Source organism: Amycolatopsis sacchari (assembly GCF_900114035.1).
Taxonomy (GTDB): domain Bacteria; phylum Actinomycetota; class Actinomycetes; order Mycobacteriales; family Pseudonocardiaceae; genus Amycolatopsis_E; species Amycolatopsis_E sacchari.
Map to the genome: position 1 here is coordinate 110,000 of NZ_FORP01000010.1, position 111,423 is coordinate 221,422.

A 111,423-nucleotide genomic window follows, 5' to 3' on the forward strand; every position below is an offset into this window, starting at 1 on the left:
GACGACTGGGGCTCCGCGCTCGACCCGGACGGTGTCGTGGCGCAGGCCAAGCGCATGGCCGAGGACTACGGCTTCAGCTCGTTCAAGCTCAAGGGTGGCGTCTTCGAGCCGAAGCAGGAGGTCGCCGCCGCGCGTGCGCTCGCGGAGGCCTTCCCCGGGCAGCCGGTGCGGCTCGACCCGAACGGCGCTTGGTCGGTCGCGACCAGTCTGGAAGTGGCGGCCGCGCTGGAGGACGTCCTCGAATACCTCGAAGACCCGACGACCGGCACCGCGAACATGGCCGAGGTCGCCCGGCACACGTCGCTCCCGCTGGCCACGAACATGTGTGTGACCGCGTTCGACGAGATCCCCGAGGCGTTCAAGACCGACGCGGTGCAGGTCGTGCTCTCCGACCACCACTACTGGGGCGGCCTGCGGGCGACGCAGGACCTCGCCGCGGTGTGCCGGACCTTCGGCGTCGGCGTCTCCATGCACTCCAACACGCACCTCGGCATCAGCCTCGCCGCGATGACCCAGGTGGCCGCGACGATCCCGGACCTGCGCTACGCGTGCGACACCCACCGGCCGTGGCAGACCGAAGACGTGATCACGCAGCCGCACACGTTCTCCGGCGGCAAGATCAGCGTGCCGGACACCCCGGGCCTCGGCGTGGAACTCGACCGCGACGCCCTCGCGAAACTGCACCAGCGCTGGCAGGAGAGCGATGTGCGCCGCCGGGACGACGCCGCCGCGATGCGCCGCGTGCACCCCGACTTCACCGCGCCGAAGTTCCCCCGCTGGTAACGGCTTCCCCGAGAGAGACCGGAGACGTCGATGACGCTGTCTTCCGAAAACCCCGCCTACCGCAGCGCGGTCAAGAAGTTCTTCCGCCGCATGCTGCCGCTGGTGGTGTTCATGCTGGTGATCAACCAGATGGACCGCACCAACGTCGGGTTCGTCCAGACCCACTTCAAGACCGATCTGGGCATCGGCGCCGCGGCCTTCGGGCTCGGCGCTGGGCTGTTCTTCGTCGGCTACGCGATCTTCGAGGTGCCGAGCAACATGCTGCTCGAACGCTTCGGTGCCCGCGTGTGGCTGACGCGCATCATGATCACGTGGGGCGTGGTGGTCGCCGCGACCGCGTTCACCAGCAACGCCACCACGTTCTACCTCCTGCGGTTCCTGCTCGGCGTCGCGGAGGCCGGGTTCTTCCCCGGGGTCATCTACTACTTCACGAAGTGGCTCCCCAACGCCGAACGCGGTCGCGCGACGGCGATCTTCCTCGGCGGTTCCGCGTCGGCGTACATCGTGACCGGGCCGATCAGCGGAGCGCTGCTGGAGATGCACGGCCTCGGCGGCATCGCCGGCTGGAAGTGGATGTTCCTGCTGGAAGGCGGGTTCTCCGTCGTGATCGGCATCGTGGCCGGGTTCTTCCTGGTCTCGCGCGTGAAGGACGCGAAGTGGCTGACCGACGAGGAGAAGTCGGCGCTGAGCGCGGCGATCGAACGCGACGAAGCCGTCCGCAGCGACAAGAAGACCGCGAGCGTGCCGCGGTGGAAGCTCGTCACGAACCCGCAGGTGTTGTTGCTGTGCTGGCTGTTCTTCGCGATGTCGCTGACCGGGTACGCGATCACGTTCTGGCTGCCCAGCATCGTGAAGAAGATCCCGGACACGTCGGACTTCATGGTCGGCCTGCTCTCGGCGATCCCGTGGATCTGCGCGATCGTCGCGATGTACACGCTCGCCTGGTACACCGACCGCACGGGCAAACGGCGGCCGTGGGTCGCGGTCGGGCTCGTACTGGGTGCGGCGGGCACGTTCCTGGCGACCGTCGGGCCGCCGTGGTTCGCGCTGGTCGCGTTGTGCCTCGGCGCGACGGGCTTCAAGTGCGCGGCGTCGGCGTTCTGGCCGCTGGCCCAGCACAGCCTCGACCTGAAGATCGCCGCCGCGGGCATCGCGTTGATCAACTCCCTCGGCAACCTGGGCGGGTTCGTCGGCCCGACCGTCGTCGGTGCCGTGGAGGAGAGCACCGGCAGCACCGCGGGCGGGCTGTACGCGCTGTCGATCGTCTCCGTGCTGGCCGCGGGCACGGTCTTCCTGGTGCGGGCCCGGCACGTGCCCGCGCGCTCGCGGGTCACCGCGCCCGTGGTCCAGTGAGAAGATGCGTGCATGCCTGAGCAGCAGAAGGGCGTGCGCGATGTGAAGTCGGCCGCGCGCACCGTCGAGGTTCTCGAGGTACTCGGGAGCCTCGACGGTCAGCCGATGAGCCTGCGGCAGCTCGCCGAGCGCATGGACGTGCCGCGCAGCAGCCTGTACGCCCTGCTGCAGACCCTGGTGAACCGCGGCTGGGTGCGCACCGACCCCACGGGTTCGCTGTACACGATCGGTGTGCGGGCGTTGCTCGTCGGCACCTCCTACATCGACGGCGACCAACGGCTGGCCGCGGCGAAACCGCACCTGGAGGACCTGGGCGAGAAGGTCGGCGAGACGGTGCACTTCGCCCGGCTCGACGGCTCGGACATCGTGTACCTGGCAACCCGCGAGTCGCGGCACTACCTGCGTCCGTTCAGCCGCGTCGGCCGCCGCCTCCCCGCGTACATCACGTCCCTGGGCAAGGCGATCCTGGCGGAGCGGCCCGACGAGGAGGTCGAAAAGCTCCTCCCGCCGGAGATGCCCGCGTTGACCGAACACACCCTCGACCGGCCGGGGCTGCTCGCGGACCTGGTGGGCGTGCGGGAGCGTGGTTACGCGATCGACAACGAGGAGGGCACGGTCGGCCTGCGCTGTTTCGGCATGGCGCTGCGGTACGAGACGCCGGTGCTCGACGCGATCAGCTGCTCCGTACCCATCGCCCGCCTGACCCCCGCGACGGAGCAGTCGATCCTCGACGCGCTCGCCGAGGCCCGCACGGCCATCGAACGCGCGGTCCGCTCAGCGGCCTGGTGACTCCCGCAGCCACTTGAGCACCTCCTCCGTGTGCTCGCCGAGCTCCGGCGGTGGCAGCCGGTACTCGGGCGGCGTCGCGGACAACCCGATCGGATTGCGCACGGTGCCGCCGGGCGCGCGTGGCGCCAGCCCGAGCCGCTCGGCCAGCGCGAACGCCTCGCCGAGGTCGTTGACCGGACCACACGGCACGCCGAGCGGGGTCAGCAGCTCGAACCACTCGTCGGCGGTCCGGGTCCGCAGCCGCGCGCTGAGCAGGTCGGCCAGTTCGTCCACGTGCGCGACCCGGTCGGCGTTCGTGGCGAACCGCTCGTCGGGCTCCAGTTCGAGCGCGGCGGCGAGCGCCTCGAACTGGCGGTCGTTGCCCACGGCGAGCGCGATCGGGCGGTCCGCGGCCGGGTAGACCTCGTACGGCGCGATCGACGGGTGCCGGTTGCCCTTCGGTTCCGGCACCATTCCCGCCATCAGGTGGTTCGCGCTCTGGTTGACCATGCTCGACAGCAGCGTGCTGAGCAGGTCCACCTCGATGAGCTGCCCTTCGCCGGTGGTGTCCCGGTGCCGAAGCGCGGCGAGGATGCCGAGGCCGGCGTGCAGCCCGGTGAGCACGTCCACCAGCGCGACGCCCACCTTCGTCGGCTCGCCGGGGCCGGGACCGGTGACGCTCATCAGCCCGCCGACGGCCTGGACGAGCAGGTCGTAGCCGGGCAGGGCCGCTCCCGCGCCGCTGCCGAAACCCGAGATCGAGCAGTACACCAGCCCGGGGTTGTCCGTCCGCAGGCTTTCGTGGTCGAGCCCGAAGCGGGCCATCAGACCGGGCCGGAAGTTCTCGATCAGCACGTCGGCGCGTCGTGCCAGCTCCCGCGCGGCCGGGTCGGCGAGGTCCAGCACGACGGACCGCTTGTTGCGGTTGACCGAGCGGTAGTAGACGGCCTCACCGTCCGCGTACGGCGGACCCCACGCCCGCGTGTCGTCACCGGTACCCGGCCGCTCCACCTTGATCACGTCGGCGCCGAGGTCGGCGAGCAGCATCGTCAGGTAGGGTGCGGCGAGCACCCGGCTGAAGTCGGCGACCAGCACGCCGGACAGAGGTCCACTCACCGCTCCCTTCTACCTCACGGCTGGCCCGCATCTCGGACCTGTGATACCCCTGCTAGGTATGAAGGCGATCGGCGAGGCACTCGCGCTCGCGGGCTCCATGGCGTGGGAGGTCCTGTGGGCCCTCGTCCTGGGGTTCGCCCTGTCCGCCGTCGTGCAGGCGGTCGTGCGCAAGTCGACGATCGTGCGCCTCCTCGGCGACGACCGCCCCCGGACGCTGGCGGTGTCCGCCGGGCTCGGCGCGGCGTCGTCGTCCTGTTCGTACGCGGCGGTGGCCCTCGCGCGGTCGCTGTTCCGGAAGGGCGCGAACTTCACGGCGGCGATGACCTTCGAGATCGCTTCCACCAACCTCGTCGTCGAGCTGGGCATCCTGCTGGCGTTGCTGCTGGGCTGGCAGTTCACCGTCGCGGAGTTCGTCGGCGGCCCGCTGATGATCGTGTTCGTCGCACTGCTGTTCCGGCTGTTCGTACGGGAACGCTTGCTGCGCAAGGCCCGTGACCAAGCGGAGAAGGGCATCGCCGGTTCGATGGAAGGGCATGCGGCGATGGACATGTCCGTCAGCCGCGAGGGTTCGTTCTGGCGCAGGCTGCTCTCCCCGGAGGGGTTCACCTCGGTGTCGCACGTGTTCGTCATGGAATGGGCGGCGATCCTGCGCGACCTGGTGGTGGGCCTGCTGATCGCGGGCGCGATCGGGGCGTGGGTGCCCGAGTCGTTCTGGCAGGGCTTCTTCCTCACCGACCACCCGCTGGGCTCCGCGTTGTGGGGTCCCGTCATCGGCCCGGTCGTGGCGATCCTGAGCTTCGTGTGCTCGATCGGCAACGTCCCGCTCGCCGCGGTGTTGTGGAACGGGGGCATCAGCTTCGGCGGCGTCGTCGCGTTCCTGTTCGCGGACCTGCTGATCCTGCCGATCCTGAACATCTACCGGAAGTACTACGGCATGCGGATGGCGCTGACGGTGCTTGGCACGTTCTACGTCGCGATGGTCGCCGCCGGCTACCTCGTGGAGCTGCTGTTCGGTGTCACCGGGCTGACTCCGGAAGCCCGCGACGCGCAGGTCGTGGAAGCAGGGGTGACGTGGAACTACACGACGTGGCTGAACATCGCGTTCCTGGTGCTCGCCGCGGCACTGGTCAGCCGCTTCGTCCGCAGCGGCGGCTTGCCCATGCTGAGGATGATGGGTGGCGCCCCCGACCAGGAGCACCACCACTGACTACCGGAACCGCCTCAGGCGCAAGGAATTGCTGACCACGAACACAGAGCTGAACGCCATCGCCGCGCCCGCGATCATCGGGTTCAGCAGCCCCGCCGCCGCGAGCGGCAGCGCCGCCACGTTGTAGGCGAAGGCCCAGAACAGGTTTCCCTTGATCGTCGCCAGCGTGCGCCGGGACAGGCGGATCGCGTCGGCTGCCGCACGCAGGTCGCCGCGCACCAGCGTGAGGTCCCCGGCCTCGATCGCGACGTCCGTGCCCGTGCCCATCGACAGGCCCAGGTCGGCCTGCGCGAGCGCGGCCGCGTCGTTCACACCGTCGCCAACCATCGCCACGCGGTGCCCCTCGTCCTGCAGGCGCTTGACCACGTCGACCTTGTCGGCGGGCAGCACCTCGGCGATCACCTCGTCGACGCCGACCTCGCGCGCGACCTCCCTGGCGACCGCCTCGTTGTCCCCCGTCAGCAGCACCGGCCGCAGCCCCAGCTCACGGAACCGCGTGATGGCCTCGGCGGACGTCGGTTTGACGGTGTCCGCGACCGCGAGCACCGCGCGCGCCTGCCCGCCCCAGCCGACGACCACAGCCGTCCGCCCCCGCTCCTCGGCGGCCGCTTTCGCCTCGGCAAGCTCACCCAGTTCCCCGAACAAGGCGGCCCGCCCCACGACGACCTCGCGGCCGTCGACGACCCCGCGCACGCCGAGCCCTTCGACGTTGCCGAACTCGGTGAGTTCGCCCAGTTCCGGCGCCGCCGCGGCGATCGCCTTGGCGATGGGGTGCTCGGAAGCGCTTTCCAGGGTGCCCGCCAGCCGCAACACCTCGGCCCGGTCCACGCCGGGGGCGAGGTGCACGTCGACCAGCGCCATCCGGCCCGTGGTCACCGTGCCCGTCTTGTCGAGGACGATCGTGTCGATCCGGCGGGTGCTCTCCAGCACCTCCGGGCCCTTGATCAGGATGCCCAGCTGCGCGCCACGGCCCGTGCCGACGAGCAGCGCTGTCGGCGTCGCCAGGCCCAGCGCACACGGGCAGGCGATGATCAGCACCGCGACCGCCGCGGTGAAGGCGGCGGACGGCGCGCCGCCCGCGATCAGCCACCCGACGAGCGTGACCAGCGACAGCCCCAGCACGATCGGCACGAACACCCCGGCGACGCGGTCCGCCAGCCGCTGGACCTGCGCTTTCCCGGTCTGCGCGGCCTCGACGAGCTTCGCCATCTGCGCCAGCTGCGTGTCCCCGCCGACGCGCGTCGCCCGCACCACCAGCCGGCCGCCGGCGTTGACCGTCGCCCCCACGACGGGGTCGCCCGGCCCGACCTCCACCGGCACGGACTCGCCCGTCAGCATGCTCGCGTCGACCGCGGAGGAACCGTCCTCCACCACGCCGTCGGTCGCGATCTTCTCGCCGGGACGGACGACGAACCGGTCACCGGCGGACAGCTGCGCGGCGGGGATCCTGACCTCGGTCCCGTCCCGCAGCACGGCGACGTCCTTCACGCCGAGTTCGAGCAGCGCACGCAACGCCGCGCCCGCCCGCCGCTTGGACCGCGCCTCGAAGTAGCGGCCGGCCAGCAGGAACGCGGTCACCCCGGTGGCGACCTCGAAGTACACGGCGTCCCCGCCGGAGCGACCGATCGTCAGCTCGAACGGGTGCCGCATGCCGATCGTCCCGGCGTCCCCGAAGACGAGCGCGTACAGCGACCACAGGAACGCGGCGAGCGTGCCGACGGAGATCAACGTGTCCATCGTGGCGGCGCCGTGCCGCAGGTTCGTCCACGCGGCGCGGTGGAACGGCCACGCGGCCCACGTGATCACCGGGGCCGCCAGCGCCGGCGACACCCACTGCCAGTAGTCGAACTGCAGCGCCGGAGCCATCGCGAGCACGATCACCGGCACGGCGAGCACCGCGGACACGACCAGCCGGTGCCGCAGCGGGCGCACGGGGTCGGGCTCCTCGGTCTCCGGCCGCGGCAACGTGGCGGTGTAGCCCGCGGCCTCGACGGTCTCGACCAGGCGCTGCGGGTCCACGTCCGCCGGGAAGGTCACGTCGGCCTTCTCGGTGGCGTAGTTGACCGTGGCGGTGACCCCGTCGAGCTTGTTCAGCTTCTTCTCCACCCGCATCGCGCAGGACGCACACGTCATCCCGCCGATCACGAGCTCGAGCCGCTCCGCCGTGCCGGGCATGTCAGGCGACCTGGTACCCGGCCTCGTCGACGGCGGCGCGGACCGCGGCGTCATCGAGCGGGCGCTCGCTGACGATGGTGAGCGCCCCGGTGGGCAGGTCGACGGCGACGGACTCGACGCCCTCGATCCTGCCGACCTCCTCGCTGACCGCCTTGACGCAGTGGGCGCAGGTCATCCCCGTGACGGTGTAGCTGGTCTCAGTCATACCGCCGACTTTACCCCCTACCCGTATCGGGGACACCTTCACTCGGTGGGCAGCGCCCAGCGCTCCTCGATCCGCCCGACGCGCCACACCAGCACCGCGACGGCCCACGTCACCAGGAACAACCCGACTATCACGAAGCCCACGTAGTCGAGGTTCAGGTTGGCGATCGCCGCGAGCGGCCCCGTGGTGATGTCCAGCCGTTCGGCGAGCACGCTGATCAGCTCGATCACCCCGATCAGCAGGGCGACCACCACGGACAACGCGGTGACCGTGATGTTGTAGAAGATCTTGCGCACCGGCTGCGCGAACGCCCAGTCGTAGGCGCGGTGCATGAACACCCCGTCCGCCGCGTCGAACAACGTCATCCCGGCCGCGAACAGCACCGGCAGCACGAGGATCGCGTACCACGGCAGGGAGAACGCGGCCGCTCCCCCGGCCAGCACCAGCAGGCCGACCTCGGTGGCGGTGTCGAACCCGAGCCCGAACAGCACGCCGACGGGGTAGATGTGCCACGGCTTGCGCACACCCGCCGTCGTGCGGCTCAGCACGCGGTTGAGCAGCCCGCGCTTGTTCAGCTGCTCCTCCAGCTGCGCCTCCGTGAACCTCCCCTCCCGCATGCCGCGGAACACCTTGAGGATCCCGGCGAGCACGACCAGGTTGACCAGCCCGAGCAGGCACAGGAACACGCCGGACACCGACACCCCGATCACCCCGGTGATCTGGTGCAGCGTCGACGAATCGTCCTCGACCTGCCCGGCCAGCGCGCGCACGCCGAGCGACAACAGCAGGCACAGCCCGAAGACGATCGTCGAATGCCCGAGCGAGAACCAGAACCCCACGGTCAGCGGGCGCTGCCCGTCGGCGATCAGCTTCCGCGTGGTGTTGTCGATCGCCGCGATGTGGTCGGCGTCGAACGCGTGCCGCATGCCCAGGGTGAACGCGGTGACGCCGAGCCCGATGCCGAACACCTGCGCGTTCCCGATCTGGTAGTGCTCGGGCACGACGAACAGGGTCAGCACCCCCCAGCCCACCGCGTTGAGCACCACCACGAACACCGCCATGGCGGCCACGGCCGCCCAGTCGCGCCTGATCACACCTGACAGAGTAATCAGATGAACAGGTAGATCAGGTTTCAGTTCTGTCTCGGGATACGGGGAGCGGGTATCATCGAGCAGAAGCCGAGAACGAAGGTGGGCAGCGAAATGGCGAGCTACAGCGGGGACAAGGACGCCTACCTCAAGCGGCTCCGCCGGATCGAAGGGCAGATCCGGGGGCTGCAGCGGATGGTCGAAGAGGACAAGTACTGCATCGACATCCTCACGCAGGTCTCGGCCGCGACCAAGGCGCTGCAGTCGTTCTCGCTCGAACTGCTCGACGAGCACCTCTCCAGCTGCGTGGTCGACGCGGCGAAGGCGGGCGGCCGGGAGGCCGAGATCAAGGTGCGCGAGGCATCGGACGCCATCGCGCGCCTCGTCAAGTCCTGAAGAAGCCCCCAGCCCCAACCCGCCCCCCACTGTCACACCCCCTCCCTAGTATCGAACCCATGTTCGAACAACCACCCCGAGGGGGCTCATCCACCAGGCACCGGCGCACCCCGCCGGTAGACGCGCCTGCTCTCGATCGAACCGTCCCGCCGCTGGATCTGCAGCAGGCTGGGCCGGTCCCGCCGCGCCAGCCCGGCGGCGGCTCGCACCGCCTCGCGCTTGCGCCCGTGATGCGAGACGACCTGCCCCATCCGTCGCACGTCCCAGCTGCCCAGCAGGGGCGAAACCCAGTAGACGGTGCACTTCATGACACAATTCCTCCCCCAGGAGAGTTGCAGAGGTGCAACAATGTTCCCGACAAGCAAAAGTGTCTCACACCCGCAACCCCGTTTCAACCGCGCAAGGATAGCCCACAAGAAGGAAGTCCAAGATGCCCGGAAGGCTCGACGCACCCAGGTTGTACGCGGCGCTGGACGCGCAGCGGGAGGCCAGAGGCCTGTCGTGGCGCCAGCTCGCGGCCGAGGCCGGGGTGAGCCCGTCACTGGTCAGCAGGATGGGCAACGGGCACCGGCCGGACCTCGACGGGTTCATCGCGCTGGTGCAGTGGCTCGGGATGCCGGCGGAGACGTTCATGGTGTGGCCGGAGGGCGCGCGGGAGAAGCGGGCCAGGCCGTCACTGGAGGCTCAGCTGGCGCCACTGCTGCGCGCGGAGGAGGAGCTCAGCGAGGCCGACCAGCAGCACGTGCTGGACGTCGTCGGCATCACGTTGAGGCACATGAGGGCTCGCCACAAGGGAGGCTGAAAGTGGCACTGCGGCGCGGTTTCAAGAAGGAGGCCAGGGCCATCACCCTGGAGGTGCGGCAGGAGCTGGGCATCGGGCTGCTCGACCCGCTGGACCCGTACGAGCTGGCGAAGCTGTACGGCGTCGAAACCTTCGACCTGACCAACCCGGTGCTGCCGCCGGAATCGGTGCGGTACCTGACGGAGGTGCGGCCGCACGTGTTCTCCGCGGCGCTCGTGCCGCTGCAGCCGAGCGGCGTGGTGATCATCGAGAACCACGTGCAGCCGTGGCGGCGGCGGCGCTCGACGATGGCGCACGAGATGGCGCACGTGCTGCTGGAGCACCCGTTCGGCCCGATGCTGGCGGACGAGAACGGCTGCCGGTCGGCGGTGCGGTGGCTGGAGGAGGAGGCGGCGGAGCTGTCCGGCGAGCTGCTGGTGCCGACGGACGCCGCGCGGATCGCCGCGTTCCGCGGGTGGTCGGACCATTCGGTGGCGAACCGGTTCCAGGTGAGCACGGCGATGGCCCGGTGGCGGATGAACGTCACGGGCGCGCGCCGGGTCGCCTGCCGCTGGCGGGAGAGCGTCAGGAGGGAGGGACTCGCGGCGGCGCGGTGATCCACAGCGTTGCCCACACCTGGGGACAACTCGCCGTCCGTCCACAGGGGACAGAGTGGATCTCCTTGCGCGCCAGGGAGATCACTCGCCCCCGCTGCCGAACAGCTCCTCGGCGGCCCGCGCCCGCAACCGCTCGAGCCGCGTGATCTGGCTGCGCCCGCCGGCGATCAGCTCGTCGAGCCGGTCGGCGTCGAGCCGCGCGTCGACGGCGGCGCGGACGCGGAGGGTGCGCCACCCGGCGACCTTGCCCTCGACACCGAGCCGCATCGCCTCGAGCTCGACGAGCCTGCTGAGCGGGGAGCGCCGCACCACGCGCCCGTTGAGCTTGAGGCGGCCCACCTTCTCCGCGAGCCGGCCCGTCCACATCTCCACGCGCCGCACGGGCTCACCCAGCGCGGCCATGATCTCCAGCAAGGCGGCCCGGTCCTGCTCGATCTCCTCGGCGAGCCGCTCGAGCTTGCCGTTGCCGGCCCACTCGCCCTCGCTGCGGGCGAGCCGTCTGGCCAGGTCCACCCCCGCCATCGCGCCGGCAAGGTGATCGTTGAGATAGATCCCGAGCAGCGTGCGAGTCATACGCGAGGAAGTACCCATCCGCCAGGACCGCCAATCCCCGAGCCAGCAGTGCCGCGCCCACCCTAACCAGGCGAGATACCGGAGACCAGGGGTTTTCGGTAGTACGTGGTACAAGCGAGGGGTGAACCTTGCTGAGGAACGGCGCCTGAGACAACGCGTCATGGATCTGCTGCAGGAAGCGGTCGAGGCTTCTCCCGACGGGAGCCTGACCCGCGACGAGCTCACGCGCTTCGAGGTGGACGGGCAGCATCTGAGCCTGTTGGACCGCAACCGGGGCATCCGCAACCCGAAGGATCTGCTCGCCACCCTGTCGATCATGTCGTCGGACGTCAGCTCCTACCAAGACGGCCCGCAGGAGAACGGGCTTTACAGCTACGCCTACCGATCGGGCACCGAGTTCGGCGACAACACCAAGCTCCGCCGGGCGTACGAACTCGAGTTGCCGATCATCTTCCTGGCGAAGATCACCACCGGCAGGTACGTCCCCGCCTTCCCCGCCTACGTCGTGGCCGACGAGCGGGCCATGCAGCGGTTCTACATCTCGTTCGATCCGGACCTGCGGCTCGACGACACCAAGCAGGATCTGACGGACGCGGAGAAGCGGTATTCCCGGCGGGTGGCCCGACAGCGCCTGCACCAGCCCGCCTTCCGAGCCACCGTTCTGCGCGCGTACGAGACGCGGTGTGCCGCTTGCGACCTGCCCTACCGCAACCTGCTCGACGCGGCGCACATCATCGCGGACGGGGAGGACGACGGGGCGCCCGTGATCTCCAATGGTTTGAGCCTCTGCAAGCTCCACCACGCGGCGTACGACAACGAGCAACTCGGCATCTCGCCTGACTACACCATCCACATCGCGCGGGTCGTGCTCGAAGACGAAGGCGGGCCGATGCTGCAGTACGGCCTGCAGAAGCTGCACGAGCAGCAGATCCGGCTGCCCCACTCCCGCAACGATCGCCCCGATCCCGACCGGCTCCAACGACGCTTCGAGCGCTTCCTCAAGTCCGGTTGATCTCCACCGATGAGTTCTCGGCCGTTCCCAGGTCCATACCTGCGAGAGTCGAAAGTGGAGGCGTGCATGAGTGTCGAACCGGAGATCGTGGTCGCGGAGCCCGTGGTGACGGCGGTGATCCGTCGTGAGCTGCCACTCGCTGAGCTGTCGGGCTTCTTCGACAGCGCTTTCCAGGCGTTGCCCGCGACGATCGCCGCCCAGGGGATCGAGATCGCAGGGCCTGCGTTCGCGCTGTACCGGTCGTTCACGCCGGAGCGCGTGGATGTCGAGATCGGCTTTGCCACGGATCGGCCGGTCGAACCGAACGGAGAGGTGACACCGGGCAAGCTCCCGGGCGGCCGCATCGCTCGCCTGGTCCACGTCGGCGGCTACGACGGTCTGCCCGAATCGTGGCAGCGCCTCCACTCGTGGCTGGGCGCCCAGAAGCTGCGCCCCGGCTCGCTGTGGTGGGAGGTCTACGCGACGAAGCCCTCGCCGGAGATGGACCCGGCCGAACTCCGCACGGAGCTGTACCTGCCGCTGGAGGACTGACGCCGGGCGGCCGAAGTCACCGACGCCAGCGCTCCACGTCGTGCCCCTCGGCAAGCCAGCGTCACGAGGCAAAGCTGGCGATAAGTTGGCAACCCCGCCGCAACCCCACCCCCACAGCAAGACCCCAGACAGCACGAGACCCCCTGTCACCAGGGGGTCTCGTGGTCTTGCTGTCTCAACCAGACGCGCGCCCGAAGGGATTCGAACCCCTAACCTTCTGATCCGTAGTCAGATGCTCTATCCGTTGAGCTACGGGCGCTTGTTCAGTTATTAACTTAGCATCCGGCGAACCGGCGCTGAGCGGAGGCTCCGGGATTTGAACCCGGGAGGGGGGGTTACCCCCAACCGCATTAGCAGTGCGGCGCCATAGACCAGACTAGGCGAAGCCTCCCGGATCAACGACCACTGCCTGGATAGAGTACACATCCCCCGAAGCCGGGGAAACAGCACCCCCTCGCCCGCCCAACAACCGCCCTGAGCAGCGAAAACAGGTGAGCGAGCGCAAGAACTGCTGTAACTTGCACCACAGCCGCCCCAGCACCCCCGTCACCGCTGCAGCAAGCGTCGCAGCCAGCGGGAACGGCCGCCCAGCCCCTCGGCCTCGAACACCGCCACGCCGACCCTCGGCAGCTCACGCACGCCCGGGTAGACCAGGAACCGCGGCACCCAGTTCGGCTGGAACTTCGCGTTGAACCGGTACAGCGTCTCGATCTGGATCCACTTCGAGGCCCAGCCCAGCACCTTCGCCGAGACGCGCGCCACCGGGCCCGCACCGATCCGGCGCCCCTCCTCCAGCAGCTTCCGGAACGCCGCGAAGTTCAGCGAGACATATCTCACCCCCTGCTCGGGCGCCCTCAGCAGCAGCTCGGAGATCATCAGCTCGTTCACACCGTTGTCGGCGCTGCGGTCGCGGCGCATGACGTCCAGCGACAGCCCCTGCGTCCCCCACGGCACGAACTGCAGCAGCCCCCGCACCCGGCCCCCCTGCTCGGCCGTCACGACCACCGAACCCGGATCCCCCATGCGCCCCAGCGCCATCGAGAACCCGCGCTCGGTGTCGCTGCCCCGCCAGTTCGCCGCGAGCGACTCCAGCTCCCGCAGCTCCTCGGCGCTCAGCTCCTCCGTCCGGCGCACCCGCACCTCGTACCCGGCCCGCTTCGTCCGCGACACCGCCTGCCGCACCCCGCGCATGACGCGGCCCTCCAGCGTGAACGTCGCAGCGTCGACGACCGCCTCGTCACCGATCTCCAGCACGTCCAGGTCGTAGCGCGCCCAGACCGTCGCCCCCAGCTCGGAACAGCCCATCGCCGCGGGCACCCAGCCGTGCCGCCGGCACACCTCCAGGAACTCCTCGATCGCCCCCGGCCAGGCTTCGCTGTCCCCCAGCGGATCGGCCGACGCGACCGCCGCACCGGCGATCACGCGGTACGTCACCGCCGCCTTCCCCGTCTTCGAGAAGACCACGAACTTGTCGTCGCGCAGCGCGAAGTAGCCCAGCGAGTCCCGCTCGCCGTGCTGGTCGAGCAGCTCCTTCAGCCGCGCCTTCTCCGCCTCCGACGTGTGCGGCGCCGGCTCCGCCGAGCGCAGCAGGAAATAGGCCGCGACCAGCACCGCGCCGAGCCCGAACAACAACCCCACCGACGTGGTGAGGTCGTCCATCCACGTGACGCGGAACACCGCCGGGCCGCTCACGCCGATCAACGCCAGCGCCGCGTCGGCGAGCCTGCCCTGCCAGTCCAGCGGCTCCACGAACGCCCGCGGGGCGAACGACAGCAGCGCGAAGTTGATCAGCAACCCGGCCAGCGCCAGCTGCAGGAACACCCGCACCGCCCGCCACCGCCCGGTCACCGGATCGGGCAGCGCGATGAAGTGCCGCCGGTTCGCCAGCAACGCCACCGCCAGCGCGACCGACACCAGCCCCGCACCGAACACGTGGCGCAACCCCAGGTGCGACAACGCCAGCAGCACGCTCGCCGCGAGCGCCAGCTGCCACGCCCGGCGCTTGCGCCGCCGCAGACCCGACGCGAGCAGGATCAACAGCACACCGGTGACCAGCACGACCGCGGCCGCGGCCGTCGTCGCGTCCTGCGGCAACTCCAGCCACTCGGCGACGTGCCCGCGCAACCCCCTGCGCCCGGCGGGCAGCACCACCGACAGCACCGCGACCAGCCCGACGAGCCGCGTCGTCGACGTGATCGCGGCGACCGACGCGGCCCCGGTCAGGCGCCACAGCGCCGGCGACACGTGTCGTTCGCCCGCCAACGGCCTCCCCACCAACCCGCTCCCCTCCTGCTGCCTACCCCCTGGCCAGCTCCACGAACGGCCCCAACGCGTCCGGGTTGGCCAGCGCGTCGCGGCTCACCGCTCTGTCGAGTGGCATCCCGGCCAGGATCCGCTTGACCGGGACCTCACACTTCTTACCGTTGAGCGTCCTCGGCACCGCGGCCACCTCGATGAACCGGTCCGGCACGTGCCTCGGCGACAACTCCGCCCGCAGCGCCTTCCGCAGCGCGGGCTCGACGTCGGCGAGCACCGCGCCCTCCGCCAACACCACGAAACACAGCAGCTCACCGTTGGTATTCCCGACGCTGGTGGTGTCGATCACGAGGGAGTCGGCGATCTCGTCGAAGCCCTCGACGACGCGGTAGAACTCGGCCGTGCCCATCCGCACCCCGCCGCGGTTGAGCGTCGAGTCGCTGCGGCCGTAGATCACGGCGGACCCGCGCTCGGTGATCCGGATCCAGTCCCCGTGCCGCCACGCGCCCGGGTAGTAGTCGAAGTACGCGTCACGCAGCCGCGAGCCGTCCGGGTCGTTCCAGAAGTACACCGGCATCGACGGCATCGGCTGCGTCACCACGAGCTCGCCGACCTCCTCGACGACCTCGTTCCCGTCGTCGTCGTACGCGGCCACGGCGGCACCGAGCGCACGGCACGACAGCTCGCCCAGCCACACCGGCACGTCCGGCGCCGCGCACACGAAGGCCGCGCACAGGTCGGTACCGCCCGACACGGAGCAGATCTGGATGCTCGCGCCGACCTTCTCGGCGATCCACCGGAAGCCCTCGACGCTCAGCGGCGCACCCGTCGACCCGATGGCGCGCAACGACGACAGGTCGTACTCCGCGCCCGGTTCCAGCCGCGCCTTGAGGCAGCTCTGCACGAACGGCGCCGACGTGCCGAAGTACGTGATCCGCTCCCGCTCCGCGAGGCGCCACAGCGCACCGAGGTCCGGGTGGCCGGGGCTGCCGTCGAACAACACGATCGTCGTGCCCACCAGCAGCCCGCCGATGAGGAAATTCCACATCATCCAGCCGGTCGTGGTGAACCAGAAGAACCGGTCGCCGGGGCCGAGATCGCTCTGCACGGCCAGCGCCTTGAGGTGTTCGAGGACGATGCCGCCGTGCCCGTGCACGATGCCCTTGGGCAGGCCGGTGGTGCCGGAGGAGTAGAGGACCCACAGCGGGTGGTCGAACGGGACGGCCTCGAACTCCAGCTCCGCCCCGGCGTGCTCGCGCAGCTGCTCGTCCCAGTCGAGCGCGCCGTCGAGCTCGCCGCTGCCCGCGTAGCCGATGAGGACGGTCGCGGAGAGGGACGGGATTTCCCGGCGCAGCTGCTCCACCGTCGGCCGCACGTCGAACGACCGTCCGTTGTAGACATAGCCGTTGACGGCGATGAGCACCTTGGGCTCGATCTGGGCGAAGCGTTCCGTGACCGCGCGGACGCCGAAGTCGGGCGAGCAGGACGACCAGACCGCGCCGAGGCTCGCCGTGGCGAGGAACGCCACGAGCGTCTGCGGGCAGTTCGGCGCGAGCGCGACCACCCGGTCGCCCCTGCCGACGCCGAGCGCGACGAGCGCGGCCCGCGCCGCGGCGACCTGGCTCCGCAGCTCTCCGTAGGTCAGCCGCGCGCCGGCGCCGTCCTCCCGGGAGAAGATCACGGCGAGCTCGTCGTCCGCCTTCGTCGCGCCGGCCACGCCGGGCGTCAGCGCGTGCTCGGCGTAGTTCAGCGTGCCGCCGGGGAACCACGTGGCGCCCGGCATGTCCGCGCCGTCGAGCACCGACCTCGGCCGGTCGTGCCACCGCAGCGCCAGGAACTCCGCGAGGCCGCCCCAGAAACCGGCCAGGTCGGAGACCGAGTACCGCCACAGCTCGTCGTAGTCCGCCACCCGCACGCCTCGCTGGCTCGCCAGCCACTCGCGGAAGGCCTGGATCCTGCTGCCCGCGACCTGGTCAGGAGCGGGGCGCCACAGCACTTCGGGGATGTCAGCGTCGTTGGTCACACGCCGACTTTACGTCAGCGGAGGTGCGCGTCGAACCAGTTCAGCGTGCGCTGCCACGCCTCGACGGCGGCCTTCGGATCGGCGTCGAACCGGTGGTTCGCGCCGGGGTAGCGCACGACGTCGGTGACCACACCGGACGCGGCCGCGGCGTCCCGCAGCTGCTCCACCTCGGCCGCGGCGGGCTCGTCGCCCGCGTCGCCGAAGATCCCCAGCCACGGGCTGCTCAGCTTGCGCGCGCTCGCGACGAGGTCGCTGCCGCCCTGCCCGCCGACGCTGACGGCCGCGCCCAGCTTCCGGTTGGCGGCGACGACGAGCGCCGCGGTGCCGCCGAGGTCGAACCCGACGACGCCGATGAGGTCGGCCTGCACCCCGTGGTCGACGAGCCAGGCCAGCGCGATGTCGGTGGCGGCGAGGATGTCCTCCTGCTCCGGGTCGCCCTTCAGGTGCGGCGCGACGGCCAGCCAGCCCTCGGTCGCGAGACTGCCGATCAGCAGGCGCACACCCGCGGTGATGCCCTCGGCCTCGTGCAGTACGACCAGCCCGCCCCGCACGGCGTTCTCCGGCTCGGCGTAGGTCAGCTCGATCGCGCGACCGTCGTCACGCTCGTAGTGCTCGGTGTGCGTCTGCGTCATCTCCCTACTCAACCACCTGAGAGTGAACAGAAGTCAACATGAACTTGGTCGGAACTCACGGGTTACGGTGACAGCAGCCGCTTTTCGCCCAGAAGGAGCATCGCAATGCCCGTCCAGCCCCGCGCCGATCTCGTTTCCCTCCCCGACTACGTCGCGGGCCGGACCGTGCCGGGAGCGATCAAGCTGTCCAGCAACGAGGTGCCCGACGGGCCGCTGCCGAGCGTGGCGCGGGCGATCGCCGAGGCCGCCACGGGCCTCAACCGCTACCCGGACCCGAGCATCGGCAAGCTCGCCGCGCGGCTGGCGGCGAAGGTCGGCCTCCCCGTCGAGCGGGTCGCCGTGGGCTGTGGCTCGGTTTCCCTGTGCCACCAGCTGATGCACGCGATGTGCGCGCCGGGCGACGAGGTCGTCTACGCCTGGCGGTCGTTCGAGACGTACCCCATCGCCAGCCAGATCGCGCTCGCCGAGCAGGTGAAGGTGCCGCTGGACGCCAACCACACGCACGACCTCGACGCGATGGCCGCCGCCGTCACGCCGCGGACGAAGGTCGTCATCGTCTGCAACCCCAACAACCCCACGGGCACCGCGAACCGGCGCGCGGAGCTGGACCGCTTCCTCGACCGCGTCCCGTCGGACGTGCTCGTCGTGCTCGACGAGGCGTACCGCGAGTTCGTCACGGACCCCGAGGTGCCGGACGGGCTGGACTACGTGCGGGCGCGGGACAACGTCGCCGTGCTGCGCACCTTCTCGAAGGCGTACGGGCTCGCCGGGCTGCGTGTCGGCTACTTCGTCGGGCCGGAGCAGATCGCCGCCGCGATGCGGAAGGTGTACGTGCCCTTCAGCGTCAACTCGCTCGCGCAGATCGCCGCGATGGCGTCGCTCGACGCGGAGCCGGAGCTGCTGGCCCGGTGCGGGACGATCGTCGCCGAACGCGAGCGCGTGCGGGCCGCACTCCTCGACGCGGGCTACGAAGTGCCTGACACGCAAGCGAACTTCGTGTGGCTGCCGCTCGGCGACGCCGCGCTGGACTTCTCCGAGCACACGCTCGCGAACAAGGTCGTGGTGCGGGCGTTCGCCGGTGACGGCGTGCGCGTGACCATCGGCCGCCCCGAGGAGAACGACCTGTTCCTGCACGCCGCCCGCAGCTACCGCAGGACCAGCTGAACGATCGCGGCGAGTCCGACCACGACGATCACGGCCCGCAGCACGGCGGGCGGCAGGCGCCTGCCGATCTTGGCGCCGAGCTGCCCGCCGAGCGTGGAGCCGACCGCGAGCAGCGCCACCACCGGCCAGCTGATGGGCGCGACGAACGCGTAGATGGCCCCCGCCACCACGTTCACGACGGCGGCGAGCACGTTCTTGATGCCGTTGAGCCGTTGCAGCGGATCGGTGAGCAGCATGCCCATGATGCCCATCAGCATCACGCCCTGCGCGGCGGTGAAGTACCCGCCGTACACGCCGACGAGGAAGATCAGGAACAGCAGCAGCGGTGTGGTCTGCGGCACCTCGCCCGAGCCGCGCTCGCGCCGCTTCGCGACCCACGTCGACACCTTCGGCTGCACGATCACCAGCACCACCGCGAGCCCGACGAGCACGGGCACGACGGTCTCGAAAGCGTTGGGCGGCAAGGACAACAACAGCACCGTGCCGCAGCACGCGCCGAGGAACGACGGCACCGCGTACCGCACGATCCGCCACTTCTGGCCGGCCAGCTCGTGCCGGTACCCCACCGCGGCGCTGATCGTGCCCGGCGCGAGCCCGATCGCGTTCGACGTCGTCGCCGTCACCGGCGGGTAGCCCAGCGCCACCAGCACCGGGAACGTCACGAGCGTCCCGGACCCCACCACCGCGTTGATCGCACCCGCCCACACCCCGGCGAGCAGCACCAGGACCCCGTGCCACCAGGTCATCGGGCGAACACGCAGAACTCGTTGCCCTCCGGGTCGGCGAGCACGTCCCACTCGATGTCCTCGTCCCGCGCCCTGACCAGCGTCGCACCGGCGGCGAGCAGCTCCTCCGCCGAGCCCCACACGTCCAGGTGCATCCGGTTCTTCACGGTTTTGCGCTCGGGCACGGGGTTGATCCAGATGAGCGGGCCGCGGCCCGCGGGGTCCTCGATGGGCACCGGCGACGCGGGGTCGCCGTCCGGGTCGTGCCGCCGGTAACCGAGGGCCGCGCACCACCAGTCCGCGAGCGCCTGGTGATCGTTCGCGTCGAGGCACAGATCCTTGAACTCAGCCGCCATACCCCCATCGAACAGCACGTTTTGCCCTGCTCGCACCGGGGTACCACCGGGCCATGCAGACGACGACGTTACGACAGCTGGTGACCACCACAGGTCCGTTCACGTCCGTCTACTTCGAGGACTCCCACGACACCGAGGACGCGGCGAAGCAGCTCGAACTCCGGTGGCGGGAGCTACGCGACCAGCTGGCCGCCCAGCACGCCCCCGACGAGTCGCTCGACGCGCTCGAAGCCGCCGTGCGCGACAGCTCGCGCCCCGTCGGCCGCAGCGGGCGCGGGCTCGTCGCCGCCGGGAACGCCGTCGTGGTCGACGAGCAGCTCGACGAGCCGCCCGCCGCGCCCGTCACGCGCGTGTCGGACCTGCCGTACGTCCTCCCGCTGACCCGTTACGCCAAGCCGGGGCTGAAATACGTCGTCGCGACCGTCGACCAGGTCAACGCGACCGTGCGCGCGTACGACGAGCACGGCGGCGAAATCGCCGCTGACGACGTCACCGGCCGCGAACACCCCGTGCACCACGTCCGCGGCGGCGGGACCGCGCAGTACCCGATGCGCCAGCACACCGAAGAGACCATCCGGCGCAACGTCGCCGACGTCGCCGAGGACGTCACCAGGCTGGCCGACCGCATCGGCGCCGAGCTGGTCGTGATCGCCGGCGAGATCCAGGGGCGGCGCGCGGTGTGCGAGGCACTGCCGAAGCGGCTGCGGGAGATCACGCAGGAAGTCACGCACTCCGACGTCGCGAGCGAAGTCGTGCTGACCGCGAAGCAGCGCCGCCTCGACGAGGTGCTGGAACGCTTCCACAACGCCCTCAACAGCGAGAGCGGCCTGGCGGTCGACGGGCTCGAAGCCGTGACGGCCGCGCTGGTCGAGGGCAACGTCGAGACGCTGCTGATCAGCGACCCCCAGGACGCCACCGTGTACGTCGGCGACTCGCCCACCCACATCGCCGTCGCGGAGGCCGAACTGCGCACGATGGGCGCGCGGGAGGTGCGGCAGCGGCGGGCCGACGAGGCGGTCCCGGTGGCCGCCATCGCGGTCGGCGCGGACCTCGTCTACGTTGACAGCGCACTGACGGAAGGCTTCGGCGCGATCCTCCGCCACAACTGATGATCATCAGCGGGCGGAAGTCCCCCGTTCGAGGCATCATGGTGCGCAGCGACATCCGAACTACGGCGAGGTGAAAGTGGCAGACTGGGAACCCCCGCGCCTGCACGCGAACAACGACATCGAGCTGTGGCTCGCTGCCGACCTGGTGCACCTGCCGATCGTGCGGTCCGTGGTGGCGACCATCGCCACCCGCGCCGACTTCGACCTCGACGCCATCGCCGACCTGCGGCTGGCCGTGGACGAGGCGTGCTCGACGTTGATCACGCGGGCGGTCCCCGGCAGCACCATGCGCTGCCGGTTCACCGTGTCCGGTGACGAACTGCGGTTCACCGGGACGGTGCACTCCGACAGCGACAGCTCCCCCAGCACGAAGTCGTTCGGCTGGCGCGTGCTGACGACGCTGACGGACTCCGTCGACAGCCGCGTCACGGCGAACGGGCAGCAAGGGCACCAGGTGGACATCGAGCTCGCCAAGCGGCGGGTCGTGGTCGACCCCTCAGGGGCGGGCGCGTGACCGGCTCCCGAGCCGAGCCAGCGAAGCCCACTTCTTCGAACGAATACGAGCACCTCGCTCCGCTGTTCGAGGAACTCGCGGCGCTGGACAAGGACGACCCCCGGCGGGCCGCGCTGCGGGACGAACTGGTGACCGGGCACCTGCCGCTGGCCGAGCACATCGCGCAACGCTTCTCCGGGCGCGGCGTGGCGAAGGAGGACCTGGTCCAGGTCGCCACGGTCGGGCTGATCAACGCCGTCGACCGGTTCGACGCGAGCCGCGGCTCGGACTTCCTGTCCTTCGCGGTGCCGACGGTGATGGGCGAGGTCCGCAGGCACTTCCGCGACACGGGCTGGCTCGTGCGGGTCCCGAGGCGGCTGAAGGAACTGCACCTGTCGATCTCCGCCGCGAACACCGAGCTCGCGCAGTCGCTGGGCCGCGCCCCGACGCCGAGCGAGATCGCCACGCACCTGGGCATCAGCCAGGACGAGGTGTTCGAGGGCCTGGAGGCGGGCAACGCCTACCACTCGATGTCGCTGGACGAGGTGCTCTCGGGCGACACGGAGAACCTCGCGCTCGGCGACACGCTGGGTGAGGAGGACGCCGCGCTCGAGGGCGTCGAAAACCACGAGGCGCTGCTGCCGCTGATCCAGGAACTGCCGGAGCGGGAACGCAAGATCCTCGGGCTCCGGTTCGTGCACAACATGACGCAGACCCAGATCGCGGAACGCATCGGCGTGTCCCAGATGCACGTCTCACGGCTGCTGGCCAGGACGCTGGAACGGCTGCGCGACGGGCTCACCGAGCAGGACGAGGACTCCGTCTCGCGCTGAGGTGACAACGGTTTCCAGCCGGCCCGGCGGGGGTACACCGCCGATCATGGAGACCGAGGTCGGCTGGCGTGAGCCCATGCTCGCGACGCTGACCCAGCGCCGCTTTTCCAGCGAGGACTGGCTGTTCGAGCGCAAGCTCGACGGCGTGCGCGTGCTCTGTTCGCGCGACGGCGGCCGTCCGACGCTGTGGTCGCGCAACGGTCACGTGCTGAACGACTCCTACCCGGAGCTGGTGGAAGCGCTGACCACGCACGGGGGTCCACGCTTCGTCGCCGACGGGGAGATCGTCGCCTTCGACGGCCCGCAGACCAGTTTCGCGAAGCTGCAGCCCCGCATCCACCTCACCGATCCCGCGCGCATCGCGGAAACCGGTGTGCAGGTCTACTGCTACCTGTTCGACCTCCTCGTGCTGGACCACGCCGACGTCACCGGACTGCCGCTGCGCAAGCGGAAACAGTTGCTGCGCAACGCTTTCGGCTGGGTCGACCCGTTGCGTTACAGCAACCACCGCAACGCCGACGGCGAGCGGTACTTCGACTACGCGTGCTCCCACGGCTGGGAGGGCCTCGTCGCCAAGCGTGCCGACTCCCCCTACCGCGGCGGCCGCGGCTCGGACTGGCTCAAGTTTAAATGCGTGAAGGACCAGGAGTTCGTGGTCGGCGGGTTCACCAAACCGGGCGGTTCCCGCAGCGGTTTCGGTGCGCTGCTCGTCGGCTACTACGACTCCGGGAAGCTGCGGTACGCGGGCAAGGTCGGCACCGGCTACACCGAGACGACGCTGCGGGACCTGGCGGGCACGCTCGGCGAGCTGCGCCGGGACACCTCGCCGTTCGACGAGGTCGTGCCCGAGCGCGGGCCGCGCTGGGTGGAGCCGAAGCTGGTGGTGCAGGTGCGGTTCTCCGAGTGGACGGCCGACGGGAAGCTGCGCCATCCTCGGTTCACCGGGCTGCGCGACGACAAGCCGCCGACGTCGGTCATCCGGGAGGGCTGAGCCATGGCACGGGCGATCTGGAGCGGTGCGATCAACTTCGGGCTGGTGACGGTGCCGGTCGAGCTGTACAGCGCGACCGAGGACCACACCGTGCACTTCCGGCAGTTCGAGCGCGGCACGTCCGACCGGATCCGGTACCGCCGCGTCAACGAGCGCACCGGCAAGGAGGTCGACTTCGGCGACATCGTGAAGGGCTACGACCTCGGCGACGGCGAGTACGTGCTGGTCGAGCAGGAGGAGCTGGACGAGATCGCGCCGGGCCGCTCGCGCTCGATCGACATCGAGGCGTTCGTGGACCTCGACGACATCGACCCGATCTTCTTCCAGAAGAGCTACTGGCTGGCGCCGTCGAAGGAGGAGTTCGGCCGCGCGTACGGGCTGCTGCTGCAGGCGATGGACCGGACGAACAAGGCGGGGATAGCGCGGTTCGTCATGCGCGGCAAGGAACAGATCGCCGCGATCCGCGCGGGCGCGGACGGGGTGCTGATCCTGGACACCCTGCTGTTCGCCGAGGACCTGCGGGATCCGGCGAAGGAGCTGCGGAAGCTGCCGTCGAAGACGGAGGCGCGGGGCCGGGAGCTGGACATGGCGGTCAGCCTCATCGACTCGATGACGGAGGACTGGCAGCCCGAGGACTACCACGACACGTACACCGAGCGCGTGCACAAGCTCATCGACGACAAGAAGGCGGGCCGCAAGGTGTCGGTCGAGGCGCCGCCCGCCGAGCCGACGAAGGTCGTCGATTTGTTCGAGGCCCTGTCGCGCAGTGTCGAAAGCCGCAAGGGCGGGGGCGGCAGGAAGAAGTCCTCCTCACGCAAGCCGAAGGCGCCGGACCTGTCGGGGCTGAGCAAGGCCGAGCTGGACAAGATGGCGCGCGAGCTGGACGTCAAGGGCCGGTCGAAGATGTCGCGGTCGGAGCTGGAGAAGGCGGTCGGCGAGGCGCAGGGCTCGCGCAAACGGGCTTCCTGAATACGATCACGAGGTGCGCCGGTCCACGCGATTCACGAGGTTCCGGGTCGCGCTGCGCACGGCGGTCGGTTTCGCGGTGCTGGGCGTCGGTTCGAGTGTGTGCGGCGCGGCGGCGGTGGCGTTGCTGCTCGTCCTGCAGGGGCTGCCTGCGGACATGGGGGCGCACAACCTGATGTTCGTGCTGGTCGCCGCCGCGTACGTGGCGCTGGCCGTGGTCGTGGGTTCACTGTGGACGGCGCTCCTGCACCGGCGCACCGCGGTCTGGTTCGCCGAGGGCCGCCGTCCGACCCCGGAGGAGGCGGACAGGGCGCTGCGGCTGCCGGTGCACATGGCGCAGGTCAGCGGCACGCTCTGGCTCGGTGGGACGGTGTTGCTGGGCTCGTTGGCGGCCTTGCTGGCGACGTGGCTGTACGCGTACGGCGTGACGCTCACGATCGGGCTGGGTGGCCTGCTCACGGTCGGGTTGATGTACCTCGCGGCGGAGTGGGTGGCGCGGCCGATCCTGACGGTCGCGCTGGAGGTGACGCCGCCGGAGCGGGCGGCGTCGGTCACGGTGTTGTCGAGGCTGGTGCTGACGTGGGGCGTGTCGAGCGGTGTGCCGCTGCTCGGGGTGCTGGTCGTGACGTCGCCGCCGGATCTGGGCCACGCCAACGACCGGGCGACGCTGCTCATGCTGGCGATCGTCGGGTTGCTGTCGGGGGCGGTGGGCACGGGGTTGCTGGCGAGGGCGGTGGCGGCGCCGTTGCGGCGGTTGCGGGTGGCGCTGGAGCAGGTGACGCGGGGGCGGCGGGACGTCGAGGTGCAGGTCGACGACGCCAGTGAGATCGGGCAGCTGCAGGTGTCGGTGAACAGCATGGTCGCCGGGTTGCGGGAGCGGGACCGGATGCGGGACCTGTTCGGCAGGCACGTGGGCGACGACGTGGCGAGGCACGCGCTGGAGCACGGGATCTCGTTGTCGGGTGACGTGCGCGAGGTGACGGCGTTGTTCGTGGACGTGGTGGACTCGACGGCGCTGGCGTACGCGAGTTCGCCGGAGGAGATCGTGCGGAAGCTGAACCGCCTGTTCGGCAGTGTGGTCTCGGTGGTGGATGCCAGGGGTGGCCTGGTGAACAAGTTCCAGGGTGACGCGGCGTTGTGCGTGTTCGGCGCGCCGACCCGGCTGGCCGGCGCGGAGACCCTGGCACTGTCCGCGGCCCGCGCGATCCGGGACGAGGTGCTGGCGGCGGGTGAGCTGGACCTGGGGATCGGGGTGGCGAGCGGGCGCGTGTTCGCGGGGCAGCTGGGTGCCCGCAGCCGCCTGGAGTACACCGTGATCGGCGACGCGGTGAACGAGGCCGCGCGGCTGACCGAGCACGCGAAGAAGGTCCCGGGCCGCATCCTGGCGAGCGAAGCGGTGGTCACCGCGGCGGCAACCGCGGAGCGCGACCAGTGGTCGGCGTACCGGAAGATCCGCCTGAGGGGCCGGGAAATCCCCACCGCCACCTGGACGGCGTAAGCGCTTTCGGGGTCTCGGGGGGTTGTTGCGTGGCACGCGGGTCGGCGTGCCCCGGGTGGCGTGCGGGTCGCCGCGCCTCGGGCTACGCGCGGGTCGGCGTTCCCCGGGTGGCACGCGGGTCGCCACGCCCCGGGTGGCAGGCGGATCGGCGTTCCCCGGGTGGCACGCGGGTCGCCACGCCCCGGGTGGCAGGCGGGTCGGCACGCCTCGGGGGGCGTGAGCGCCGTCCCTGTCGCCGGTCCTTGCCCGGCTCGGCGGCTGCCGCAGGTTCGTGCCGTACCCGTGGCCTCACGGGCGGCCCCACCTCGCCAACGCGAACCCCGGCTCGCTAACCAGCCGCGATGATCCCGAGCTCCCCTGCCGCCGGTCCACCCGGCCGCTGCCGCAGGTTCGTCCCTCACCGGCAGCCTCACCCCACCGATGCGAAACTCGGCTTCCCAGCCAGCCGCCACACCGCCAAAGCTTCCATGCCGCCGAGCCCCCGCTCCCACAGGTTGTCCCTCACCGGCAGCCTCACCCCACCGATGCGAAACTCGGCTTCCCAACCACCCGCCACGGCCCCAGGCAGCCCGGCAGACTCACCGCGCCCCGTCGCGGTCGCCCGCACCGCGGTCAGCCCGGCTTCACATCCGGCCAGGTCAGCAGCGTGGATCCCCAGGTGAGCCCCGCCCCGAAGGCCGTCATGAGCACCCGGTGCCCCGGCCGCAGGCTGCCGTCCTCGCACGCGTCCGCAAGAGCGAGCGGGATCGAAGCCGCGCTGGTGTTCCCGGTGCGGGCGATGTTCGCCACCACCCGGTCCTCGGGCAGCCCGAGCTGCTTGGCGGTCGCCTGCAGGATGCGCAGGTTCGCCTGGTGCCCGACGAAGCGGTCCACGTCGGCCACATCCTGCCCCGCCCGCTCCAGCACCGTCCGCGCCGACTCCGCCATGCGGGCACAGGCGTGGCGGAACACCGTCGTGCCCTGCATGGTCAGGAAGTAGTCGTGCGGCTCCGCGGACACCCGCTGCCGCGCCCCGCCCGCGGGCACGATCAGCAGGTCGGCGAGTTCTCCGTCACTGTGCAGGTCGATCGGACCGAGCGCGCCGGGCTCATCCGCGTCACCCGCGCGCAGCACCACCGCGCCGGCCCCGTCCCCGAAGATCGGCAGGGTGCTCCGGTCCTCCGGGTCGCACAGCCGGCTGAAGACGTCGGCGCCGATGACCAGCACCCGGTTGGCGATGCCCCCCGCGATCAGCCCGCCCGCCGTCGCGAGCGCGTACAGGAAGCCGCTGCACACGGCGTTCACGTCGAACGCGGCGATCCCGCTGAGGCCCAGCCCGGACGCCACCTGCGGAGCACTGGCGGGACACAGCTGATCGGCTGTCGAGGTGGCCAGCACGAGTGCGTCCACGACGTCGGAACCCGCGCTGCGGAGGGCGTTCCCTCCCGCCTGTACCGCCAGGTCCACTGTGGACGTGTCGGCGTCGGCGATCCGCCGTTCTCGGATCCCGGTGCGGGTGCGGATCCACTCATCGGAGGTGTCGAGGCTCCGCGAGAGCTCGTCGTTGTCCACCACTCGTGGGGGCAGCCAGGCGCCCAGCCCGGCGACGACCGCGGAATGCCCCTTCTGCATGTTTCACTTGTAGGGCCTACCACTCGGTAGACCGGTGAGTTGTGTTCCAGGTCACTATCGCGCCGCCCGAAAGGACTACAGGCTGGTAAAGGCGGTGGAACTCCCGGTGGAACAAGCGGTCATTCCTCCACAAAGGACAGAGGCACCGTGACGAGCCCGCCTCGCCCACCTGATCGGCCGCGAGCCGAGGCGGACTTCTCCGAACTTGCGCAATCAGTGCTCTGATCTGCAGTTTCTCGCTAGGATGCGAAGGTGCCTGCTGCCGAACTCGACCCCCTGGACCAAGCCATCCTCAGCAGGCTGCAGGTGGATTGCCGCACGATCGCCGAGTCCATCGGCGCTCAGGTCGGCCTGTCCACCGCAGCTGTACAGCGCCGGATCAAGCGGCTGCGGGCGACAGGGGTGATCGCCAAGGAGGTGGCGGTCGTCGAGCCCCGCTCGGTCGGCGTGGACATGACGTTCATCGTCGGCGTCGAGATGGAGCGGGAGCGCATCGAGGTGCTCGAGGCGTTCCGCAAGCAGGTGCTGAGCGACCCGGCGGTGCAGCAGTGTTACTACGTGACGGGCTCGGCGGACTTCGTGCTGGTGGTCATGTGCCGGGACATGGCAGAGTTCGAGGAGTTCACCCGCCGGACCTTCTTCGACAACGGTGAGGTGCGCCACTTCACCACCAGCGTCGTGATGGACCGTGTGAAGGTCGGGCTGACGGTTCCCCTGAACGGCGGCTGACCCCAAGCGGGTCACGCGTTACACGTTCGGACCGATTGCACCGGATCGCGTGAAAGTCTTTCACCGGGCATCATCATCGGCGCTCAACGCCATCTCCTGGCTGTCCGATCGGTTCGCGCGTGGCGCGGACCCAGAGCACGAGGAGAGGCACGTGAACACCGAAGCCGTCAACCAGAGTCAGTTCGTCACGCTGAACGGTTCTCCCGCTCCGGTCCTGTCTCGACTGTCCTATGTGGGCACCGAGCCGTTCGCGGTCAACATCGCTTTCCGCACCGAGCGGGGCCGCTGGGTGGAGTGGACCTTCGCCAGGGAACTGCTCGTGCGCGGCCTGTCGGAGCCGGCGGGCCTCGGGGACGTCCGGGTCCGGCCCGATCTGGCGAACGACGACGACCTGCTGATTCTCGAGATCGAGTCACCGGACGGTTACGCTCTGGTGGAGATGGATCGCGAGGACGTCGAGCGTTTCCTGGACGTCTCCGCGGAGATCGTGCCGATCGGCGCCGAGAGCGAGCACTTCGACGTCGACGCGTTCATCGCCGAGATCACGAACGTCTGACCCGCGCCCGGCACGTCGCGGGCTCCTGAGGAGCCGCGACCGTTACCGTCAGCCGCGTGGACTCGGACGAGGCACCGGCATGGCGCGCCCCGACGCGGGGCGAGCACCGTTCACCCGCGGCCGCGGTCGTCGTCGGCACGGTCGCGCTCCAGCTGCTGTTGCCCAACGAGCTGGTGTTGCGCCCCTGGTGGGTGTTGCCGGCCGTCACCGGTCTGCTCGTGATCGCACTGCTGCTCGTCAACCCGGGGCGGGTCAGCAAGCGCACCCCGGTGGAGCGCGGCATCGCGCTGTCCGTGGTGGCCGTGGTGAGCATCGCCAACGCGGCTTCCGCCGTTCAGCTGGTCGACGGCATCATCTCCGGCTCGATCACCAATCGCCCCGGTCCGGTTCTGGCGAGCGCCGCCATCGTCTACTGGACCAATGTCGTCGCCTTCTCCCTCTGGTACTGGGAGTTCGACCGCGGTGGGCCCGGCCAGCGCGCGACCGGCGAGCAAGAGTTCCCGGACTTCCTGTTCCCCCAGATGACGTCACCCGAGTTCGCGGGCCGGAACTGGCGGCCGACCTATCCCGACTACCTCTACCTCTCCTTCACCAACTCGACGGCCTTCAGCCCCACGGACGTGATGCCCCTCCGCCCCTGGGCGAAGCTCACGATGATGGTGCAGTCAGCCATCTCCCTCGTCATAGCCCTCCTCGTGGTCGCCTGGGCGGTCGGCGCCCTCAACTCCTGACCTCTCCGCGCGAAATGCCTTGCCCTATAGCGCACACAGCCCGTATACAACCTGTATGGAATTAGGTGTCGGCCGCTTCCCGGAACCGCCTTACTACGCGGTCATCTTCACCTCACGCTTCCACGACACCGGTGACGACTACGAGCCGACGTCAGAGCGCATGTTGCAGCTGGCCGCAGAGCAACCGGGCTTCCTGGGCGTCGACTCCGCGCGTGGGAACGACGGGCTCGGCATCACGGCCTCGTACTGGCGCGACGAGGAATCGATCGCCGCCTGGCGCTCGCACGCCGAGCACACGCTCGCCCGCCAGACCGGCCGCGAACGGTGGTACGCCGCGTTCGAGGTCCAGGTCGCCCGGGTCGAGCGCAGCTACGGCTTCCGCCGGAACGGGCGGCTTCAGCGGCCGTAGACGTGGAAGTCGTGGCTGCGGTAGACCTGCGTGCCGCCGCTACCCCACGTCCACGGCCCGAACATCCGCTCGAGCTGCTCGCCCAGGCTGTCCACCGGATCCTGCAGCGGACCCGAGTCGGCGTCAGGAAGGTCGGCTCGCTCTTGCACGCTCGGCTTGGCCGGGGTCGTCGTGGTGGTCTTGCTGGTGCGCTTACCGCTCGGGACAACCTGCTTCTGGGAGACGGCCGGCGCCGTGGTCTGGGGCGCCTGAGGAGCAGGAACCACCTCACGGGTAGCAGGCGGCTCAGCCGACGGCTGAACGCTGCTTTGCACCGGCGCGGGAACCGTGCCCACCGCCAGCGCGGGCGTCGGCTCGGGGTCCTGCTGCCCGAACATCCCTCCGCTGACCCAACCCACCACCAGGAACAACGCCGCGGCGCAGGTGAAGGCGAGGTTGCGGCGAACCCGTCGTCCGGCCGGTCGTTGGGGTTCCGTCGCAGCGACCAGTACCGACGGCGTGATCTCCACCGGCTTGGGCTCTTCCGCGGCCGGCGGGGCACTGTGGGCGACGATGCCCGTCCGATCGGCCATCTGAATCGCCGTAACGATGTCACCCGGCCTGCTGCGCAGACCCGCGCGCGCCATCACAATCCTCCAGTGGCACCGTCTGATCAGCTTCGACGCCCGCAGCGGAACCGGCCATCACCCGACGGCAGTTTTCCTTGCTACGCGGCGCGCCCGAAGCTACCAGGGTGATGCCTCACCCAATGACGAAACAGTCTCAGTTTCGTCGATCAAGCAGAAAGTCAACTCTATCGGGTGACGCGAGCTGGGCTCGATCATGCGGAGAGTAACGGCTGGTCGCCCGGTTGCTCTTTGCCTCGATCACCTTCCTTTCCGGCCGCTTTCCCACACCCAGGCAGCGACTGCGACTCGGTTGCGCAACCTGAGCTTCCGCTGCACGTGCATAAGATGCGATTTCACTGTGCCCACGGAGATGGACAACTCCGCGGCGATCTCCAGATTCGTCTTCGCCTCGGCGACGAGTGACGCCACCGCCAGTTCGCGAGCGGTCAGCGGCTCCGTGGGCACCGCCGCTGGCGTCAGGGTCGTGAGGTGCCGGAGGAGCTGGACGGTCACCTCCGGACTGATCAGCACGTCGCCGGAGACCGCGGCACGCACGCCCTCCACGAGCAGTGTTGGGCCAGACCGCTTGAGGAGGAACCCAGCGGCTCCGTTGCGGATCGCGCCGTACACGTACTCGTCGAGTTCGAAGGTCGTGATGACGACGACCCGCAGAGGCTGCTCGACGTCCGGCCCAGCCAGAGCTCTCGTCACCGCGAGGCCGTCGAGCCCGGGCATCCGGACATCCACCAGCACGACGTCCGGCTGCAACACCCGCGCGCGTTCGATCGCCGCCGCGCCGTCCACCGCCTCCCCGATCACCCGCAGGTCCGGTTCGGCCTCCAGAATCCGCCGGAGATTCCGGCGCACCGCCTCCTGATCGTCGGCGATGAGCACCCTGACCCCGGTCATGCCCGCACCGGAATCACCGCACGCACCGCCCAGCCTCCACGTTCGCGGCGTCCGGCTTGGAGCCGCCCACCCAACGCCTCTACTCGTCCTGTCAGCAGCGGCAACCCGGTTCCACCGGAGACCCGCCGACCGAACCGCGGCCGAGCCCGGCGCCCGTCTCCGTCGTCATCCACCGTCACGACCAACTCAGCCCCGCACCGGTGCACCGCTACCCGCACCAGCGCGGCGGAGGACGCATGCCGCCGCACGTTCGTCAGTGCCTCGCGCAGAACCTGTTCGGCTGTCGCGGCAACCTCGGGCGGCACATCGCCAACTCCTTCTTCCGTCAGCAGTTCGACCCGTGCCGAACTCGTTCTCGCGAACCGTTCGACGATCCCGGCGAAGTCGGCGCGTCCATCCCCCTGCGGAAGCGCATGTCGCGACCCGGAAGGCGCGGCAAGAAGCCGGACAGTGCGGTCGAGTGAATCCAGAGCACGGACGCCCGCCTCCTCGATGCGCCGCAACGACGCCACCATTTCGAGCGAGTCGGAGCCGATCCGCGTCGCCTGCGCCTCAAGCACGATCGCCGTCACTTCATGGGCGAGCCAGTCGTGCACCTCCCCGGCAAGCTGCACACGTTGCTCCCGCCTGGCCGCTGCCACCGTGTGCTCGCGCACCTCGTCCAGATGCCGGAGGTACAGCCCGACAGCTGTGGCAGCCGCAGCGAGGACGAACCAGCTGCAAGCCAGGCCGGTCACCTGCGCCGCGTCAGGGGAGGCACGGGGCAGCAACGTGACCCGCAGGGTTGACGAGACGACGGCGACTATGGCCAGCAATGAGCCGATGGCCGCCCGCACCGGGGGCAACACCCGCACCGCTCGCGCGAGGAGCACCAGCATGAAGGCGGTCTCCACCACGAGCCAGGCCAAGGCGCCGCCGTTCGTTGTGCCGCCGGCTGCCGACGTCGCCGTCACCGACGCCACCACCGCAATGCCGAGGCAGGGCTCCAGCCCGCGGCGAGCCCGTGGTTCGAGGCCCACGACGGCCGCCGCGATGACGATCACGGCGGACGCGACGAGCACGTTCGGCACCCGCGGTGATCCCGCGAGAACGACGACCGCTGCGATCGCAAGGATCGCCGAGCACCAGAGCCAGGGCTGCCGAAGCCGCCTCGCACCCTCGCGCGGTGCTGCTTCCTGCCCGGTACCGGGACCCCACGGGCCGCCGAGGCTGAGGGTCGTACCGTCCACATCATCGCTCCTTCCCCATTGGTCGAACCGGGTTCGAGACTGGCGCAGATTCATGTCGAGCACCATCGGCCAAAAGACAGATCTTTTCTGGAACATCGACAGCGAGACACCCGAAAGTGTGTCGAACAGGCTTTCGATATCTGCTACGGTCGTCTTCGAGGCCGCGCAGAGTCATCCGGCCGAATCCGAATCGTCTTCGAACAGGTAGGTTGATCATGTTCTCGTGGTGCCACAAGGTTTTGCACGACTTGCCCCTGGCTCTGCGCAGCGTGCTTTGCGCGCAGCAACAGGAAGCCGCCCGCGGAGCGCACTGCGCCACGCGCGAGGACGGTTACCGGTTCCAGCATGGACTGCCAGGCGACGACATCCTCCGAAGGACACCTGGGGCCAGCAGAACCGGGCCGGGTGCAGGTCTACTTGCGCCAGAGATCGACCTGCCCGCCAAGGCGTCGCGCGCCCCTCCGACAGTGGATCCACAAAGGACAGAGGTTGTGGAGGAACGGGGAGGAGTGCGAGCGGATCTCTTATGCCACGACGGGCGATGACGCAGGTGACGGGCGAGCCTCATCGCGCGGGGAGGCAAGTGCCCAGCATTTTGGCGCTGTTCCACGGGCTTCCGGGGTGGCAGTGAATGGGGCCGACCGGCTCCGCGAGGCGGCCAGTGTGCGCAAGCGGACAGGAAGAAGGTGAAGGTTCTGTGAGACGGTGATGCCCATGGACAGGACTGCGCTGACAGCGGAGGTGTTCGGCGGCCGGATGCCCGCTCGCGCCGGTGACCTCGTGATCGAGTCGCACGGGATCACGCCCGTGCCACTCGGCAACCGGTTCGGCCGGCCGGTGCGCCTGCTCACGGTGTTCTTCGCGCCGAACCTGACGATGACCGCCGTGTTCTCCGGAACACTCGGTGCCGGGCTCGGGCTCGGTTTCGGTACGGGGCTGGTCGCGCTGCTGCTCGGGACGATCCTCGGTGCGATTCCCGTTGCCTACCTGGCGACGTGGGGACCGCGAACCGGCACGGCCCAGCTGCCGCTCGCGCGGCTGCCCTTCCGGGGGACGGTGGTTCTGCCGGGGCTGGTGCAGTGGTTCAACTCGATCGCGTGGGACGCCCTCGTGGGGCTTTTCGGCGGCGACGCGCTCGCTCAGCTGGTCGGGATGCCGTTCTGGCTGGCAGTGGCGATCGTCTTGCTCCTGCAGTGCGCGGTGGGTGTGCTGGGGTACGAGGTGATCCACCGGGTCCAGGCGGTGATGACGGCGATCATCGCGGTCTTCTTCGTCGTGCTGACCGTCAGGTTGCTGAGCGGGCATGCGGTGGTGGTGGACAACAGCGTGTCGGGCGCGGATCTCGTCGGTGCGTTTCTGCTGTTCAGCACGATCGCGCTGAGCCTGTCGATCTCCTGGGCGAGCTACGCCTCGGACTTCAGCAGGTACCTGCCGCCGACGACGTCGCGGTCGCGGGCGTTCCTCTACACGCTCCTCGGAGTGACGCTGTCGTTCGTGTGGGGAGAAGCGCTGGGATTGGCTGCCGGACAGACGCTGAGCGACCAGACCACGGCGGGAATCAGCACGTTGCTCGGCGGCGGAGTCCTCGGCGGAGTGGCCCTGCTGGTGATCGCGTTGACAGCGGTTTCGTCCAACGCGATGAACGACTACAGCGGCTCGCTCGCACTGCAGACCGTGGGCGTCCGGCTGCGGCGTCCCGTTTCGGCGGTGGTGGTGACCGTGATCGCGTTCGCGCTGATCCTGTGGATGCACAGTGGTGACCTGGCCTCGAAGTTCGAGGACGTGTTGCTGGTGATCGGGTACTGGATCCCGCCGTTCGTCGGGGTGGTGGTGATCGACTGGTGGATCCGCACGAAGCGTGGGCGCCGGTTCGACGTGCTCGCCGACGCCGCGAAACCGCAGGCGGGCTGGCCCGCTCTGGTGGCGTTCACGGTCGGTTGTGCCGCTGCGGTGCCGTTCATGAACACGAGCATCTTCACCGGTCCCGTCGCCGCGGCCGCCCATGGCGCTGACCTCGCCTACTACGTCGGGCTGGTGGTTTCGGGAGCGGTGTACTCCCTCCTCCGCGTGCTGGTGCGGTCACGCGGTGGAGCGGAGCTCGGCGAGGGGACGAGCGAACGCGGACAGTGAGACTGAGGGGCTCGGGCTCTCGACAGTCCAGAAGTCCCCGCGGCGGCCGAGCGGGTGGTGGCGAGGAGGAGCCCTGCCACCACCCGCGAGGACCTCACGAGCTGCTGTCAGGGGTTGGGGCCGGTGGCAACCGGACGGTCCGGGTGGTTCGACCACTGGGACCACGACCCGGGGTAGAGGGCGGCCTCGATGCCGGCAACGGCGAGTGCGGCGACCTCGTGCGCCGCGGTCACACCCGAACCGCAGTAGACGGCGACGCGATCACCGTCCGCGCCGAGTGAGCTGAACCGCGCGGCCAGCTCGTCGACCGGGCGGAAGTGTCCGTCGGCCGTCAGGTTCTCGCCGGTGGGGGCGCTCACGGCACCGGGGATGTGGCCGGCCCGGGGATCCACCGGTTCCTGCTCGCCTCGGTAGCGCTCGGCGGCTCGGGCGTCGAGCAGAACGCCGTCGAACTGCCCGGCCTCGTCCATGTCGATGACGGGCATGTTGCCTGGCTTGAGGACGACGTCTCCCGGTTCCGGGCTGGGACCGAAACCCGTCTCAAGAGGACGGTCGCCCCAGGCGGGAAGGCCGCCGTCGAGCAGTCGGACATCGCTCACCCCTGCCCAGCGCAACAACCACCAGGCACGAGCGGCCGCGAGGTTTCCGCCGTTGTCGTACGCGACGACGCGGCTGCCTTCTCGGATGCCCCAGCGCCGGGCGGCTGCCTGCAGGGCGTCGATGTCCGGCAGCGGGTGTCGTCCTTCGGTCGGCACCGGCGGGGCGGCCAGCTCCGTGTCCAAATCCACGTACACGGCGCCGGGGATATGTCCGTCCAGGTAGTGCTGGTGCCCGTGCGGGTCGCCGAGTGCCCACCGGACGTCCAGCAACACCGGGGGATCCGCGGACTCCAGCTGCCGCGCCAGCTCCTCACCGCTGATCAGTACGGGCGGCACGGCCATCGGCAGCTCGTCGAGGTCCGCCGTGCCGGGCTGCTCCTGCCGTTCCGCCGCCAGGCCGAGACGGTGCTGCACCGCCTCGTTGAGCGGCGTCGGAACCCCGTGCAACCTCCCCAGCAACACGATCTCGCCGTTCAGGAAGTCCCCCTCGACGGACCGGCCACGCGCGAGACTCTGCGACGTCGAACTCCCGACCCGCGGTCGAGTCGAGTTCTCCACCGCCTTCGCGAGCGATATCGGGATCTCGGACTCCGCCACCAGGTCGGCTGCCGAGATCCCGGCCGCGGCGAACACGCGCCGGGCCTCGGCCTGCAGCTGCGCGGTCACGCGTTCGTTCCGTCCGTACAGGGCCTCGACCGCGTTGCCGAGATTGCCCAGCAGCTTGCCCGCCTTCCAGCGCACGAGGTCCGGCACGATCTGCACCGCGAAGTCCGCGGCCCGGAAATCCTCCGCGATCCCTGACAGCCGGGGATCATCACCTGACGGGTAGCGGCCGAGCCAGAAGATGCCCGGCTTCTCGGCGCCGTCCGCGCTGACCTCACCGGCGCGAACGAAGGTGGCGGGCTGCCACAACGCGGCCCCGAAGACCGTCCGGAACCGGCGTAACGCCGCGCGCTCGTTCTCGAGGCCGTTCTGCAGACTTACGACGGGCAGGTCGGCTGCGACGCCGTCACCGGCCGGGCGCCACGACCACTCCTGCAGAACCGCCTCGGTGTCCTGGGTCTTGGTCGAGAGCACGAGCACGTCGTCCGGCTTCAGCTCCACCTCTTCCGCGCCGCCCGCGACCGGGACCCGCACCACCTGCTCCCCGGACGGCCGGAAGTACCGCAAACCCCTCTCGCGGATGGCCTCGCCGTGCTCGCCGCGGGCGATCAGCAGGACCGGAACCTCGGCGAGGTGCAGCTGGGCCGCAACCGTCGAGCCGATCGCCCCGGCGCCGATGATGATGTATCGCATACCTCCATCCCACCACCGGCCGCCAGTCCGTGGCGAGCGAGCCGGGCGGGGCAAACGGGCATGCCAGGAGATTCCGGACAGGCAGGTCGCTGCCACGAGTTCCGTCCGGCGGGGTCTTCCCGCGCGGAGCGGGTGGAGGGGGCCGCGCCCTTCGGCAGGAGGGGCCGGAGAGCGGGGAATCTCGGCGGGGTGCGGGGTTTCGTGTAGGGAGGGTGTACCGGCGGCAGCAGGCGTTTCCACACCAGCGAGACCGCCGTCCGGGGCATGCCGCCTCGATCCGTGGGGCTGCGCGTGGGTGCGGTGGCTGGCGGTGTGCGGCGGGGTGGGGTGAGCAGTCCAGTGGGGGCTGGCGAGGGCTGGTGGCGGTTGCCGGGCGCGCTCCTGGCGGCCCCGCCAGTCGCGGCGGATGCCGTGTCGCCGGGTAGTGACCCCCGGCAGTCCCGGTTGGTGTCGGCCACCGGGCCCTGGCAGCGGCGGCAGGTGCCGGGCAGCGGCCCCACCAGCGGCGGCTGGTGCCGCTTCACCGCCCAGCTGGCGCACACGCCTTGCCCTACCGACCCCGCCTCCCATCGCACCCCAAACCCCTCAAAAGACCCGCTCGCAACAAGATCGTGACCGCTGCGCGTCAACCTTCCGGGTGATGTGGGCGTCTCAACTGGTGTCAGGGAACGGCGAATCGAGGGGGACCGCGTGCGCGTGAACAAGATCTGGATGGCCTTGACCGGCGCGGCCGCGGCCGTTGCGCTGGTGGGGTGTGGCGGGAGCACCGAGGGCGGTGGCTCGCAGCCGCTCGCCGCGGTCAGCACGCCTACCTCGACCAGCTCGGCGACCACCCCGCCCGCGACCACGGCACCGCCGTCCACGACGGCGGCCCCGAGCACCACCAGCACCACCAGCACCACCAGCACCACCAGCACGTCGAAGACCACCCCCAAGCCGTCCTCCACGACGAAGAAGACGACGCCCCAGCCCGCCGCCAACCCGGCCGTGCCGTGCACCGTCACCGACGGCGCCTGCGTCGACATCTCCGCGAAGAAGGCCTGGCTGCTCAGCGGCGGCAAGGTCGTCTACGGCCCCGTCCCGATCACCACCGGACGCAAGGGCTACGCGACGCCGACCGGCATGTTCCACGTGCTCTACAAGGAGAAGATGCACTACAGCAAGGAGTTCGACAACGCGCCGATGCCGAACTCGGTCTTCTTCTACCCCGGCGACGCCTTCCACCAGGGCAGCCTCTCCACCCCGTCGCACGGCTGCGTGCACCTCTCCAGCGCCGCGTCGCTGAAGTTCTTCAGCACCCTCAGCGTCGGCGACCCCGTGCAGGTCGTCCCCTAACCCTCCGCCGGCTCCAGCTCGGCCCGCAGCTCGGCGAGCAACTCGCTGCGGCTGCCGGCGCCGAGCCGCTGCCGCATGCGCGCCATGTGGTGCTCGACGGTCTTCGCCGAGATGAACAGGCGGTCACCGATCTGCTTGTACGTCAGGCCGGCGAGCACCAGCTCCGCCACCTGCCGCTCACGCTCGCTCAGGCGCGCCGGGCCCGGCGTCGGCGCCGGGTCGCGGCCCTGCAGCACCCTCGCGCAGTCCAGCAGGGTCACCATCACCTTGCGGTCCGACGTGCGGATCGCCGCCTGACCTGCCAGCCTCGCGCCGTCCCAGCACAGCCCGACGTCGTGCAGTGCCCTGGCCGCGGCTTCGACGGCGACCGGGTCCACCTCGCCGCCCAGCACCTTCAGCCAGCACTCCGCCGCCTGCGACATCGCCGCGAAGTACGGCCCCGTCGCCGCACCGGCGGCCAGCGCCCGCGCGTGCTCCGCCGCCTCCTCCGGCTGCTCCGCCAATATCGCCGCGTGCAGGCCGCTCCAGTGCAACGCCGTCGCCCACAGCGGCGGCTCCCCGAGCGCTGCCAGCAGTTGCCGCGCCTGCCGCAGGTGCGGCGCGAGCCGGTCCCGCTCCCCCAGCCGGGCCGCCGCGACCTCGAACTCCCCGAACGGCAGGAACGTGAACAGGTCGACCGGGTGCCGGATCACGGCCTCGCGTGCCTGCCCCCAGATCCGCCGCAGCGCCGCCAGGTCGCTCGCCCGGCGCGCGATCCCGACGCGCAGCCCCACGGCGAACAGCCAGTCGCGCGGCGACAGGTCGTCGCCCGCTTCGCGCAGCCTGGCGACGGCCGTCTCCTCGTCACCGCGCACCATCGCGATCCACGCCAGCAGCAACCGGTGCCGCGCGACCAGCGCACCCGCCTCGATCGCCCGCTCCAGCAACGGTTCCGCGATCGCCGCCTCACCGCTGTGCAGGGCGACGAGCGCGCCGAGCGCCGCCGGGCTGTCCGGCAGCAGCAGCCGCCTGGACACCGGTTCCAGCATCTCCGCCGCCCGGACCAAAGTGGACAGAGCGACCGCGGGCTGCTCCGTCACCGACTCGACGATCCCGCGCGCGGCACCGTTCACCGCGCCGGACAACAACGTCGGCGGACCCGTGCCGGCGCACTCGTCCAGCGCCTTCCGCGCCTCCGGGACCCGGCCGGTGCCGACGAGCGCGATCGCCGCGAAACACCGGCTGTCACCGGTGCCCGCCCACTGGAACAACTCCGCGCTGCGCGCGAGCTGACCGCGGTGCGCCAGCGCCGTGCCCGCCACCCGCGCCCCTTCCTCGCGGTCACGGGGGTTCTCGGCGGCGAGCAACTCGTCGGCCAGGCGCAACGCCGCGTCGAAGTCACCGGCTCGCGCGACCGCCTCCGCCCACCGGGCACCGACCCGGCGCCCCGCCTTGGCCGCCGCCTCGTACAGCTTCGCCGCGAGCGCCGGTTCCGCCTCATCCGCGGCGGCCTCGAACGCCGCGCCGATCTCCGGCCCGGTCAGCCCGGCCTCCAGCAACGGGCGCACCAGCGGCAGCACGGGACCACCGCGTTCGAGCTGCCGCTGCACCAGCTGCCTGCGCAACGCCACCTGCCGCGGCTGCGGGACCAGCTCACGCAGGGCCCGCGCGGCGATCGGGAGCAGCCGCCCGTCCGGCGACAACAACCCCGTCGCGTGCGCGGCCTCGATGACGGCGCCCGACTGGTCCGCCGCCGCGCCGGCTTCCGCGGCGAACAGGAAGCGGACGACGTCCTCGCCCGCGTGGTCCAGTTCGTGCCGCAACAGGTTCAGCTCCGACGTCGCCCTGACCAGTCCCGGCACGCCGCCGGTCTGCGCGTGCACGAACTCCGCCAGCTCCGGCGAGCCCGTCGCTTCCAGGAACGCCTTCGTGCGGGCGACGTCGAACGGGCGCAGCACGATCTGCCCGCGCAGGCGCGCGAGCACCTGGTTCAGCGCCGCGCGCCGGGGATGCGGCCGGGTGGCGATCACGATCTGCGCCTGCTCGTCCTCCAGGTAGCGCAACAGCTCGCCCAGCTCCGCGTCGCCGAGCAGGTGGGCGTCGTCGACCAGGCGCACGTCGGCCCCGGCGAGGCGCTCGAGCACCGTCGTCTTGCCGTAGCCGCCGGGTGCGACGATCGCGAGCCGGACCGGCGCGAGGTCCCCGGCCACGATGGCCGCGCACACGCGTTCCGTCGGTTCGTCCAGCAGGATCACTCGTCGTCCTCGTCTCGGGAACCGCTCCGCCGGGTCGGGACGAACCTGCGGCGCGGCGGTTCGAGCGGGGTCACCACCACCGGGGGTCGTGGTGGGCTGGGTTCGGGATCGTAGACCTCCTCGGGCTCCAGCTCGGGCAGGCCCGTCACCCTCGGCACCAGCGCGGTGGACGCGGGCGGCGCCTCGGCGGGCGGGCGGGCGGCGAGCGCGGCACCCCGGCAGGCGGGCGTCGCGGGATCGGGGTCGACGACGACGCGGCAGTCCAGCACTTCCTCCGCCAGCCGTCCGGCGAGCGGGATCCGCGCGGTGCCGCCGACGAGCAGGGCCGCCGACAGCTGCTCGTACCGCCGCAGCGGCGTGAGCGCGAGCCTCAGGTACGGCTCGGCCAGCCGTTCGAACTCCGTGCGGGTGAGCCGGCCCGGCAGGTCCACTTCCGGCGACGACGAGAGCAGCTCCTTGGCTTCGACGCACGCGTCGTGCAGCTGCGCCGCCTCACCGCCGAAGCGCGCCACCGCGTGCTCGGTCAGCACGTCGTCGAGCGGGGGCGCGAGCTGCTCGTCGGAGCTGACCAGTTCGAACGTCGCCGCCGCACGCCGCAGCAACGCCGTGTCGACGTACTCGCCACCCAGCCGGCACACCCCGAGCAGGCTGCCCGGCTCGACCCGCTCCCGCACGAACAGGCTCTCGGCCGCCGCGATCGGGGTGGGCAGCAACAACGCACCGGGCAGGCCGGCCTCGGCGAGCGCGTCATGCAGCAACCGCCGCCGGTGCCCGCCCCAGCCCGGGGGGTGGGTGAGGGCGATCCGGTCCGCCTCAACACCCTCGGCCTCCGCGACCTCGTCGGCCACCCAGCCCGCGACGACCGCGGTCAGCGCCTCCGGCCGGTACAGCTCGTCGCCCAGCAGCAGGGGCACGTCGTCGCCGATGCGGCGCGCGAAACCCCGCGCGCTCCGGCCGGGCTCGGCCAGCGCGCGGCGGCGTGCCTCCGGTCCGGCGACGACTGTCGCGTCCGGCGCGACGTGCAGCACCGACTCGAGCGAGCACACCACCTCGGGCTCGCCCCAGACCTCTCCCGCGCGGCGGCAGACGGCGGCCTTGATCCGGGTGCCGCCGAGGTCGATACCGAGGACGTAACGCATTCGAGTGCTGCCTCCTAGGAGTCGTCCTTTCGTACCAAAGGCCGCCGTTCGGGTCACATCCCCTAATCCCCTAACCCGCTCGTGTCCCGTGGTCCCCACCGGGACCCGGCACGATCCCCGATGGCAGGACCTGCGGGAATACCTAGATTGACTCGAAGTTGTCCGGCCGGTGCCGGACGCCCTCGTGAGACCGACCCCTAGATACCGGAGACCTCGTTGTCCCACCCCGCCCAGAACCTGCACGACTTCGTGCTGAACCTGCTGACCGACGACGCCGCCCGGTCCGTGTTCGCCGCCGACCCGACTGCCGCGCTCGAGCGCGCCGGGCTGAGCGACGTGACGCCGCAGGACATCCAGGAAGTCGCCCCGCTCGTCGCCGACTACGCGCCGGCCAACGCCGCGGCCTCGCTCGAGTCCGTGCTCTCCACCCTGCCCACCGGTGAGGGCCTGCAGGACACGATCGCGCACCTGACCGCCGTCGCCGACGCCGCGGACGCCGCCGGGGTCCTCCCCTCGCTGGACGCCCCCGAGCGCCAGCTGCCGGTTTCGGCCCCCACGCTCAGCGGGCTGCCGGTCGCCACGCCGGAGCTGGGCAGCACCCTGCCGCTCGGGCTGCCCGAGCTGGGCCAGCAGCTGCCGGAGCTGGGCAACACGCTGCCCGTCGGGGACCTGCCGCTGGACAGCTCGCTGCTCGGCAACCTCCCCCTCGACGGCTCCGCGCTCGGCGACCTGCCGCTCGGCGACCTCCCGCTCGACGGTTCCGCGCTGAGCGGCCTGCCCCTCGACGCGGCCAAGTCCGACGGCCTGCCGATCGCCACCAGCGGCATCGAGGGCCTCAACACCCCGCAGGTGAGCGGCCTGCCCGTCTCGACCCCCGAGCTGGACCTGCCGCTCCTCGGCAAGGTGGAGACCTCGACCAGCGGCACCGGCGACGGCTTCGCCGGCACCGCGACCTATGAGGGTGACGCGGCCACGGGTGCCGCGGGCGTCGCCGCGGCCGACGACAGCCTGGCGGTCGCGGGTACCACCCAGTCGAAGCTCGGTTACGTGGCCGGCAGCGGGATCGCCGGTGCGGACACCCTCGCGGGCGGCCTGCAGAGCGAGTCCGGCCTCGGCTCGTACGGCGTCAGCGCCGAGGGCAGCCCGGCCTCCCTGCCGGACTTCGGCACCGTGACCGACCTGGGCGAGAGCCTGGACTCCGACGCGCTGGCGAAGAGCGCCCCGGCCGCCGGCACCCTGGCCGACTACGTCTCCTCCGGCGGCGAGCTGCTGGGTGAGCACGTCGAGGCCGCCTCGACGACCATCGGTGGCTACCTCACCGGTGTCAGCACCCCCACCGGCGACCTGCGGGCGACCAACGCCCTCACCGACGCCGGCGAGCGGGGCAACGACGCGATCCAGGACGCGGCGAACCACGCCTCGGACCAGGTCTCGCAGCACGTGCCCGCGACCCCGGCGCTGCCCGCGCCGGAGCTGCCCACCGACCTGCCCACGCACCTGCCCGCCGACCTGCCGGTCCACGTGCAGGCCGAGCTGCCCGGTGGGCTGCCGCACCTGCCGGTCGCGAACCCGATGCCGCAGGCGGGCGACCTGGAGCACGCTCTGTCCGCGCAGCCGCTGAGCGACTCGGTGGACGTGTCCCACAACCCCGTCAGCGACGCGACCAGCGCCCTCGACCACTCGCCGCTGTCCCAGGTCACCGACCTCGGCGGCCTCACCGACGACCTGCCTTTCGGCCACTGACCGCGCCCAGTGTGGCGGGCGGTGTTCTCGCCAGTGCCCTCCCTACGGGGTGAGAACACCGCCCGCCGGTCGTACTGACGGCGGGGGTTCGTCGCAAGACGGACCCCCGCCGTTTCCATTTCGTGACCGGACAGGGCACACTGCTGCCCGTGATGGCACCGCCCTGGCTCGAAGTGCTGGACGACACCGTCCGCGCCTGCGCCACCCACCGGCGCGCGGATCTCGTCGAGCGGCTGAGCACGCGGAGATCCCGGCTGCTGGATCCGAAGCTCCGCGTCGTCGTCATCGGCGAGGCGGGACAGGGCAAGAGCCAGCTGATCAACGCCCTGCTCAACGCCCCCGTGTGCGCGGTCGGCGACGACCGGACCACCGAGGTCCCCGCCCTGATCGAGCACGCCGAGACCCCGACCGCGGCCGTGGTGACGGCCCGCCCGCGCGCCATCGCAAGCTCCTCGCGCACGTCTGTGGCGGTCGAGGACGTGACGGCCGAGGCGAACCGCGAAGCCCGCTCCGCCTCCGGCGCTCCGGTAGTCCGCACGGAGATCGGCCTGCCGAGGGCCCTGCTGGCCGGCGGGCTCGCGCTCGTCGACTCGCCCGCCCCGGCCGCGCTGGACACCGTGCGGGAGATGGCCGCGGACGCCGTGGTGATGGCCACCGACGCGACGAGTGAGCTGTCCGGCACGGAGGTCCGCCTGCTCGAACAGGTCGCGCGGCTGTGCCCGACGATCGTCGTGGCCCTCACCAAGATCGATCTCGTCCCGGGCTGGCGTGCCGTGGCCGAGCGGACGCGCGCCCGCCTCGTCGAGGGCGGCCTGCTCGCCACGGTGCTGCCCGTGTCCGCGACGCTGCGGCTGGCCGCCGCCCGCACCGGCGACAAGGCCCTCAACGAGGAATCCGGGTTCGCGGACCTGATCCGCTTCCTGCACCAGGGCCTGCTGGGCCAGGCGGACCTGCTCGCCCGCCGCTCGGTCGCCGCGGTGACCGCGCTGACCGTCGACTCGCTGCTCGGCCCGCTGCAGGAGGAGTTCGCCGCGACGCAGCGCGCCGCGAACACCGAAGCCGTCGCACGCTGGCACAACGAGGGCCGCAGGCTGGAACGGCTGCAGCGCGACGCGAGCCGCTGGCAGACGATGCTCTCCGACGAGGTGTCCGACCTGCTGTCGGACGTCGAGTTCGACCTGCGGGACCGCACGCGCCGGATCCTGGTGGAGGTCGACGAGTACTTCGACGCGGCCGACCCCGCGAAGACGTGGGACGAGTTCGAGGTCTGGCTCCGGGAGAACCTGACGGCGGTCGCCGAGACGAACTCCGAATGGCTGCTCGACCGGTTCGAGTGGATCGCGCGGAAACTGGCCCGCCAGCTCGCGCCCCACCGGCCCGACGCGGTGCCCGACTCGCTGCCGCGCGAGGTGCCCGCGGACGCCGTGGGCGACCTGCGGATGCCCCGGGTGGAGCGGTTCGGCGTGGGCCAGAAGCTGTTCGTCGGTATGCGCGGCTCGTACAGCGGGCTGCTGATGTTCGGCCTCGCGACCACGATCGCGGGCCTGCCGCTGATCAACCCGATCTCGCTCGGCGCGGGTGCGGCGTTCGGCGCCAAGAGCGTGCTCGAAGAGCGGGGCAACCGGCTCAAGCGCAGGCAGGCCGCCGCGAAGACCGCAGCCCACCGGTACGTCGACGACTTCTTCCTGACCTACGGCAAGCACAGCAAGGACACCGCGCGGCAGATCCACCGCGCGCTGCGCGACCGGCTCACGGCCGTGGCCGACGAGCTGCGGGCCGAGATCACCGAGTCCGCGAAGTCGATCAAGCAGGTCATCGACACCGACACGGCGCAGCGCACGGCACGTGCGAACGAGATCCGCCGCAGCATCGAGGAGCTGGCCGGGCTCCGGCAGCGGGCGCAGTCGCTCGGCGCGACCAGGGCGGTCCAGGTGCCGCGGGGGCTCACCGCGTGAACCTCGCGGCACAGACCCGGCTGCTGCTGGAACAGGCCTACGACGCGTACCGGGACAGCCCGCGCGCCGCCTCCTGGCTGGGCAGGCACCTCGACCGGTTCTCCGACCCGCTGCGCCTCGCCGTCGTGGGCGGTCCGGCGACGGGCAAGTCGACGATGGTGAGCGCGATCGCCGGGCAGGAGCTGTCCGGGCAGGGCGACGGGATGCGCTGGTTCCGCGCCGCGCCGAGCCGCTCGCAGAACGAGCTGACGCTCATCGACACGCCCGCGATCGACGAGCACGCCACCCCCCAGACCATCGAGGGGATCTGCGCGGAAGCGGACGCGGTGCTGTACCTGGTGCGGCATCCGCACAACGCCGACCTCGGCTTCCTGCACACGTTGCAGGACCACGCGATCGCGCGTGCTTCGGCGGTCAACTCGGTCGTCGTGCTGTCGCGGGCCGACGAGCTGGGCGGCGGCCGGGTGGACGCGTTGATCTCCGCCCGCCAGATCGCCCGCCGCTACCGGCGCGAGCCGGAGCTGCGTGGCCTGTGCCAGGACGTCGTGCCGGTCGCGGGGTTGCTCGCCGCGGGCGGGCGCACCCTGCGGGAGGCCGAGTTCGACGCGCTGGTGGACCTCGCCGCCGTGCCGAAGGCCGAGCTGGAGCCGCAGTTGCTGTCGGCCGACCGCTTCCTCGCCTCGACCGGGCAGCCGGGTGCGGTGCTGCTCGAACGGTTCGGCCTGTTCGGCGTGCGGCTGGCGATCACGCTCATCCGCCGCGGCGCGCAGACCCTGCCGTCACTGGCGGCGCAGCTCGTGCCCCGCAGCGGGCTCGCCGAGCTGCGCGACTCGATCGACCAGTACTTCACCGAGCGCGAGGAGGTGCTCAAGGCGCGTTCCGCGCTGCTGGGGCTGGAAGTGGTGCTGCGCATGGAACCCCGGCCCGCGACGCCCGCGCTGGCCGCGGAGCTGGAGCGGGTCGTGGTGAGCGCGCACGAGTTCCGCGAGCTGCGCCTGCTGGCGGCGTTGCGGACGGGGCGGATCGCGCTGCCGCCGGAGCTCGCCGCGGAGGCGGTGCGGCTCCTGGGCGGGCACGGCACGGGGATCGCGGAGCGGCTGGGCGGCGACGGGTCGCAGCACGCTGTGCTCGACGCGATCCGGCGGTGGCGGGAGCTGGCGGAACGGCCGGGGGCCGGCACGGGTGAACGGCGCGCGGCGGCCGTGGTGGTGCGCAGCTGCGAGGCGCTGGCGGCGGGACCGCTGTGAAGTGGCGCGGCAACAGGCTGTTGCCGCGCGGGTTCACTCCTGCGGTGCGGCCGGTTTGAAGTAGACGGTGCCGCCGCCGGTGGGCATGCGGCGGAAGAAATCCACCCGGGTGACCGGGCGGCCGGCGGGCTGCTGCCCGACCGCGGGGTGCTCGCCGGGCCCGCCCGGTCGCGTGACCGGCTCGCCGGGCCGCGTGCCGGTTCTGCGAGAGGGCTCCCACTGCGCTGCCATCGCGCTCCTTAACCGATTCGGGGAATTCCGTGCGATGTGGACAGTACTCCGCCGGTGCGCCAGTCCGCCCGCGCCCCGCCCCCGGTCAATTCGGCCGCGAAAACCGTTGGCGCAGCGCGAACCCGGGCTGACTTCGGGTGACGGATAACCGTTACCGGCATTGCCGAACCCCCTGCTCCCTCGAACGTGTCACCCCGATCAGGGGAGACGGTGCACCAGCGCCGACCGCACGAGGTGCGCGAGCGCGACGGCCTGTTCCGGGGCCAGCGCGTCCGCGGACAAGGGCTCCTTTTCCAGTCTCCGCACGATTTCCGCGGCGTCCTGTGCCAGCCAGTGCAGTTGCGGCGGGCTGCCGGGGCGCGCGGCGAGGACGCGTCCGGTCGCGGCCATCCGCGCGAGCCGCACGAGCGGATCGAGAACGTAACGCCCCGCGGGCGCGGTTTCCCCGGGAATTTCCGGCGGATTTCCCTCCGCACGCAAAAATGTGCGGAGCAGCCACCGCGCGTCCCCTTCGAGGGCGTCCTCGGCGCCCAGCAGCCACCGCCCGATTTCGGTTTCCCTCGCCCTGGCGGAGAGCAGCAGCGAATTCTCCCCCAGCAGCCCGGTTTCCCCGCGGCGCACGACCTCTTCAGCGAACTGCGCGAGGCACGCGTAGGCGTGGAACGCGGCGACGACCTGTTCCACCGGCCAGCTCGCCCCGGACCACGACGGACGGAAGATCCGGTCCCGCGACAGGTCCTCGGCGAGGAAGTCGTGCGTGATGGCGAGGTCGAAGAACTTCTGGTGCGCGCCTTCGTGCACCAGTGCCTCCGCGACGTCGTACGCGCACGCCGGCTCGTCGATCAGGATCAGCCCGGGGAACAACCGCGAGGAGGCCGACACCAGGCCGCGCGAGGTGTCCCTGTCGAGCACGACGAGCAAACCCGTGTGCGGCACCAGGTCCGCGGCGAGCCGGGGGATGACTTCGGCCGCCTTCGCCAGCCCGGCCTGGACGAGCGTCAGCGCCCGGTGGTGCCGTTCGCCGTCGGCTTCCGTCAGCGGCCGCGGCGGCGGGCCGGGAATGCCGCTCTGCGCGTGCACGACCGACAACGCGCCGGCGAGGCGGTCCCCGGCCTGCGCGCCGGTCGCGACGTCCAGGCGCAGGGGCCCGGCGTGCAGGCGCGTGATCACGTCGTCGAGCGAGTCGTCGGCCGTGGGGTCGAAGGTGCTCCGGCCCGCCAGCGCCTCGCCGACGCGGAACCGGAACAGGGGGTTGTCGAGCTGGTCGTCGGACCGGGTGCAGGGCGCCGAGGCGCACACCTCGACGGCCAGCCGGTACAGCGCCCGGCGCTCGGCGAGGAGCGCGTCCGCGGGCGCGAGCGCCGCGTGGACTTCGGTCGCATCCGGCCAATCGGAACTGAGAGTCATCCTGCGGCTTCCACCTTGAACGAGAGGTGATCCCCGACCGCGACAAGGTACGCCGCCCACCGGGTTCCCACATCTCCGGGGACATGTCAGACAACAGATCACCGACATGTCCCCCGAACGGCCGTCAGCGTGCGATCAGACGGCCCCGCCGAGCAAGGAGACGATCTGCACCAGGCCGAGCACCGCGAGCGTGAGCCCCGCGGTCACGGTCATGACCAGAATCGTGCGCCAGCCGATCATCGCGACCGCAAGGGCCACCAGGAAGATGACTATCAGCAGGTTTTGCGAGTTCACCACGACACCTCCTCGGTTGCTGCCGAGCCGGCACCGGGGGTTGGGGTTGCCAGCCCTTGTCCGCCTCGGTGTAACGAGCATGCTTGTCTAGTCTGTTGTCTGTCAAGTAACAACTTGCTGACTGACAACTTGCGTCCGTTGTCCGCCAGGAGTTACAGTTCCTGGAACGCTCGGGGAACCCCTAGAGACTCGAGAAGGCTGCTCATGGATGACGAGAGCTGGGCGCTCTCACCGGACACCCGCAAACCACTGCCGGAGCTGATCGAGGACAAGCTCCGGCAGCTGATCGAGAGCGGTCGTTTCCAGGCCGGCGACCGGTTGCCGACCGAACCCGAGCTGGCGCAACGGCTCGCGGTCGCCCGCAGCTCGCTGCGCACGGCGCTGCAGCGCCTGCAGCTGCAGGGCATCGTCGAGGTGATGCGCGGACGCGGCTGGTACGTCCGGTCCACGAACTTCGGTGACCGCGACGAGGCGCCGCTGGTGCTCGACGGGCAGATCAGCGGTTCGGACCTGATGGAGGTCCGGATCGCGCTGGAGGCCACCGCGGCCAGCCTCGCCGCGACGCGCGCCGACGACGGCGAGCTCGACGAGATCGCGAAGCGCGCGAAGGACCACCAGACCGCGGCCACCGAGGACGCGGACGAACTGCTCCGCACCGACGAGGAGTTCCACGCCGCCGTCATCAGGGCGAGCCACAACGAGTTCCTCGAACAGCTGTACCGGTCGCTCGTGCCGAAACTGCGGGGCTACCGGCGGAACAGCTACGGCACGGTGGAGCTGCACAACCGGTCCGCGACGGAACACGACCAGGTGGCGTGGTTCCTCAAGCGCCGGGACGAGGGCGGCGCCCGCGTGTCGATGACCGCCCATCTGCTCGGGCTGTACAACGACCTGGCGAACCGGGACGCGCTGCCGGCTGAGGAACGGGCGACGCTGAACACGTACAGCTACGACGAGGCCGACGAACCCCGCTGGCACAAGAGCTGAATTAATCCGATCGGGCCTATCGCCCTTTCCCGCCTTCCGCAGATCATGGATGCTCTCGCTACGAGGCGGAGAGGCAGTGGAGGCTGGGGACGAAATCCGGCCCGCCGGATTCACGCGGCCCAGGCGGGGGGTACGGCGGCTGGCCGGCTCGCTGCTGTTCCTCGGGGTGCTGGCGCTGGTCGGGACGGTGCTGTGGGCGCCGGGAGGTGGCTGGGCGGAGCCGGTCCACCGGCTGCTCGAACTGACCTTCCCCGTGTTGTTGCTGGCGGCTGCCGGGCTCTACGGGTACGAGCTGTTCCTGCGCCGGTGGCTGGCGGCCGAGCTCGTGCGCATCGCCGGGCCGCGGATCGTCGAGGCGCTCCTCCCCCACCAGGTGATGGAGGCGTTCCTCGATTCGATCTACGGGCGCAACGAGGCGAACCGGGACGTGATGACGGGTGTGCTCGGCGGGGCGGGACGCCGTCCCGGCGGGGGCGACCTGACCATCAGCACGCACACCGGTGTGCACATGGAGCTGCGGGCCGTCGACCAGGAGCTGTACTACCTCACCACCGCCGTCACCTACAGCTTCCGGCAGAACGTGCCGGTGGACCGGTTCATCGTGTTCGCGACGTGCAACGCGCTGCTGCGGGACTCGATCAGCTCCGGCTGCCAGCTGCCGTTGTTCGAGCTGTGGTTCGTGCCGGACAGCACCCTGTTCCACAGTTCGGTGGACGACATGCTGCCGTCGGTGCGGCTCGGCATCGAGTACGTCGATTCGGCGGGCAGGCACCACAGCGCGTCGGCGAGCAAGCTGCGGCTGCGCGAGGTGAAGTACCAGCAGTGGGCGGACTACCTGTCGTTCTTCCGGGAGGACATGGGCCCGCTGCCGCGGCAGAACACGTCGGACCACCTCGGTGACCTGCGGATCTTCGAGTGCGACCTGAGCGACATCGCCGCGGACGACCACACGGTGCAGGCCATCGAGCGGCTGTCGGTGCGGGTCAGCGCGCTGCAGCGCGTCGACGACGGCATGTGTTACTGGCAGGCGCCGTACCCGTGCTACGTCGACCAGATCACGTTCGCGGTGAAGGAGCTGGACGTGGAGGGCTCGGGGGCGTTCGAGTTCAACCTCGCGCCGTTCACGTTCCGCTCCAACACCGCGACGACGCGCTGGCTGCGGGCGGAGGACCTGCCGGAACTGGACGTGCGTTCGTGGCTGCTGCCGGGGCACGGGGTCGCACTGCTGTGGCGCCCCAGCCGCGGCGGCGAGTGAGGCGGCGCGGTCAGAGCTCGATCCAGTAACGCAGAACGCGGTCACTGCTTTCGAGAACGCCACCGTTCCGCTCGATCGTCTTGGCTGAGGCGGAGTTGTCCGCTCGGCAGACGAGCAGCACGCGTGGCAGGCCCAGCGCACGTGCTTCGTCGAGCATCGCGCCGAGCGCCCAGGTGGCGATCCCCCGGCCCCGCGCCGAAGGACGGATGCCGTAGCCGATGTGCCCGAGCCGCGCCGCGGCACCGGTGAGCTCGTGCCGCAGCGCGATGCCGCCCAGCACTTCACCGTCCTCGACGATCCACCGGCAGGTGGCGTGGACCCGGCCGTCCGGCAGGGGCCGCGCGGGGTCCCCCTGGTCGTTCAGCCGCGCGACCCAGGCCGCGAACCCCTCCGGGGAGTCGACGTCGTCGTCCGGGCCGATGCCGAAGCCGTCCTCGTGGACGCCTGGGCCCCAGTCGTCCCGCGCGCGGAGCCACGCGTCACGCAATCCGGTGGTGGGGGCGAGCAGTTCGAGCACAGACCCTCCGAGGGGGCTAGTTGCGGCGGTCGGACCAGCCGGCGGGCAGCTGGTCGGGCGCGACGGAGATGACCGACTCGTCATTCTCGCCGACGTGCTCGAACAGGGTGATCTCGGCGAACTCGGGGACGATGTAGATCGGGTAGGTCGGCCCCTCGTCGCGGTAGGCGCGCATCTCGTCGAGGTGCTCGTTCTGGAAGACGACCGTGCGCTCGCCGTGTTCCTCCACCCAGCGCGGGAAGAAGATCACGCCGTGCAGGCGGCGCCGCGCGGGCAGCACGTTCACGACGACGGACGTGCCGGTCGGCTCGTTCCAGGAGATCTTGTAGTCGTCGTCGCCGAGGCGGACCAGGTCGACCTGCTGGTCCTTGACCCAGCGGCCGCCGACCATCCCGGAGTGGATGCGGTAGTCGATGGTCGTCGCGTTCTTGACGTACATCTCGTACTGCCAGCCGTTGGCGTAGGTGTAGATGAACCGGTGGCCGACGAGGCCGGACAGATCTTGAACGGTGGTGCTCATGCCTTTTATTTTGTCACAAAACTAGTTTGTCTCGAAACGAGAGTTGCGGCACACTGTGACGCGTGGACGCCGCCGCCGAACTCGGCCGACTGCTGGGCCCCCTCCGCCGCGCCGTGCTGCGCGCGGCCCGCACCGCCGCGGACCTGCCCGACCTGCCGGAGGCGCAGATCGAGCTGCTGCGGGTGCTGGTCGCCGAAGGGCCGCTGGGCCCGCGGACCGTCGCGGCGCGGCTGCACGTCGCGCCGTCGACCGTGAGCAACCTGGTGAAGGCGATGCTCGCGGCGGACCTGGTCGAACGCGTCCCCGCCCCGGACGATCTGCGCACGGTCCGCCTCAGCGCGTCAGCGAAGGCGCGCGACCTGCTGAACCGCTACGACCGGACCAGTTCCGCGACACTGGCCCGCACGATCGCCGAATTGCCGGCGGAGGAGCGGGCGGTGCTGGAGACGGCGTTGCCGGTACTGGCGCGGCTGGTGGAGAAGCTGGAACGGGGCGCCTCTTCGCCGGACTGATTCACGCGTTGCCGGGCAGCTTGGGCCAGGTCGCGGCGGCGATCGTCTTGGCCACGGTGCAGGCGTCCGTGGCGTTGTCGGACGGGCGCACGAACAGCTGCGCGAACTGGTGGAACCCGCGGACCGGGGAAGGGCCGAGGTCGGTGGCCAGGGCACAGCCCGTGTCGCCCGGCATGGTGACCGTCGGCCGGTTCGCGATGCGGACGTCGGACCTGCCGGGCAGGTTGCCGTAGTCCAAGCTGAACTCGATCTGGCTGTAGTCGGTCAGGTCGAGCCACGTGCAGTGGTGGCGGGTGAGAGCGGGCACCGGCTTCATCCCGTCGGCCAGCGCGGGCGGCGCGATCGCGAGGACGTCGGGCACGACGGTGCAGGCGTCGATCGTGCCGATGCCGCCGGCGGGGAAGGTCAGATGGCCGGCCTTCCTGGCGGTGACGTCGGCGACGAGGCCGTCGAGAACGGCGTCTTCCACCTTGCAGAGGTCCTCACGCTGGTCGACGGTGTTGTCGTCGCCGGTGAGCGCCACGGACGCGGCGAGGTGCGTCCCGTCGGCGAAGGTCAGGTAGCGACGACATTCGTCGGGCGAGCCGTAGCCGGTGGACTCGATCTTCAGGCCGTCGCCGAGCGTCTTCGCGGTGACGTCCGCGGTGCGGTCGGGGTCCGCCGTCTTGCCGCCGAGCCCGCCGACGGTGAGCAGCGCTTCCTTACCGTCCACAGTGGTCAGAGCGGAGCACTGGTCAGGCGCGGGGAGGACGCTCTTGACGTTCTTCGCGCCCGCGGCACCGGCGGCGTCGAGGTCGAGCAGACTGCAGTAGTCGATCGTGGTGAGGTCGCCGAACGCCTGCTCGGCGGTCAACGCCGGCGGCGGGGGTGGCGGAGTGCTGGGCGCGGGCGCAGGCCCGGCGACGGTGGACGCACAGGCGGCGAGCAGCACGGCGGGAAGCACCGCGAACCAAGATCGGGACACGCGAGGGTTATCCGTCACAGGCGGCGTGGTGTTTCGTCCCGTGATCAAACCGTTCCCGGAATCGGAAATCGAGGTGGTTATCGGGCCATCACACCGGCCCGGACATCCGGAACGGGCAGAATACTGCCATGGATGCTGGCCTCCGGGAGTTCTACGACGTCGTCGGTGAGCCGGGCTACGAAATCGACGTGAACCCGGAGTTCCCACCGGACGGCAATTGGGCTGAGCCTGTTTTCACGTTCGGCCCGGACGGTCGGGTCGAGCCCGGATTCGCGCCAGGCACAGGTGGAGTCCTCGTTCTTCGAGTCACCGCGGCCGAGGCACCGGCTTGGGTTGGGGTTTTCCCGGCTGGCGACCTCCGCGGCGTCGACGGGGTATACGCAGGTCCGGCCGCCCGTCAAATGTGCGTGCTTGCCGCTGGAGACGCGTATCTCGTACAGGTGGACGCGCCGCACGCAGGTGCGCTCGTCGCCCAGGTCCAGGTCCAGCAGGTGGCCAAATCGCTCGATCCGGCGCTGCTCCTGCTGGTCCGCGACTTCGACATCGTGGCTATCGGGAGGTCAGGAATCGCGTGGCGTTCCCCGAGACTGGCGGTCGACGATCTTCGCGTGCTGGCGGCGGATTCCCGCGGAATCCACTGCACGGGCTACTTCCTCGGCGACAGGACGGAAACGGTCACCGTGGATCCGATGACCGGCGAAGTGATCGACGGACGACGCCTGAAAGGCACCGGCCCCGGGCCTGGCCCGGCATAACCCCTGGTCACAGACGCGGAAGCGGAGGGATTTGAACCCTCGGTGGGGTTGCCCCATGCTCGCTTTCAAGGTCCACGAGGTGCAGTTCGGACGTGGCCGGACCCGGTTTGACCGTAGGCGGAGGCGGCCACTGCGACGAGAGAGCGGGGATGGATGGGCCTGAACTGCAACCCAGGCTGCGCACGTGGCTACAGGGGCTCGGCAACTGCGCCAAGTATTCGCCCGCGGACCCACCTGCGTTGACCAGCGTGCCGCAACCTAGGGGCAGTTCGTCGAAACCCTACGAGACGAACCGCCCCAGGTTTCGGATATCTAAACCTTGTACTTGCTGCTCCGCTTGCGGAACGCCTCGGGCCCCCCGTCGAGAACCTCGCACGCATGTTCCCGGATTCCACAAGAACTCAGAACATGGTCAACATCACGCTTTTCCTCGCTGTGTTCGAGCGATCCGGACAAATAATCAAACATTCTTCCGTTTAGATTTTTCCGATCATCATCGTGGCGATTCGCGATGATTACTTGCTCTGAGTCAGCGCCGACGACTAGGTTCGCATTATGGCTTACCATCAGTATCTGTCGCTCGGATTTTCGCTTGACAAGGTATGGAACAATATTGTCATAGACAGACCTGCTATCCAGGTCGTCTTCCGGCTGATCGATCAGTAACGGCCACGCCTCCGGCGATTCCTCCAGTATAAGCGTCGGGGCGAACAGCGCTTGCTTACCAGGAGTCATTGAGGAACGCTGAAAGCCCCCAATACGGTCCCCATCCAATACAGCAAAGAAGCGGATCTCAGGTGTCGCGCACAGGACATCTGCAGACAAACCGTCAGGCGTCCAAGCAGCTCGAATTCTCTGAGTACCCACAAACATCGACAGCAAGAATTCTGAGGGTGCGTCTTGAGCCTCCTCGATTCTGGCGGTCTGTGTCGCCTTGTCTAGATACGGCCCGTGATCCCGCATGTTGAACCCCTGCGAGAGAGTCCGCTTCGTTTCCTCTGAAAATTCTATTTCGATACCGATTGTGATACCGTCATCAAGCTTATTATTCGCATGGCCGAAGTTTTCAAACAGCTCACTAATATGCTTACCGCGATCACTAATCTGTGATTTTATCTTATCGACTTCGGCTAGCTGCTGCTCCTGCAACCTCTTAACTACACCCTCCTGTGTGGCAATCGCAGCAAGAGTTGTTTCTTGCTTCCTGCTACTTTGCACCAGTGCATCTAGCTCAGATAAGGCTCGGTACTTTGCAATGAGGGCCTCGTTGTCCAGCCTCAGCGATCGAGTCGCTGCACCGATCTCTGACGACTCAATTTCGAGTTCGCGCCGGTACTCTCCTATTTTCCTTCTCAAATTTTCAGTTAGCGTACTACGCGCTTCTTCGACCAGCTTGACAATCTCACTTTCAAGGTCGGAAGGCAGCGCTGAGGACGAGGGGGTGGTGTCGATACGAACCTGTACGAGCTCACTCCCGACGTAACCCCCTCCTTCGGTCATCGAGACGTAAGGCGCAACTAGATCGCTTTCCTCAGCAAGTCTCTTAGCCCGGCTCTCCTTCTCTCCGATCTCACTGACGATTCGCTGGTAAGTTTCAGTCTCTCCCGCAGTCAGATGCGATGCATCTCGCAAGGTCGCGATCTGTTCTAGAATCGCGTTATAGGTACTTTCTACCCCTTTCTTGTCACCGAGCTCCCGCAATTTGCTTACTGCCGCGGATACTTCACTTGTTAACTCGAACCAGCGATTGACCGAAGATCGGATAGTCTTATTGCAAGCCTGAATATCAGCTTCAACCTGACGGTAAATAGCAGCGAACCGTGTATCTCTCCTAAACAACGCCGGCTGAATCTTGCTCGTTATTTCTTCGGGTCGCTCGCTAATTGCATAGAGGGAGTTTTGAGGGATGTAAATGACGCGGCCCGTTTCCGCAGCGGGATCCCCCCACTCCACCTTGCACACGATGTTCTTTACAGAATCCCATGTCATCCCGGCGGCCGGCCCTGCGTCCTCGCGCCTTACCAAACCGGTGGCCACCTGCTGTTCAATAGCATTTTCTGGGTCGACAGCATGGGCGATGTAGGCCAAGAGGGAGGACTTGCCCGACGAACGTGCGCCAATAATCGAGACGAGGTTCTGATTAAGAACGACCTCCGACGGGAAGTCTTCGGTACCTGTGAAGCTAACCCTAGATATGTACTGGTAAGGCTCGCGTCGATCTGGCCGCACAGCCTGAAGCTTCACTCGGTTTTGCGGCTCGAAGTACGTTTGCTGGAGACCTTCAAAAGTGAGGTCTGCCTTTATCCACGTCGTTTCATAGTTCGTGTTTCCTTCACGCACGTGCTTACCGAGACCGGTATCAAGGTCAGTGAAGTGATGTGCATCGCAGCCACCGAAAACCGGTTTTTGAGCGACCTGTTCGTCCCCTTCAAGGCGATCAATGTTGAGAAAGTAGCTCACATTGCGCTGGTTGCCGAAAAATGCATGTGAAAACTTGTCTATCTCGTCGCTGAGGTTTTCCTTACGTCGAGCACCACGAGTCGGACGCAGACCATCGCCTTTACACGAGGTCACCACGAGCACGTTCTCTAAGATGTCAACTTTTCGGCCAAAGGTTTCTTTTACAGCCTCGGCGATATCCTCTTTTAAGACAGTAGCTCGGCCGAAGTCGCTATGCTTGAGGTCGGCGCACGTCAGCTGTATCTGACCCGGATCGTAACACTGCGTGCGAAGCCTAGACAAGAATTTTTGAGCCACTTCCTCGCTGATATCTGGCCGAAATATAAGATGCAGATTTACTTCTTCACCTGCACCGTTAACAGCTTCGACGAGACGCAGCTCAACGTTCGGAAAGAACACTTTTTCCGAGTACGGATATAGGCGCTGGTACTCGTTTCTGAGACGGAAGTACCCGTCGAAAGAGAAGTAGTCGGTGATCCCGAAGGCATCGACATCAGATTGCTCAAGAGTTCGGCAGAAACGTTCCCAAACTGCAGGGTCGTCGGCGTTGCCGTACTGGTTGTTCAGCTTCGTGCCCGGCGGATGCAAATGCAAGTCCCATTTGCGCCACTCTGAACCCCTCGGGAATCGTCTCAACCCACCCAACTCCTTGACGTCAACAGTTTACGACACCTGCCACTAGTAGGATCACTCTTGGCGAGCGTCGGCTTCGTTCGAACGCTGTTCAAAGCGTTCAGGCGGGCGAGAATTTATCAGCTTGGCGACTTGGAAGTCGGAGGGCTCGCCGCGTTGTCGCCGAGCTTTTTCAAAGTTCTCGATCTTACGATTCGTAGGCATGCCTTCGCGGACCGCAGCCATCTACACCTAGACCGCTCCCACGCGGCAGTCAGACGACTACAGCGACGGCCAGTTGGGCCGTCACTCAAAGGGCTGACTGCGTCTTCACCGATGGTCGACGGTTCCCGATCGCCTACTACGACGTTCATGGACGCTCGGTATGCATCGATGGCGACGCGGCTTGTTGGCTATTCGTAGTCCACGAGGACGACAAAGTGCTGACGCGCATAGAGGAGGGCACCTAGGTACTAACCGCAAGCCCCTGTGTTCGGATGACCCCCGCATGCGCTACACCGTAGGGGCCCTACTGCAACCCGAACTGCAACCGAGGCGGAACCGTTCCGGGCGACGTCCGGCATAACCTCCGGCCACAAAGCGGAAGCGGAGGGATTTGAACCCCCGGTCGGTTGCCCGACGCTCGCTTTCAAGGTCCATGAAGGGCTGTTCGGACGCGGCTGGACCCGGTCTGACCTGGAAGGCAGGGGCAACACTGCCACGACTGGAACAACCCGAACAGGTTCGGACTGCAACCCAGACTGCACACAACCCCACCCCGGGTCGCCTACCTGCAACCCTCCGCTCTCCAAGACCCTGAGGGGTGGTTCAAGGGGGTTCGATGATGATCGTTTCCCCTGGTCAGGACGGCGGGTACGACTGCAGCAAAAGTTCGGCGGGCGGCGAACTGGGCCCCTCATTGAGCCCCTCTCGGACTGCGAGATGGCGCACGCATAGCGCCGCCGGTAACGCGTGGTAACACAAGGTGCGGCGACTGCGATCTTCAAACTGTCAGCGACGCGCTACGACTTTCAACCGGGCGCAACCCAAGGCGGCAAGCCTTAACAAGAGGACAAGGCAAGGGTGGAGAACCAAATCAAAGACGCGACGCTCTGGGAACTGGTCGAGCCGGTTGCACGTGACGCACTTCACAAAATGCATGACGCCTACACGAGAGGTTTAAATAAGGAAACGTACTGGGGTTACACCACCATAATCGAAACCCCAGAAGGAAGACAGCGGACACATAAGTCGCCACTTAAATACTCATCAGCAATCGGGCCCGAAAAAGGCATCTTTGGCCGACAGTACACGTACGCAGAACTTGACGGCTTTTCCGACCTTCTCGCCTACACGGAGAAGACGCCCGAATATCGGAGTTTTCTTTCGCCTAAAGAAGCTGACACGGTTGGCGATAGATTGGTGCTCGTTGGCACGGCCGACCTTCCACTGGAAATCGCCGAACGACACGCACATTGCGTCGGCTGGGAATACGACAGCGAATTCCTGAAAAGTACCTACATTGAACTCGAACGATGGTGGATAGGCGAGGGCCTAACAGTTGATTTGATAATCCCAATTCTTGGATCAACATTTAACCAATCTGATATCCCGATGCTGAAAGGGCGTCTAATAGAAACGGATGTCGGCATCCTTGCCGCAGGCCAATACCGCTAAGTTTAGGCGAGTTTCCGCAGCTCAGAGGCGTTTGGAGGCGTCGCCCACAGAGCGGTCACACCCCGACAGAACAGTTGCCTCAATTGAAGATTCCCCTCAACCGCAACGGCGACTGTCTCAAGTGGAGAACCGCCTAACCGGCGGGAACGACTGAACAGAGCCTCCGGTAACGCCCTGACCAGGTAAAACGTACTAACTTAGCGGTATTGGCCGCAGGCTGGCCAGACGCAAGAATATTGAGCGGTGCCGATGAACGACTGCTATTGAGCAGCACGCACTCATGGACGTATCCGGAATTACCGGTTCGCAGACGCCATGCATGGGGCGACATACTCGAGCCTGCAGACTATACAGCATTCGAGGAACTGAGCCTGTTCCTACAGACGCTAAAAATAACCACTCGAGAACCAGTCGGGGTAAACCATGCAATCTATCTCCGCAACGGCTGGTCCTCTGGCTACAAGGCGGCGCTACCTTGCGCGTCACACGCATGGCATGAACGTCGACATTTACATGGATTAGAAGATGTCCCCGAGAATCCCGTCCAGCTCGATTCGCGGCTTTTGCGCAAGCGGATTGATTCCTTAAATGCAATGTCGCCCAAGGTTAAACTGGCTTCAGAACGCCTACTTGGCGGAGCGCTCCGACAAACTCAGGTGGACCGAATTCTTGACGCATGCATCGGCCTGGAAGCCCTTGCTGGCGACGACAGTCCCGGCGACATAACCTACAAACTTGCCCTACGCACGACGGCATTACTTGCACATAATGGAGCCGATCGAGTCCATGAGATTTTCTCAGCAGCAAAGCAAATCTATCGCTACAGGTCGGCAGTGGCTCATGGGTCACCAACCGCTGATAAGAAGAGCGTGATTGACTTTGTCGGCGACAAATACCATGCCAGCGACATAGCTGAGTTCTTTCTTGAGCAGATACTTTCCACCGTTCTAGACGAACCTGAAATTGGACCCAAGATCTCGAACGACGACCTGATTCTGGAGATGCTTCTCCGTGGCTCGAGAGTCGACAAGACTGGGGAAGCTGACACTACGGAGTAACCTCGCGCGCATGACGCAAGTGTGGCAGGTCCAGATAGCGGCTCCGAGCAAGGAACACGCGACCGAGCTGGCGCGCGGAGCCGTCGAGGCGAAGCTAGCCGCTGGCGGCCAAGTCGTCGGCCCCGTGACCAGCGTCTTCTGGCACCTGGGCGAGTTCGGCACGGGCGAGGAGTGGACGGTCATCCTGAAGACGACGGAGGACCGCTACAAGGAGCTGGAGCAGCACATCGTCGAGCGGCACGAGTGGACGAGCCCCGAGATTACGGCCATCCCGCTCGCGGCCGGGCTAGCTCCGTACCTGGAGTGGGTCGAGCGGACGCTGAGCGAGTAGGTCGGCCACCTCCGGCACGGATTGGTGGGGCTCCAGTCGGCTCATGACCACGCTGAGCCGCTGCTGCGGGCGGGCCGACGCCACGTCTGCGGCCAGGCCCAGTGCGCGGGTAGCCGCGGTTGCCGAGTGCTCCACCTCCCCCGCGTCCAGGTACGCCTCCGACAGCCAGGACAGGTACAGGGCCTTGTCACGCGCGTGGCTGTCGTCGTACTGGGCCATCGCCGCTTCGAGGGCGGGTACGGCGCGGAGCGGGCGGTGCAGCTCGGTCCAGCACCGGCCGGTGATGATCTGCAGCTCGGTCGGGTTGTGCGCCCACACCGCCCAGTCTGGCCCGTAGCCCTCCCCCGCCTCACTGACCAGGGCCGCCTCCGCTTGGCCGAGTGCCCATGCGGCCTTGTCGGCTTGACCGGCCACCGCGTAGGTCCAGGCTCCGCGCTGGTAGAGCAGCGATTTCACGCCGGGATGCACACTCTTGGCCGCGATCGAGCACGACTTGTCCGTGAGGTCCACGGCCACGTCCGTCGAGGGCAGGAGCTGGTACGAGCGGAGCGCGAGAGCGTTGGCGGCCAGGTCGACGTCGTTCGCGGCCTTCGCCGCTTCGAAGCTCTGTTCGTAGAGCATCTTGGCCTCGTTGTGCCAGCCCGCGTCGAACGCCGCCCACCCGGCCTGCTGTGCCTGCTCGGCGAAGAACGACAGCAGCTCCTGCCGGTCCGGCCCGGCGAAGCTGGCGCTCTTGAGCAGTGCGTCCGTCTTCTGCACTTCGGCGAAGTAGAGCCGGTAGGTGTCCGCGCCGCCCAGGTGGTCGTCGAGACGGCGCAGCCGCCCGAAGCTGGCGCGCAGCTCGGCGACAGTGCTCGACCCCACGCGGTTGCCGACCGTGCGGGACGGGAGGCCCGGCAGCTGCGCCGCCAGGCCTGTCGCGGCAAGCCCCGCTCCCAGCTTCATGAAGTCGCGTCGCAGCACTGAAGGGTCTCCATCCTCGCTCGACGGTTGGGTGTGCGAGGCGTCGGCAACAGGGCGCACGTGGCGCGTGCTGGTCTCCCAGGACCGGGGTGCGAGATCCAGCATCTCCCCCGGAATGTGCAGGCCGTCCGCGACGCGTTCGAAGATCTCGACGCGCTGCGCCTGGACGCGGCCGTTGATGTAGTCCTGCACTCGCGAGACGGTCAGCTCGCATCGCCGGGCCAGGTGGGACGCGGTGAACCCGACGCCTCCCCATCGCTTTGCCAGGCGCAGTACTTCGCCGAGATTGCGTTCAGCACACGCCTGCCGGAAGTCCGCTCGCGCGAGCACTTCCGGCGGTAGGTGATCTGCTGGCCGTTGCCTTGCCACGTCCTCGATCCTCCCCCAGGTCGGGCCGAAAACTCCCTTGTTACTGACGAGTTTACCCAGCTTGGGTACTCAAGTTGTCCTTATTCCAACCCTGCGACCAGCGGTTTTCTTGCTTCATGAGCAACGCCAGCAAGCGCGGACCTCAGAACGACACCAGCGAGCGAGGAGACCGAGATGGCCAAGAACACCTTCCCGCCGATCAAGACCGGCACGAGCCTGCTGACCAAGGTCGTCGGGCTCCTGACGCTGATCGCGATCCTCACGCTCGTCGTCAAGCACCCCACGGACGCCGCGACGTGGCTGAGTCAGGCTGGACACTTCGTCGGAACGGTGATCGACGGAATCGCTTCGTTCCTGCAGCACGCCCTTGGTTGAGCGCCACTCCACCGAGCGGTCAGCGGTCGGCAAGCCGCCGCTCAAGCTGCTCGACGCGCTCAACCAGGCCCTCGACCAGGCGCCGCAGCTCGTCCAGCTCGGTCACGGTCGGCTTGTCGTCGACGGGTTCCTGCCGGGTCCGGACGTACGAGCCCTTGCCCTGCCGGGTCACGATCAGCCCGGCGTCGCGAAGCACCGCCAGGGCGCTCTTCACGGTGCCGGTCGACACCTCGTATTCGCTGCTCAGGGCCGGGAGCGCCGGAAGCTGCGCACCTGGGGCGAGCTTGCCTGCCTCGATATCGGCCCGCAGCGCGTCGGCAATCTGCCGGTACGGCGGCCGTGAGTCGTCCGGGTCGAGTTTGCCCATGCCAACGAGCCTACTGCCCGCCAACAGTGTTACCCGAGATATGACAGTGTTGACTGTGTTAGCAGTGTCAGCTACTTTCTCTCTTGTCGCAGTCAGCGCACACAGCACAAAGCCCCGACCGGTGCGGCAACACCAGCCGGGGCGGACATCGAAACCTTGGGAGCATCGATGCAGTTCGAGCCTAACCGCATGTACCGCGTCAAGGCAGTCGCCGAAGCACTGGACGTCTCCGTCGCGACCATCTACCGCGCCATCGAGGCCGGGAAGCTCAACGCGTTCAAGATCGGCACCGGCAAGGGCGCTCTGCGCATCCCCGGCGGGGCCATTCCGGCCTACCTGGAGGAATGCGCCCACGCCGCCGCCCTGGTCCACGGTGGTGAGCGCTGATGTCGGCCTTCGAGGTCCTGCAACGGTTCGGCACCACGGCACTGCTGAAGTTCGCCGCCGCTGTGGTCGTGTTCCTGCTGCTGCACCTGCTGCGTATCCCGCTGGTCGTCCTCGCGCGGGTGCTGGAGGTGTCCATGCGGCGCCTTGACGGCTACGCGACCAAACAGGCGAGCAAGCCACCCACCGGGCCGATCAACCAATTCTTCCGTCCCACCAACGCTTTCCGGGAGGAGTCCAGCAATGTCCACGCCTGAGCACACCCCCGACACGACCGAGCTGGATACGCGTCGACGCGCCTTGGCTGCTGTCTACGCGCACACCACCGAACCGACTCGCGCCACTCGCGCGATCTCGTGGGCCGGTTGGCACCTGGGCGAAATCGCGGGCGTGACTGTCCCTTTGGGACTCGCGCTGACGGTCTGGGACGGCTTCTACGCGTTCTCCGGCGTGGCCGCTGTCTGCTGGGCCGTGCATGAGGTGCGACTGCAGCTCAAGCAGCGCGCGATCCGCGCGGCTGCTGAGGCGAAGGAGGTGCGGCGATGAACTGGCGTGAGGAACGACGCGCGGACCGGATCGCCGAGGCACAGATCAGGCGCGAGGAAGCGGCTGCTCAGGCACAGGTCCGCATCGCCGAGCAGTCCGCGGCTGCCCAGCAGCGCCGGGCCGACGAGCAGGCCCGCGCCGAGGCCCGCCGTGCCGAGCAGGACCGGCGTCGGGGGCGGCGCGCGGCGCGTATGGCCCGCATCCGGACCTGGACGAGCGCGCACGCCGTTGACCTCCTGATTTACCCGCTCGCGCTGGTATCGGCTGTGCTGGCGGTTCCGGCGATGGCCGCCTACGGCCACCAGGTGTACGGCAACGCCACGGGCTACGCCCTGTTCTGCATCACCGAACTCGGGATGTGGGCCTTCGCCCTGGCCGTCCAGATCACCCGGCACCGGAACCCGGAACGGCCTGTGTGGGCGCTGCAGCTCGGCGTGTGGGCCTTCGCCGCCGTCGCGTTCGGTGTGAACGCCCTGCACGGCGCCGAGCGCGGGTTCTCCCCCGCCGTCGTGATGGGTATCGGCTCGATCGCCGGAGTGCTGGCGCACCAGCTCATCACTGCCGGGCACCTCCGGTCCCGGCTGGAACGGACGCAGGCGAGGATCGAGCGCCAGGCGGCGCGCAAGGTCGCGCGGGTGCAGCGCACTGCGGTGCGCCAGGCGGTTGCCGAAATCGCCACCGACGGCACCGCCCGCCTCGTATACGCCCCCGGCCGGTACGTGATCGCCAGGAGTCGCGTTACCCGGCGGCCTCGACTTGAAGCCGCGATCGTGCCCGGCCTGCCGACCGGCGAGTCGGCCGACTGGGACCGGGAGTTGGCCGACCTGCTGGCGACGCACCGGCCCTCGATCGACCCGACCGACGGCACCCTTGGTACCGGTCCAGTGGCGACCCTCGATCCCGATCCTGAGCAGCAAAAATCGACCCCCAACCGATCGAAGGTCGGTGGTCGTCCGAGCCGCACCATCGCACAGCTCCGGGCCGAGCTGAAGCGGGCCATGAAGGCCCGCCCTGGCTCGATCGATCCGACCTCTGCCGAGTCGATCCGCAAGGCGCTGCGCTGCTCTCCTGCGCGCGCTCGGCAGCTCCGCGACGAACACCGCCAGGGAGGCACGAAGTGAGCACCGACAACGACCGTGAGGAGCTGGCGCGCGTGCACTACCTGCCGAGCCACAACGGCGCTGATACGGAGGTGATCGAGGGCGAGCTGATCAGCGATGAGGAGTACGCGTTGCTGACGAGCCAGAAAGCGCAGGCACTGGAGCGCTACCGGGGCTACCGCCGCGACGCGGTGACTGTCTACAAGGGTGTCCGCTACGCGGCGACGCACGACTACACGAAGACGGCGGGTAAGACGCTGATGCGGCACGGCTCCTATGTGCTGGGTGGTGCGGGGGTGCTGGCGAAGCGGGTGTGGGAGGCCAAGACCAACTCCCGCTATGAGCGGCTGCTGCGGGCGGCGGAGGTGCAGGGCGACTGGGAGCGGCTGGGCGAGTGGGAGCAGCGCGCCGAGCAGGCCCGCGAACACCGCCACCGCCGCCGCATGGACTGGCTCGACGCCCCCGCGAAGCTGGTCAAGGCCGTCGTCATCGGCGCCGCCTCGCTGATCGGGTTCCTGTTCGCGCTCGGGATCGTGCTGGCCGTCGCCTCCAAGGACCTGGGCAAGATCCTGGGGCCGATCGAAGCCCTGCTGCAGCTGGTGCAGTGGATCGCCTGGGTCGTGACCGTGGTGTGGGGGCCGCTGGTGCTGGCCGCCCCGTGGGTGGTGGTGCTGGCGCTGTGGAACATCGGCCGGCGGGCCGGGGCCGCCCCCTCCTGGCTGTCCACCGGCGGGCAGCGCTCCGGTGAGGGAGAGCCCATCACGCCGTCGATCGTGGTCACCGCCCTACGCGACCTCGGGATAGCCAAGCTGGCGACGGCCATCAAGGAGATGGGAGACGCGGGAGCGTCGATGCTAGGACCGATCCGGCTCGCAGGATGCGGCGTCGAAGTCGACGTGACCCTTCCCAGCGGCGTCACCACCGAGGAGGTACAGCGCAAGCGCCGCAAGCTCGCCGAAAACCTGACCCGCCACGAGCACGAAGTGTTCATCACCATCCCCCAAGCCGCCCGCACCGTGCGGCTATGGATCGCCGACAGCGGCGCCCTCGACGAACCGATCGGGCCGTCTCCGCTGGTCACCGACCCCGACACCACCGCCGACCTCTACACCGGCCGCGCACCCTGGGGACAGGACCTCCGGGGCGACGCCGCCGCGATCGCGCTCCTGCAGCGGCACCTGCTGATCACCGGCCTGTCCAACCAGGGCAAAACCGCCGCGCTGCGGGCACTGGTGCTGTGGCTGGCGCTGGACACCTCGACCGAATTCCGGATCGCCGACCTCAAGGGCGTGGGTGACTGGCGCATGTTCGAGGGCCTAGCGACCCGCCTGATCCAGGGACCGACCGATGAGCACGTCATCGCCACCACCGAGATGCTGGAAGAAGGCGTAGCGGAGATGGAGCGGCGCATTGCCGCGCTGGAAGCCTCCGGCGCCACGGATGGCGTCACGCGGGAAATGGCCCGCTACCCCGGGTCCGGGTTCCACCCGATCTTCCTGGTCGTCGACGAAGCCCAGGTGGCATTCATGTGCCCCGCCATCGGGGAGGACAAGCGGCCCTATGGCGGGACGAAGAACACCAGCCGCTACTTCATGGCCGCCCGCAAAATCCACAACCAGGGGCGCGCGGTGAACGTGCACCTGTGGCAGGGCACCCAAGACCCCACCGACCAGAACCTCCCGAAGCTGGTGCGCGAAGGTGCCCACATCCGGGCCTCGCTGGTCGTGGGCACGGAGGAACAGGCCCGCATGGCACTCGGGGACAAGGCCGTCAACGGTGGCGCGGCGCCGCACAAGCTCCGGCAGGGCGCGGACAAGGGCACCGTGGTCGTCGCCGGAGACGGCGTGCCCCTCCCGGCCGGGCAGGCGTCGATCACGATCCGCACGCACTTCATCAACGGTGAGGACGCCACCGAGGTCGCCGAGCGCGCCAAGACCCGCCGAGGCACGGTGATCACGGCCGAAGAGGGGCCAGAGGAGCGGGACCTGCTCGACGACGTGGCCGAGGTTCTGGGCACCGAGGCCGCCGTCAAGGCCACCGACGTCGCCGCCCGGCTGCGCGAACTGGCACCCGAGCACACGGACTACCGCAAGCTCACCGCCGAGGGCCTGGCCGCCTGGCTCGCGAGCGAGGGTGTGGTGGTCAAGAAGGTCAACGGCACCCTCACCGTCCGTGCCCGCATGATCCACGCCGCACTCGCCGACCGCGACGACGACTAGGGAACACGCGGCACCCCTTCCAGTGGGTGCGATCCGGGCCGCTGACCAGGCTCTCCTGGCAGCGATTCCCTAGCTCCCTTCGCTCCCTGATCGACATGTTTCCGCTGATCAGCGGTAGTGACCCGGGCAAGGGAACGGGGAAGGGAATTCGCCCTTCCCCGGCCCGGACTCCCCAGCCCATTCCCTACCAATTCCCTGCCCGCGCGGCGCCCCTCGGAACGCCGTGACGGCACCCCCTACCCAAGTCTCGGACACGCACTGTCACCGAAAGGGCAACTGATGACCACCGCAGACACCTCGCTGCTGGAGTGGGCGTTGTACTTCGCCGGGCTCGGCTGGCCGCTGTTCCCGCTCCGTCCGGGCACCAAGCGGCAGCCCGCCCTCAAGGACTGGGAGCACCGGGCAACCACCGATCCAGAGCGCATCCGCCGGTGCTGGTCCGCCGACCGCTGGAACATCGGACTGGCGACCGGTCCCGCCGGGCTGGTCGTGGTCGACCTCGACATGACCAAGGCCGGTGACACCGGTCCGGACGGCGCGACGGCCCTGGCCGCGCTCGCCGCCGAGCGTGGCGGTCCGGTGCCGGACACGTACACCGTCGCCACGCCCTCCGGCGGTCGGCACCTGTACTACCGCGCCCCGGCCGGTGTGCGGCTGCGCAACTCGCAACGCCAGATCGCCACCAACGTGGACACCCGCGCTGGAGGCGGATATGTGGTGGCGCCTGGGTCGGTCACCGCCGAGGGCGCGTACGAGCTGGTTGACGAGCGCGAGCCTGCCGACCTCCCGGCCTGGTTGGTCCAGGTGTGCTCTGAAAAGCCGTCAGCGGCGATCTCAGCGCCCGTTCAGATCCGCTCTGCCGACACGACCGCGTACGGGTCGGCCGCACTCCGGGGCGAGTGCCAGCGCGTGCGAGACGCGGCGCCAGGCACCTACAACGCTGTGCTCTCGTCGGCCGCCTACACCATCGGCCGCAAGGTCGGGGCCGGTCTCGTCGACCACCGCGCCGCCCGCGCTGAGCTGATCACAGCCGGAGAAACCCTCATCGGTTCCGAGCACTGGCCGCCGAATCCGCGGGAAGTCGCCCGCGTGGTCGACGCCGGGCTGAACAAGGGAGCCAGCAATCCCGTGCAGCGAAAGGAGATCGCATGACGACGACCACCGACACCGTGGCCGCGATCGACGAAGTGATCGGTACCTGCAACCAGTGCGGGCGACCGCTCGGCGAGTCCCCTTCGGATGACTTCTGCTCGGAGAACTGCCAGCAGGTCTGGCGCTCGGCGAACCGCGTTGTCATGGCCGGGCACGAGGTGCTGGACCAGGTGCGCGACTTTGTGGCACGGTTCAACGTCTTCCCGTCCGAGCACTGCGCACCCATGCTCGCGCTCTGGTACGCCCACACTCACGCCGCCGACCACTTCTACGTCACGCCACGCCTGATCCTGTCCTCAGTGGAACCCGGCTCCGGGAAGACGCGGGTACTGGAAGTGGCTCAGTTCCTCGTGCGGGCACCGGAAATGACGTTCTCCGCGACCACGGCCGCGCTGTTCCGCATGGTGTCCGAAGGACCGATCACGATCCTGTTCGACGAAGTGGACACCATCTTCGGCGGCAAGAACGGCGGCAACAATGAAGACCTCCGGGGCCTGCTCAACGCGGGCTACAAGCGTGGCGCGACCGTCGCCCGGTGCGTCGGTGATGCCAAGGCGATGAAGGTGCAGAGGTTCCCCGTGTTCGCCCCGGCCGCGCTCGCGGGCATCGCCGGGAACATGCCCGACACGATCACGACCCGCGCGATCACCGTGCACATGAAGCGCCGCCGCGATGACGAAGAGGTAGACGAGTTCTGGGAAGAGGAGGTCGAAACCGAGGCGGCGCCGCTGCGGGACGCGCTCGCGGCGTGGGTGGATTCCGTGACGGACAAGATCAGCCGGGGACGGCCCACGATGCCGCCCGGTGTGCGGGACCGTTCCGCCGAGATCTGGCGCCCGCTCATCGCGATCGCCGACGCGGCAGGCGGGCACTGGCCCGACACCGCTCGCGCGGCCTGCCTGCACTTCGTCGAAGTCGCCAACACCGACCGCAGCGGCGGCGGCACGCGGGTCCGGTTGCTCGCCGACCTCCGTGAGGTGTTCAGCGCCGCGCGCGCCGACGAGCTACCCACCGCCGCGATCCTCGACGCCCTGACCGGAATGGAGGAAGCCCCCTGGGCCGACCTCGACGGCAAGCCGCTCGACGCCCGCCGACTGGCCCGCGAACTGAAGCCCTACGGCGTCACGTCGAAGAACGTCCGGCTGCCCGGCGACAAGGTGGCCAAGGGCTACCACGTGACCGGCGACGGCGGCCTTGCCGACGCCTGGAGCCGCTACCTGCCTGCCACCGCTACGAGCGCTACAGGCGCTACCGCGCAGGCCAGAGGCGTAGCGGATACGGAGGGCGTAGCGGACGCAACCGCTACAGCCGTCCGGCCACCCCCGCCGTCGTGACCACGCCGTAGCGGACCCAAGCGCTACGCCCCCCGTATCCGCTACCGCCCTGACCAGGCACGTAGCGCCAGTAGCGGACGTAGCGCTCCCAGCCAGCTCAGTCCCACCCGCACGACCCGCAGGAGCAAGACCAGTGGAGACCGCCAGCATCCCGACCGAAGACCCGACCAGCCCGCGTGTGCTGCTGACCGTCGAGGACGCCGCGAAGGCCCTCAGCATCGGCCGCACCACCATGTACGCGCTCATCAAGGCCGGGCACATCGCCACCGTCCAGATCGGCCAACTCCGCCGCGTTCCGACAACCGCGCTCGCGGCCTACGTCCAGCAGCTCACGACGCAGCAGAGCGCTGCCTGATCAACGAGGGGGAAGACATGACACGCAGGAAGCGCCCCGAGGGCAGCCGCCGACCAAACGGCGCGTCGAGCATCTACTTGGGCAGTGACGGGAACTGGCACGGCTGGGTCACGATGGGAGTGCGTGACGACGGAAGCCCTGACCGGCGACACGTCAAGCGCAAGGACGAGGCCGCCGTGATCGACGCGGTTCGCGAACTCGAGAAGCAACGTGATGCCGGAAAGGTGCGCAAACCGGGCCGCGCCTGGACGGTCGAGAAATGGCTGACGCACTGGGTCGAGAACATCGCCGCTCCGTCAGTCCGCAGGAACACGCTCGTCGGATACCGGGCGGCCGTGTACGGCCACCTCATCCCTGGAATCGGAAAACACCGGATCGACAAGCTGCAGCCGGAGCACCTGGAGACGCTGTACCGGAACCTCGCGAGCAAGAAGGGGAAGCACGGGAAGGTCCTTCGTCCGGCGACCATTCACCAGGCGCACCGCACCGTGCGAACGGCGCTTGGAGAGGCAGTGCGCCGCGGACACATCACGTCGAATCCCGCGCAGATCGCCCGGCCGCCGCGAATCCCCGAGGAAGAGATCATCCCGTTCACGAAGGAAGAAGCCGCTCGAATTCTCCGCGCCTGCCAGCACCGGCGCAACGGCGTGCGATTCGTCATCGCGCTGACGCTCGGCCTTCGGAAAGGTGAAGCCCTGGGGTTGCAGTGGCGAGACGTCGATTTCGCCGCTCGCACTCTGTCGGTTCGTCGGTCGCTGCAGCCGGTGAAGTGGCAGCACGGATGCACCCCGGAGAATCCGTGCGGACGTCGACACGCTGGGCATTGCCCGGACCGGCACGGCGGCGGCGCGATCGCACAGGAAGTGAAGTCTCGGGCCGGGCGGCGGGTGGTCGCCATTCCCGTGCCGATTTTGGAGGCGCTGCGCCAGCACCAGCGCGACCAGCTCCAGGAGCGCGAGCAGGCCGGGAACCTCTGGCAGGACGAGGGCTGGGTGTTCGCGAGCCCGATTGGGAAGGCCGTTCATCCCCGAACTGACCACGACGAGTGGAAGGACCTGTTGAAGGCCGCGAAGGTGCGGAACGCGCGCTTGCACGACGCCCGGCACACCGCCGCGACGATGCTGCTCGTGCTCGGCGTGCCCGGCCGGGCAGTGATGGAGGTGATGGGCTGGTCTCACGTCGGAATGACGTCCCGCTACCAGCACATGACGAGTGAGCTGATGACCTCGATTGCTGATCAGATCGGTGGGTTCTTCTGGGCCGAGGACGACCAGGACGACGGAGATGAGGGTTCGGCAGGCCAACCGGTAGCTGTCTAAATTCTTCGGGAACCGCGGCTGCTCGCCGTGCGTTAATGATCCTGGCCCGATATCGCTAGGTAAGGGAGCTGAAATTGGACGAGGTGACGATTGTTGATCGCGTCCAGGTCGACATTGACGACTTGGGAAAGCTCGCCGATCACGTCGCCATTCCACCTGCCGAACAACTTGAGGTGGTCTACGTCAACACCGAAAGCGGAGGTCGACGCACGCGGCGCGTTTACGGTTTCACCGCAGGAGGTGATGCACTCGTCGTGCCTAACAGCGGTGCCCGTCTCGTGGCCGCTCATCGGGAGGCCAAGCCGAACGAACGTCTCCACATTCGGCGGCGGTCAGACGACTACAGCGACAGGCCCGTTGGGCCGTTCACTCCAGCCCCCAAGGGGCTAACTGCCGTCTTCACCGACGGTCGACGGCTTCCAATCGCCTACTACGACGTTCATGGACGCTCGGTATGCATCGATGACGACGCGGCTTGTTGGCTATTCGTAGTTCACGAGGACAACGAAGTGCTGGCGCGCGTCGAGGAGGAACCTACCTACTAACCGTAAGCCCCTGCGCTCGGATGACCCCCGCACGCGCTACACCGTAGGGGCTACTGCAACCCGAACTGCAACCTAGGCGGAGCCATGCCGGGCGAGCGCACATGCCTCGCCCGGCATATCTGCTGGTGAGAGACGCGGAAGCGGAGGGATTTGAACCCCCGGTGGGTTGCCCCACGCTCGCTTTCAAGGCGAGTGCATTCGGCCGCTCTGCCACGCTTCCCTGCCCTGCAGGGTAGCCCGTCAGTCCGGTAGCTGGTTCAGGTGCTCGTACACCCGCTCGAAGGCCTCGCCGATCACGCGTTGCTCCTGCGGCGTCAGCAGGTCGATGAGGTGTTCCCGCACGCCCTGGACGTGCGTCGGCGCGGCGCGTTCCAGTAGGGCGCGGCCCGCGGGCGTCAGCTCGGCGATCACGCCGCGCTTGTCCTCCGGATCGGGGACCCGGCGCACGTACCCGGCGTCCTCCACCCGCCCCACCTGGTGCGACAGCCTGCTCTTCGTCGACCCCAGGAAGTTCGCCAGCTCGGTCATCCGCATCCGGCCGTCCGCCTGGGTGTCCAGGCAGACGAGCACCTCGTAGTCGATCAGGGAGACCTGCTGGGCTTCGCTCAGCTCGCGGTGCAGGCGGTGCCGCAGCTTGAGCGTGGCGACGATGTAGAACCGCCAGGCCTTCGCCTCGGGTTCACTCAGCCAGCGCACTTCGCCCATGCCCGGCAACCCTAGCGGGCGAACGCGGATCCGCCCGGACGTGGGATGACGGATCGGTTGAGCCCGGCGCCGGAAAGGCGCATGCTGGGCAGTGACGGAGGACGAAGCTCCGCGGTACCGGGACACCACCGGGGGTGCCCGGCGCGGGGCCGCCGCCGCGGAAGGTCAGGTGGTTCAGTGGCAAGAAAAACCCCGCGGTTGACTGCCTGCTGCGCCCCCACGGCCGGGAGACGGTGATCGCCGGCCCGGCCGCGATGTGAACAGCACGGGCGTCCCCGTGCGCCACCTCTCGCGCATCACGGCGGGAATCTGGCCTGCGTCGGTACCACCTCCGCGTGCGCACCGGCAGTGCGAAACCCGCCGGCCCGAGAGGCAGCCAACCGCCCCCACAACAGTGACAACCTCGGTGAATCCCGGGCGCGGTTCCTCCAACCACCGCGCCCGGGATTTCTTCAGTAGGCTTCCGCAACCATGAGGTTCGACGACAACGCTGGCCTGGACACGTCCGAGGTTGACGACCTGCGCGGCGGAGGCGGTGGCATCGGCGGCCGGGTCGCGCTCGGTGGCGGCGGGCTCGGCGTGGTGGGCCTGATCATCTACTTCGTGCTGAGCCAGCTGGGCGGCGTCGGCACCACGGGCGGCAGCAGCAGCGTCGGCCTGGGCCAGCTCGGCTCCGGTCAGCAGATCAGCAACAGCACCCTCTCCCAGGAGTGCCGCACGGGCGCGGACGCCAACCGCAACCACGACTGCGCCGTCGTCGCGATCATCAACTCCATCCAGGACTACTGGACCGACCAGTTCGCCCGCTCCGGGCGCACCTACCGCAAGGTCCCCACGAACTTCTTCAACGGCAGCGTCCGCACCGGCTGCGGCGGCGCCACCTCCGACACCGGCCCCTTCTACTGCCCCGCCGACTCCGAGGTCTACATCGACCTGTCGTTCTTCCAGGAACTGCAGACCCGCTTCGGCGCCGAAGGCGGGCCGTTCGCCGAGGCCTACGTCCTCGCCCACGAGTACGGCCACCACGTGCAGAACCTCCTCGGCACGTCCGACCGCGTCGGCAACGGCACCGGCCCCACCTCCGGCTCGGTGCGCCTCGAACTGCAGGCCGACTGCTACGCCGGCGTCTGGGGCAACCACGCCACCACCACCCCGTCGTCGAGCGGCCGCCCGCTGATCACCGAGATCACCCAGGACGACATCCAGCGCGCGCTCGACACGGCGTCCCGCATCGGCGACGACTACATCCAGAAGAACCTGGGCAACGGCAAGATCGACACCTCCCAGTTCACGCACGGCACGTCGGCGCAGCGCGAGAAGTGGTTCAACACCGGCTTCACGACCGGTGACCCCGCCCGCTGCGACACCTTCGGCGCCCGCGACCTCGGCTGAGCCGAGATAGGGTCACGGGTATGCATGCGATCACCATTCGTGAGCCCGGCGGCCCGGAAGTCCTGGAGTGGACGGAGGTTCCCGATCCCGAGCCCGGCCCCGGCGAGGTGCTCGTCGAGGTCGCCGCGAGCGCCGTCAACCGCGCGGACCTGTTGCAGCGGCAGGGTTTCTACAACCCGCCGCCCGGCGCGAGCGACATCCCGGGGCTCGAGTGCTCCGGCACGATCGCCGCGGTCGGCGAGGGCGTCGAAGGGTGGCAGGTCGGTGACGAGGTGTGCGCGCTGCTCGCGGGCGGCGGGTACGCCGAGAAGGTCGTCGTGCCCGCCGTGCAGCTGCTGCCGGTGCCCGGCGAGGTCAGCCTCGTCACGTCGGCGGGGCTGCCCGAGGTCGCGTGCACGGTGTGGTCGAACGTCGTCATGATCGGGCAGCTGACCGAGGGCGAGGTCCTGCTCGTCCACGGCGGTGCCGGCGGCATCGGCACCCACGCGATCCAGGTCGGGAAGGCGCTGGGCGCGACGGTCGCGGTCACGGCCGGCTCACCCGAGCGGCTCGACCGGTGCCGCCAGCTCGGCGCCGACATCACGATCAACTACCGCGAGCAGGACTTCGTCGAAGTGCTGAAGGAGGAGACCGGCGGCGCCGACGTCATCCTCGACAACATGGGCGCCGCGTACCTGGAGCGCAACATCGCGGCGCTGAAGCCCAACGGCAGGCTCACGATCATCGGCATGCAGGGCGGCACCAAGGCGGAGCTGAACCTCGGCCAGCTGATCGCCAAGCGGGGCGTGATCTCGGCGACGACGTTGCGCGCGCGGCCGGTGGAGGACAAGGGCCGCATCGTCGCCGACGTGCGGAAGAACCTGTGGCCGTTCGTCGAGGACGGGACGATTCAGCCGATCGTCGGCCAGGCGGTGCCGATGTCCGAGGCCTCGAAGGCACACACCGCACTGGAAGAGGGCGGCGTGTTCGGGAAGGTTCTGCTCACCACCAAGGGTTAGCGGAGTTCCTCGAGGACGCGGACCAGCTGGTTGACCTCGAAGACGTTGGAGTAGTGGGCGAGGCCGATGCGCACCGCGCCGCCGACCTCGCCGACGCCCAGCGCCGCGAACACCCCGCTGGTCCCGTCGTCGGCGAACGCGCACAGGCCCTGTGCCGCCAGGTGGTCCGCGACCTCCGGCGCCTTCTTGCCCGCCACGGCGAACGCCAGCGCCGGGATGCGCCGCATCGCGTCCCCGATGACCATCACGTGCGGCAACGCCCGCAGCTCGCTCGTGAGCTGCGCGAGCAGGCCGGCGTGGTACGACTTCGCCGAACCCAGCGACGTGACGAGCCGCTCGCGGCGCGAACCGGTGGCGGCGTCGTCGAGGCCCGCGAGGTAGTCGATCGACGCGATGAGGCCCGCGAGCAGCGGGTACGCGTGCGGGCCGAGTTCGAGCCGGGCCGGGCCGCGGACGTCCGGGTCCAGCGACGCCGACGGCAGCCGCTCGATCATCTCGGGGTCGCGGAACGCGAGCGCGCCCACCGCGGGACCGCCCCAGGACTGCGCGGACACCACGATCACGTCGGCACCCAGCTCCGGCAGGTCCAGCGGCAGGAACGGCGCCGCGTACGTCGCGTCGACGACGACCGTCGCGCCGACGCGCTTGGCGAACTCCACGACCGTCGGCACGTCGGGCCTCGTGCCGACGGAACCGGACGCGGCCGTGATCGCGACCGCCTTCGTGTGGGCGGTGACGAGGTTTTCGTACTGCCACGCGGGCAGCTCGCAGGTCTCGATGTCGATCTCGCTCCAGCGCACGATCGCGCCGACGCGCTTCGCGGCGCGCTGCCACGGGGCGAGGTTCGCGTGCTCGTCGAGCCGCGACACGATGACCTCGTCGCCCAGCGTCCACCGCTCGCTCATCGCGTCGGCGAGGCGGCGGAGCAGGACGGCGGCGCTCGGCCCGAGCACGACACCGGCCGGATTGGTACCGACGAGGTCGGCCACCGCCCGCCGGGCGGCGGTCACTATGCTCTCCGCACGCTGGGAGGCCGGGAACGCGCCACCGGGCACGGAGACCGGAGCACGCATCGCCGTGGACACGGCCGAGGCCACCTGTTCGGGTACCAGCATTCCGGCAGGGCCGTCGAAGTGGATCCAGCCGTCACCCAGCGCGGGGAACAACCCACGAATTCGAGCGACGTCGAACGCCATGGGCACACGGTACGGAGGAGTAATTTCGCTGCGCGTCCGGGGTTGGGCTATGGGCGCGCCGGGCGGCTAGGCTCGGACGTGCCGCACCTGCGGCGAGGCGAGTCCATGGATGGAGCGATGACCGACCCCAACAACCTCAACCCCCAGTCCGACGAGCAGGCCCAGCACGTGCTCGTGGTCGGCCCGGACGGTGCCCCGGTGGGCACGGCGCGGGTGCCGTCGGGCGAGGAGGACCAGCAGCAGGAGTCCGTCGGTGACCTCGTCGAAGAACCGGCGAAGGTGATGCGCATCGGCACGATGATCAAGCAGCTCCTGGAGGAGGTGCGTGCGGCCCCGCTGGACGACGCGAGCCGCAACCGCCTGCGCGAGATCCACCAGACCTCCGTCAAGGAGCTGGAGCAGGCGCTCGCGCCGGAGCTGCAGCACGAGCTGGAGCGCCTGGTGAGCCCGTTCACCGAGGACTCCACCCCGTCGGACGCGGAGCTGCGCATCGCGCAGGCCCAGCTCGTCGGCTGGCTCGAAGGGCTGTTCCACGGCATCCAGACCGCGTTGTTCGCCCAGCAGATGGCGGCACGCGTGCAGCTGGAGCAGATGCGCCGCGGGCTGCCCCCGGGCACCACCGCCCGCGGCGACGGCCACACCCCCGGCATCAGCGGGACCGGGCAGTACCTCTAGCGGGGCGGCGCCGGGCCCGGCCGGAGGTCACTGCCCCAGCCGCGTGCTGAGCGTGTCCTCGACCCGGGCCAGGCGTTCCTCGTACTTGGCCACCGCGGTCAGCCGTGCCCGGATGCGCGCGTGCTCGGCCCGCACCTCGTCCAGAGCGGGCCGCGGGTCGCCCTCCGCGACGCCGGGCCGTTCCAACTCCGCGACGCGGGTCTGCAGCCCGGACAGGATCGGCGTCATGAGCTTCAGCTCGTTGTCGTGCCAGTCCAGCCTGTTCGTGATGGCTTCGACGTGCCCGCGCAGCTCCTCGCGGAGCGTGTGCACCTCGCCGCGCAAACCGTCCAGCTCACGGCGCAGCTCGTCGAACCGCGGGCCGTGGCGCTGCTCGGTGACCTGCTCGATGCGCCACCGCAGCTTCCGCCACAGCGGGAACGCGAGCACCTTCCCCAGCCTCTTCACACCGCTCACGGGAGGACTTCGACCCTTCCTTCGTCACGCCACGACCTCAACAGCGCGGACTCGGCCCGCAGCCGGTGGTCCACGGTCACTTCCACGTCGGCGCCCCACGCGTGCGCGAACCTGGTCTGCTCAGGGTCGTCCACGATCGAGAACCCCGCCATCCGGATCTTCGCCTCGGGGAACAGCCGGGCGCACAGGTAGACGGCGAGCGTGCCGGTGGTCGCCCAGACCGGCTGGGCGGGGTCGAGCCCCAGCAGGCGCCCCAGCGGGCGGACGACCGGCCGGTTCGGGATCGGCAGGAACCCGAGGTCCGGCGGCCACCAGTCCGGCAACCACTCCGGCTCCCAGTGCATCCGGCCGGGTTCGGCCAGCAGGTACAGCCTGGACGTGTAGTCGGCGAACGTGTGCGGGCTCGCGAGCACTCCCCGGTGCACGACCACGACGTCGGTCTTGCGCCCGTAACAGGGCGCTTCCCCGTGCTCGTCGAGCGCGAACGTCGTCAGCCGCAGCACGAGGTCGCTGTCGTCGATCAGCCGGGCGCGAGCGGGATCCGGCCGCATCGGCGCGTTGCCGACGACGGTGATCGTCTCGGGCGGCCGCTGCCCGCGGGCGTACGCGGTGAACAGCTCGCGATGGACGTCGAGCTCGTCGTCGGCGACCGCGTCGTCACGCTCGGCCTCCACGGCCTCGCTAAACACGCCGCAACCGCCTCCTCGGCGCCTCTTCGCCGGGGAAGACCCGCTTCACGCCGTCGCCCATCGCCGCCTCGACGGTCCGGATGTCGCGGACCAGCCGCCGCAGTCCCTCGGGTTCGAGCGACGCGGCCTGGTCCGAGCCCCACATCGTGCGGTCGAGCGTGACGTGCCGTTCGACGAGGCAGGCGCCCAGCGCGACGGCCGCGATCGAGACCTGCAGACCGCGCTCGTGCCCGGAGTAACCGACCGGGACACCGAACCGGCGCGACAACGTCTCGATCGTGCGCAGGTTCGCCTCCTCCGGCGGGCACGGGTAGGTCGACGTCGTGTGCAGCAACACGAGCCGGTCCGTGCCGAGCAACTCCACCGCGGCGTCGATTTCGTCCATAGTGGACATTCCGGTCGAAGCGATGACCGGGCGGCCGGTGTCCCGCAACCGGACGAGCAGCTCCCTGTCGGTGAGCGACGCCGACGCCACCTTGTGGCACACCACGTCGAACTTCTCCAGGAAGTCCACGCTCGGCACGTCCCACGGGGACGCGAACCACGCGATGCCGCGCTCCGCGCAGTACCGGTCGATTTCCTCGTACTCGGTGACGCCGAACTCGACCCGGTACCGGTAGTCCAAATAGGTCATTTCGCCCCACGGCGTGTCACGCGGGGTGTCGCGCATGTCCGGCGGCGTCGCGATGTCCGGGGTCCGTTTCTGGAACTTCACCGCGTCGACACCGGTGTTCGCCGCGATGTCGATCAACTGCTTGGCGATTTCCAGGTCGCCGTTGTGGTTGATGCCGATCTCGGCGACCGTGTACACCGGCCTGCCCTCGCCGACCTCGCGATCGCCGATCCGCACGGTCGAGGTCACGCGTTCCTCCGTTCGTACGCACGCAAAACCAGGTCGCTCAGCTCCCGGACCGCACCCGCACCGCCCACTTTGGTCAGCACCAGCCGGGCCGCCTGGCGCACCGCGGGGTGGGCGTCGCCGACCGCGACCGGCCAGCCGACCAGCGCCATCGCGTCGAGGTCCCTCAGGTCGTTGCCCACGTAGGCGACGCGGGCGGGGTCGAGCCGCTGCTCCGCGAGCCACGACTTGAGCACCGCCGCCTTGTCCCCGACGCCGTGCAGCACCTGGGCACCGAGCTTCTTCGCACGTGCTGCCACGACGGGGTTCTGCTCCACCGAGAGGATCATGAGCGGGATGCCGGCGGCCAGCAGCCGCGCCACTCCCGCGCCATCGGAGCGGCTGACCACGACGCCCTCGGTGCCGTCCTGCAGCACGATCGCGCGGTCGTCGGTGTGCACCCCGTCGAAGTCGGTGACGACGGCGTCCACGTCGACGTCGGTGCCCAGCGAGGAGTCGAAGCCGGCTGCGAGCGCCCTGGCGATGGCCAGGTCGTCGTGCGAGTCGATCTCCACGGCGTGCGACGCCGGCATCTCCACGAGGCCGATCCGGCCGAAGAAGCGGTGCTTCGCGGCGCGGAAACCGGTGGTGCGCATGCCGTAGACCGCGCCGGTCTCCCGGAACTCCGGCTCGCGTTCCTGGCGCAGCGGCCGGACCTCGGCGCTGTGGTTCACGGCGACCGCCGCTCCGGATCCGTCGCGGCGCCACAGGAACTCGTGCACCCGGGCCGCGGTGAACGCACAGTCCCAGCCTTCGTCGAGGATCGAGGACACCACGCCGTCGATCGTCTCGGCCGCGATGAACGGCGACGTGCACTGCACCATCAGGACCACGTCGGGGTCGGAGCCGTGCTGCCCCCGGAAGATGTCCAGACAATGCAGGAGAACCGCTTCCGACGAAACGGAATCCCCCGACAATTCCGCGGGGCGCGGGAAAACGGTGGCACCCGCGTCCGCGGCGACCGCACCGATCTCGGCGCTGTCCGTGCTGACCACGATGTCGTCCACGCGGGACGCCCTGCCCAGTGCGCGAACCGCGCGGGTGATGAGTGGTTCGTCGCCGACCTCGATGAGGTTCTTACCCGGCACGCCTTTCGACCCGCCGCGCGCGGGGACCACGGCCAGCACCCGAGCGCTGTCGAGCTGTGACATAAGGGCGAGCGTACGGAACAACCCTGTGCGCGTGCGCACAGGGTTGTTCGTGACTTACGGACGTGTCAGCGGTTGTTGTTCTTGTCCAACTCGAACAGCCGCTCCCAGTTCTCCTTGCTCACCAACCGCGGCTGCGCCTCGTTCCAGCGGCGCACGGCCGCGTCCCCCTCGCGGCGCAGGCGCCACAGCGTCTTCGCCCCTTCACGGCCGAGGCGCACCATCAGCTCGCGGTCGAACCTCCGCACGCGCATGCCGGTCTGCGCCGAGTCCGTGACGACCGCCGTCCGGAACCTCGCGACGTGCCACCAGTACTGGTCGTGCGAACGGATCGCCGCACCCTGCTCCTGCCCGTTGCGCAGCTGGTCGACCAGCCGCTTCAGCAGTACCAGCGTGGGCTTCGACGGCTTGGGCGCGGGGACCACGATCGGCATCTCGCCCGCCGGGACCTTGACCGAGGACGGCTTCAGCGTCTCCGTCTCCGCGTACTCGGCACGCAGCTTCCGCACCTGCGGCACGATCTCGGCACCCCCGTCGGAGAGGACCTCCGGCCCGCGGAGGAAGTCCTGGATCGCCTTGATCATCGTGGCCGCGAGGCCGTACTGCATCGCGGCCAGCGTCTCGCTGAACTCCTTGGCCAGCAAGGCCGTCGTCCGCGACGAGCTGAACGCGCCGTGCAGCGCCGCGACGACGAGGCTGTTGCGGAAGTGGAAGTACCGGGACCAGTCGTCCCAGTCCTTCCAGTGCAGGTCCTGGTGCCACACGCCGGCACCGGGCAGCGTGAACGTGACGAACCCGGCGGCGCGGGCGCGCAGCCCGTACTCGATGTCGTCCCACTGGAAGAACACCGGCAGCGGGTAGCCGATCTTCGCGACGACCTCGGCCGGGATCAGGCAGCACCACCACGCGTTGTGCGTGGCGTCCCGGCGCAGCTCCTGCGAGTGCTGGAGCATCGAGCGGCCGGACATCGACTCCTCGGTGGGCGTGAGCCCCGGCTTCAGCTTCGGCAGGTCGGCCACCTCGGCGTCCACCCAGAGGCGGTCGGGGTGCAGCTCCTGCAGGCTCTGGCCGCCGACCAGGATCGGCTGGGTCGCACAGTTGGCGATCGCCATCAGGCGCACGACGGTGTCGGATTCGAGCTTGACGTCGTCGTCCATGAGCAGGACGTAGGACTCCGCGCCACGCTCGCCCTCGACGATCTCGTACATGCCGCGGGTGAAGCCACCCGCACCACCGAGGTTGGGCTGGCGGATGTAGTGCAGCTTGTCGCCCATGGCCTGCTTGACCACGGCGAAGCGGTCCCGGGACTCCACGGCGTCGTTGCCCTGGTCGGTGACGTGCACCGCGGCGACCGCACCGAGCGCGTCGGGGTCCTCGGCCAGCTCGGTGAGGGTGTCCAGGCAGTAGTCCGCCCGGTTGTGGGTGCAGATCGCGATGGAGACGGGGCGCAGCGCCCGCGGCGCGGCGACGGTCCAGCGGACCTGCTCGACGACCAGCGTCTCGTCGTCAGTCTGGACGTCGAGCCACAGCGCGCCGCCGTCGACGAAACGGTCGATGGGCGCCGTCAGCCGCACCGTCTCGGCCTTCGCCCCGGTGGCGGTGTGCGCGTCGATACCGCGGACGTCACCCCAGATGTCGGACGCGGTGATCAGCAACCTGCCGGAGCCGGTCACCACCGCTTCGACGACGACCTCCGCGACCTCGGTGCAGCGCTGCCAGTAACTGGCCGGAAACCGGCCGAAATACGTGTTCGTCGTGACGAAGGCATGGGGCTCGACGCTGAGCCGATCGCGCTCCTGGCTGGCAGAACCCTGCTTGACCTGGGCGTACATCTCGTTCGGCGCGAGAAACGACCGTGCCGCGAAGTGGGTCCGCTGGGCAAGTAATCTCTCGCCAGGTTCGTGCTGCTCCTTGACCATGGCGTCAAGCTCCGAATCATGAATACGTGGAAACGCCTGCTCGTTCCACTCATATGCGTGAAAGATATCGTGCCCGGCGCGAAGCCCGCATACGACCAAAGCCCTGCGCGGGCCACCCCCTCTCCACTCGCTACCCTTGGCCACGTGCACGCCACCAGCACGGTCCAGACGGCCAGCGATCCCGTTGTCAAGGGCCCGAACCCGACGCCGCCCGACAGCCGCTCCTTCTCACGCGCGTTCGCGGACATCCGTGACGGCTTCACGCAGCGCGAACTGTGGAGCCACCTGGGCTGGCAGGACATCAAGCAGCGTTACCGGCGCTCGGTGATCGGCCCGTTCTGGATCACCATCAGCCAGGGTGTCATCTCCCTCGGCCTCGGGCTGCTGTACTCGCAGCTGTTCGGGCTGCACATCACCACGTTCCTGCCCTACATCTCCACCGGGTTCATCGTCTGGGGCTTCATCAGCGGCTGCCTGTCCGAGGGCATGGAGTCGTTCATCGCGAACGAGGGCCTGATCAAGCAGATCCGCGCGCCGTTGACGGTGTACGCGCTGCGCACGGTGTGGCGGCAGACCCTGATGTTCGCGCACAACCTGATCGTCGTCGTGATCATCGACGCGATCTTCTTCACGAGCCTGAACCACAGCTACGGGCTGAACAGCGGCGTGTGCGAGCCCGACGTCATCTGCCACCCGGGCTTCGGCTGGTACTCGCTGTCGGCGATCCCCGCGTTCGTGCTGCTGGCGTTCAACGCCTGGTGGGTCACCCTGCTGCTGGGCATCATCTCCACCCGCTACCGCGACATCCCGCAGGTGATCAACTCGCTGATCCAGCTGCTGTTCTACATGACGCCCATCGTGTGGCCGATCGACCAGCTCTACGGCCACGGCGCGCGTGCCGAAATGGCCAGCTGGGTCGTCCCGATCGTGCACCTCAACCCCTTCTACCACTTCGTCCAGATCCTGCGGGCCCCGCTCATCGGCCAGGCCGTCAACCCCTGGAGCTGGGTCGTGGTCGGCGGGATCACCATCGTGGGCTGGCTGCTCGCGCTGGTCGCCATGCGCAACTACCGGGCCCGCGTCTCCTACTGGGTGTGAGAACTAGACATGGTCAGCATTGAGGTCCAGAACGCCTACGTCGACTTCCCGATCTTCGACGCGAAAACCCGTTCGCTGAAGAAGAAGGTGCTCGGCAAGGTCGGCGGCAAGATCGGCACCGAGAGCAAGGTCCCGATCATCGAGGCGCTGCAGGACGTGACGTTGTCGCTCAAGGACGGCGACCGCGTCGGCCTGGTCGGGCACAACGGCGCCGGCAAGTCCACGCTGCTGCGGCTGCTGTCGGGCATCTACGAGCCCACCCGCGGGTCCGCCCGCGTCGAGGGCAAGGTCGCGCCGGTGTTCGACCTGGGCATCGGCATGGACCCGGAGATCTCCGGCTACGAGAACATCATGATCCGGGGCCTGTTCCTCGGCATGACGCGCAAGCAGATGGAGAAGCGGGTCGACGACATCGCGGAGTTCACCGAGCTCGGCGACTACCTGCAGATGCCGCTGCGCACCTACTCGACCGGTATGCGCGTGCGGCTCGCGCTCGGCGTCGTCACCACGATCGACCCCGAGATCCTCATCCTCGACGAGGGCATCGGCGCGGTCGATGCGGCGTTCCTGAACAAGGCCCGCGACCGGCTCGTCGACCTCGTGAAGCGCTCGGGTCTGCTGGTCTTCGCCTCGCACGCCGACGACCTGCTGCTGGAGCTGTGCACCACGGCCATCTGGATGGACGAGGGCCGCATGCGCATGCAGGGTTCGCTGCGCGAGGTGCTGACCGCCTACAAGGGGCGCGACCCGTACGAGAACATGAGCGCGGAAATGGCGGAGCGGCTCGGTATCGAGCACGTCGTGACGGCCAAAGGCGGCGAGTGAGCATGAGCGGTTCGGAGCAGGGCCCGCTGCCGGCGGGCGCCGTGGTGGCCGTCGTGGTCACCCGGCACCGGCGTGACCTGCTCGCGGACTCGCTGAAGGTGATCGCGGCGCAGACCAGGCCCGTGGACCACCTCGTCGTCGTGGACAACGGGCCGGACCAGCCGGCACTGGACGTGGTCGAGGCGTACCCGCTGCCGCACACGTACCTGCCGTCGCACCACAACCTCGGCGGCGCCGGCGGGTTCGCGCTGGGCATGCTGCACGCGCTGGCGCTCGGCGCGGACTGGATCTGGCTCGCCGACGACGACGGCCGCCCCGCCGACGAGCGGGTGCTGGGCGTGCTGCTGGAGGAGGCCGAACGACGCGGGCTGGCCGAGGTCTCGCCGGTGGTGAGCAACATCGACGCCCCGGCGAAGCTGGCCTTCCCCCTGCGCCGCGGGCTGACGTGGAAGCGGTCGTCGGCCGAGCTGGGCACGGATTTCCTGCCTGGGATCGCGTCGCTGTTCAACGGTGCCCTGTTCCGGGCGTCGACGCTCGACGTCGTCGGCGTGCCCGATCTGCGCCTGTTCGTCCGCGGTGACGAGGTCGAGGTGCACCGGCGGCTGGTGCGGTCCGGCCTGCCGTTCGGCACGTCGCTGCGCGTCGCGTACCTGCACCCCGACGGCTCGGACGAGTTCAAGCCGATGCTCGGCGGGCGGTTCCACGCGCAGGACCCGGAGAACGACGTCAAGCGCTACTACACCTACCGCAACCGCGGCTACCTGCTGTCGCAGCCGGGGATGCGCCGGATCGGGGCGCTGGAGGTGCTCCGGTTCGGCCTGTACTTCGTGGGCGTCAAGCGGGACCCGAAGGCGTTCGTGCAGTGGCTGAAACTGGTGCGCCAGGGGCAGCGGGAGCGGTTCTTCCGCTACTGACCGTACCGCTGCAGCTCCTCGAACAGGTGGTGCGCGATGCGGGCGTTGTCGGCGGGTGCGTAGGTGAGCCAGCTCTGCCCGTCGTCGGCCTTGCGTGACGTGGCGAAGTAGCGGCCTTCCTCGGTGTCGAACCACGCCGTGGGTGTCAGGCGGACGGGTTTGCCGTCGCGGCCGGGGACGACCAGGCTGAACTGGCCGATGCGCAGCTTGGGTTTCTGGAAGATCCGCTCGACCATGCGCAGCTGGGCGGGTGCGGTGGAGCGTGGCTTGGCGACTCCGGCGAACGGGTCGTACGCGTCGTCGTCGCGGCGGTGCCGCCCGCTCTGCTGGGCCGGCTTGGGGATGGTGACGGAGGGCCCTGCCGCCGCGGGGGTTCGCGGCAGCAGGTCGACGATGCCGGGCACCAGCGCGGTGGGCCGGCAGTCGGTGAAGACCAGGGAGTTCCGGTCCTGCTTGGCCACCACCGCGTACTGCCCGTTCGAGGCGGCGCGGGCGAACAGCTGCTGGTCGCGCTCCAGCTGGGCGACCGCCATGATCGCGACGGGGCCCTGGACGAAGGTGCGCAACGCCAGCTCGACGTCGGGATCGAGGCGCCCTCGGCTCGTCACCCCGCGCGACTCGAGGTCGCGGAACACGGCGTCGCGGATCTGGGCGCGCTCGTCGAACGTGGTGCCGACGTGGGGGACCTCGAAGGGTGCCGGTGCCCGCCCGAGCCGCAGGCGCTCCAGCAGGATGTCCAGCGCCGCCAGTGAAAGCGAGAACTGGTGTGGCATCGTCGGTCGTCCCCCTCGAAGTGGTTCCTCTGCTTTGAGCGAACCGTGTTGCCGGACATGATCGCGGGCTGCTGTTCTGGACGCATGGCCGACAGGAAACCCGCACTCGTCCTGCACCTGCACACCGGTGGTGAGCCGCTGGTGTTCGCGCTGCCGGACAAGGACGCCGACGAACTCGAAACGAAGCTGCACCTGTTGCTGGAGCACGGTTCGGTGGAGTCGGTGCAGACCAAAGAGGACACCCGGGTCTGGGTGAACTTCGCGCAGGTCGCGGTGGCGTACATCGACGACCTCCAGCGGAAGGGCAAGGTCTTCGGGCTGCACTGACCCCGGGCCGGGCTACTCCCCGATCACCGGAGGCGCGGTGCGCTCGGTGGTGCCGAAGACGTCGTCCGGGTCGGGCTCGATGAGCCAGGACGGGCGCTGGTGCTCCTCGTCCTCGCTGCCCTTGCCCCGGCCGCCGTGCGTACCCATGCCGCCCATGCCGCCGCGGCCCGCGGCGCCCGCACCACCGCGGCCACCGCCCGCGGCGGTCTCGGCGGCACCCGCGCCACCGGCCCTGGCACCGCTCTGCGCACCGGCACCCGCGCCGCCGCCGGCCGCCGACCCGCTGCTCGCCGCGCTGCCGCCGGGGCCGAAGCCGCCCCCGCCGCCGCGGCCGACCTTGCTGGAGTACTCGTCCCCGTCGACGCCGCCGCCGAAGCCGCCCATCGGTGCCATCGGCAGGCCGCCCATGCCGAGGCCGGTCGTGCCCTGGCCGGAGTTGTTCGAGGAGTTGAAGTTGCCGCCGCCGGGCTGGAAGCCCTGCGCGGTGGTGCCACCCGGCCGGGTGGTGCGCCCGCCGGTCTTGGTGCCGCTGCTCAGCGCGGGCGTGGGCGGGGGCGTGCCGGTGAGCCCGGAGAGGCTGCCGGTGACCGACCCGGAGGTGACGCCGCTGCCCGTGCCGCCCTGCTGACCGCCGGTGGCGCCGACGGACGAGCCGATGTTGCCGCCGGTCGGGCCGGTGTAGCCGGAGGAGCCGGTGCCGTCGAGGCCGCTGCCGACGTGGCCGAGGGAGCCGGCGCCGGGGCCCTCGAAGGTCGGCGGCGGGGAGAAGGCGGGGGCCTTCGCGGCGGCGCTGTAGAGGTTGCTGTCGTAGGACGACATGACCTGCGCGGCCTGCTCGTGGGCCTCCTGGCTCTGCTGCTGCTTCTCGAACGAGGCGTCGATCTTGTCGACGAGGTTGAACGGGTTGGCGCTCGCCCAGCTCTTGATCTCGTCGGTCCAGCTGAACGGGATCGGATCGGGCATGCTGTTCTTGGCGGTCTCGGCTGCCGAGGACTGGTTGTACACCTGGTCGGCGGCGAGCTGGGCGGCCTGGCCGCTCTGGTCGCTCCAGGTGCCGAGCCCGGAGACGAAGTTGAAGGCCGACTCGGCCGCCTCCCCCTTCCACGTGGCGCCCGACTTGTTCGCCGCCTGCCCCAGCTGCTGGCCGAAGGTGGCCATCGCGTTGGCGAGCTGGGTCCAGGCGGTGGAGACGCCCGTGACCTGGCTGGGGTTGACGGTCTGGACCATCGTCTTGAGCTCTTCGTGGGGCATGGCGAGGTAGTTGTAGTTGGACGGCTGGAGCCCGTCGCGGAACTCGACGCCCTGGCTGAGCTGCCGCGTCTGCTGGGAACGCTGCTGGTCACTGGCCGCCTCGGCCCGCGACCTGGCGACGAAGTTGGTGATCGCGTCGAAGAAGCCCTTGCTGTTGGGGTCGTACCCCTCGGCGATGAGCTGCTGTTCGAGCTGCTGCTGGGGAGAGGTGTACTTGCCGCCCTGGTCGGTGTAGTCGTCCAGCCCCTGATTGCCCGGCTGCTGCGGATTGGTCATTGGCTACCCCTCGTACTTCGGCAACTTGGGCTCGACAATGTTCGCGATTCGGCTCACCGCTTCACAGACCTGGGCGGTGTCTTTCGCCGTCAGGATCGAGTAGCCGAGGTCCACCCGGGAATTCTGGCTGACGGCGAGAGAAAGCAGGCAATAGCCGCCGGTGTTCGGCACGTACTGGGTCGCCGGACGGCCGTTCACATTTCCCTGTGTGAGGGCTCCGTCGTTGTTGTTGACCTGTCCCAGGCCTTGCTTCGCGCGCACGCTGATGCTCAAATTCGTCGAGCTGTCGTCCGCTGACCGTCCCGCCCATTTGCAGTTGCTGGTCGCACCTGAGGCAGCTGTGTCCTCCTTGTGCCCCGCTTCTTGAGCTTTCATGAGGGAGGCCGCCTCCTGAAGAGTGAGCAGATCGCACGCGTCGATCGAGGCAAGCCTCGGGTCGCCGTCAGACGAGCCGCTGGGGGCGGAGGCCGATGATGGACCACTGGTCACTGGCCCGCTGCTGGGGGCGGGGACCGCGCTACCCGTGCCGTCACTGGAGCAAGCCGTCAGCCCAAGAGCGGTTGCGGCGAGCAAGGGCAACACAATTCGGGCCGCGCGCATGGCGTTCTGCATCAAATCTGAACTCCGCCGAAAGTCTGCTTCGCCTCGTCGTCCATCTGCGCGTAGTTCTTTTTCGCTTCTTCGAAAGCCTGGCGCGCCTGTTGCACGATAACAGCGAGGGAACGGAGAGCTGTCGCGTAGGACTGGTCGTCTCCCGTTGCGATCTTGACAGTCTGCTGAGCCACCGTCTTCGCGTAGGTGCTGCCGCCGAGTTCCGGTGCTTGGCTCGCGTCCTGAACGGTGTTGTTCAACGCGTTGAGCTGTGTCTCGAAATCCCGGAACACCCGGATGTACTCGTCCGCGCCTTCCTCGCTGATCGCAAACCCGCCGGACTTCGCCGAGTCAACCAGCTTCTGAACCTCAGCCGTCGTGGAGGCGATCGCCGCCTGGCTGAGCAAACTGCCGACACCCGAACCAATCGCACCACCGATTCCCGTGGTGGTGGCCGGTTGCTGACCCCCGTTCGGCACGAACCCCGTCATCGCTGTCCCCACGTCGTCTCGTCCGGTTACCCCGCGGAGTGTACTGGCCCACGACCGAGCGCAACCGCGATTTCACACAGAAACACCACTTCGACGCAGGTCAGCGGCATTAGGTTCCGCATCAGCCCGAATACGGGGGCAGCTTCGGCTCGATGATGTTGGCCAGGTCCGAAGCGACAGTGCAGGCTTCGGCTACCTCGGTAGTACCGACCGCCGAGACATCCACCCTCGAGCCCGCGCTCACCGCGAGCGCGACAGTGCAGGAGCTACCTGTTTCACCCGCCAAGCGGCGGGCCGGCCGGCCGTTGACCGTGCCGTCAGACAGCTGTCCCACCGTGCGCGTCAGGTCAGCCAGTCCTTGCTGGGGCCGCACGGTGAGACCGAAGACCATGGAAGCACTGTCCGAGGCCCGCCCGGTCCACCGGCACCAAGCGGCCGCACCGCTGGGCGGGTCGTCCGTCCGTCCGGGCCCCTGTACCCGGTAGCGGTCGAGATCCTGCTTCGTGAGCGCCTCGCACGGGTTGAAAGAGCCGAGCGCGTTCTGCGCCACCGGGGAGGAGCTGCCTGGAGCCGAGGTAGCCGGAAGCGCCCTCCCCGGCTCCTCACTGGAACAGCCCGCCAGCAACACCGCCACCGCGGCCACCGCCACCGCGGCCAGCGGCGCCAACCGCCTCACAGCTCGTACAGGCGCTTCCAGTTCTCCCGGCTCGTCAGTTCCGGCAGGGCGCGCTTGTACTGCGCCTGCACCGCCCGGCCCTCCTTGCGGAGCCGGTTGATCACCCGGATCCCGCGCTTGCCCAGTTCCAGCATGCGGTCGCGGTCGTACTTGCGGACCCGCACGCCCTCCTGGTTCGCGTCCGTCACGACGGCCGTGTCGAACAGGGCCACGTGCCACCACGACGCCTCGTCCATCGGGATCGCGCCCAGCGAGAAGCGGGACCGGCCGCGCAGGCGGTCCACGATGCGCTTCACCAGCACCAGCCGCTGCAGCGACGGGCGCCCCGCACCGTTGATGATGCCGATGTCGTTCGACGCGATGCCGGGGACCTCGGTCGGGTCGTGGCGCTTCGTCTCCGGGTACTTCGCCCGGATCTCGCGGATCTCCTTCATCGCGGCCACCCCGCCGTCACGCAGGATCTCAGGCCCCTCCAGGAAGTCCTCGACCGCCTTGATCAGCGTGTGCGTCAGGCCGTACTGCATGCCCAGCAGGTACCGCACCAGCTGCGCCATCAGCACCCGCGCCAGCACGATCAGGTTGAACTCGCTGTGCAGCGCCGCCGTGATGATCGAGTTGCGCAGGTTGAAGTACCGGTGCCACTCGTCCCAGTCCTTCCAGTGGAAGTCCGCGTGCCACACGCCCGCACCGGGCAGCGTCACCGTCGGGAAGCCGTGCGCCCGCGCCCGGTAGCTGTACTCCGCGTCGTCCCACTGGAAGAAGAACGGCATCGGGTACCCGACCGCCCGCACGACCTCCGCCGGGATCAGGCACGACCACCAGCCGTTGTAGCCCGCGTCCAGCCGCCGCTCCTGCTTGTTCGGCTTGCCGGTCTCCTCGTCGACCCCCAGCAGGTCCGCCGTCGACAGGCTGTGCTCGACCGGCATCCCCGGCTCCAGCGTGTTCAGCCGCGCGTACTCGGCGCCCACGTGCAGCTGGTGCGGGTGCAGCAGGTTCAGCATCTGCCCGCCGACGATGATCGGGTTCGCCGCGCGGTTCGAGAACGCCGTCATCCGGATCACCAGGTCCGGCTCCAGCAGCACGTCGTCGTCCATGAACAGGACGTTCGCGTGCTCGGTCTCCGAATGGCCCGCCACCTCGTACAGCCCGCGCGTGAAACCGCCCGCGCCACCGAGGTTCGGCTGCGTGATGTAGTGCAGCTTGTCGCCCAGGTCTTCCGCGACCTGCGCGAAGCCCTCCCGCGAGTCGACGCGGTCGGTGCCCTGGTCGGCGACGTAGATCGCGTCGAGCGTGTCCAGCGACGAGATGTCACCGGCGAGCGCCCGCAGGTTCTTCAGGCAGTCGTCGGCGCGGTTCATCGTGCAGATCGTCACCGCGGTCGGGCGGATCTTCTCCGGCGGCTCGACCGTCCAGCGCACCTGCTCGACCTGCAGCCGCTGCCCGGTCTCCGTCTCGAAGTCCAGCCACAGCGCACCGCCGTCGAGGAACTTGTCGAGCTTGAGGTCGATCGAAACCGCCTCCTGCTTCGCGTCCTCGACCTCACGCGCCTCGACCGTCCGCGGCTCGCCCTCGTAGTCCGACGCCCGCGCGGCGATCAGCCCGGAACCGCTCACGACCAGCTCGGCACGCACCTCGCGCACCGTCGTCCAGCGCTGCCAGTAGCTCGCCGGGAACCGCCCGAAATAGGTGTTCCCGGACACCCGCGCGGACTCCTCCAGGCTCAGCACATCACGCTTCCGGGTGGCCTCACCGGAGGTGATCTCGGCGTAGAGGTCCTTCGACACGATCGGCGAAGGGCCCGCGAACAGGCCGCGCTGCGTGGTCAACCGCCCCTGGGAGCTGTGCTCGGAGAACGTGGTCTGCTCCTTGCCCGACGCGGCACGGGAACCGTTGCCCCGCGCCCTGTTCGTCGTGGTGGGCCGTCCGGTGGCGGTCTTACCAGCCATGAGTTCGCTGTCCTCCAGGGGATTCGGTCACGCCGAGGTCAAGCTACAGGGGTTCGCGGATCAGGCGGCGGCGGGCCGCTCGCGGAACACGACCCACTTCAGCATCACGAAGTTGATGACGGTGGCGGTGCCCTGCGAGATCACCCACGCCACCGTCTTCTTCCACGTGAACTCCGGCAGCACGGCCAGCATCAGCGAGTTCATGCCGACGGCGACGAAGAACGTCACCCCGTAGAGCAGCACGAATCCGCCGATCTGCCCGGCGCCGTCTTTCCGGCCCGCCGAGAACGTGAATTTCCGGTTAAGGAAAAACGCGGTGGTGGTGCCGACGATGAAACTGACGGCGCGCGCCACGACGGGCCACGGCTGCGCGTCCATGCCCAGCGCCAGCTCCAGGGTGTAGATCCCCAGGTCGAGCAGCGCGCAGAAGCCGCCGATGAGGGCGAAGCGCAGCAGCTGGCCGACGAGGCCGGGCGCGGCTTTCGGGGTTTCCGTCGTCTCCTGCGGTTCCGTGGACACCACTGCACAACCTCACCGGCATGGGATTTTCCAGGACCCGGAAAGTGTAGAAGCGGGAGGCCGCAAGCCGCCGATCGGGGATCGTTACCCTGGGGCGGGTGAACGCGACTCCCGATTTCCCGACCGAGCGGCGGACACTGACCGGTTGGGGCCGCACAGCCCCGACCACGGCGGACGTGCTCAGCACCCCGGACGTGGAGGTCATCGCGCGCGCAGTCACCCAGGCGGGTGGGCGCGGCGTGATCGCCCGCGGCCTCGGCCGCTCCTACGGCGACCCCGCGCAGAACGCGGGCGGCCTCGTCGTGGACATGACGGCGCTGAACCGCATCCACTCGATCGACCCCGACAGCGGGCTCGTCGACCTGGACGCCGGCGTGAGCCTCGACCAGCTGATGAAGGCCGCGCTGCCGTACGGGCTGTGGGTGCCGGTGCTGCCGGGCACGCGCCAGGTGACCATCGGGGGCGCGATCGCCAACGACATCCACGGCAAGAACCACCACAGCGCGGGCAGCTTCGGCAACCACGTGGTGTCGATGGACCTCGTCACCGCCGACGGCCGCGTCCGGACGCTCACGCCGGACGGCCCCGAGGCCGAGCTGTTCTGGGCGACCGTCGCCGGGATCGGGCTGACCGGGATCATCGTGCGCGCCACGATCCGCATGAAGAAGACGGAGAGCGCGTACTTCGTCGTGGACGCGGACCGCACGTCGAACCTGGACGAGACGCTCGCGCTGTTCACCGATGGTTCGGACCTCAACTACGACTACTCGATGTCGGTGCCGGACCTCATCAACTCCGACTCGCGCATGGGCCGCGCCACGTTCTCGCGCGGTTCGCTGGCGAAACTCGACCAGCTGCCGCCGAAGCTGCGGGCGAACCCGCTGAAGTTCGACGCGCCGCAGCTGATGACGCTGCCGGACGTGTTCCCGAACGGGTTGGGCAACAAGCTGACCTTCGGCCTGCTCAACAACGTCTGGCAGCGCACGGTGCCGAAGAAGGGCGTCCGCGGCAAGATCCAGAACCTGACGCAGTTCTACCACCCGCTGGACATGCTCAGCGAGTGGAACCGCGCGTACGGCTCGAAGGGTTTCCTCCAGTACCAGTTCTCCGTGCCGTTCGGCCGCGAGGACGAGCTGAAGGCCTTGTGCCGCAGGATCGCCACGTCCGGGCACTACTCGTTCCTCAACGTGTTCAAGCGGATGGGCGAGGGCAACCGAGCCCCGCTGTCGTGGCCGTCGCCGGGCTGGATGCTGTCCGTGGACTTCCCGATCAAGGACGGTCTCAGCCGGTTCTGCACGGAGATGGACGAGGCCGTGCTGGCCGCGGGCGGCCGCCTGTACACGGCGAAGGACTCGCGGACCACGGCGGAGATGTTCGCGAAGATGTACCCGCGGCTGGACGAGTGGCGCAAGGTCCGGCATTCCGTTGACCCCGAAGGCGTTTTCGCCTCTGACATGAGCCGGAGGCTCGAACTGTGATCGACGCGGTAGGCAACCCCCAGTCGCTGCTGCTGCTCGGCGGCACCTCGGACATCGGGCTCGCGATCGCCCGCAAGTACCTGGCCGAGCGGCCGCTGAAGGTCGTGCTCGCGGCGCGGCCGTCGGAACGCCGCAAGCTCGCCGCGGAGCAGCTGCGCGGCGTCGGCGCCGAAGTGTCCGAAGTGGACTTCGACGCGAAGGACACCGGCTCGCACCCCGCGGTGCTGGACGGCATCTTCGCCCAGGGCGACATCGACGTCACGGTCGTCGCGTTCGGGCTGCTCGGGGACGCCGAGCAGGCCTGGCAGGACCACGCGCTGGCCGTGGAGCTGGCGACGGTGAACTACACCGCCGCGGTGTCGGTCGGTGTGGCGCTGGCGGACAAGCTCAAGCAGCAGGGGCACGGCAAGGTCATCGCACTGTCCTCTGTGGCCGGTGAGCGGGTGCGCCGCTCGAACTTCATGTACGGCTCCACGAAGGCCGGGTTCGACGGGTTCTACCTCGGCCTCGGCGAGGCGCTCCGGCCGTTCGGCATCACGGTCACGGTGGTCCGCCCCGGTCAGGTCAGGACGAAGATGACCGAGGGCATGGGCAAGGCGCCGCTGGAGCAGACCGCCGAGCAGGTCGCCGACGTCGCCGTGGACGGCGCGCGCCGCGGCAAGGAGATCGTGTGGGCGCCGGCGCAGTTCCGGCTCGTGATGTCCGTTTTGCGCCACGTGCCGCGGCCGATCTTCCGGAAACTGCCCATCTGACCCGCTATCGCCGTGTTTTACTGATCCTCGGGTGGTTCTTGACCTGAGGGGGAAGCATGGCGAGCCGCGAGGAACGGCTGGACCGCGCGCTGCGGTCCTTCCAGGAACAGGCGGCGAAGGCCGCGCAGCTGAAGGAAAAGCTCGGCGAGCTGCGCGGCCAGGGCGGCAGCCCGGACGGGGCGGTGAGCGTCACCGTGGCCCCGTCCGGCGCGGTGCTGGGGCTGCGGCTGTCCCCGCAGGCCATGCGCAAGACCCACGTGCAGCTCCAGCAGGACATCATGGCGGCCATCCGGCAGGCGACCCAGCAGGCCGCGGCCCGGATGCAGGAGACCGTGCGCCCGCTGCTGGGCGAGCGCACCGAGCAGTTCCAGCAGGCGCTCAACGCGCACGTCCCGGCGCTGGCCCCGACGGCGCCCGAGCAACCCGCGCCGCAGGCGCCCCCGCCGCCGGAGCCGCCCGTTCCCACGCGCACTCCACGGAACCGGCAGCCCGCGCCGGAAGTCGAACCCGACGACTTCGGCGGACCGATTCTGAGGCGTGACTAGATGACGACGGGTTTTCAGGTGGAGACCGGGGCGCTGTTCGCGCACAGCGAGGGGTCCCGGGAAGCGGCGGAGCACATGGGCAAGCTCGCCGGGGTGCTGCAGCAGGCGCGCGTGAGCGACGACTGCTTCGGCCCGATCGGCGAGTTCCTCGCCTTCAAGTACTTCGACGGGCTGCAGGAGTGCCAGGACCTCGCCACGCAGGCGCAGTCCTTCCTCGAGCAGATCGCCGACAACACCGCGCTCGCGGCGCACCTGTACCAGGGGCAGGACTCGCTGACGGCGGACGACCTGGGCAGGTTCAAGGCGCTCGCGGACGCCGGTGGTGACCCGGCGAGCATCTCGGACGTCAACCACGCGGGCGACTCCAGCCGGAAGAGCGATTTCGAGCAGAACGCCGGGTACGGCAGCTCCTGGGTGAGCGCGGCGGGGGACGTGGCGCGGGCGAGCAGCCCGCCGGACGTCGCCTTCGCCACCATCAACGCGCGCATGGAGCAGCTGCAACTGCTCACCAGCCCGGGTCAGGCGTTCCTCGACAACGGTTTGGGCTTCCTGATCAGCATCGTCATCAGCCCGCTGGTGGAGCTGGTGCTGGAGCCCGCCATCGGCGACCCGGAGCAGATGCGCAGCACGGCGCAGGGCTGGTCCAAGGTCGCCGACTGGCTCGACGGCTTCGGGGAGCACGAGAAGCAGCGCGCCGACGCGACGAAACCGGCCTGGCAGGGCGGCGGCGGGGACGCGTTCCGCAAGCAGATGGGCGAGTTCGCCGAGGGCGCGAAGGGGCTGGCGCAGGACGTGCGCGGGCTGCAGCAGATGCTCGAGTTCGCGGCCGACCTGTTCGACGAGTTCGTCGAGATGTGCGTCGACATCATCGAGCAGCTGATCCTCGGGCTGATCATCGAGTGGCTGGCGGCGCTGGCGGCCTCGTGGATCACCGCGGGCGGGTCGGTGGTGGCGGCGGAAGGTATGACGGCCGGTGAGGTCGGGATCACCGGCGGCCGCCTCGGCATGAAGGTCAAGGAGCTCCTCGGCAAGCTGAAGCCGCTGGTGGAGAAGCTGGAGAAGTTCCTGCAGTGGCTGCGCAAGGGCCCGCTGAAGCAGGCCGTCGAAAAGATGAACGGCCTGCGCAACGGCAACTTCCTCGAGAAGCGGCTCGCCGAGCACCTCGACCGGAACCCGCTGGTCAAGATCCTCACCAAGACCGGCGAGGACGGGATCGCCTCGGGCACGGCCAACAGGTTCGCCCGCGGGCTCGGCGACGGCGAGGGCGCGCTCGCCGCGAACCTCGCCGAGACGGGACTGAGGATGGCCGGGATGAGCGGCACCTCGTCCATCGGCAAGGCCGCCTACCGCACGGCGAAGTCGGACCTGCCTGGTTTCGCCGTGGAGCAGGGCGTGCGGTACGGCTACAACGAGGCACAGGAACCGCAGTCCGACGAGGAGCGCCGGGCCGCCGAGGAAAGAGGCTTCACGCTCGAATGAGCTACCGCTTTTCCGACCGCGTGGGCGCGGCGACGACCGCACGGATGCAGCTCCCGCCCGACGAGCAGTTGCTGTGGGCCGCCTACAACCGTTTCGCGTACTACTACGACGTCGACGGCCTGGACCCGCTGGGCGAGCCCAAGAAGAACGCCGTCCTGCGCGGCCTGCGCGCGGTCGGCGGGGTGGCCGGTGACTTCGCATCGGAGATGCTCGGCGAGACCGACTCCAGTTCGAACTCCCGGCCGCTGGCCGGTGCCTTCATCACCGGCGAGCGCAAGGAGGGACTGGCCGCGGACATGCTCACCGCGCTCGGGAAGCCGGGGGTGAACATCGAATGCCTGTGGGCGTTGACCGCCCGTCGGCTCGTGCTGTTCGGGCGGCCCGTGACGGCCGAGCCGGAGAGCCTGGGCAAGGTTCTGTTCGGCGTGGGCAAGGGCCTGGCCAGAGCCGTGACGGGGAACAGCAGGAAGACCTACGGCCCGCACAGGGAGGGACAGCCGGTCGTGATCGAACGACGTGAGATCGTGGCGGAGGTGCCGCGGGCGCGGATCGCGGGCGTCGCGGCGGCGCAACGCAGGCGCAAGCCCTGCCTCCGTCTGTCCTTTGTGGATGGATCGGGACTGGAACTCCTGCTCCCCGCCGAAGATCCGGCGGTGTTCGAGTGGATGGCGCGCTGACGTGGACCTCCTCGCGAAGCAGCTGCGGAAGAACGACGAGCTCGTCACCGGGGAACTGACCCGGCACTGGCTGCGCAAGGGCGAACGACTCGGCTTCGGCACCCCGCCACTGCGGGAGTACGTGCGGTCGAACATCGGCGGGCAGGTCCGGCTCCCGCACCAGCCGGTGCACCCGGTGCCCGCGTTCGACCTGGAGAAGCTCGGCAAGCCCCGCTGGCCGCTGCCGTCCCCCGAGGTCCTCGAAGAGGACTGGACGGACGACCCGACGGTGGGGCACTTCGTGTACGCGCACCACCCCGACCAGCTCGCCGTGCACTTCGCGGACCACTTCGCGAACAGCCACGGCGAAGCGCGCCTCGTGGTGAGCGACCGGCGCGTGGCGGTCGTGTACCCCAGCAAGTTCCTCGGCACGACCGGCGAACTGTTCACCACGTTCTGCGAAACCGATCCCCGTCAGGTCCGCCTCTCCGCGCCGTTCGCCGGGCGGAGTGCCCCGCCGCCCCGGGTGGTGCGCGTCGATTTCGCCGACGGGTCCGCCCTGTTGCTGCGAGCGCCCTTCGCCGGGGAACTCGTCGCGCGGGCCACCGTCACTGGCTGAGCCAGTAGCCGTAGGAGTTGTAGACCGGGTACGGGTTCAGCAGCGGGCGCGGCTGGCGCAGCTCGATCCGCGGTGAGGCGCTCGTGATCAGGTTGCCCGGGATCGTGTACGTGTAGGTCGCCCAGGCGCCCGCGGCCGGCTGGCGCACCCACGTGCCCGCGGGCCTGCCGTCGACCAGGACCTCCATGTCCGGTACCACCTTGTCCATCGCCGTGCGGGCGGTGATCGTCAGCGGGCGGCCCGGCGTGAGGTTCCTGGCCGTGAACGACTCACCGCCGAGGATGGTGCGGCCGCTGTCCACCACGTCGCCCGCGCGCGACACGATGCTCACCGGCTGCATGTTCACCTGCGCCATCTCCGGCCGGTACGCGTGCTCCCCCTCGCTCACCAGGTCACCGACGTTGACGTAGTCCCGCGGCTGTCCCGGCACCGGCTGCGCGTCCCCGCTGCCCGCCAGCCGCCAGTCCGCCCGGTACACGCCGAGCTCCTTGAACGGCACGATCAGGTTCCCGGCCAGGTCCGGCGGCGTCTGCACCTCGAACGTCTGCAGCGGCTCCGCCTCCAGGATCCCGACCTGCCGCAGCTGCGCGATCGACGGGCCGGGCACCGTGTCGTAGGTCGCGAAGTAGTCCGGCCGCTGCGCCGGAGGCAGTCGCCGCAACGCCTCGTACAGCGAACCGATCCCGTTGTTCGCCGCCGCCGCGAGGCCGTTCGTGCCGAGGCCGATCAGGTCGACGACGTGGTGCTCCCCGAAGTACGCGACCGCGCCGACGTCCTTCACCGCCACGCTCGCCCCCGGCGGCACGTTGCCCGCGACCCACTCGGCGACCGAGACGTCCGTGTCGCGGATCGTCGCGGTGTCGCGGCCGAAGCGGATCGCCCACGTCGGCACCGCCACCAGCGTGAACACGAGTGCCACCGCGAGCCCGCCGTGCAGGACCGGCCGCCGCAGCCGCGGCGACACGACGCGGCTCATGCCGTACGCCCCCGACACCGCGAACAGCAGCAGGATCGGCAGGAACGGCTGCTGGTACCGCATGTTGTGCACCAGCGCGGTGTTCAAAGTGGACACCGAAACCAGCACCAGCACGAGACCCGCCGCGAGCGCCACGAACACCGGGCGCCACGCACGCCGGATCAGCACCAGGTACACCAGCCCGCCGAACGCCAGCAGCAGCGTGCCGGGGAACGCGAAATCGCCGTTGGTGAAGCCGAGGAACGCGCCCAGCACCCCCCGCAGGTTCGCCACCGCGCGGTCGAGGAAATCGCTGAGGTAGAACACCGGCCGGTCGTGCAGCAGGGACTTCGCCTGGATGCCGTTCGCCGACGCCGTGCCCGTCGCGATCCGGTAGAACAGCAGCTGCCCCAACCCCGCCAGCGCGGGCAGCAGCGTCCACAACCAGCGCGCCCACGTGCGCCCGGTGCCGGTGGTGCGCCGTTGCCGCCACAGCACCACCCACGACGCCAGCACCAGCACGCCCGCGAAGATCAGCCCTTCCGGCCGGACGAGCGCGAGCAGCGTCGCCACCACCGGGAACAACCGGAACCGGCCGCCGGGCAGCTCGTGCACCAGCACCAGCGTCGACGCGACCACGAGCAGCAGGACGACGCCGACCTCCATCCCGCTCGTCGTGCCCCACAGCAACGGGCCGCTGCACGCGACGAGCAACCCGCTCCACAACCCCACCGGACGCGCCACCAGCCGCGTGCCCAGCAGGTGCGTCAGCGCCGCCCCGAGCGAGAAGCACAGCATGTTGAAGCCCATGGCGAAGGCCAGGAAAGCGCTTCCGTGCGCGCCGATCGTCCACGCCAGACCGAGCACCAGCGCGTACAGGAAACTGCTCGCACCGGCGCTGACCGGATCGCCCGTGTTGAACCGGAAGAACTCCCCGAGCCCGATCTGCCTGCCGTACTGCAGGTGGATGTAGACGTCGTCGAGCGGCGCGAGGAGCTTGCCCTCGTTGAACGCGAGGTCGGAGCCGACGAACACGAGGCCCAGCAGCAGGGCGAGCCCGCCGATCAGCCAGGGGACCGGATCACGGCGCGTGGCGCGCCGGCGATCGGTGCTGGTTTCGCGGGTGGCGTTCAGCGGTTCGAGCACACGGCACTGTAACGTCACGGCCCGATCACGATCGGGCGCAGGCTCCTACCCGCGGGTCAGTTCCTGCGCGGAGCGCCATTCCTCGAAGTACAGGTCGGCGTGGTGCTCCTGGTAGCGGGCCAGGTCGTAGATGTGGACGGTCTTGGCCCAGCGGAAGTCCACGGTCAGCTGGAAGCCGTCCGCCTCGGCCCGCGCCATGTCCTGCCCCAGGTAGTACAGGCCCACCGAACCGTCCGCGGAGATGCCCGCGACCTCGCACGGGTACCCCAGGTACTCCGCGCGCGTCGTGACCTCCGTCGTCCGGCCGTCCTCCAGCCGCACCAGGCCCGAGCGCGGACGGCCGTCGATCACCGCGGGGCTGCCGTTCGCCCAGCCGCCGGTGAGCGGCTGCCCCTCCACCGGCCGCGCGAAGTGCCGCGCGCGCCAGCGCAGGAACAGCAGGTCCGTCTGCTTCTCGTAGTAGTCACGCAGGTCGAGCACGTCCACGGTCTTGAAGTACTCGTACCGGTTCTCGTGCACGAAGCCGTTGATGGTGGCCCATTCCTCGTCCCACTCGGCTTCCATGATGCGGGCCTTGCCGGTCTCGTCCATCGCGTCGACGAACACGCCGTGCCCGCGGTAGCTGGCGTAGACCTGGACGGAGATCACGCGCTCGCACAGCTCGACCGGGACCGGCTCCGCCCGCACGCCGGTGAGGAGCTGGACGTGGTCCGCTCCGACCGTGTACGAGACCGGGTGGGCGACGCCGTCCATCAGGGCGAACGTGCCGTGCCGGTACCGGGGGTAACGCATGACGCCCCTTCGCTGGAATCTCCCCGACCGCCTGGATGCAGGGAGTTTACGAGGAGCTTACGGAATCAGCGAGTCGGTTCAAGAGTGAAATGGCCGATACCGCGTGCGCCCGAACAGACCTGCCACGGGCCCGGTCCCGGCGCCCACCGCAGCTGCGAGCTGATCGGGATCGGCGGCCTGGACCAGTCGAAATGCGTGTAGTTGACCCGGAACAGCCAGGCGACCACCGGGCTCGCCTGCGCGATGCGCTGCCGGATCTGCGGTGCCAGCAAGCCGGGATCGGAGAACCCGTCGACGATCGTGCAGTCGCAGAAGTACGCGAGCGTGCCGATTTCGCCCGGCGCGCCGACCGCGGTGTTCCCCACACGGGCGGCGAGTTCGTGGCCGACGCGCGCGTAATCCCGTGCGCTGGCCCAGTTTCCGAAGAACGGTGGCGCGTCCCACGGCAGCGGGCGCACGAACGCCGGTGCGTAACCGAGCACGAGGACACCCGCCAGCGCCAGCGCACCCGCGCGGGGCAGCCGCGGCGCGCGGCCCGCGATCCCCGCCGCGGCCGTGCTCAACGCGACCACCGGCGGCACGAAGTACCAGTGGTACGGCGGCACGTGCAGCAGTTGGTAGAGCACGCAGTACGCGAGCGCGCCCAGCCCGAGCGCGACGAACGGGTCGAACCGGCGGCGCAGCACCAGCACGCCGAGCACCAGCAGCACACCCAGTTCCGCGGGCGCGAAACTCAGTACCGCCACGGGATCCGTGCCCCACATCAGGTCCAGACCCGTGCGCAGGTAACCGCTTCCCCCGAAGGACCGCTGCAGCTGCTTGATCACGAGCGTGTCCGGGACCGCGGACCCGAAGTAGCACCAGCTGAAGACGAACCACGGCAACGCGACGAGCACGCACCAGCCCGTCACCGGGAGCAGCCGTCTCCGCACCGCCGCCGAAGAAAGCGCGATCAGGACCACGAACACCACGAGGTCCAGCCGGGTCAGCAGGGTGAGCCCGGCGAGCACCCCGAACACCCGCGGCCGGTCGGCGAACGCCACGAGCAGCACCAGCATCGCCGCGACGAGCAGGACTTCCATGCCCAGCGCGGAAAGCAGGAGCGGGTTGAGCAGCACCAGCGCGATCCCGAGCACCGATGCGGCCGGTGGTACCCGGATGCGGGACCACGCCCAGCCCAGCAACGCGCTGACGCCCACGTTCACGACACCCAGCGCGAGCACCGGGTGGACCGAACCGGACAGTCGCGTGAGGAGGGTGACGAACGCCAGCACCGCGACGTGCAGCGGCGAGGTCGCGGTGTTCGCCGGATGTCCCGGGATCAGCGCCCATTCGCCGTGCACCGCGAGGTTCCTCGCGTAGTCCAGCGTGATGTAGGCGTCGTCGGTGAGACCGTCCTTGGCCACGAGGAACGTCAGCGCCGACAGCACCGCGGCGGCGGCCGGGAGCCACCAGGACGTCCTCACCAGGACATTGTTACCTCTCGACGACAACCGTAAACGGTCCGACGTCCCGCTGCGCGAACCGCGGCGAGTCGAACAACGCCGGGTCGAAACGCACCTCTTCGACCGCCACCGGCGACGCCTGCGGGAACGAGTCCGAGGCGACGTACGCGAGGAGCCGGCCCTGGTCGTCGTCGCGGCGGAGGACGAACACGTCGGGCGCGCGGTACGGGCTGTCCGCGAGGCGCTGCAGCAGCTGGCCGGAATCGGCCGACGCGGCCCAGTTCCTGATCTCGGCGCTGCGCCGCGAGTACTCGGCGAGCGGGTTCGCGTAGTGCGGCGTCGTCTGCTGGAAACCCCAGTACGGCACGAACGACAGCAGCCGGTCGGACGCCGAGAGCACGACGTTGTCCGTCCGCGGCCGCCCGGACAGCTCGTCGATCGTGCTGATCAACTGGCCGGTCCAGGCGCCGTCCTGCTCCGGGTCGTGCTGGCCCTTCGCGTTGTACCCGTTGTCGTAGTAGTCCGACTCCGCGGTCTTCACCTGGTCGCCGAGCGCCTGCACGGAAGCCTGCGACAACGCCAGCGCACCGGCGAACGCGAGCACGAACCCGCTGAGCAGCACCGGCCGCGACCGCTGGAACAACCCGGGCACCCAGCGCAGCAGGTCCACGGCGGCGAACACACCGGCCACCGCGAGCACCGTCTCGAGCGTCACGATGAACCGGAACGCCAGCAGGGTGGTGTGCACGACGAGCGCGAGCGTCGACAACGCGAACCACACGTACACCAGCGCCGTGACGGTCAGCAGCGGCAGCGCGACGGGGTTCTGCCGCACGCGCAGCACGAGCCACACCAGCCCGGCGAGGCACAGCACGCCGAGCACGCTCGTCGGCGCGAACGGGGTCGGGAAGTAGGCGCTGATCTCGGGCAGGAAGTGCGCGGCGACGTTCGGCTCGCCGAGCCCGCCCGCGAGCAGGAACGGCCCCCACGTGACCAGCGACAGCACACCGGTCACCACGCCCATGACGACCAGCCGCACCAGCGACCGCCGCACGATCGCGCCCACGGCCTCGCCGCCCCGCGCGTCGAGCACGCCGGCGAGCACCGCCAGCACCACCACCGCGAACACCCCGAACACCAGGTGCAGGGTGTAGGTGATGCCGCAGATGCCCAGGTACACCCCGATCAGCAGCAGCGGCCACGCGGGCACCCGGCCGCGGTGGCGGAACACCCGCCACGCCAGCACCACGACCGGCGGCAGCCACGCCGTCGTCGGCCACGCGTACGGCTCGTCCACCGCGACCGTGACCAGCCCCGCGAACACCGTCGCGATCGAGGCGAGCAGCGCCAGCCGGCGCCGCACCACGAGGCTCCACAGCACGAAGGCGACCACCGTCGCCAGCGCGATCCACAGGATCGAATACGGCTTGTACGCGGCCCAGCCGGGCCAGCCGAGGAGGTTCGCGAAGCGGCCGCCGAGCCAGAACCAGCCGCCGGGGTAGTACGGGGCGATGCCCTGGTAGTTCATGTCCGCCAGGCCGTGCCCCGAAGCCATCCGCTCCAGGTACTGCAGGCGGAACGTGTTGTCGCCCGAGGAACCGCCGAGGTAGAACCGCGTGGCCTGCAGCGGAACGGCCAGCAGGAGGGTCGCGAAGGCGCTCAGGGCGGCCCACACGCCCGCGAGCCGCAGCCAGGACGGCCAGCGGCGGGCCCAGCCCCACGCGAGCCCGGTGAACAGCACCAGCAGGATGACCGCGGTGGCCAGGTTCACCAGCGCCTGCGGCACGTACGTGCCGGGGTCGGTGCCGATGTGGCTCGCCGCCACCTGCAGCACCATGCTCACCACCACGGCCAGCAGGCCGCCGAGCACCAGCTCGGCGACCGCGCGGCCGGCCGGGAGCCGGGTCAGCGGAGGTTCGTCCGGCAGCGGTGCCGTGTCCCTCGCGGCGGGACGAGCCAACGCCGTCGTCACAGGTAGAACGTCACCGCGAGCGTCGCGACCCACAGCAGGCCGAGGATCTGCAGGACGCGGTCCTTCAGCACGACCTCCTCGGGCTCACCCGCCGTGCCGCCGTCCACGTCCACCGCGTACCGCAGCACCGCGATGACGAACGGCACCATCGAGATGACCGGCCACACCGAGCCGTCCGCCCGCTCACGCAGCTCGAACGCCCACAGCGAGTAGGACATGATCACGATCGCCGCGGAGGTCGCCCACACGAAGCGCAGGTAGCTCGCCGAGTACTTCTTCAGCGACGAGCGGATCTTCGCGCCCGTGCGCTCGAACAGCATGATCTCGGCGTACCGCTTGCCCGCGACCATGAACAGCGAACCGAACGCCGTGACCAGCAGGAACCACTGCGACAGCGCGATGCTGGCCGCGACACCACCGGCGATCGAGCGCATCAGGAAGCCCGAGCCGACGATGGCGAGGTCGACCACCGGCTGGTGCTTGAGGCCGAAGCAGTAGCCCAGCTGGACCGCCTCGTAGACCCCGAGCACGATCGCCAGCTGCGGGCTCGCCAGGAACGACAGGCCGAGCCCGACGCCGAAGAACACGATCGAGGCCGCGTAGGCGAGGGGCACCGGCACGATCCCGGCCGCGATCGGCCGGTTGCGCTTGGTCGGGTGGGCCCGGTCGGCCTCCACGTCGATCGCGTCGTTGATCAGGTACACCGACGACGCGACGAGGCAGAACGCCGCGAACGCGACCAGCGCGTCCAGCAGCACGCCACCGTTGGTGATCTGCGCGGCGGTGAAGGGCGCGACGAAGACCAGCACGTTCTTCGCCCACTGGCGCGGACGCGCTGTCTTCACGACGCCCAGCGCCATGCGCACCGGGCCGCGTTTGGCCGGGGTCCGGCTGTCGTCGGCCTCGGCCGGCGTGGTCTCCGGTTCCGGCACCACGTCGGTCTCGGCCTTGTTCACTGAGTTGGTCACGGGCGGCTTTCCCCCTACCCCTTTTTGCTGATCTTCCTGCGGAGCAGACCACCGACCACGCCGCCGAGCGCCGCTCCGGCGAGCACGTCGGTCGGGTAATGCACCCCGAGCACGAGCCTGGAGGCCAGCATCGGCGGCACCAGGGCAGGAACCAGGTTACGTCCCGTCAATCCAGAGTAGAGGACGGCGGCCGCCGTCGTGGACGTGGCGTGCGAGGACGGGAAGCTCAGCCTGCTCGGCGTGCCGACCAGCACCTCCACGCTCGGGTCCTCCGGCCGCGGGCGGCGGACCACCCGCTTGACCGCGATCGACGCGCCGTGCGCCGCGACGACGCCCCCGGCCGCGACCAGCCAGTCCTTGCGCCGCTTGCGGTCGACGGCGGCGCCGACGAGCCCGGCGGCGAACCAGCCGATGCTGTGCTCACCGAAGTGCGACAGGCCGCGCGCGGCCTTCACCGCCGCCGGGCGCTTGAGCACGCCCTGCACCTTCGCGAGCACGTCGATCTCGGTGCGCCGCCGTGCGCTCTTCTCAAGCATCGAGGCTCCCGTCCAGTGGTGCGCCTTCGGTCAGGTGCGGGGCGATCTTGTTGTCGAACACCGACAGCGCCGAACCGATGGCCATGTGCATGTCGAGGTACTTGTAGGTGCCCAGCCGGCCGCCGAAGAGCACGTTGCGCTCGGCCGCCTCCTTCTTGGCCAGCTCCCGGTACTGCTCCAGCTTCTGCCGGTCCTCGGGCGTGTTGATCGGGTAGTACGGTTCGTCGTCCTCCTTCGCGAAGCGCGAGTACTCACGGACGATGACCGTCTTGTCCTTCGGATAATCACGCTCCGGGTGGAAGTGCCGGAACTCGTGGATGCGCGTGAAGGGCACGTCCTCGTCGTTGTAGTTCATGACCGAGGTGCCCTGGTAGTCACCCGTCGGGACGACCTCCTGCTCGAAGTCGAGCGTGCGCCAGCCCAGCCGGCCCGCGGAGTAGTCGAAGTAGCGGTCGACCGGCCCCGTGTAGACCGTCGGCGTGCCGGCGGGGATGAGGTCGCGGACGTCGAAGTAGTCCACGTTCAGCCGGACCTCGATGTTCTCGTGGTCGGCCATGCGCTCCAGCCACGCCGTGTAGCCGTCGACCGGCAGGCCCTCGTAGGTGTCGTTGAAGTACCGGTTGTCGAAGGTGTAGCGCACCGGCAGCCGGGTGATGTTGGCCGCGGGCAGTTCCTTCGGGTCGGTCTGCCACTGCTTGGCGGTGTACCCGCGGAAGAACGCCTCGTACAGGGGACGGCCGATCAGCGAGATCGCCTTCTCCTCGAAGTTCTTCGCTTCCTTCGTGTCGATCTCGCTCGCCTGCTGCGCGATCAGCGCGCGCGCCTCGTCCGGCGTGTGCGACTTGCCGAAGAACTGGTTGATCAGCGCCAGGTTCATCGGCAGCGGGTAGACCTGCCCCTGGTACTTGCCGAACACCCGGTGGGAGTAGTTGGTGAACTCGGTGAACTGGTTCACGTAGTCCCAGACCCGCTTGTTCGAGGTGTGGAACAGGTGCGCGCCGTAGCGGTGGATCTCGATGCCGGTCTCCGGCTCGGGCTCCGAGTACGCGTTGCCCCCCAGGTGGGCACGCCGCTCCAGGACGAGCACCCTCTTGCCGAGCTGGCTGGCGGCGCGCTCGGCCACGGTCAGCCCGAAGAACCCGGAACCGACCACGACGAGGTCGTACCCGGTGAAATCGGCTGCCGAAAAGTCACTGCGGTTCGTGTGCTCGCTCACGGGCGTCGAGGGTACCCACGCTACGCAGTGCTACCGCACCGGCCGCACCTTAAGCCGTGCCGTGCAATTCCGGCAACACGTCGGACACGACCTGTTCGAGCACTGTTTCCCTGCCCTCGTACGGACCACCCGAACGGGGCCAGTGCGTCACGATGTCGGTGAAGCCCAGCTCGCCCGCGCGGCCCGCCGCGTCCCGGAACGCTTCGACGCTGGCCAGGGAGAACACGGGCGCCGAGTCGAGGCTGAGGTAGCGGTGCACGCTCGCGGCGTCGCGCCCGGCCTCGCCCAGGATCTCGTCGAACTTCTTGACCAGCCCGGCCACGCCCTGCCACCACTCGTCGAGCGTTTCGGCGGGGTGACCGTTGGTGATCCACCCGCCGCCGAAGCGGGCGGTCAGGCGCATCGTGCGGGGCCCGTTCGCCGCGACGAGGAACGGCAGGCGCGGCCGCTGCACGGGACCGGGCAGGTTGCGGGCGCCGACGGCCTGGAAGTACCGCCCGGAGTAGTCGAACCCATCCGTCGTCAGCAGGCCGTCGAGCGCCTCGACGAACTCGGTCAGCCGGTCGGCGCGCTCCCGCGGCGTCGGTTCGCTGCCGCCCAGCACGAAGTTGTCGTAACCGAGACCGCCCGCGCCGACGCCGAGCAGGAAACGGCCGTCGGCGATGTCGTCGAGCGTGATCAGCTCGCGCATGAACGGCACGGGGTGCCGGAAGACGGGCGACGCGACGAACGTACCGAGGCGGATGGTCGAGGTGACCATCGCGGCGGCGGTGAGCGTGGGCAGCGCGGAGAACCACGGCCCGTCCACCAGCGACCGCCAGCCGAGGTGGTCATAGGTCCAGGCGTGGTCGAAGCCGTACTCCTCGGCGGCCCGCCACTTGGGCTCGGCGGCCCACCACCGGTCCTCCGGGAGGATCACAATGCCTACGCGCACGTAGCCAACGCTATCTGGCACGGGGCGCAAAGGGACAATGGGAGTGTGGAGCAACCCCTGCTGATCGCCTCCGACGTCGACGGAACCCTGCTGGACGCCCGGGAGCGGCTGTCCCCCCGCACCCGGTCGGTGCTGCACCGGGCCGCCGACGCCGGTGTGCCGGTCGTGCTGGCCAGTGGCAGGCCGCCCCGGTGGATCCCGTCGGTGGCGAGGCAGGCGGAGCTGACCGGGTACGCGGTGTGCGCGAACGGCGCCGTGCTGTACGACATCGGACAGGACCTGGTCGTCGAGGTCAACGGGCTGCTCGAACCGGTCCTGCTCGGTGAGGTCGTCCGCGAGGTGGAGAAGGCGATCCCCGGCTGCGCGTTCGCGGCGGAGCGAGCGGGGAAGCGGGCGCTGGAGCCGGGCGTGCACAACCTCGTCGTCGAGGAGGACTACTTCAACCCGTGGGGCGACGGCGGCGAGGGCGTGCGGGTGGCCCGGGCCGAGATCACCGGCCACCCGGCGATGAAACTGCTGGTCAGCAGGCCGGGGATGACGTCGGACGAGATGGCCGAGGCGGCGGGCGCCGTGCTGGACGACAACGTGGACATCACGTTCTCGGCGGGCTCGGGGCTGATCGAGATCGCCGCGCACGGCATCACCAAGGCGACCGGCCTGGCGGCGGTCGCCGAGCGCTTCGGGGTGCCCGCCGAGCGCGTCATCGCGTTCGGCGACATGCCCAACGACGTGGCGATGCTGGAGTGGGCCGGGCACGGCGTCGCGATGGCCAACGCGCACCCGGCCGCCAAGGCCGCCGCGGACGAGATCACCGGCCCGAACACCGAGGACGGTGTCGCGCAGGTGCTGGAACGCTGGTTCTGACCGGCCGCGATGTCGGAAAGCGGCAGCGGCTGCCGCGCCGCTGCCGGATAGCGACGAAATCCACCTCGGGTTTCGGTATTTCGCCACCTCGCCTGATTGCCTGGCGTCGCACAAGACGAGGAGGCGACAGTGGCGAACGTGGTTCTGGTGCACGGAGCGTGGAGTGACGGGTCGGTCTGGCAGGAGGTGGTCGCCGCCCTCCAGGACGACGGGCACCGGGTGCTGGCCGTCCAGCTGCCGCTGACCTCGCTCGCGGACGACGTGGCCTGGACGCGGCGGGCGATCGCGACCTTCGACGGGCCCGCGATCCTGGCCGGGCACTCCTACGGCGGCACGGTGATTTCCGCCGCGGCCCGCGAGAACACCCAGGTCAGAGCGCTGGTGTTCGTCGCGGGGTACGCGCCCGACGAAGGCGAGACGATCCCGGCCCTCAGCGAGCGGGGTGCCCCCACCCCGGGGCAGAAGGCGATCCGGTTCGACGACGACGGCTGGTCGACCCTCGATCCCGGGCTGTTCGGGGACGCGCTCGGCGCCGACCTGCCCACCCGGACGACGCGCGCTCTCGCGGCCTCGCAGAAGCCGACGCACGGCGCGTGTTTCTCGGCTCCCGCGGAGCGCGGGGCGTGGCACGACCTGCCGTGCGCCTACGTCCTGTCCACCGACGACCGGATCCTGGACCCCGGGCTGCAACGGTGGTTCGCCGACCGCACGGAAGCCCGGGTCACCGAACTGCCCACCAGCCACCTCTCCCCGGTCTCACGGCCGCGCGAGGTGGCCGCCGCGATCGCCGGGAGCTAGTCCTGGGGCGGCCGCGGTGCCGTGCCGCCGAGGTGGGCGGGCAGCCACCAGCGGTCGCCGGGACCGCTGGGCTGCTCCGGGTACTCCGCCTGCGCCTTGTCCAGCAGGGCCGACATCCGGGTCCGCAGGTCCTTCGTCAGCAGCTCCGGGTCGTCCTCCGGCCGCGGCCGCAGCGGCTCGCCCAGCAGGACCGAGATCGGCACGTGGCGCTTCGTCAGGGTGCGCGGGTGCCCCTTGGTCCACAGCCGCTGCGTGCCCCACACCGCCATCGGGATCACGGGCACGTCCGCCTCGGCGGCCATGCGCACCGCGCCGGACTTGATGTTCTCCACCGTGAACGAAGGGCTGATCGTCGCCTCGGGGAACACGCCGACGACCTCGCCGGCCCGCAGCCGGGCGACCGCCTCCTCGTACGAGGCGCGCCCGGCCTCGCGGTTGACCGGGATGTGGTGCATCCCGCGCATCAGCGGCCCGGAGACGCGGTGCCGGAACACCTGCTCCTTCGCCATGAAGCGGACGAGCCGCCCGGCGGGCTGGGCGCCGAGGCCGCAGAAGATGAAGTCGAGGTAGCTGACGTGGTTGCACGCGATCACCGCGCCACCCCGCCGCGGCAGCCGCTCGCCGCCCTCCACCCGCAGTTTCAGGTCCAGGACCCGGAACATGGTCTTCGCGAACAGGATGACGGGTGGGTAGACGAGCTCAGCCATGCCCCCAGGTTACGGAACCGTAGGTTACTTGCGCGTAATCGCGATTCAGATCTCACCGCGCAGGGCCTGGTAGTCGATCTTCCCGCTGGCCAGCAGGGGTACGGCGGCGATCGGCCGGACGTCGAACCGTGACGCGTGCAGGTGCAGCCGGTCGGCCAGCGCGTGCGAAACCTCGCGGCACGCCTCCGCCCCGAGGCCCTCGGCGAACAGCACGACCTTGTCGTTCCCTGGCACGGCGGCCACCAGGCCGGCCTCCGGCGCGCTCGCGCGGACGGCCTGCTCCAGGTCGTCGAGGCTGAACAGGTTGCCGAACACCGAGCCCATCCGCTTGAGCCTGCCGGTCACGAACAGGAAGCCGTCCTCGTCGAGGTAGCCGAGGTCCCCGGTCGCGAGCACGCCGCCGAGCTGGTCGCCCAGCGCGAGCCCGGCCTCGTCCACGGCGTAGCCCATCATCACGTTGGGGCCCCGGTAGACCACCTCGCCGCTGATCTTCGGGTGCGTGGTCTCCGACCCGTCGGGGCAGCGGATCGAGAGGTGGCCGCCCGGCACCGCCGGGCCCACCGACTCCGGTTTGTGCGCCAGCAGCTCCGCGGGCATGGTCGACATCCGCGGCCCCGCCTCGGTCTGCCCGTACATCACGTACAGCCCGCCGCCCACGGCCCGCATCTTCGCGTCGAACTCGGCGACCAGCTCGGGCCGCAACCGCCCGCCTGCCTGCGTCAGTGTCCGCAGCCGCGGGTACCGGGCCGGGTCGAAATCCAGCCGCCGCAACATCTCGTAGTGCGAGGGCACGGCCGCGAGCGAGGTGCAGCCGCACTGCTCCACGGCCTCCCAGAACGACCGGGAGCGCAGGCCCGAGGGCTCGATGACGACCGTCGCGCCGCGGGCGAGGTGCGAGTTGAGCACGGACAGGCCGTAGGCGTAGTGCGGCGGCAGGTTCGTCGGCGCCACCTCGCCGGGACCGATGCTCAGCACCTCGGCGATCGCGTGCGCGTTCGACAGGACCGCGCGCCGCGACAGCTTCACCAGTTGCGGGACGCCGGTCGACCCGCTGGTCGCGAGCAGCAGCGCCAGGTCCGGGTGCGGGGACACGCCGTCGGGGTCCGCACGCACCCAGTGCCCGTCCTTCGCCAGGTAGCCGGGCGGCTCCGGGGCCTCGGGCGCGGTCAGCACGGCGGCCGGGCGGAACCGCGTGACCAGCTCGGCCAGCGCGTCCGCGGTCAGCGCGGGATCGAGCAACGCGATCGGCCGGCCGCTCTCGAACGCGGCCAGGTAGTACCGGATGCTCTCCAGGTCGGTGGCGGTGCGGGCGAAGAGGACACCGGTCGGCAGGGCGGAAAGCGCTTCCGCGACGCGGGTGACCTCCAGCACCAGTTCGTCGTGGCCGAGCACGCGTCCCGCGGTCGCGTCGACGATCCTCGCGCCGTCGCCGATGAGCGTCACCCCGGTCTCCTTCCGCTCGTGGCCCGCACCAAGGTAGAGAGCGCGTGGCGCGGCCCTTCCGGCAACCCGCCGTTTACCCTGGGCCCGTGACGCGGCGTGCGGTGGTGATCGGTGGCGGGATCCTCGGCCTTGCCGTGGCGTGGGAACTGACCCGCCGCGGCACCGCCGTGACGGTGCTGGAGAAGGAGCGCACGTGGGCCGCTCACCAGACCGGGCACAACTCCAACGTGGTGCACGCGGGCCTGTACTACAAGCCCGGATCCGCGAAGGCGCGGATGTCCGTGGCGGGCAACAAGTCCATTGTGGACTTCGCGAGGGAGCACGGGGTCGGCGTCGAGGTGTGCGGCAAGCTCGTGGTCGCCACCGCGGAGTCCGAACTGCCCGCGCTGCAGGTGCTCGCCGAGCGGGCCGAGGCCAACGGCGTGCCCGCGCGGCTCGTCTCGCCGGAGGAGGCGCGCGAGTACGAACCCGAGGTGTCCTGCGTGCGGGCGCTGCGCGTGGAGTCCACCGCCATCATCGACTTCCCCGGCGTGTGTGCGGCACTCGTCCGGCTGCTCGAGGAGAAGGGCGCTGACCTGCGGCTCGGCACGCCCGCGCTGGGCATCCGCCCAGGCCGCACCGGCGGGGTCGAGGTCGCCACGGGCAGCGAGGTGCTGCGGGCAGACGTGCTGGTCAACTGCGCCGGGCTGCAGTCGGACCGCGTCGCGCGCCTGGCCGGGCTCACCCCGAGCGCCCGGATCGTCCCGTTCCGGGGCGAGTACTACGAACTGCGGCCGGAACGGCGGCACCTGGTGCGCGGCCTGATCTACCCCGTGCCCGATCCCGCGCTGCCGTTCCTCGGCGTGCACCTGACGCGGATGCTCGACGGCAGCGTGCACGCGGGGCCGAACGCGGTGCTGGCCCTGCGCCGCGAGGGTTACCGGTGGCGTGACGTCTCGCCCGCCGACCTGCTCGACGTGGCCCGCTTCCCCGGTGCCTGGCGGCTCGCCCGCAAGTACGCCTTCCCGACCGGGCTGGACGAGGTGCTGCGCTCGCTGTCGAAGCGCCGTTTCGCCGCGAGCCTCGCGCGGCTCGTGCCCGCCGTCGGCCCCGACGACATCGTGCGCCACGGCTCGGGCGTGCGGGCGCAGGCGCTGCGCCCGGACGGCTCCCTCGTCGACGACTTCCTCATCGAGACCGCGCCGGACCAGGTGCACGTGCTCAACGCCCCGTCCCCCGCCGCGACGAGCGCGCTGGAGATCGCCTCCTACGTCGCGGACCAGGTTTAACGGCGCGGTTACACGCGGCGCCGCTGGATTTCGCACCGCACACCTAGCGTCACCGGGGTCTTCGGTGGGAGGTGGGCATGGCGGGCAGTCCGTTCGAGATCGTGCTGCCGGCGCAGACGGGCGTCGGCGTGGTGGCGCCGTTCGACTTCGCGCTGGACCGGGAGCTGTGGCGCTGGGTGCCGGACCGCGTGTGCCTGCACACGACGCGTCTGCCGTACCTGCCCGAGCCCGTCACGGTGCAGCTGGCCGAGGCGCTCAGCGACCCGCACGGCGTCCGCCGCGCGACCAGGGACGTCCTGGTGCCCGAACCGCTCGTGGTCGCCTACGCCTGCACCTCCGGCAGTTTCGTGGGCGGCGCCGAGGGCGAG

111 protein-coding genes and 3 tRNA genes (2 of these 114 only partly in view) are annotated in these 111,423 nt (G+C 69.5%); 60 read left to right on the forward strand and 54 right to left on the reverse strand.

Annotation, left to right across the window (positions count from 1 at the left end):
• The 3 genes in view from BMZ92_RS18480 to BMZ92_RS18490 are tightly spaced (at most 30 nt apart) and all read left to right on the forward strand, a layout consistent with a single transcriptional unit that may run on beyond the window.
• Positions 1 to 783, forward strand: the 3' portion of a protein-coding gene (locus BMZ92_RS18480) for a glucarate dehydratase family protein (RefSeq protein WP_091509137.1). The gene continues 498 nt to the left of window position 1, outside the view; the window shows 783 of its 1,281 coding nt (coding positions 499–1,281); its start codon lies beyond the left edge, outside the window; its stop codon occupies positions 781 to 783.
• 30 nt (positions 784 to 813) lie between these two features.
• Positions 814 to 2,136: an MFS transporter gene (locus BMZ92_RS18485; protein ID WP_091509139.1), complete on the forward strand. Its 1,323-nt coding sequence runs from the start codon at positions 814 to 816 to the stop codon at positions 2,134 to 2,136.
• A 12-nt stretch (positions 2,137 to 2,148) separates the two neighbouring features.
• On the forward strand, positions 2,149 to 2,925 hold the full coding sequence (locus BMZ92_RS18490) for an IclR family transcriptional regulator (RefSeq protein WP_091509141.1): 777 nt from the start codon (positions 2,149 to 2,151) through the stop codon (positions 2,923 to 2,925).
• Here BMZ92_RS18490 and BMZ92_RS18495 read toward each other — a convergent pair.
• Positions 2,911 to 4,020: a CaiB/BaiF CoA transferase family protein gene (locus tag BMZ92_RS18495; RefSeq protein ID WP_218153490.1), complete on the reverse strand. Its 1,110-nt coding sequence runs from the start codon at positions 4,018 to 4,020 to the stop codon at positions 2,911 to 2,913. The genes BMZ92_RS18490 and BMZ92_RS18495 overlap by 15 nt on opposite strands.
• Before the next feature lie 58 nt (positions 4,021 to 4,078).
• On the opposite strand from BMZ92_RS18495, the gene BMZ92_RS18500 reads away from it, so the two are divergent.
• Entirely contained in the window at positions 4,079 to 5,227 is a 1,149-nt protein-coding gene (locus BMZ92_RS18500) for a permease (RefSeq protein ID WP_091509146.1), read from the forward strand.
• Here BMZ92_RS18500 and BMZ92_RS18505 read toward each other — a convergent pair whose 3' ends face one another.
• Genes BMZ92_RS18505 through nicT form a run of 3 tightly spaced genes read right to left on the reverse strand, consistent with a single transcriptional unit; the run spans position 5,228 to position 8,701 of the window.
• Entirely contained in the window at positions 5,228 to 7,402 is a 2,175-nt protein-coding gene (locus tag BMZ92_RS18505; protein WP_091509148.1) for a heavy metal translocating P-type ATPase, read from the reverse strand.
• A gap of 1 nt (position 7,403) precedes the next feature.
• Positions 7,404 to 7,607, reverse strand: a complete 204-nt coding sequence (locus BMZ92_RS18510; protein WP_091509149.1) for a heavy-metal-associated domain-containing protein — start codon at positions 7,605 to 7,607, stop codon at positions 7,404 to 7,406.
• 38 nt (positions 7,608 to 7,645) lie between these two features.
• Positions 7,646 to 8,701: a HoxN/HupN/NixA family nickel/cobalt transporter gene (nicT, locus tag BMZ92_RS18515; RefSeq protein ID WP_483860451.1), complete on the reverse strand. Its 1,056-nt coding sequence runs from the start codon at positions 8,699 to 8,701 to the stop codon at positions 7,646 to 7,648.
• 108 nt (positions 8,702 to 8,809) lie between these two features.
• Between nicT and BMZ92_RS18520 the strand changes: the two genes are divergently transcribed.
• Positions 8,810 to 9,091 carry a metal-sensitive transcriptional regulator gene (locus BMZ92_RS18520; protein WP_091509155.1) on the forward strand — a complete coding sequence of 94 codons (282 nt, stop codon included), beginning with the start codon at positions 8,810 to 8,812 and terminating at the stop codon, positions 9,089 to 9,091.
• 86 nt (positions 9,092 to 9,177) lie between these two features.
• Here BMZ92_RS18520 and BMZ92_RS18525 read toward each other — a convergent pair whose 3' ends face one another.
• Positions 9,178 to 9,399, reverse strand: coding sequence for a DUF2188 domain-containing protein (locus tag BMZ92_RS18525; protein ID WP_091509157.1), 222 nt, complete (start codon positions 9,397 to 9,399; stop codon positions 9,178 to 9,180).
• A 122-nt stretch (positions 9,400 to 9,521) separates the two neighbouring features.
• Between BMZ92_RS18525 and BMZ92_RS18530 the strand changes: the two genes are divergently transcribed.
• Complete coding sequence (locus BMZ92_RS18530; protein ID WP_091509159.1) at positions 9,522 to 9,893, forward strand: helix-turn-helix domain-containing protein; 372 nt, start codon at positions 9,522 to 9,524, stop codon at positions 9,891 to 9,893.
• Positions 9,894 to 9,895: 2 nt separating this feature from the next.
• Positions 9,896 to 10,489, forward strand: a complete 594-nt coding sequence (locus tag BMZ92_RS18535) for an ImmA/IrrE family metallo-endopeptidase (protein ID WP_091509162.1) — start codon at positions 9,896 to 9,898, stop codon at positions 10,487 to 10,489.
• Between the two features lie 81 nt (positions 10,490 to 10,570).
• Here BMZ92_RS18535 and BMZ92_RS18540 read toward each other — a convergent pair whose 3' ends face one another.
• A complete protein-coding gene (locus tag BMZ92_RS18540; RefSeq protein WP_245783124.1) occupies positions 10,571 to 11,062 on the reverse strand; it encodes a hypothetical protein in 492 nt (163 codons plus the stop codon).
• Between the two features lie 160 nt (positions 11,063 to 11,222).
• On the opposite strand from BMZ92_RS18540, the gene BMZ92_RS18545 reads away from it, so the two are divergent.
• Both BMZ92_RS18545 and BMZ92_RS18550 read left to right on the forward strand, forming a co-directional pair.
• Complete coding sequence (locus BMZ92_RS18545; RefSeq protein WP_091509166.1) at positions 11,223 to 12,074, forward strand: HNH endonuclease; 852 nt, start codon at positions 11,223 to 11,225, stop codon at positions 12,072 to 12,074.
• 66 nt (positions 12,075 to 12,140) lie between these two features.
• Positions 12,141 to 12,605: a GyrI-like domain-containing protein gene (locus BMZ92_RS18550; RefSeq protein ID WP_091509169.1), complete on the forward strand. Its 465-nt coding sequence runs from the start codon at positions 12,141 to 12,143 to the stop codon at positions 12,603 to 12,605.
• A 186-nt stretch (positions 12,606 to 12,791) separates the two neighbouring features.
• Here the strand turns inward: BMZ92_RS18550 and BMZ92_RS18555 are convergent.
• The 5 genes from BMZ92_RS18555 to BMZ92_RS18575 all read right to left on the reverse strand — a co-directional run bounded on the left by BMZ92_RS18555 (position 12,792) and on the right by BMZ92_RS18575 (position 17,516).
• Positions 12,792 to 12,864: transfer RNA gene (locus tag BMZ92_RS18555), tRNA-Arg, on the reverse strand.
• 42 nt (positions 12,865 to 12,906) lie between these two features.
• Positions 12,907 to 12,996, reverse strand: a tRNA-Ser gene (locus tag BMZ92_RS18560).
• Positions 12,997 to 13,151: 155 nt separating this feature from the next.
• Entirely contained in the window at positions 13,152 to 14,828 is a 1,677-nt protein-coding gene (locus tag BMZ92_RS18565; protein ID WP_177228768.1) for a phosphatidylglycerol lysyltransferase domain-containing protein, read from the reverse strand.
• A gap of 73 nt (positions 14,829 to 14,901) precedes the next feature.
• Positions 14,902 to 16,884 carry an acetoacetate--CoA ligase gene (locus tag BMZ92_RS18570; RefSeq protein WP_091509173.1) on the reverse strand — a complete coding sequence of 661 codons (1,983 nt, stop codon included), beginning with the start codon at positions 16,882 to 16,884 and terminating at the stop codon, positions 14,902 to 14,904.
• Positions 16,885 to 16,898: 14 nt separating this feature from the next.
• Positions 16,899 to 17,516, reverse strand: a complete 618-nt coding sequence (locus BMZ92_RS18575; protein WP_091509175.1) for a dienelactone hydrolase family protein — start codon at positions 17,514 to 17,516, stop codon at positions 16,899 to 16,901.
• A 105-nt stretch (positions 17,517 to 17,621) separates the two neighbouring features.
• Between BMZ92_RS18575 and hisC the strand changes: the two genes are divergently transcribed.
• A complete protein-coding gene (hisC, locus tag BMZ92_RS18580) occupies positions 17,622 to 18,680 on the forward strand; it encodes a histidinol-phosphate transaminase (protein WP_091509177.1) in 1,059 nt (352 codons plus the stop codon).
• Here the strand turns inward: hisC and BMZ92_RS18585 are convergent.
• Positions 18,662 to 19,426 (reverse strand): sulfite exporter TauE/SafE family protein, encoded by a 765-nt coding sequence (locus BMZ92_RS18585; protein ID WP_091509180.1) that lies wholly within the window; start codon positions 19,424 to 19,426, stop codon positions 18,662 to 18,664. The two genes, hisC and BMZ92_RS18585, sit on opposite strands and share 19 nt — an antisense overlap.
• Positions 19,423 to 19,761: a VOC family protein gene (locus BMZ92_RS18590; protein ID WP_091509183.1), complete on the reverse strand. Its 339-nt coding sequence runs from the start codon at positions 19,759 to 19,761 to the stop codon at positions 19,423 to 19,425. The genes BMZ92_RS18585 and BMZ92_RS18590 overlap by 4 nt, the downstream gene beginning before the upstream one ends.
• Before the next feature lie 53 nt (positions 19,762 to 19,814).
• On the opposite strand from BMZ92_RS18590, the gene BMZ92_RS18595 reads away from it, so the two are divergent.
• From BMZ92_RS18595 to BMZ92_RS18620, 6 genes are all read left to right on the forward strand, one after another.
• Positions 19,815 to 20,870, forward strand: coding sequence for an Rv2629 family ribosome hibernation factor (locus BMZ92_RS18595; RefSeq protein ID WP_091509184.1), 1,056 nt, complete (start codon positions 19,815 to 19,817; stop codon positions 20,868 to 20,870).
• 76 nt (positions 20,871 to 20,946) lie between these two features.
• A complete protein-coding gene (locus BMZ92_RS18600; protein ID WP_091509187.1) occupies positions 20,947 to 21,384 on the forward strand; it encodes an ATP-binding protein in 438 nt (145 codons plus the stop codon).
• A complete protein-coding gene (locus BMZ92_RS18605) occupies positions 21,381 to 22,196 on the forward strand; it encodes a SigB/SigF/SigG family RNA polymerase sigma factor (RefSeq protein ID WP_091509189.1) in 816 nt (271 codons plus the stop codon). The genes BMZ92_RS18600 and BMZ92_RS18605 overlap by 4 nt, the downstream gene beginning before the upstream one ends.
• Positions 22,197 to 22,242: 46 nt before the next feature.
• The gene (ligD, locus tag BMZ92_RS18610; RefSeq protein WP_245783125.1) at positions 22,243 to 23,187 is read left to right on the forward strand and encodes a non-homologous end-joining DNA ligase; all 945 of its coding nucleotides are present in this window, start codon (positions 22,243 to 22,245) and stop codon (positions 23,185 to 23,187) included.
• Positions 23,188 to 23,190: 3 nt separating this feature from the next.
• Positions 23,191 to 24,156 carry a non-homologous end joining protein Ku gene (ku, locus tag BMZ92_RS18615; protein WP_091509191.1) on the forward strand — a complete coding sequence of 322 codons (966 nt, stop codon included), beginning with the start codon at positions 23,191 to 23,193 and terminating at the stop codon, positions 24,154 to 24,156.
• A 13-nt stretch (positions 24,157 to 24,169) separates the two neighbouring features.
• Positions 24,170 to 25,651: an adenylate/guanylate cyclase domain-containing protein gene (locus BMZ92_RS18620; protein ID WP_091509192.1), complete on the forward strand. Its 1,482-nt coding sequence runs from the start codon at positions 24,170 to 24,172 to the stop codon at positions 25,649 to 25,651.
• Positions 25,652 to 26,263: 612 nt separating this feature from the next.
• On the opposite strand, the gene BMZ92_RS18625 is transcribed toward BMZ92_RS18620, so the two are convergent.
• Complete coding sequence (locus BMZ92_RS18625; protein WP_091509195.1) at positions 26,264 to 27,262, reverse strand: beta-ketoacyl-ACP synthase III; 999 nt, start codon at positions 27,260 to 27,262, stop codon at positions 26,264 to 26,266.
• Between the two features lie 252 nt (positions 27,263 to 27,514).
• Here BMZ92_RS18625 and BMZ92_RS18630 point away from each other — a divergent pair, with 252 nt between their 5' ends.
• The 4 genes from BMZ92_RS18630 to BMZ92_RS18645 all read left to right on the forward strand — a co-directional run bounded on the left by BMZ92_RS18630 (position 27,515) and on the right by BMZ92_RS18645 (position 29,687).
• The gene (locus BMZ92_RS18630) at positions 27,515 to 27,991 is read left to right on the forward strand and encodes an Lrp/AsnC family transcriptional regulator (RefSeq protein ID WP_091509197.1); all 477 of its coding nucleotides are present in this window, start codon (positions 27,515 to 27,517) and stop codon (positions 27,989 to 27,991) included.
• Between the two features lie 151 nt (positions 27,992 to 28,142).
• Positions 28,143 to 28,547: an SsgA family sporulation/cell division regulator gene (locus BMZ92_RS18635; RefSeq protein ID WP_091509198.1), complete on the forward strand. Its 405-nt coding sequence runs from the start codon at positions 28,143 to 28,145 to the stop codon at positions 28,545 to 28,547.
• A 56-nt stretch (positions 28,548 to 28,603) separates the two neighbouring features.
• Positions 28,604 to 29,278 carry a hypothetical protein gene (locus BMZ92_RS18640; protein ID WP_245783126.1) on the forward strand — a complete coding sequence of 225 codons (675 nt, stop codon included), beginning with the start codon at positions 28,604 to 28,606 and terminating at the stop codon, positions 29,276 to 29,278.
• Positions 29,279 to 29,333: 55 nt separating this feature from the next.
• Positions 29,334 to 29,687: an antibiotic biosynthesis monooxygenase family protein gene (locus BMZ92_RS18645; RefSeq protein WP_091509201.1), complete on the forward strand. Its 354-nt coding sequence runs from the start codon at positions 29,334 to 29,336 to the stop codon at positions 29,685 to 29,687.
• On the opposite strand, the gene BMZ92_RS18650 is transcribed toward BMZ92_RS18645, so the two are convergent.
• The 3 genes from BMZ92_RS18650 to BMZ92_RS18660 all read right to left on the reverse strand — a co-directional run bounded on the left by BMZ92_RS18650 (position 29,675) and on the right by BMZ92_RS18660 (position 32,499).
• Positions 29,675 to 30,313 (reverse strand): hypothetical protein, encoded by a 639-nt coding sequence (locus tag BMZ92_RS18650; RefSeq protein WP_091509202.1) that lies wholly within the window; start codon positions 30,311 to 30,313, stop codon positions 29,675 to 29,677. The genes BMZ92_RS18645 and BMZ92_RS18650 overlap by 13 nt on opposite strands.
• A 240-nt stretch (positions 30,314 to 30,553) precedes the next feature.
• Complete coding sequence (locus BMZ92_RS18655; protein WP_091509205.1) at positions 30,554 to 31,204, reverse strand: response regulator; 651 nt, start codon at positions 31,202 to 31,204, stop codon at positions 30,554 to 30,556.
• On the reverse strand, positions 31,201 to 32,499 hold the full coding sequence (locus BMZ92_RS18660; RefSeq protein ID WP_143249885.1) for a sensor histidine kinase: 1,299 nt from the start codon (positions 32,497 to 32,499) through the stop codon (positions 31,201 to 31,203). The genes BMZ92_RS18655 and BMZ92_RS18660 overlap by 4 nt, the downstream gene beginning before the upstream one ends.
• A 648-nt stretch (positions 32,500 to 33,147) precedes the next feature.
• Between BMZ92_RS18660 and BMZ92_RS18665 the strand changes: the two genes are divergently transcribed.
• On the forward strand, positions 33,148 to 34,563 hold the full coding sequence (locus BMZ92_RS18665; protein ID WP_218153492.1) for a purine-cytosine permease family protein: 1,416 nt from the start codon (positions 33,148 to 33,150) through the stop codon (positions 34,561 to 34,563).
• 107 nt (positions 34,564 to 34,670) lie between these two features.
• Here the strand turns inward: BMZ92_RS18665 and BMZ92_RS38700 are convergent, their stop codons facing one another.
• Positions 34,671 to 36,458 carry a rhodanese-like domain-containing protein gene (locus BMZ92_RS38700; protein ID WP_091509209.1) on the reverse strand — a complete coding sequence of 596 codons (1,788 nt, stop codon included), beginning with the start codon at positions 36,456 to 36,458 and terminating at the stop codon, positions 34,671 to 34,673.
• Positions 36,459 to 37,148: 690 nt separating this feature from the next.
• On the opposite strand from BMZ92_RS38700, the gene BMZ92_RS18675 reads away from it, so the two are divergent.
• Positions 37,149 to 37,793, forward strand: coding sequence for a L,D-transpeptidase (locus tag BMZ92_RS18675; RefSeq protein WP_245783127.1), 645 nt, complete (start codon positions 37,149 to 37,151; stop codon positions 37,791 to 37,793).
• On the opposite strand, the gene BMZ92_RS18680 is transcribed toward BMZ92_RS18675, so the two are convergent.
• Together BMZ92_RS18680 and BMZ92_RS18685 are read right to left on the reverse strand one after the other, a co-directional pair.
• Positions 37,790 to 40,027: a helix-turn-helix domain-containing protein gene (locus BMZ92_RS18680; protein WP_091509212.1), complete on the reverse strand. Its 2,238-nt coding sequence runs from the start codon at positions 40,025 to 40,027 to the stop codon at positions 37,790 to 37,792. The two genes, BMZ92_RS18675 and BMZ92_RS18680, sit on opposite strands and share 4 nt — an antisense overlap.
• Positions 40,024 to 41,166, reverse strand: coding sequence for an Hsp70 family protein (locus tag BMZ92_RS18685; RefSeq protein WP_091509214.1), 1,143 nt, complete (start codon positions 41,164 to 41,166; stop codon positions 40,024 to 40,026). The genes BMZ92_RS18680 and BMZ92_RS18685 overlap by 4 nt, the downstream gene beginning before the upstream one ends.
• A gap of 216 nt (positions 41,167 to 41,382) precedes the next feature.
• On the opposite strand from BMZ92_RS18685, the gene BMZ92_RS18690 reads away from it, so the two are divergent.
• The 3 genes from BMZ92_RS18690 (at position 41,383) to BMZ92_RS18700 (ending at position 46,111) form a co-directional block, all read left to right on the forward strand.
• The gene (locus BMZ92_RS18690) at positions 41,383 to 42,909 is read left to right on the forward strand and encodes an IniB N-terminal domain-containing protein (protein ID WP_091509217.1); all 1,527 of its coding nucleotides are present in this window, start codon (positions 41,383 to 41,385) and stop codon (positions 42,907 to 42,909) included.
• 149 nt (positions 42,910 to 43,058) lie between these two features.
• Positions 43,059 to 44,864 (forward strand): dynamin family protein, encoded by a 1,806-nt coding sequence (locus BMZ92_RS18695; protein ID WP_091509394.1) that lies wholly within the window; start codon positions 43,059 to 43,061, stop codon positions 44,862 to 44,864.
• Complete coding sequence (locus BMZ92_RS18700; RefSeq protein WP_091509218.1) at positions 44,861 to 46,111, forward strand: GTPase domain-containing protein; 1,251 nt, start codon at positions 44,861 to 44,863, stop codon at positions 46,109 to 46,111. The genes BMZ92_RS18695 and BMZ92_RS18700 overlap by 4 nt, the downstream gene beginning before the upstream one ends.
• 33 nt (positions 46,112 to 46,144) lie before the next feature.
• On the opposite strand, the gene BMZ92_RS18705 is transcribed toward BMZ92_RS18700, so the two are convergent.
• The 3 genes from BMZ92_RS18705 to BMZ92_RS37430 all read right to left on the reverse strand — a co-directional run bounded on the left by BMZ92_RS18705 (position 46,145) and on the right by BMZ92_RS37430 (position 48,046).
• On the reverse strand, positions 46,145 to 46,342 hold the full coding sequence (locus BMZ92_RS18705; RefSeq protein ID WP_091509221.1) for a hypothetical protein: 198 nt from the start codon (positions 46,340 to 46,342) through the stop codon (positions 46,145 to 46,147).
• Positions 46,343 to 46,540: 198 nt separating this feature from the next.
• Positions 46,541 to 47,749, reverse strand: coding sequence for an aKG-HExxH-type peptide beta-hydroxylase (locus BMZ92_RS18710; RefSeq protein ID WP_177228760.1), 1,209 nt, complete (start codon positions 47,747 to 47,749; stop codon positions 46,541 to 46,543).
• 135 nt (positions 47,750 to 47,884) lie between these two features.
• On the reverse strand, positions 47,885 to 48,046 hold the full coding sequence (locus tag BMZ92_RS37430) for a hypothetical protein (RefSeq protein WP_177228752.1): 162 nt from the start codon (positions 48,044 to 48,046) through the stop codon (positions 47,885 to 47,887).
• Positions 48,047 to 48,247: 201 nt separating this feature from the next.
• Between BMZ92_RS37430 and BMZ92_RS18715 the strand changes: the two genes are divergently transcribed.
• Both BMZ92_RS18715 and BMZ92_RS18720 read left to right on the forward strand, forming a co-directional pair.
• A complete protein-coding gene (locus BMZ92_RS18715; protein ID WP_091509226.1) occupies positions 48,248 to 49,030 on the forward strand; it encodes a FadR/GntR family transcriptional regulator in 783 nt (260 codons plus the stop codon).
• Positions 49,031 to 49,106: 76 nt separating this feature from the next.
• Positions 49,107 to 50,285 (forward strand): hypothetical protein, encoded by a 1,179-nt coding sequence (locus BMZ92_RS18720; RefSeq protein ID WP_245783128.1) that lies wholly within the window; start codon positions 49,107 to 49,109, stop codon positions 50,283 to 50,285.
• Between the two features lie 10 nt (positions 50,286 to 50,295).
• On the opposite strand, the gene BMZ92_RS18725 is transcribed toward BMZ92_RS18720, so the two are convergent.
• Positions 50,296 to 50,802: a GNAT family N-acetyltransferase gene (locus BMZ92_RS18725; RefSeq protein ID WP_091509228.1), complete on the reverse strand. Its 507-nt coding sequence runs from the start codon at positions 50,800 to 50,802 to the stop codon at positions 50,296 to 50,298.
• Between the two features lie 16 nt (positions 50,803 to 50,818).
• Entirely contained in the window at positions 50,819 to 51,322 is a 504-nt protein-coding gene (locus tag BMZ92_RS18730) for a phenolic acid decarboxylase (RefSeq protein ID WP_091509230.1), read from the reverse strand.
• Between the two features lie 62 nt (positions 51,323 to 51,384).
• Here BMZ92_RS18730 and BMZ92_RS18735 point away from each other — a divergent pair, with 62 nt between their 5' ends.
• Positions 51,385 to 51,834 carry a MarR family winged helix-turn-helix transcriptional regulator gene (locus BMZ92_RS18735; protein WP_091509232.1) on the forward strand — a complete coding sequence of 150 codons (450 nt, stop codon included), beginning with the start codon at positions 51,385 to 51,387 and terminating at the stop codon, positions 51,832 to 51,834.
• A gap of 1 nt (position 51,835) precedes the next feature.
• Here the strand turns inward: BMZ92_RS18735 and BMZ92_RS18740 are convergent, their stop codons facing one another.
• On the reverse strand, positions 51,836 to 52,798 hold the full coding sequence (locus BMZ92_RS18740) for a hypothetical protein (protein ID WP_143249886.1): 963 nt from the start codon (positions 52,796 to 52,798) through the stop codon (positions 51,836 to 51,838).
• Between the two features lie 128 nt (positions 52,799 to 52,926).
• Between BMZ92_RS18740 and BMZ92_RS18745 the strand changes: the two genes are divergently transcribed.
• Complete coding sequence (locus BMZ92_RS18745; RefSeq protein WP_091509238.1) at positions 52,927 to 53,553, forward strand: hypothetical protein; 627 nt, start codon at positions 52,927 to 52,929, stop codon at positions 53,551 to 53,553.
• 312 nt (positions 53,554 to 53,865) lie between these two features.
• On the opposite strand, the gene BMZ92_RS36880 is transcribed toward BMZ92_RS18745, so the two are convergent.
• Positions 53,866 to 56,649: a TrlF family AAA-like ATPase gene (locus BMZ92_RS36880; protein WP_143249887.1), complete on the reverse strand. Its 2,784-nt coding sequence runs from the start codon at positions 56,647 to 56,649 to the stop codon at positions 53,866 to 53,868.
• A 1,059-nt stretch (positions 56,650 to 57,708) separates the two neighbouring features.
• On the opposite strand from BMZ92_RS36880, the gene BMZ92_RS36885 reads away from it, so the two are divergent.
• The 3 genes from BMZ92_RS36885 (at position 57,709) to cutA (ending at position 59,691) form a co-directional block, all read left to right on the forward strand.
• A complete protein-coding gene (locus BMZ92_RS36885; RefSeq protein WP_143249888.1) occupies positions 57,709 to 58,302 on the forward strand; it encodes a hypothetical protein in 594 nt (197 codons plus the stop codon).
• A gap of 206 nt (positions 58,303 to 58,508) precedes the next feature.
• A complete protein-coding gene (locus tag BMZ92_RS36890; protein ID WP_143249889.1) occupies positions 58,509 to 59,360 on the forward strand; it encodes a HEPN domain-containing protein in 852 nt (283 codons plus the stop codon).
• A 10-nt stretch (positions 59,361 to 59,370) separates the two neighbouring features.
• Positions 59,371 to 59,691: a divalent-cation tolerance protein CutA gene (gene cutA, locus BMZ92_RS18755; RefSeq protein WP_091509244.1), complete on the forward strand. Its 321-nt coding sequence runs from the start codon at positions 59,371 to 59,373 to the stop codon at positions 59,689 to 59,691.
• Here cutA and BMZ92_RS18760 read toward each other — a convergent pair.
• A complete protein-coding gene (locus BMZ92_RS18760) occupies positions 59,647 to 61,023 on the reverse strand; it encodes a helix-turn-helix domain-containing protein (RefSeq protein WP_483860452.1) in 1,377 nt (458 codons plus the stop codon). The genes cutA and BMZ92_RS18760 overlap by 45 nt on opposite strands.
• A 174-nt stretch (positions 61,024 to 61,197) precedes the next feature.
• Between BMZ92_RS18760 and BMZ92_RS18765 the strand changes: the two genes are divergently transcribed.
• Complete coding sequence (locus BMZ92_RS18765) at positions 61,198 to 61,398, forward strand: hypothetical protein (protein WP_091509248.1); 201 nt, start codon at positions 61,198 to 61,200, stop codon at positions 61,396 to 61,398.
• Positions 61,399 to 61,417: 19 nt separating this feature from the next.
• On the opposite strand, the gene BMZ92_RS18770 is transcribed toward BMZ92_RS18765, so the two are convergent.
• Positions 61,418 to 61,765 carry a GntR family transcriptional regulator gene (locus tag BMZ92_RS18770; protein WP_091509250.1) on the reverse strand — a complete coding sequence of 116 codons (348 nt, stop codon included), beginning with the start codon at positions 61,763 to 61,765 and terminating at the stop codon, positions 61,418 to 61,420.
• A 168-nt stretch (positions 61,766 to 61,933) separates the two neighbouring features.
• On the opposite strand from BMZ92_RS18770, the gene BMZ92_RS18775 reads away from it, so the two are divergent.
• From BMZ92_RS18775 to BMZ92_RS36895, 10 genes are all read left to right on the forward strand, one after another.
• A complete protein-coding gene (locus tag BMZ92_RS18775) occupies positions 61,934 to 62,152 on the forward strand; it encodes a helix-turn-helix domain-containing protein (RefSeq protein ID WP_245783129.1) in 219 nt (72 codons plus the stop codon).
• Positions 62,152 to 62,406, forward strand: a complete 255-nt coding sequence (locus BMZ92_RS18780; RefSeq protein WP_091509252.1) for a hypothetical protein — start codon at positions 62,152 to 62,154, stop codon at positions 62,404 to 62,406. The genes BMZ92_RS18775 and BMZ92_RS18780 overlap by 1 nt, the downstream gene beginning before the upstream one ends.
• Entirely contained in the window at positions 62,393 to 62,695 is a 303-nt protein-coding gene (locus BMZ92_RS18785) for a hypothetical protein (RefSeq protein WP_091509255.1), read from the forward strand. The genes BMZ92_RS18780 and BMZ92_RS18785 overlap by 14 nt, the downstream gene beginning before the upstream one ends.
• On the forward strand, positions 62,692 to 63,816 hold the full coding sequence (locus BMZ92_RS18790) for a hypothetical protein (protein ID WP_091509257.1): 1,125 nt from the start codon (positions 62,692 to 62,694) through the stop codon (positions 63,814 to 63,816). Before BMZ92_RS18785 ends, BMZ92_RS18790 begins: the two co-directional genes overlap by 4 nt.
• Positions 63,813 to 66,014, forward strand: a complete 2,202-nt coding sequence (locus BMZ92_RS18795) for an FtsK/SpoIIIE domain-containing protein (protein WP_245783130.1) — start codon at positions 63,813 to 63,815, stop codon at positions 66,012 to 66,014. The genes BMZ92_RS18790 and BMZ92_RS18795 overlap by 4 nt, the downstream gene beginning before the upstream one ends.
• 279 nt (positions 66,015 to 66,293) lie before the next feature.
• Positions 66,294 to 67,166, forward strand: coding sequence for a bifunctional DNA primase/polymerase (locus BMZ92_RS18800; RefSeq protein ID WP_091509259.1), 873 nt, complete (start codon positions 66,294 to 66,296; stop codon positions 67,164 to 67,166).
• A complete protein-coding gene (locus BMZ92_RS18805) occupies positions 67,163 to 68,500 on the forward strand; it encodes a DUF3631 domain-containing protein (protein ID WP_091509262.1) in 1,338 nt (445 codons plus the stop codon). The genes BMZ92_RS18800 and BMZ92_RS18805 overlap by 4 nt, the downstream gene beginning before the upstream one ends.
• Positions 68,501 to 68,633: 133 nt before the next feature.
• Positions 68,634 to 68,855 carry a helix-turn-helix domain-containing protein gene (locus BMZ92_RS18810; protein ID WP_245783131.1) on the forward strand — a complete coding sequence of 74 codons (222 nt, stop codon included), beginning with the start codon at positions 68,634 to 68,636 and terminating at the stop codon, positions 68,853 to 68,855.
• Positions 68,856 to 68,872: 17 nt separating this feature from the next.
• A complete protein-coding gene (locus tag BMZ92_RS18815; protein WP_091509264.1) occupies positions 68,873 to 70,174 on the forward strand; it encodes a tyrosine-type recombinase/integrase in 1,302 nt (433 codons plus the stop codon).
• Between the two features lie 74 nt (positions 70,175 to 70,248).
• A complete protein-coding gene (locus BMZ92_RS36895; protein ID WP_143249890.1) occupies positions 70,249 to 70,719 on the forward strand; it encodes a hypothetical protein in 471 nt (156 codons plus the stop codon).
• Between the two features lie 135 nt (positions 70,720 to 70,854).
• On the opposite strand, the gene BMZ92_RS18825 is transcribed toward BMZ92_RS36895, so the two are convergent.
• Both BMZ92_RS18825 and BMZ92_RS18830 read right to left on the reverse strand, forming a co-directional pair.
• Positions 70,855 to 70,939: transfer RNA gene (locus BMZ92_RS18825), tRNA-Ser, on the reverse strand.
• Between the two features lie 20 nt (positions 70,940 to 70,959).
• Positions 70,960 to 71,424 carry a MarR family winged helix-turn-helix transcriptional regulator gene (locus BMZ92_RS18830; RefSeq protein WP_091509269.1) on the reverse strand — a complete coding sequence of 155 codons (465 nt, stop codon included), beginning with the start codon at positions 71,422 to 71,424 and terminating at the stop codon, positions 70,960 to 70,962.
• 471 nt (positions 71,425 to 71,895) lie between these two features.
• On the opposite strand from BMZ92_RS18830, the gene ypfJ reads away from it, so the two are divergent.
• Both ypfJ and BMZ92_RS18840 read left to right on the forward strand, forming a co-directional pair.
• A complete protein-coding gene (ypfJ, locus tag BMZ92_RS18835) occupies positions 71,896 to 72,816 on the forward strand; it encodes a KPN_02809 family neutral zinc metallopeptidase (RefSeq protein ID WP_091509270.1) in 921 nt (306 codons plus the stop codon).
• A gap of 20 nt (positions 72,817 to 72,836) precedes the next feature.
• Entirely contained in the window at positions 72,837 to 73,814 is a 978-nt protein-coding gene (locus tag BMZ92_RS18840) for an NAD(P)H-quinone oxidoreductase (protein ID WP_091509273.1), read from the forward strand.
• Here the strand turns inward: BMZ92_RS18840 and BMZ92_RS18845 are convergent.
• Positions 73,811 to 75,010 (reverse strand): cysteine desulfurase-like protein, encoded by a 1,200-nt coding sequence (locus BMZ92_RS18845; protein ID WP_091509275.1) that lies wholly within the window; start codon positions 75,008 to 75,010, stop codon positions 73,811 to 73,813. The two genes, BMZ92_RS18840 and BMZ92_RS18845, sit on opposite strands and share 4 nt — an antisense overlap.
• A gap of 117 nt (positions 75,011 to 75,127) precedes the next feature.
• Between BMZ92_RS18845 and BMZ92_RS18850 the strand changes: the two genes are divergently transcribed.
• A complete protein-coding gene (locus BMZ92_RS18850; RefSeq protein WP_177228761.1) occupies positions 75,128 to 75,685 on the forward strand; it encodes a bacterial proteasome activator family protein in 558 nt (185 codons plus the stop codon).
• Between the two features lie 27 nt (positions 75,686 to 75,712).
• On the opposite strand, the gene BMZ92_RS18855 is transcribed toward BMZ92_RS18850, so the two are convergent.
• From BMZ92_RS18855 to BMZ92_RS18875, 5 genes are all read right to left on the reverse strand, one after another.
• Positions 75,713 to 76,132 carry a hypothetical protein gene (locus BMZ92_RS18855; protein ID WP_143249891.1) on the reverse strand — a complete coding sequence of 140 codons (420 nt, stop codon included), beginning with the start codon at positions 76,130 to 76,132 and terminating at the stop codon, positions 75,713 to 75,715.
• A gap of 5 nt (positions 76,133 to 76,137) precedes the next feature.
• Positions 76,138 to 76,830, reverse strand: a complete 693-nt coding sequence (locus BMZ92_RS18860) for a hypothetical protein (RefSeq protein WP_245783132.1) — start codon at positions 76,828 to 76,830, stop codon at positions 76,138 to 76,140.
• Positions 76,823 to 77,692, reverse strand: coding sequence for an N-acetylneuraminate synthase family protein (locus tag BMZ92_RS18865; RefSeq protein ID WP_091509281.1), 870 nt, complete (start codon positions 77,690 to 77,692; stop codon positions 76,823 to 76,825). Before BMZ92_RS18865 ends, BMZ92_RS18860 begins: the two co-directional genes overlap by 8 nt.
• On the reverse strand, positions 77,689 to 78,879 hold the full coding sequence (locus tag BMZ92_RS18870; RefSeq protein WP_091509284.1) for an acylneuraminate cytidylyltransferase: 1,191 nt from the start codon (positions 78,877 to 78,879) through the stop codon (positions 77,689 to 77,691). The genes BMZ92_RS18865 and BMZ92_RS18870 overlap by 4 nt, the downstream gene beginning before the upstream one ends.
• Before the next feature lie 65 nt (positions 78,880 to 78,944).
• Positions 78,945 to 80,795 (reverse strand): glycosyltransferase, encoded by a 1,851-nt coding sequence (locus tag BMZ92_RS18875; RefSeq protein ID WP_091509286.1) that lies wholly within the window; start codon positions 80,793 to 80,795, stop codon positions 78,945 to 78,947.
• 144 nt (positions 80,796 to 80,939) lie between these two features.
• Here BMZ92_RS18875 and wzm point away from each other — a divergent pair, with 144 nt between their 5' ends.
• From wzm to glfT1, 3 genes are read left to right on the forward strand one after another with little or no spacing between them, the layout of a single operon-like run.
• On the forward strand, positions 80,940 to 81,893 hold the full coding sequence (gene wzm, locus BMZ92_RS18880; RefSeq protein ID WP_091509289.1) for a galactan export ABC transporter permease subunit Wzm/RfbD: 954 nt from the start codon (positions 80,940 to 80,942) through the stop codon (positions 81,891 to 81,893).
• Positions 81,894 to 81,902: 9 nt separating this feature from the next.
• Positions 81,903 to 82,718, forward strand: coding sequence for a galactan export ABC transporter ATP-binding subunit Wzt/RfbE (wzt, locus tag BMZ92_RS18885; protein ID WP_091509290.1), 816 nt, complete (start codon positions 81,903 to 81,905; stop codon positions 82,716 to 82,718).
• A gap of 2 nt (positions 82,719 to 82,720) precedes the next feature.
• Complete coding sequence (gene glfT1, locus BMZ92_RS18890; protein WP_091509293.1) at positions 82,721 to 83,632, forward strand: galactofuranosyltransferase GlfT1; 912 nt, start codon at positions 82,721 to 82,723, stop codon at positions 83,630 to 83,632.
• Here the strand turns inward: glfT1 and BMZ92_RS18895 are convergent.
• Positions 83,626 to 84,405, reverse strand: coding sequence for an ESX secretion-associated protein EspG (locus tag BMZ92_RS18895; protein ID WP_091509295.1), 780 nt, complete (start codon positions 84,403 to 84,405; stop codon positions 83,626 to 83,628). The two genes, glfT1 and BMZ92_RS18895, sit on opposite strands and share 7 nt — an antisense overlap.
• An 84-nt stretch (positions 84,406 to 84,489) precedes the next feature.
• On the opposite strand from BMZ92_RS18895, the gene BMZ92_RS18900 reads away from it, so the two are divergent.
• On the forward strand, positions 84,490 to 84,732 hold the full coding sequence (locus BMZ92_RS18900) for a hypothetical protein (RefSeq protein ID WP_091509297.1): 243 nt from the start codon (positions 84,490 to 84,492) through the stop codon (positions 84,730 to 84,732).
• 12 nt (positions 84,733 to 84,744) lie between these two features.
• Here the strand turns inward: BMZ92_RS18900 and BMZ92_RS38600 are convergent, their stop codons facing one another.
• The 6 genes from BMZ92_RS38600 to BMZ92_RS18930 all read right to left on the reverse strand — a co-directional run bounded on the left by BMZ92_RS38600 (position 84,745) and on the right by BMZ92_RS18930 (position 90,485).
• On the reverse strand, positions 84,745 to 86,259 hold the full coding sequence (locus BMZ92_RS38600; RefSeq protein ID WP_091509299.1) for a PPE domain-containing protein: 1,515 nt from the start codon (positions 86,257 to 86,259) through the stop codon (positions 84,745 to 84,747).
• A gap of 3 nt (positions 86,260 to 86,262) precedes the next feature.
• Positions 86,263 to 86,871, reverse strand: a complete 609-nt coding sequence (locus tag BMZ92_RS18910; protein ID WP_143249892.1) for a DUF3558 family protein — start codon at positions 86,869 to 86,871, stop codon at positions 86,263 to 86,265.
• Complete coding sequence (locus BMZ92_RS36900; protein ID WP_143249893.1) at positions 86,871 to 87,341, reverse strand: hypothetical protein; 471 nt, start codon at positions 87,339 to 87,341, stop codon at positions 86,871 to 86,873. Before BMZ92_RS36900 ends, BMZ92_RS18910 begins: the two co-directional genes overlap by 1 nt.
• A gap of 121 nt (positions 87,342 to 87,462) precedes the next feature.
• Positions 87,463 to 88,017 (reverse strand): DUF3558 family protein, encoded by a 555-nt coding sequence (locus BMZ92_RS18920; protein ID WP_342743507.1) that lies wholly within the window; start codon positions 88,015 to 88,017, stop codon positions 87,463 to 87,465.
• Positions 88,014 to 89,963, reverse strand: coding sequence for a glycosyltransferase (locus tag BMZ92_RS18925; protein WP_091509305.1), 1,950 nt, complete (start codon positions 89,961 to 89,963; stop codon positions 88,014 to 88,016). The genes BMZ92_RS18920 and BMZ92_RS18925 overlap by 4 nt, the downstream gene beginning before the upstream one ends.
• 60 nt (positions 89,964 to 90,023) lie before the next feature.
• Positions 90,024 to 90,485: a GtrA family protein gene (locus tag BMZ92_RS18930; protein WP_091509307.1), complete on the reverse strand. Its 462-nt coding sequence runs from the start codon at positions 90,483 to 90,485 to the stop codon at positions 90,024 to 90,026.
• Positions 90,486 to 90,580: 95 nt separating this feature from the next.
• Between BMZ92_RS18930 and dprE1 the strand changes: the two genes are divergently transcribed.
• Genes dprE1 through BMZ92_RS18960 form a run of 6 tightly spaced genes read left to right on the forward strand, consistent with a single transcriptional unit; the run spans position 90,581 to position 96,011 of the window.
• Positions 90,581 to 91,960: a decaprenylphosphoryl-beta-D-ribose oxidase gene (gene dprE1, locus BMZ92_RS18935; RefSeq protein ID WP_177228763.1), complete on the forward strand. Its 1,380-nt coding sequence runs from the start codon at positions 90,581 to 90,583 to the stop codon at positions 91,958 to 91,960.
• On the forward strand, positions 91,957 to 92,712 hold the full coding sequence (dprE2, locus tag BMZ92_RS18940) for a decaprenylphospho-beta-D-erythro-pentofuranosid-2-ulose 2-reductase (protein WP_091509309.1): 756 nt from the start codon (positions 91,957 to 91,959) through the stop codon (positions 92,710 to 92,712). Before dprE1 ends, dprE2 begins: the two co-directional genes overlap by 4 nt.
• 56 nt (positions 92,713 to 92,768) lie before the next feature.
• Positions 92,769 to 93,257, forward strand: coding sequence for a YbaB/EbfC family nucleoid-associated protein (locus BMZ92_RS18945; protein WP_091509312.1), 489 nt, complete (start codon positions 92,769 to 92,771; stop codon positions 93,255 to 93,257).
• Positions 93,258 to 94,736: a WXG100 family type VII secretion target gene (locus tag BMZ92_RS18950; RefSeq protein WP_091509314.1), complete on the forward strand. Its 1,479-nt coding sequence runs from the start codon at positions 93,258 to 93,260 to the stop codon at positions 94,734 to 94,736.
• Positions 94,733 to 95,413, forward strand: coding sequence for a hypothetical protein (locus tag BMZ92_RS18955; RefSeq protein WP_091509317.1), 681 nt, complete (start codon positions 94,733 to 94,735; stop codon positions 95,411 to 95,413). Before BMZ92_RS18950 ends, BMZ92_RS18955 begins: the two co-directional genes overlap by 4 nt.
• Before the next feature lies 1 nt (position 95,414).
• Positions 95,415 to 96,011 carry a hypothetical protein gene (locus BMZ92_RS18960; protein ID WP_091509319.1) on the forward strand — a complete coding sequence of 199 codons (597 nt, stop codon included), beginning with the start codon at positions 95,415 to 95,417 and terminating at the stop codon, positions 96,009 to 96,011.
• Here the strand turns inward: BMZ92_RS18960 and BMZ92_RS18965 are convergent.
• The 8 genes from BMZ92_RS18965 to BMZ92_RS19000 all read right to left on the reverse strand — a co-directional run bounded on the left by BMZ92_RS18965 (position 96,001) and on the right by BMZ92_RS19000 (position 105,975).
• Positions 96,001 to 98,112, reverse strand: a complete 2,112-nt coding sequence (locus tag BMZ92_RS18965) for a hypothetical protein (RefSeq protein ID WP_091509322.1) — start codon at positions 98,110 to 98,112, stop codon at positions 96,001 to 96,003. The genes BMZ92_RS18960 and BMZ92_RS18965 overlap by 11 nt on opposite strands.
• A gap of 45 nt (positions 98,113 to 98,157) precedes the next feature.
• Entirely contained in the window at positions 98,158 to 98,904 is a 747-nt protein-coding gene (locus BMZ92_RS18970) for a hypothetical protein (RefSeq protein WP_091509324.1), read from the reverse strand.
• Between the two features lie 65 nt (positions 98,905 to 98,969).
• Positions 98,970 to 100,370, reverse strand: a complete 1,401-nt coding sequence (locus tag BMZ92_RS18975; protein ID WP_091509326.1) for a hypothetical protein — start codon at positions 100,368 to 100,370, stop codon at positions 98,970 to 98,972.
• Positions 100,371 to 100,380: 10 nt separating this feature from the next.
• Positions 100,381 to 102,321, reverse strand: a complete 1,941-nt coding sequence (locus BMZ92_RS18980; RefSeq protein WP_091509329.1) for an arabinofuranosyltransferase — start codon at positions 102,319 to 102,321, stop codon at positions 100,381 to 100,383.
• The gene (locus tag BMZ92_RS18985; RefSeq protein ID WP_177228764.1) at positions 102,318 to 103,289 is read right to left on the reverse strand and encodes a decaprenyl-phosphate phosphoribosyltransferase; all 972 of its coding nucleotides are present in this window, start codon (positions 103,287 to 103,289) and stop codon (positions 102,318 to 102,320) included. The genes BMZ92_RS18980 and BMZ92_RS18985 overlap by 4 nt, the downstream gene beginning before the upstream one ends.
• A 14-nt stretch (positions 103,290 to 103,303) precedes the next feature.
• Positions 103,304 to 103,825: a phosphatase PAP2 family protein gene (locus BMZ92_RS18990; RefSeq protein WP_091509332.1), complete on the reverse strand. Its 522-nt coding sequence runs from the start codon at positions 103,823 to 103,825 to the stop codon at positions 103,304 to 103,306.
• Positions 103,818 to 105,041 (reverse strand): UDP-galactopyranose mutase, encoded by a 1,224-nt coding sequence (gene glf, locus BMZ92_RS18995; protein ID WP_091509334.1) that lies wholly within the window; start codon positions 105,039 to 105,041, stop codon positions 103,818 to 103,820. Before glf ends, BMZ92_RS18990 begins: the two co-directional genes overlap by 8 nt.
• A 49-nt stretch (positions 105,042 to 105,090) precedes the next feature.
• Positions 105,091 to 105,975, reverse strand: a complete 885-nt coding sequence (locus tag BMZ92_RS19000) for an LLM class flavin-dependent oxidoreductase (protein ID WP_091509336.1) — start codon at positions 105,973 to 105,975, stop codon at positions 105,091 to 105,093.
• A 45-nt stretch (positions 105,976 to 106,020) separates the two neighbouring features.
• Here BMZ92_RS19000 and BMZ92_RS19005 point away from each other — a divergent pair, with 45 nt between their 5' ends.
• On the forward strand, positions 106,021 to 106,839 hold the full coding sequence (locus BMZ92_RS19005) for a Cof-type HAD-IIB family hydrolase (RefSeq protein ID WP_091509338.1): 819 nt from the start codon (positions 106,021 to 106,023) through the stop codon (positions 106,837 to 106,839).
• A 129-nt stretch (positions 106,840 to 106,968) separates the two neighbouring features.
• On the forward strand, positions 106,969 to 107,637 hold the full coding sequence (locus BMZ92_RS19010) for an alpha/beta fold hydrolase (protein WP_218153494.1): 669 nt from the start codon (positions 106,969 to 106,971) through the stop codon (positions 107,635 to 107,637).
• Here BMZ92_RS19010 and BMZ92_RS19015 read toward each other — a convergent pair.
• Positions 107,634 to 108,344, reverse strand: a complete 711-nt coding sequence (locus tag BMZ92_RS19015) for a lysophospholipid acyltransferase family protein (RefSeq protein WP_091509339.1) — start codon at positions 108,342 to 108,344, stop codon at positions 107,634 to 107,636. The genes BMZ92_RS19010 and BMZ92_RS19015 overlap by 4 nt on opposite strands.
• Positions 108,345 to 108,389: 45 nt before the next feature.
• Positions 108,390 to 109,787 (reverse strand): AMP-binding protein, encoded by a 1,398-nt coding sequence (locus tag BMZ92_RS19020; protein WP_091509342.1) that lies wholly within the window; start codon positions 109,785 to 109,787, stop codon positions 108,390 to 108,392.
• Positions 109,788 to 109,873: 86 nt separating this feature from the next.
• Between BMZ92_RS19020 and lhgO the strand changes: the two genes are divergently transcribed.
• Both lhgO and BMZ92_RS19030 read left to right on the forward strand, forming a co-directional pair.
• Positions 109,874 to 111,055, forward strand: a complete 1,182-nt coding sequence (gene lhgO / locus BMZ92_RS19025) for an L-2-hydroxyglutarate oxidase (protein WP_091509343.1) — start codon at positions 109,874 to 109,876, stop codon at positions 111,053 to 111,055.
• 77 nt (positions 111,056 to 111,132) lie between these two features.
• Positions 111,133 to 111,423, forward strand: partial view of a maleate cis-trans isomerase family protein gene (locus BMZ92_RS19030; protein WP_091509345.1) — the start only. It continues 462 nt past the right edge of the window; only the first 291 of its 753 coding nucleotides appear in the window; it begins with the start codon at positions 111,133 to 111,135; its stop codon lies beyond the right edge, outside the window.

What these genes read in the sequence shown, in the direction of transcription:
- BMZ92_RS18870 (WP_091509284.1), bottom strand. Translation starts at nt 78,879, where the DNA reads ATGTCACAGCTCGACAGCGCTCGGGTGCTGGCCGTGGTCCCCGCGCGC.
- BMZ92_RS18805 (WP_091509262.1), top strand. Translation starts at nt 67,163, where the DNA reads ATGACGACGACCACCGACACCGTGGCCGCGATCGACGAAGTGATCGGT.
- BMZ92_RS18900 (WP_091509297.1), top strand. Translation starts at nt 84,490, where the DNA reads ATGGCCGACAGGAAACCCGCACTCGTCCTGCACCTGCACACCGGTGGT.
- BMZ92_RS18815 (WP_091509264.1), top strand. Translation starts at nt 68,873, where the DNA reads ATGACACGCAGGAAGCGCCCCGAGGGCAGCCGCCGACCAAACGGCGCG.
- BMZ92_RS18655 (WP_091509205.1), bottom strand. Translation starts at nt 31,204, where the DNA reads ATGACCGGGGTCAGGGTGCTCATCGCCGACGATCAGGAGGCGGTGCGC.
- BMZ92_RS18775 (WP_245783129.1), top strand. Translation starts at nt 61,934, where the DNA reads ATGCAGTTCGAGCCTAACCGCATGTACCGCGTCAAGGCAGTCGCCGAA.
- BMZ92_RS18800 (WP_091509259.1), top strand. Translation starts at nt 66,294, where the DNA reads ATGACCACCGCAGACACCTCGCTGCTGGAGTGGGCGTTGTACTTCGCC.
- BMZ92_RS18970 (WP_091509324.1), bottom strand. Translation starts at nt 98,904, where the DNA reads ATGCGTTACCCCCGGTACCGGCACGGCACGTTCGCCCTGATGGACGGC.
- BMZ92_RS18770 (WP_091509250.1), bottom strand. Translation starts at nt 61,765, where the DNA reads ATGGGCAAACTCGACCCGGACGACTCACGGCCGCCGTACCGGCAGATT.
- BMZ92_RS18625 (WP_091509195.1), bottom strand. Translation starts at nt 27,262, where the DNA reads ATGCAGAAGGGGCATTCCGCGGTCGTCGCCGGGCTGGGCGCCTGGCTG.
- glfT1 (WP_091509293.1), top strand. Translation starts at nt 82,721, where the DNA reads ATGAGCGGTTCGGAGCAGGGCCCGCTGCCGGCGGGCGCCGTGGTGGCC.
- BMZ92_RS18530 (WP_091509159.1), top strand. Translation starts at nt 9,522, where the DNA reads ATGCCCGGAAGGCTCGACGCACCCAGGTTGTACGCGGCGCTGGACGCG.
- BMZ92_RS18875 (WP_091509286.1), bottom strand. Translation starts at nt 80,795, where the DNA reads ATGGTCAAGGAGCAGCACGAACCTGGCGAGAGATTACTTGCCCAGCGG.
- BMZ92_RS18525 (WP_091509157.1), bottom strand. Translation starts at nt 9,399, where the DNA reads ATGAAGTGCACCGTCTACTGGGTTTCGCCCCTGCTGGGCAGCTGGGAC.
- cutA (WP_091509244.1), top strand. Translation starts at nt 59,371, where the DNA reads ATGACGCAAGTGTGGCAGGTCCAGATAGCGGCTCCGAGCAAGGAACAC.
- BMZ92_RS18590 (WP_091509183.1), bottom strand. Translation starts at nt 19,761, where the DNA reads ATGGCGGCTGAGTTCAAGGATCTGTGCCTCGACGCGAACGATCACCAG.
- BMZ92_RS18850 (WP_177228761.1), top strand. Translation starts at nt 75,128, where the DNA reads ATGACCGACCCCAACAACCTCAACCCCCAGTCCGACGAGCAGGCCCAG.
- BMZ92_RS18685 (WP_091509214.1), bottom strand. Translation starts at nt 41,166, where the DNA reads ATGCGTTACGTCCTCGGTATCGACCTCGGCGGCACCCGGATCAAGGCC.
- BMZ92_RS18545 (WP_091509166.1), top strand. Translation starts at nt 11,223, where the DNA reads ATGGATCTGCTGCAGGAAGCGGTCGAGGCTTCTCCCGACGGGAGCCTG.
- BMZ92_RS18745 (WP_091509238.1), top strand. Translation starts at nt 52,927, where the DNA reads ATGGATGCTGGCCTCCGGGAGTTCTACGACGTCGTCGGTGAGCCGGGC.
- BMZ92_RS18520 (WP_091509155.1), top strand. Translation starts at nt 8,810, where the DNA reads ATGGCGAGCTACAGCGGGGACAAGGACGCCTACCTCAAGCGGCTCCGC.
- BMZ92_RS18485 (WP_091509139.1), top strand. Translation starts at nt 814, where the DNA reads ATGACGCTGTCTTCCGAAAACCCCGCCTACCGCAGCGCGGTCAAGAAG.
- BMZ92_RS18945 (WP_091509312.1), top strand. Translation starts at nt 92,769, where the DNA reads ATGGCGAGCCGCGAGGAACGGCTGGACCGCGCGCTGCGGTCCTTCCAG.
- BMZ92_RS18765 (WP_091509248.1), top strand. Translation starts at nt 61,198, where the DNA reads ATGGCCAAGAACACCTTCCCGCCGATCAAGACCGGCACGAGCCTGCTG.
- BMZ92_RS18550 (WP_091509169.1), top strand. Translation starts at nt 12,141, where the DNA reads ATGAGTGTCGAACCGGAGATCGTGGTCGCGGAGCCCGTGGTGACGGCG.
- BMZ92_RS18645 (WP_091509201.1), top strand. Translation starts at nt 29,334, where the DNA reads ATGGAATTAGGTGTCGGCCGCTTCCCGGAACCGCCTTACTACGCGGTC.
- wzt (WP_091509290.1), top strand. Translation starts at nt 81,903, where the DNA reads ATGGTCAGCATTGAGGTCCAGAACGCCTACGTCGACTTCCCGATCTTC.
- BMZ92_RS18500 (WP_091509146.1), top strand. Translation starts at nt 4,079, where the DNA reads ATGAAGGCGATCGGCGAGGCACTCGCGCTCGCGGGCTCCATGGCGTGG.
- BMZ92_RS38700 (WP_091509209.1), bottom strand. Translation starts at nt 36,458, where the DNA reads ATGCGATACATCATCATCGGCGCCGGGGCGATCGGCTCGACGGTTGCG.
- BMZ92_RS18705 (WP_091509221.1), bottom strand. Translation starts at nt 46,342, where the DNA reads ATGGCAGCGCAGTGGGAGCCCTCTCGCAGAACCGGCACGCGGCCCGGC.
- BMZ92_RS18585 (WP_091509180.1), bottom strand. Translation starts at nt 19,426, where the DNA reads ATGACCTGGTGGCACGGGGTCCTGGTGCTGCTCGCCGGGGTGTGGGCG.
- hisC (WP_091509177.1), top strand. Translation starts at nt 17,622, where the DNA reads ATGCCCGTCCAGCCCCGCGCCGATCTCGTTTCCCTCCCCGACTACGTC.
- BMZ92_RS18790 (WP_091509257.1), top strand. Translation starts at nt 62,692, where the DNA reads ATGAACTGGCGTGAGGAACGACGCGCGGACCGGATCGCCGAGGCACAG.
- BMZ92_RS18845 (WP_091509275.1), bottom strand. Translation starts at nt 75,010, where the DNA reads ATGGCGTTCGACGTCGCTCGAATTCGTGGGTTGTTCCCCGCGCTGGGT.
- BMZ92_RS18730 (WP_091509230.1), bottom strand. Translation starts at nt 51,322, where the DNA reads ATGAGCACCACCGTTCAAGATCTGTCCGGCCTCGTCGGCCACCGGTTC.
- BMZ92_RS18910 (WP_143249892.1), bottom strand. Translation starts at nt 86,871, where the DNA reads ATGCAGAACGCCATGCGCGCGGCCCGAATTGTGTTGCCCTTGCTCGCC.
- BMZ92_RS18505 (WP_091509148.1), bottom strand. Translation starts at nt 7,402, where the DNA reads ATGCCCGGCACGGCGGAGCGGCTCGAGCTCGTGATCGGCGGGATGACG.
- BMZ92_RS18650 (WP_091509202.1), bottom strand. Translation starts at nt 30,313, where the DNA reads ATGGCGCGCGCGGGTCTGCGCAGCAGGCCGGGTGACATCGTTACGGCG.
- BMZ92_RS18510 (WP_091509149.1), bottom strand. Translation starts at nt 7,607, where the DNA reads ATGACTGAGACCAGCTACACCGTCACGGGGATGACCTGCGCCCACTGC.
- BMZ92_RS18785 (WP_091509255.1), top strand. Translation starts at nt 62,393, where the DNA reads ATGTCCACGCCTGAGCACACCCCCGACACGACCGAGCTGGATACGCGT.
- BMZ92_RS18575 (WP_091509175.1), bottom strand. Translation starts at nt 17,516, where the DNA reads ATGACGCAGACGCACACCGAGCACTACGAGCGTGACGACGGTCGCGCG.
- BMZ92_RS18595 (WP_091509184.1), top strand. Translation starts at nt 19,815, where the DNA reads ATGCAGACGACGACGTTACGACAGCTGGTGACCACCACAGGTCCGTTC.
- BMZ92_RS18950 (WP_091509314.1), top strand. Translation starts at nt 93,258, where the DNA reads ATGACGACGGGTTTTCAGGTGGAGACCGGGGCGCTGTTCGCGCACAGC.
- BMZ92_RS18955 (WP_091509317.1), top strand. Translation starts at nt 94,733, where the DNA reads ATGAGCTACCGCTTTTCCGACCGCGTGGGCGCGGCGACGACCGCACGG.
- ligD (WP_245783125.1), top strand. Translation starts at nt 22,243, where the DNA reads ATGGAGACCGAGGTCGGCTGGCGTGAGCCCATGCTCGCGACGCTGACC.
- BMZ92_RS36900 (WP_143249893.1), bottom strand. Translation starts at nt 87,341, where the DNA reads ATGACGGGGTTCGTGCCGAACGGGGGTCAGCAACCGGCCACCACCACG.
- BMZ92_RS18660 (WP_143249885.1), bottom strand. Translation starts at nt 32,499, where the DNA reads ATGGTGCTCGACATGAATCTGCGCCAGTCTCGAACCCGGTTCGACCAA.
- BMZ92_RS18715 (WP_091509226.1), top strand. Translation starts at nt 48,248, where the DNA reads ATGGATGACGAGAGCTGGGCGCTCTCACCGGACACCCGCAAACCACTG.
- BMZ92_RS18895 (WP_091509295.1), bottom strand. Translation starts at nt 84,405, where the DNA reads ATGCCACACCAGTTCTCGCTTTCACTGGCGGCGCTGGACATCCTGCTG.
- BMZ92_RS18925 (WP_091509305.1), bottom strand. Translation starts at nt 89,963, where the DNA reads ATGGCTGGTAAGACCGCCACCGGACGGCCCACCACGACGAACAGGGCG.
- ypfJ (WP_091509270.1), top strand. Translation starts at nt 71,896, where the DNA reads ATGAGGTTCGACGACAACGCTGGCCTGGACACGTCCGAGGTTGACGAC.
- BMZ92_RS18990 (WP_091509332.1), bottom strand. Translation starts at nt 103,825, where the DNA reads ATGCTTGAGAAGAGCGCACGGCGGCGCACCGAGATCGACGTGCTCGCG.
- ku (WP_091509191.1), top strand. Translation starts at nt 23,191, where the DNA reads ATGGCACGGGCGATCTGGAGCGGTGCGATCAACTTCGGGCTGGTGACG.
- BMZ92_RS18540 (WP_245783124.1), bottom strand. Translation starts at nt 11,062, where the DNA reads ATGACTCGCACGCTGCTCGGGATCTATCTCAACGATCACCTTGCCGGC.
- BMZ92_RS18490 (WP_091509141.1), top strand. Translation starts at nt 2,149, where the DNA reads ATGCCTGAGCAGCAGAAGGGCGTGCGCGATGTGAAGTCGGCCGCGCGC.
- BMZ92_RS19015 (WP_091509339.1), bottom strand. Translation starts at nt 108,344, where the DNA reads ATGGCTGAGCTCGTCTACCCACCCGTCATCCTGTTCGCGAAGACCATG.
- BMZ92_RS18710 (WP_177228760.1), bottom strand. Translation starts at nt 47,749, where the DNA reads ATGACTCTCAGTTCCGATTGGCCGGATGCGACCGAAGTCCACGCGGCG.
- BMZ92_RS18780 (WP_091509252.1), top strand. Translation starts at nt 62,152, where the DNA reads ATGTCGGCCTTCGAGGTCCTGCAACGGTTCGGCACCACGGCACTGCTG.
- BMZ92_RS38600 (WP_091509299.1), bottom strand. Translation starts at nt 86,259, where the DNA reads ATGACCAATCCGCAGCAGCCGGGCAATCAGGGGCTGGACGACTACACC.
- BMZ92_RS18665 (WP_218153492.1), top strand. Translation starts at nt 33,148, where the DNA reads ATGGACAGGACTGCGCTGACAGCGGAGGTGTTCGGCGGCCGGATGCCC.
- BMZ92_RS18830 (WP_091509269.1), bottom strand. Translation starts at nt 71,424, where the DNA reads ATGGGCGAAGTGCGCTGGCTGAGTGAACCCGAGGCGAAGGCCTGGCGG.
- BMZ92_RS18840 (WP_091509273.1), top strand. Translation starts at nt 72,837, where the DNA reads ATGCATGCGATCACCATTCGTGAGCCCGGCGGCCCGGAAGTCCTGGAG.